Source organism: Enterococcus larvae (assembly GCF_017830045.1).
Lineage (GTDB): Bacteria > Bacillota > Bacilli > Lactobacillales > Enterococcaceae > Enterococcus_L > Enterococcus_L larvae.
This window is the reverse complement of the sequence record NZ_JAEDXU010000001.1, coordinates 634,387-749,729: the sequence shown is the minus strand read 5'-3', so window position 1 is coordinate 749,729 and position 115,343 is coordinate 634,387. Positions and strand designations below refer to the sequence as shown.

The window sequence follows — 115,343 nt, the reverse complement described above, 5'->3', positions numbered from 1 at the left end:
AAAATATAAATCAGGTTACGCTTTTGCTCTGGAAAAGTCAGTTCAGCTTCTTTTGTATCGATGTACTCTCGTTCAAATAGAGAAGACTTTTCAAAATAAAGCTTGATTTGAGCAAAACCAACATTATTGACACTTAATAAGACGGACGCTGTAAATGTAGTAAAAACAGCAAACGGTAAAAGAAATCTTGTGATTGCTTTTGACTTTTGTTTTGCTTCTCTTTTTCCACTCCCGAACTTCAAGGAATAACTTGAGAAGAATTGAACTAAACGAACAAATAAATAAGTAATGACAGCTGATATGATCAAAGGCTTATCAATGAATGTAAAGACTTGATCTGTATTGGTTCCTGAGAGGTTCTGCATACTATAAAGTAATTGGTCGATGTTGACCGGTCCGAAGGTATCTATCAGCCAGGCACTACTTGTGTAGAGCAGCAGTGACACAAAAATAATGGCAGCATAAAAGCCGATTAGGAATTTTGCAGCTTTTGAAATACTTCTGTTTTCTTTCTTTTTAACAGTTACCGGCATTTTTATTTTATCGGATTGAACATAAGCAATCACTAACAAAAATGCAACAGCAAGAAACAAATTCAGCAGAAGGTAAAAGGAGCGGCTCAGTGAAGAAATAAAGGCCGTGGTCTTACCAAAAACAACTGAATAAAAAAACAATGAAGTACTCCAGATAATGAAAGTATTATCCAATGTCTTTAAAATCCAACTGGATGTTTTCTTTTCCTCAAACAATAATTTTCTAAATAGTAAAATAGTAGTAAATACCAGTAAAAATGCAAGTACTACAGTTAATATTATATGCAACGCTAAACTCCTCCAATCCTTAAAATGGTACCATAAAAACGTTAAAAAATCCTTTATTCTTTTTTACAAAACTGTTACAAATTAATTCCGACAATTTCATCATAAAGTTCACTTATTTCTTGTTTTTATGCTAAACTTACACATGATATAGATTATTTATGAAATAGGAGTCGATGATTGAACATGATCACATTAAAATCAGCTAGAGAAATTGAAATGATGGATGAATCTGGAGAATTACTGGCAGATGTCCATCGTCACTTAAGAACATTTATCAAGCCTGGAATTTCCAGTTGGGATATTGAAGTATTTGTAAAAGATTTTATTGAAAAAAATGGTGGTATCGCTGCACAGATTGGTTATGAAGGCTATAAGTATGCAACTTGTTGTAGTATCAATGACGAAATTTGCCATGGCTTTCCTAGGAAGAAGCCTTTGAAGAGCGGTGATTTGATTAAGGTAGATATGTGTATTGATTTGAAGGGAGCAATGTCGGATTCTTGCTGGTCTTATGTTGTCGGCGAATCAACTCCGGAATTGGATCACCTGATGGAAGTAACGAAAAAAGCTCTTTACATAGGGATCGAACAGGCGCAGGTGGGCAACCGAATCGGCGATATCGGTCATGCAATCCAAACTTATGTTGAGGGAGAAAATCTATCTGTTGTTCGGGATTTTGTTGGCCATGGCATTGGCCCGACTATTCATGAAAGTCCATCTGTTCCTCACTATGGAGAAGCTGGTAAAGGACTGCGTTTGAAAGAAGGTATGGTGATTACGATCGAACCGATGGTAAATACTGGGACATGGCGAATGAAGATGGACCCTAACGGCTGGACTGCCTACACACAGGATGGCGGGTTAAGCTGTCAGTTTGAACACACCTTGGCAATTACTAAAGACGGTCCGAAAATCCTGACTTCTCAAGGAGAAGAGTTGACGTATTAAGACTATCCGAAAAAAATTAGATACAGAAGCAGAGCACAACGCTGAAAGGTTCTGACCTTGTTTTGCTTTGTACCAAAATATATAAGTAGTAAGAATAACAGTGAATAGGACAATCCATTGAAGACAAAGGATTGTTCTAGCTATTCATTGGATTTAAAAAGAAGAGGCTGGGCTAAAAGCAGGATACTCCAAGGAGTAGGAAGGTGTAGCTTGGGGTTCGCCGCTTATTCGTGTTTAGAGGGTGGGATAGATATCGTGTAGATTATTATTCCACGCTCAATTTTTCGACAGTTTTTTTGAAGCGAAGAGAGAGTGGGGAGATAGAGATGTTGGATAAATTGAAAAATAATCAAAAGCTTACTCGATTTATTCAAACAACACAGGACCGAATGGTCGATTCTGAAATAGGAAACACTTCAGTAGTTGTAGCATATTATTTATTGTTGTCTTTGTTTCCGCTATTGATTGCTGTCGGCAATCTTTTACCGTACCTGCAAATCAATCCGAATAATGTACTACCCTATGTTGCAGAAATCATTCCTGAAACTATATTTAAGGATCTTGAGCCTGCAATCAAATCAATGCTGACACAACGCTCCGGCGGGCTGCTGTCTGTTTCAGCGTTAGCGACGCTTTGGAGTGCCAGCCAAAGTATCAATGCTCTTCAGACAGCGATGAATAAAGCTTTTGGTGTGGATCAGCGACCGAATTTTATTATAGTACGCTTGATTTCTTTGTTTGTAATCATTCTTTTCTTGATTGCTCTTGTTGGCGTAGTTCTAATTTTGGGGCTTGGTCAGAATATCTTGGATCTGGTAGAGACAAAGATTCACATTCCAACCGATTTCGTGACGACCTTTGAAACCTTGAAGTGGCCGGTAACGGCGTTAGGTCTTTTTCTGGCATTAAGCTTGATTTATTTTGTTGTTCCCAATGTGAAACTGAAAAGCCGCTCTGTTTTTCCAGGAGCGATATTTGCAACTGTAGGCTGGCTGCTGTTGTCTCAAGTTTTTGGTATTTATATTAGTTATTTCAGTTCCAGAGTTTCCGGCTATCAGATTATTGGGAGTTTCATTGTCTTGATGCTGTGGCTGAATTTTGCTTCGACGATCATCGTTCTTGGTGGAATCATCAATGCTGTTTTGGAGGATTATTTATCACACGGGCAAATAGAAGACCGTCAAGGAATGTTCCGTCAAGCTATTCAACGAATGAAAAACAGAGTAAAAAAATAACTATTTTAGTCTGTAGGGAACCGACAGATCGAGGCGAATTCTCGGGTCGGTTTCCTGCTTCTTCTCTGGATAGAGCTTGTAAATCAGGACTGATTCTGTATAATATACGATGAACCTTAAGAAAGTAGGGCTTTTTTATGTCTATGTTTATTTATGAGGTCATGCTGCGGCTTTTGCTGACATTCATGATTTCTTTGATCATTACTCCAATCGTCAAGCTGCTGGCTTTTCGAATCGGTGCCTATGATGCGCCAGGAGAACGAAGAATAAATAAGAAGATCATGCCGACTGCAGGTGGGTTGGCTATATATTTTTCATTTAGTTTTTCCTGTCTCTTCCTATTTCAATCAGTCATTCCATTCGAATATATCGGACCTATTTTGCTGGCAAGCGGTATTGTTGTGGCTACTGGATTGATCGATGATATTTGGGAGCTTTCTCCATCGAAAAAGACCTTGGGCATTATTTTAGCATCGTTAGTCATATACTTTGTCGCAGATATTCGAATCGATTTTGTTACGCTGCCTTTCTTCAACCAGATTGATTTGCGTTGGTTTAGTTTGCCGTTAACGATTTTTTGGATTGTTGCCATAACCAATGCCATCAACCTGATCGATGGCTTAGATGGACTAGCTTCAGGTGTTTCAATCATTAGTTTGACAACGATTGGGATCGTCGGATACTTCTTTTTACATGCGAAAACAATTTACGTTCCAATCGTAATTTTCATTTTAGTTGCAAGTATCATCGGTTTCTTTCCTTATAATTTTTATCCTGCCAAGATTTTTCTTGGAGATACAGGAGCTTTGTTTTTAGGGTTTATGATTGCGGTCATGTCCTTACAAGGTTTGAAAAATGCAACCTTCATTTCAGTGATAACACCATTGATTATTTTGGGCGTACCAATCACTGATACCGTCTATGCGATCATTCGACGATTAATGAACAAGCGACCAATTTCTTCAGCCGATAAAATGCATTTGCATCATCGTTTGCTTTCACTCGGATTTAGTCACAAGGGTGCAGTGATGACGATTTATGGTTTAGCTCTTGTATTTTCATTTGTTGCATTGTTATTCAGCTATGCTAGTCAACTGGCGTCTATCCTATTGATAGTTTTCAGCTTGATTGGACTTGAGCTGTTTATAGAATTGATTGGACTGGTTGGTGAAAATCATCAGCCGTTGATGTACATCCTGCGAGTATTTGGAAATAAGGAATTTCGGCAACAGGAATTGGATAAGCATGCTGGAAAGCATTCAAAGAAAAAGAAGCGCTGATTTTTGGAAAATCAGTGTCTATGATATACTTTGTATGGCAGAAGCGAGGTCGAGACAGAAGTGTTCAGCTCCCGGAGAGCCACTTCTGTCTCGATGTTTATTTTGATTTAGTTATACAGTGATCAAGAAAACTATTGGAGCAATGATTGATTTGTTCAATGAGGGAATAGCATGAGCCTTTCGAGCATCATAGTGTTGGGTATAAACAATAGTATGGCGCGTGCCTTACAGAAAGCAACAGGTGCAGATATCAAAAGGCAAAGTCAGGATTGATTTCAGATTGTATTGAGTTACCGGTGGATTTTTAGTATATTCTTAACAATTGAACGTATGCTGCATAGAATCAGTTAAAATTTTCTCGACATGAGAAACGATCCCTTCCATATGGTTGGAAAAGCCATTGGCTGAGAAGTATCTGGTGATCAAGATGACTATTTGTAAAAATATTTGATCCATCTCTATGAGTTAGTGACCGTTGTCCGAGCATAAATAAAGGAATAATAATTATAAATTCATTTTCTTAACAGGATTTATATATGAGGAGCTTATTGAACGAATGAATGAGAAGACAGCAATTTCCATCGTGACATATAACAGCAGACATATATTCAGAGTGCTGGACAATCTTAAAGAAGAGTTGGGCGATTCTTCAGAATATGAGATTCATATTTTTGATAATCATTCCGATGATGACTACATAGCTAAGCTGAAAACATATGAACCATTTATTATTTTACATCAGTGTAACGAAAATAAAGGGTTCGGATTCGGGCACAATGAGATCTTCCGTCAACTAACGACAAAATACGGCATTGTTTTTAATCCAGACGTTCTTGTGACTAAAGAACATTTAGACAATATGTTGGAGAGAATCAAAGCCGATGATGAGCTGGCGGTTGTCTGTCCTAAGGTCTTGAATACAGATGGAACAACGCAGTATTTAGTAAGACAGAAGCTGGATGTCTTTGATTATATGCTGCGCTTTGTCCCATTTGGATTTGTTAAGAAGCTGTTCAATAAACGATTGAGTTACTATGAGTGCAGAGATTTATCTGATGATCAAACTAGCTTTATTAAGATGGGTTCAGGCTGTTTCATGCTGATAGATGTGGAAAAATATAACAATATCGGCGGTTTTGATGAACGCTTTTTCATGTATTTTGAGGATAATGATCTGTGTTTACGATTTGGTCAAGCCGGCTTCAAGATTCTTTATACACCATTTGAACCTGTCACGCATATTTACGAAAAGGCTGCACATAAAAGCTTTTCTTCATTTAAAATATTTATGCAGTCGATGTACAAATTTTTCAATAAATGGGGCTGGAGGTTTTTCTGATGGACCATACTCTGGTGATTGTCCTTGTTCTTTATAAAAAGAAACTGACGGAATGCCCAAGCTATAATGCTTTATATTATGCAGTGATGAAAAGAAAAAACATTCATCTACTAGTGTATGACAATAGTCCGGAAGAACAAGGAGATGTTCTATTCAAGAATAAGCAGGTGTGCTATATCCATGATCCGCAAAATCCGGGATTGGCTAAGGCCTACAATAAGGGAGTGACGCTGTTTAATCAGCTGTCGGCTCAGCTTATGCTGCTGTTGGATCAAGACACCGAAATTGATTTTCCTTATCTGGATAAGATAACTTCATTGTCGGACACAGAAGCTGTGGGAGCGTTTGTACCAAATGTTTATTCAGGTAGTCAAAAGATTTCTCCCGTTTTCAGCGATAAGTATGTGGGGGGAGAGCTTTCGTTTCCTGCAATTGGAAGAACAGAGAAACGATTGATGGCAATCAATTCCGGTACTGTTTTGACAAAAAAAGGTTTGTCAGCTGTGGGTCAGTTTAACGAAGATTTTTCGTTGGACTTCTTGGATCATTGGCTGTTCTGGAAGCTGTATCAGGAGCATCAAAAAATTGAAGTAGTGGATTTGATTTTAGCGCATGATCTTTCGGTATTGGACTATAGTCAGGTCAGTTTGGAACGCTACGAATCCATTATTTCTGCAGAACGATTATTTTATCAAAAATATGATAGAGACAAGCTGCAACATCATATCAGTCATTTGCCGAAGCGGATCGTCAAGCAGTTTCTTACTGTGAGGAACAGAAAGATATGGCGACGAACGTGGCATGAATATCGTATGCTAGTGAGGGAAAAATAATGATTTCAGTATGTATAGCTGCATATAACGGAGAGAAATACCTTCCACAGCAGTTGAACAGTATTCTGCTTCAGCTGAGGGAAGATGATGAGGTGATCATTTCTGACGATGGTTCAACGGATGAGACTCAGACTATTGTAAAAGCATATGCTCAAAAGGATTCACGGATTCGCTTGATCGAAGGTCCTCGTTCCGGAGTGATTGCAAACTTTGAACGGGCAATTGAAGAGAGTAGAGGAGCGTTCATTTTTCTTGCTGATCAGGACGATGTTTGGCTTCCTGAGAAGATTTCTGAGACCCTCGCCTATTTTGAACAGCATCCAGATGTACAGGTTATTGTCAGTGACTTGATCATTGTAGATGAAGAGCTGCAGCCAATCTATCCATCTTACTTTGAGTATCGAAAAGTAAAAGCCGGTTTTTGGTCAAATGTTTTAAAAAACAATTACATCGGTGCCGGCATGTGCTTTCGAAAAGAGATGAAGGATCAAATACTGCCTATTCCATCTAACGTACCTATGCATGATATGTGGATCGGATTACTTGGAGATTCTGCCAAGGGCAGTGCATTTCTGGAGAAGCCGCTGACCTACTATCGCAGACATGGTGAAAATGTTAGTGAGATTGCCACGAGCTCCAGTTCTTTGCAAAAGATGAAATGGCGGACTACGCTGTTGTACCTACTATTTAAAAGAATTGTATTAAAAAAATAGACTTATTTTACAATTTCGTGATAAATCATGAAAATGCATGACAAGTCTAGAGGTTAATGAGATAATGTACGATGGTATACTGTAGAAGAAAGACTAAATATTAAATTATGAAGGAGTTTTTCCATGAAAGGAATTATCTTAGCAGGAGGAAGCGGAACAAGATTATATCCGCTGACAAAAGCGACATCTAAACAATTGATGCCAGTTTATGACAAACCAATGATCTACTATCCAATGTCAACATTGATGCTGGCAGGAATCAAGGAGATCTTGATCATTTCCACACCTGAGGATACACCAAGATTTGAGAATTTACTAGGTGATGGTTCAGATTTGGGCATTCATATCGAATATGCTGTTCAGGAGAGCCCAGACGGATTGGCGCAAGCATTCATTATCGGCGAATCATTTATTGGTGATGACAGTGTATGTCTGGTACTTGGAGATAATATCTATTATGGCGGCGGCTTGTCTAAAATGCTGCAAAGAGCTGCTTCTAAAGAAAGTGGAGCAACAGTTTTCGGCTATCATGTGAATGATCCGGAGCGTTTTGGTGTTGTTGAATTTGATGACGATATGACTGCTCTTTCTATTGAAGAAAAACCTGAACAACCAAAATCAAACTATGCAGTCACTGGTCTGTATTTCTATGACAATGACGTAGTGGATATTGCTAAAAACATCAAGCCTTCCGATCGTGGAGAGCTGGAAATCACAGATGTCAATAAGGTGTATCTTGAAAGAAACAAGTTATCTGTAGAAGTAATGGGCAGAGGATTTGCCTGGTTGGATACTGGAACACATGAATCTTTATTAGAAGCATCTACGTTTATTGAAACAATTGAAAAACGTCAAAACCTGAAGGTTGCCTGCCTAGAAGAAATTGCGTACCGTATGGGCTATATTTCCAAAGAACAGCTGGTTGAGCTTGCTCAGCCGTTGAAGAAAAATGGTTATGGTCAATACTTATTAAGACTGGCAGAGGCTTAACAGGAGGTATATAGATGAAAGTGATCGAAACGAAATTAACAGATGTAAAGATTATTGAAATGGACGTTTTTGGCGACCATCGTGGTTTCTTTACTGAAAGCTATTCAAAAGAAAAATTTGCTGCACAAGGGTTGGACTTTGATTTCGTGCAGGATAATCATTCCCTTTCAAGTGAAGCGGGTGTTTTAAGAGGTCTGCATTTCCAAAAAGGAGAAGCAGCTCAGACGAAGTTGATTCGTGTAGTAACTGGTGCAGTACTTGATGTGATCGTAGACATCAGAAAAGGCAGTCCAACATATGGCGAATGGGAAGGCTATATTTTGTCTGAACATAATCATCGTCAATTGTTAGTACCAAAGGGCTATGCCCATGGATTTGTAACCTTGACTCCTGATGTGAACTTCCTTTATAAGTGCGATAACTATTATAGCGCTGAAGCAGATGGCGGTATTGCATTTGATGACCCTGAGTTGGGCATTGACTGGCCGATCGACATCAAAAAAGCCATCACGTCTGAAAAGGATCAGAAGCATCCAACGCTGAAAGAATTTGAAGCTGAGAATTCATTTGTTTATGGTGAAATTTAAAAAGCAGAAACCTGTTTTCTAAATTTACAGCCAAAAGAAGAACAGACCGATTTTGTCTTCTTAGAGACAAATAGATTGGACACTTGTCCTCTAAAAGAATCAATTAAGGAAAAGGGAGAATCTTTCATGATGAAAAACATTATTGTTACCGGAGGAGCAGGATTTATCGGCTCTAACTTTGTTCATTATGTAGTGAACAATCATCCGGAAGTCCATGTAACAGTCTTAGATAAATTGACTTATGCCGGAAACAAAGAAAATCTTGCTGGCTTGCCCGCTGACAGAGTAGAGCTTGTAGTGGGGGATATTGCCGATGCTGAATTGGTAGATCGCTTGGTAAAAGATACAGATGCTGTGGTTCATTACGCTGCAGAGTCTCATAATGATAATTCTTTGAATGATCCATTTCCATTCGTGCAAACGAATATCATTGGAACATATACATTGATTGAAGCATGCCGTAAGCATAAGGTACGCTATCATCACGTTTCAACTGATGAGGTATACGGAGATCTGCCATTGCGTGAAGATTTACCTGAGCATGGGGACGGACCGGGAGAGAAGTTTACTGCGGAAACTCCTTATAATCCATCAAGCCCGTATTCATCAACAAAAGCTGGCTCAGATCTTTTGGTAAAAGCATGGGTTCGTTCTTTTGATTTACAAGCAACGATTTCCAACTGCTCGAACAATTACGGACCTTATCAGCATATAGAAAAGTTCATTCCTCGTCAGATCACAAATGTTCTGAGTGGAATCAGACCTAAGCTATATGGTGCTGGAAAAAATGTACGTGACTGGATCCATACCAATGACCATTCATCTGCTGTCTGGGCTGTTTTGACAAAGGGAAGAATCGGCGAAACTTATTTGATTGGTGCTGATGGAGAAGAAGACAACAAAACCGTGATTGAACTGATTTTGGAATTGATGGGTCAGCCAAAAGATGCATATGATCACGTGAATGATCGTACGGGTCATGATTTGCGCTATGCAATCGATTCTGCGAAATTGCGTGAGGAATTAGGCTGGACGCCGGAGTTCACTGATTTCCGTACAGGCTTGGCTGATACAATCAAGTGGTATACAGAAAACGAAAACTGGTGGAAAGCAGAAAAAGATGCAGTAGAAGCGAACTATGCGAAGAACGGGCAGTAATAGAGAAGTGCCTGAGCATTGCCGCTAACAACTGCTGACAATCGGTTCGCCAGTTGACAATAGCGAATCTGGTAGACGTATCTACCTGTTGATTTATAACTTTACTAGCAGTTTTATGTGCAAATAGACAGCGAGACAGAAGTTGCATTATCGAAAATAAGTTGATTTGATTCTTATGTCGATAAGAGAGAAAATCAAGTGGATGAAGAAATGGTTTGCCCGATGATCATATGTGTAAGAAGCGATTCTTTTCGATCAACTGACAGTCATTTTTTCTTACTTGCTTCTTGGCACAGCGACCTTCTGTCTCGACCTCTTTTTGAAGAGCTCTAAGTGATTTCATTGGATTTCTGATAAAAAAGAAGTGCTTCGTTTTGAAAACGTAGGACTGATAATTCAAACAATCAAGAATGAAGGAGAGAATACCATGATTCTAATTACAGGTGGAAATGGACAACTAGGAACAGAACTGCGTCATTTACTGGACGAACAGGGCTTGTCATACGTTTCAACAGATGCTGCTGAAATGGATATCACAAATGCAGAGGAAACAAAAGCATTTATTGCTGATCTTAAACCGGAAGTGATTTATCATTGTGCAGCATATACTGCTGTGGATAAGGCAGAAGATGAAGGCAAAGAGTTAGATGAGAAGATCAATGTTGACGGGACACGAAATGTTGCAGCCGCGGCAGAAGAGATTGGTGCTGTTTTGATTTACATAAGTACTGACTATGTTTTCGATGGAACGAAAAAAGATGGCGTATACCAAACAGATGATCAAACAAATCCGCAAAATGAATACGGTCGAACAAAACTGCTTGGAGAAAAAATCGTTCAGGAAACAATGAGTAAGTACTATATTATTCGTACATCATGGGTATTTGGTAAATATGGGCACAATTTTGTTTTCACCATGCAAAAATTGGCTGAAACAAGAGATCAGCTGACTATCGTAAATGATCAGTTTGGACGTCCTACTTGGACCCGAACATTGGCAGAATTCATGGCATTTGTTATCAAAGAAAAAGCTGATTACGGTATTTATCATTTATCAAATGAAAATAGCTGCAGCTGGTATGAATTTGCAAAAGAAATATTGAAGGATACATCAGTTGAAGTCCTACCTGTTGACTCAAGTCAATTTCCGCAGAAGGCAAAACGACCTCAATATTCTGTTATGGATTTAAGCAAAGCAGAAGCCCTTGGTTTCACTATACCAACATGGCAGGATGCATTACAGCAGATGCTGGCTGGTTTGAACTAACCAAAAGATTGATCATGTATCTGACACAGGGTCTTCTTTTAGAGGGTAAATAAATCATCGAATTTGAAGGAGAAGGATATGAAAGTTGCAGTTTTGATACCTTGTTATAATGAAGAGTTGACGATTAAAACGGTTATTGAAGATTTTCGTAAAGAGTTGCCGGAAGCAGATATTTATGTTTACGACAATAACTCAACAGATAATACGAATCAAATAGCCAGAGAAGCTGGGGCAATCGTAAAAAAAGAACCACGTCAAGGGAAAGGGCATGTCGTAAGACAAATGTTTTTTGATATTGATGCAGACTACTATTTGATGGTAGATGGGGATGACACGTATCCGGCAGAAGCTTGCCATAGCCTTCTTGAAGCACTTGTGAATGGAGAAGCAGATATGGTCATCGGAGATAGATTATCTAACGGAACTTATACAAATGAGAATAAACGACCGATGCATAACTTTGGGAACAACCTTGTTAGAAATTCTATCAATATGTTGTATGGCAGTAATATTCAAGATATCATGACAGGCTATAGAGGCTTCAATAAGTACTTTGTTCAAAGCTATCCTGTATTGAGTAACGGATTTCAAATTGAAACGGAATTGAGTATCCATGCATTAGATAAACGATTCAAATTAAAGGAAATCCCAATCGTTTACAGAGATCGTCCAGAGGGCAGCGAATCAAAACTAAACACAGTGTCAGACGGTTTTAAAGTAATCATGACGATTGTGAATATGTTCAAAAATTATAAACCATTGTTTTTCTTTTCAGTGGGAGCATTCATTTTTATGATACTGAGCCTATTGATGGGGGTTCCAGTTATCAACGAATTTATCCGTACGGGCTTCATCAGTAAAGTTCCTTCCGCTGTATTAGCAGTTGGTCTGATGTTAGTTGGCCTATTGTTGTTTATTACCGGATTGATTCTTGATACTGTTGTGAATAATTCTCGGAAAGATTACGAGTTGGCTCTTCATGATATTTACTGGCGTAATAATATGCTGGAAAAGTATAAAAAATAATTTTTACAACATAAATTCAAATCCACAGAAAACAAGAGCAGAAACAGAAAAGAACTTTGAACAAAGGTGTTCTGTTTCTGCTTTTGTCGATCTGGGGCTGAATTACTGGAAAGGAAATAGTTTAGGTATGTTGAATAAAATAATAGGATTTGGCATTGTAGGTATCATTGCCACAGCGATTGACTTCGCTAGTCTTTTCGTATTGAAATCATTATTGGGAGTCAATGTTTACATAGCAGCAACAGTGGCATTTCTTCTGGCACTGGTTTTTAACTATGCAGCAAGCATGAAGTATGTTTTTGTGGCAAAGGAAGGCTTATCTGTGCAAAGACAGGTTGCCATTTTTTTAATTACAGCTGTCATAGGCTTATTGATCAATCAAGCAGTCATGTATGCGGGAATAGAATGGCTGGGTATGTACTACATGTTGGCTAAGTTCCTGGCAACAGGAATAACCATGGTCTTCAATTTTGTAGCGCGTCATATGTTATTGGAAAAATGAGGGAGGAACTGATGAAAAAGAATAGTTTAAAATGGATCGTGTCTGGGCTGGTTTCAGTTCTATTAGGTCTTTTCTTCGCCTACGGCTCTCAAATTGGTTTTGGAAATATCATCGATTCCTTTACGAAACCGGAGTTGGACATTCAAAATGCAGAACCTCTGTATGTAGACTTTGATTCTAAAGACGGCAAGCTGACTTCGCAGACAGATGATGCCTATATGGTTTATCATAGTGTTAATAGTTATGTAACAAAGCTGGCGCTTTCCGTGGAAGCCGAAGAGCAGCCAGTGGATATCAAGATTTATTATAGTGACGGCGGCGATTTTTCAGAAGAGAAATCTATGCAGAGGACATTTAGCGGGAAAACACTTACCTTCGCTATTGACAGCTATGTCACTGACTTGCGAATTGATCTAGGTGCTGCTAAAGGCCAGACCTTTGAAGTGAAGGAGGTCAATCTTGAAACACCGAACATCCTGTTTTCAAGAGGTACTTTGACACTGGCATTTTTACTCGCTATAGGTTTCTTATTTATATTTGCCCACTTTATTTTGGGGCCTAAGAAATTGTATGGCTTGGTGGATCGTCATCGTTATTGGGTTGCAGCTGGGCTTATTGCATTGGCTGTTCTATTTGAACTAAGCGGTTCATCGCTCGGTTCTTGGGGAAATTATATTTCAATGGACAATGACGGCCTTTTAGCCGGGGTGTTTCGTCCAATTCGTTCAGATGAGTGGGCTGTAAATACACCATTTACCATGTCGCAATTTTATGACGGTTATTCTTCCGTGAATAGTATTATTCGGGGGACCTTGACAGATGTATCGATTGTCTATGGACAGCCGGCGTTTAGTCTTACTCTGATTTTCAGATTGTTTAGTTTAGGTTATGTCCTTCTTGGAACATCCTATGGATTAGCGTTTTTCTGGTATGGACGTTTGATCGTGCTATTCTTAGTTACCTACGAATTTGTGAAGTGGCTGACAAATGGGAATAAGCCTTATGCGGTATTGGGGAGTATCTTGATTACCTTTGCACCAATCGTTCAGTGGTGGTTTGCTATTAACGGGCTAGTAGAGATGCTGATCGCAATGCAGCTGTCTCTGTTATTCTTAGACAAGTATATCAAAACGGATAATAGCAAAAAACGAGCATGGTATTTTGTTGTGATTTTGCTTTGTGCAGGGAATTTCATTTTGACCTTCTATCCTTCATGGATGGTGCCAATGGCTTATATCATTCTGGCTTTTGCCGTTTGGATCATCATAGAGAACTGGTCCATTTTGAAATTTAAGAAGATCGATGTATTGAATATCGTTTGGATGACTGTTATTTTTGCTGCAGCTATAGGATACATTTTCTATTCATCCAAAGATACGATCGATGCAGTGATGAACACTGTATATCCAGGTTCCCGTCTAGTTACAGGCGGCGGTTTTGAGCTGGAGAATTTGTGGGGCGGCTTTGCCAATCTATTCTTCCCGTTCAGAGAATATACAGATATTCATAACGCTTCTGAACAGGCATTCTTTTTCGATCTCTTCCCATTGGGGATTTTACTGAGTCTGTTTTACATGTTCAAGTCTAGAAAAAAGGACACCCTAATGATCATTCTTATAGGACTAAGTGTTTTCTTCTTGATTTGGATGTGTCTAGGTTATCCTGAAATCATTGCAAAGCTGACAATGCTGAATCGCTCACAGCCAAGACGTTCGTATTTGGCATTCGGGCTGATCAATATATTTTTACTTCTGCGTGTATTGGCGTTGAGTAAAATTAAGATCAAACCGATTTGGGGAATTGCTGCAGCTGGGATTTATGCGGCAGTTGCCGTGTTCATCAATAAAAAACTATATCAAGTTTTTCTTGATAGTCCAGTGCTACTTGTCATTATTTTTGTTGTTGCATTCGTGTCAGGATTCCTTGTGATCAGCATGAACAACAAATCTAAAATCGTGGCTGTTGTGATTGGATCAGTTGTCTTGATCAGCGGGATATCCGTGAATCCTCTTCAGCAGTCAACAGATGCTGTGGAGACTATGGAAATTGGTAAGGAACTGAAGAACATTCAGAAAGAGGATGAAGGAAAGTGGATCGTTGAGGGCATGGGCTTGCCAATGAACAATTTCTTGTTGATGTTTGGATTACCGACAATCAATTCTACAAATGTTTATCCAAATCTGGATTTATGGGAAAAAATTGATACGGAGAAGAAATACGAAGAAGCGTATAATCGTTATGCACACATCGTGATCAATGCTGTTTCAAATGACAACCCTGAAAAAGGTGTGTTTGAAGTATTGTGGCCGGATCTGTTTTCAGTCAATCTCACATTGGATGATTTGAAGCTGATGGATGTTAAGTATATATTTACAGTAAATGATGTGGCTAGTATTCCTGAGTTTGAAAAGGAAGTAGAATTCCTGTATATTTCTGATGATGGGTTCAGGGTGTACAAGATTATTGGTGATTGATTTCTTGGAAAGCAACGGTTCTCCAAGTAATTTCTAAATAAAACAGTTGTGTTTGCTTGATATTCTGTTTTAAGGCAAAATAAATAGGTAGTTATTAATATGAAACTGTAAGGTTAGTAATAGAGAGAAACATTGGGGAATTTATTCTAGGAGGAGTAATACTAATTATGAACAAAAAAAATATTTGTTCCTTTGTTGTTTGCACAAGCTTAGTAATATCTAGTGCAGCACCGATAATGGTGGTATCAGCAGAGGGGAATGAAGAAGTTCAGAATGGGGAAAGTCAGTATAACGATACGTTGATAAATGAGCAGGTAACTGGAATTTCAAGTTCAGAGTCACTGGTGGATACGGATAGTTCCTCTGTAGGTACTGAAGCAGCAGAAGAGGAAACTACACAATCGGAAACAACTGAAGAAACCACAGAAACAACAGAAGAAGAGGTAAGTGATCCGGATGCTTATACAGAGCCGGCGCCTTCCAGTCGTTCAGATTTGTCAGTGGCTTCACGAAGTCTGGCAAGATCGGCTATTGATACAGTAACTGCTGGGGAAGCGAATCGTCCAAAGGTGAGCTTTATCGATGTATCTTCTCATAATGGCACCATAACGACTAGCCAGTATCAAATGATGAAGACCTATGGTGTCAAAGGGGTAGTGGTTAAGCTTACAGAAGGAACTACTTACTTTAACACTTTTGCACAATCTCAAATTGCAAATGCAAAGGCTGCAGGTCTTAAGGTATCTGTCTATCATTACAGTCACTATACGACAGCTGCAGGAGCACAAGCAGAGGCTAACTACTTTGTAAGTAAAGCAGCATCGCTCTCTCTTTCCAAAGACACTGTGATGGTCAATGATATTGAAGAAGGCACCATGAACATTTCTTCGTTGAATTCAAATACAATGTCATTTAAGCAACGCTTGAATAGCTTGGGCTACAATAATGTTGCATATTATATGTCCAGAAGCTGGCTGGATGTTGCAGGTGGAAACTTTCAGACAGCAACATTTGGTAAAGGAAATATCTGGGTAGCACAATATCCGTATACACCAACAGCTTCTCAAAATTGGAACAGCGACTACAGTTCTTGGCAGTGGTCATCGAATTTCTTTTTCCCTGGTATCTCTCATGCGTTTGACATGAATACAGACTATACTGGATTGTTTACTGAAGAGTCGACAGACAAATGGGACCCAAGTATTCCTGTTACCGGTACGACATCTATAGCAGATACAACAGGAACAGAAACAACTTTTAGAGCGACTGCGACAGTCAGCGCAGGCGGCTATGTTCCTTATAAAGTCTATTTTCCAACATGGTCAATCAACGGCGGACAAGATGATATTGTTTGGTATGAAGGGAAATTGAACAGTGATGGTACATGGACTGCCGATATCGATATTTCCAAGCATAAAACTGTAGGCAACTATACATCGCATGTGTATGTACAGATGCTTGCCAGCAGTTCGAATATATTTATAGGAAGCAATGACTTTGTAATATCTCCCGTTACTATGGATGCTCAAATCGTGAACTATGATAAATCAAAGGGAACCTTTGATGTAATTACTACCGGTACTAGTGTCTCTGGGATCAAGCAAGTCCGCTTGCCGGTTTGGAGTAAGGAAAATCAGTCAGACCTTTACTGGTATGATGCAGTAAGACAATCTGACGGAAGCTATAAAGCGACTGTGAATATCAAGAATCACAGTTATAATACTGGAACGTATACAATCCATTCTTATTTATATGGGAATAACGGGCTGAGCGCAGCGAAAGCACTGAGTCAAAAGGTAGAAGCTTCAGAGGTAACCTCCTCAACTACTATCACAGATACAAAGAAAACGGAAACTACCTACACTCTTACTGCAGATGTTGCTACAGGGGTCTATGGAACCTTGAAGGAAGTCAGTTTTGCTGTGTGGAGTAGTCAAGGCGGACAGGATGATATCAGATGGTATGTTGCTTCAAAACAAAGTAACGGAAAATACACAGCAACAGTGAATATCAACAATCATAAGACAGCTGGAGAATATGTTGTTCACACATATATCAAGCTGCCGAATGGTACATCAAAGTTTATGTCGAATGACAGATTTACTGTAACCGCACCGACGGCTTCAGTAACAAGCACAGACTTTAATAAGACAAAAGGTACCTTTGATGTAACTGTGAATGTATCTGCTCCCGCAGGAGTAAAAGAGGTCAATGTTCCTGTTTGGAGCAAGAGTAATCAATCTGATATCAAATGGTATAAAGGGACTAAACAGAGTAACGGCACATATAAAGTAACAGTAGATGTGAAAAATCATCAATATAATTCTGGAAATTACAAAGTCCATGTCTATGCTCAAACAAATAACAGCTTGTCTAGATTTGCATCTATTTCTAATGGTGTAACGGTTTCTTTACCGGCAATCACGGGATCGATAAAAGTAACACCTAACAGTACAGAAACTACCTATAATGCAGTCTTGACAGTAAATATGGGCGTATATGGTACAGCAAAACAAATCTTGCTGCCTGTTTGGTCTGACAAAAATGGTCAGGATGATATTAAATGGTATGTTGGAAAAAGAAATAGTGATGGTACTTATAGTGCACCAATCACTATCTCCAATCACAAAGATGCTGGAAAATACAATCTTCATGTCTATGCTCAGTTATCGAATGGGACAAACAAGTATGTTACCGCAACAACATTCAATGTGACAGCTCCTACCGCAACAGTTTCAACTGGTGCCTTCAATAAATCAGCCGGCACTTTCACTGTAACCGTTAAAGGCAGCAGCAAATCAGGTTTCAGTAAAATCCTTGTTCCTGTATGGAGTAAGAGCAATCAATCTGATATGAAGTGGTACGAAGCAGTGAGACAATCGGACGGTACGTATAAAGTAACCGTGAATATCAAAAACCACGGAAACAATAAAGGTAAGTATAATGTTCATACTTATTTATATGCTGCGAATGGTGTGACAGGCTTTGCGGCTGCAGCACCAGTAACTGTCTCTTAGTTAGAAAAAATAAAGGGCGACTTCTGTGGATGAATACAGAAATCGCTCTTTACTTTTTATGGTCTGATTTGACTTAGCAGTATAAGTATATATGATGAGGATTCAAGTGGTAAAGTAAAAAAATCAAGGGGAACAAACTGAATGATCCCACTCTTCCAGCCTCGACAAATCAGGATATTTTGATTCAGCTTGATGGAGAAAAAAATATGAAATCTGCTTAAGTAGAATGTTAAAAATTTGTTTATGAGTTTTGGAGAAAATTGCCTACTCTTGAAATAAGTGATATAATTCATTGATGTTTTAGTGACAGAACAAGGGTAATTAAAAGAACATAGAAGTAGGAGATTGAATGATTTTATGTTGAAAAAGTTGATGAGTTTACCAACCGAATTATACCAGAATAGAAAGCTGGCTTTCACACTGGCTAAAAATGATTTTAAAATGAAATATGCAGGTTCCTACCTAGGAATTTTCTGGGCGTTTGTCCAACCAATCATCACGATTTTGGTCTATTGGTTTGTGTTTGGAAGCATCTTTAAAAATGGAGCAGACCGTGGCGCACCCTACGTTTTATGGCTGGTTACAGGACTGGTTCCCTGGTTCTTCTTACAGGACAGCCTGGTTTCTGGGACAAACACATTTCTTGAATACAATTATCTAGTAAAAAAAGTGGTTTTTAAAATCAGTATTTTACCAATGGTCAAGATTTTGTCCGCATTTTTTATCCATGTTTTTTTCTTGGCGTTTGTACTATTACTTTATTTGTTTTATGGTATGACACCAGATTTATACTATCTTCAAGTGATTTATTACAGCTTTTGTATTTTTTGTTTTGTACTGGCGGTATCCTATATCACCAGCTCAGTAGTAGTCTTTTTCAGAGATTTGACACAGATCATCAGTATTGTTTTGCAGGTGTGGATATGGATGACCCCTATTATGTGGGCATTTCCGGATCTAGGCTTGGCCGACAACAGTTTGATAACAACGCTGCTTAAGCTGAATCCAATGTACTATATTGTCAATGGGTATCGTACAACCCTAATAGACAAAATCGGTTTTTGGGAGTTTCCTAGCCTAACACTTTATTTTTGGGCAGTAACTATTCTTTTGTTCATTCTTGGAACATTCCTGTTCAAAAAATTAAAAGTCCATTTTGCGGATGTATTGTAGAAGGAGAACTTACAATGTCAGAAAGTATCATTACTGTAGAAAATTTGAGTAAGGTGTATCATTTATATGATAAGCCTTTTGATCGTTTAAAAGAAGCGTTGGGAATGAAGGTCAACTCCAGCGAATATTATGCATTAGACAACGTCAGCTTTGATGTGAAGAAGGGTGAAACGATTGGGATCATTGGGACAAACGGTTCTGGAAAATCGACATGTTTAAAAATCATCACAGGCGTATTGAACCCTACAAGCGGTAATGTAAATGTAAGCGGAAGGATATCAGCACTTCTGGAGTTGGGTGCTGGTTTCAATCCTGAGTATTCCGGCTTAGAGAATGTGTATCTAAATGGAACAATGATTGGTTTCTCAAGAGAAGAAATTGATGCGAAACTGGAAGCAATCTTAGATTTTGCTGATATCGGCGAGTATGTTCATCAACCGGTAAAAACGTATTCCAGTGGGATGTTTGTCCGACTGGCTTTTGCGATTGCCATCAATATTGAACCTGAAATACTGATTGTTGATGAAGCTTTGTCTGTTGGAGATGTGTTTTTCCAAGCTAAGTGTTTCAAGAAGTTCGAAGAATTCAAAGAAAATGGGAAAACCATTTTATTGGTTAGTCACGATCTTGGAAGCATTTCAAAATACTGTGACCGAGTTGTTCTTTTGAACAACGGGAAAAAACTTGATGAAGGCAGCCCGAAAAAGATGGTTGACTTGTTCAAAAAAGTTCTTGTAAAGCAGGAAGGTATTCAAGCCTATGATTCGCCAAAGGGTGCGAATGATTTGGAAGATATCGAAACGGTAGAAATCGATAACTGGCAAAAACCGTTTACGTTAAATCCTAATGTATTGGAGTACGGAAATAAAATGGCGGAAATCATTGATTTCACGATCATTGATTCTAAAGGAATACCAACTAATACGATTGAGAAATTTAGTGATTTTACGATCAAAATGAAAATTAAATTCAATCAGGATCTTGAAGATGGTATCTATGCCTTTACAATCAAGGACCTGAGAGGAACTGAAATATCAGGAACAAACAGCATGTTTGAAAAAGTAGAAGTGATGGATCGGAAAAAAGGGGACATCTTAGAGGTTTCATTTACTCAAAAAATGCGGATACAGGGCGGGAACTATTTATTGTCGCTTGGTTGTACCGGTTATCCGCAAGGAGAATTTGATGTGTACCATAGATTATATGACGTCTGTAATATAATGGTTATTTCGTCAAAAGACACAGTCGGGTACTTCGATATGAACTCCACAGTTCAAGTTGAAGCTATTCAATGATAAGTGAAAGGGGACTTGGTGTGGATACATATATTGGAAAAGTAAAGTTGGATGAAACGCATTATCCTGGGGAAGATTTTTATAGCGATGGTGCGATTGAAGACAAGCTTTTAGAAATCGTCACAAATTACCCGGAGGATCAATACAACGAAGTCATTGCTGAAAGCAAAGACTGGGCTATCTTGTATCATCTATCCCACATTCGAACCAATATTGTGGAATGGCTGCCGATTGAAAAAACAGAAAGTGTTTTGGAAATCGGAGCTGGCTGCGGTGCAATAACGGGGATATTAAGTGAAAAGGCACAGAAAGTAGATTGTATTGATTTATCTAAAAAACGAAGCCTGATCAATGCAACCCGCAACAAAGAAAAAGAGAATATCGTTATTAAGCTTGGAAACTTTCAGGATGTTGAAGAATCATTAACTGAAAAATATGATTGGATCACATTGATTGGTGTTTTTGAATATGGAAAGGGCTACATAAATTCTGATGATCCTTATGTAGATTTTTTGAAGATTGTCAAAAAACATTTAAAGCCAAATGGGAAAATCGTGATTGCTATTGAGAATCGACTAGGATTGAAATATTTTGCCGGTTGTACCGAAGATCATTCGGGTATTTTATATGATGGAATCGAAGGCTATCATAATGAAGGGATTGCAGCAACGTTTTCAAAGCCGGAGCTGCAGAAAATATTTGATAAGAGCGGTTTTTCGAATGTTGATTTTTACTATCCATATCCGGATTATAAATTGCCTTTGTACATTTACTCAGATGACTTTTTACCTCAATTAGGTGATCTGCATATCAATCAAAACTATGATCGTTTAAGAGTGAATGCATTTGATGAAACAAAGGCTTATGACAGTCTGATCAAAAGCGGTTTGTTCCCTCTCTTTTCAAACTCTTTCTTGACAGTATTGAAAGGAGAGCAATGATATGCAAAAGATAGTGTTCAGTAAGTTCTCAAATGAAAGAGCACGGCGTTTCGCCATTCGAACAGATATTGTATCTGATGAATCGAAGCAGTTGTCTGTATTTAAGCGCAACCTCTACCCGGAAGGGCAGCAGCATATAAAAAATATTTACAGATGGTATGAAGAATTGAGTAAGGTTTACGAGGGAACGCAGATTGAGCTAAATCGTTGTGAGTATCTGGGAGATAAAGTATCCTTAGAATACTTGCGTCAGCTTACTTTGGAGCATGAATTGAATGAGCTGTTGAGGAAGCGCAGATTTGATCAATTCAACAATTTACTTTTTTCTTATATAGATGAAGTGAAAAAGGGCGATATGATCCATCCTTTTGTTAAGACAGAGGCGTTTGTTGAAACCTTTGGAGATGTGACCGTCGATGATTCACTTTCAGCTAAAGTGACGAATATCGATATGGTATTAAATAATGTTATCTTAGGAGAAAAATGGACGATCATTGATTATGAGTGGACATTTGATTTTCCTGTACCGGCAAACTTTGCAGTTTATCGAATCTTGCACTATTTTATTGCCAGTACACCTTACCAAGCCTTGTTAAACAGTGACGAGTTGTTTGAGCAGGTTGGGATCTCAGCTGAGGAGCAAGAGATTTATGCTGCAATGGAAAAGCATTTTCAGATGAACTTTCTACTGACAGATGTGAAAGAAAAGCAGCCGCTAGTGCCGATACGAGAATTGCATGAGGATATTTCTCCCGGTGGAATCGACTTGAAACGAATTTACAGTGAGGCACAGATGCATAAAAGTGCAGTTGTTCAAGTATTTTTTAGTGACCAGTATGATTTTTCAGAAGAAAATTCTTCTACTATCCATTGCAATATTGATGAGAAGGTAACGATTGAACTTGAACTGCAACCAGATACAGATTTCCTTCGTCTAGATCCTCATGAGCTTTCCTGCAGTTTATCTGAGTTGGAAGTTGTAGATGACAAGGGTGAGGCTGTTCCTGTTTTTACAACTAATGGAATTACTATCAAAGAAAACAGAGTCATATTTTTGGCCGATGATCCGCAGCTTATTTTTAGTGGATTGAAAGAGAAGACGAAGCTGACAATCAGTTATCAGCTTCAGTTGATTGATGCGCGTGAAAAAAATGTCTTTGAGAGTATATTAGAAGAAGCAATCACGTTGACAGATACGATTTCTCATATGAAACAGGAATATCAACAAATAGAAGCAGAAAATGACCAGTACCAGCAAGTGATACAAGAGAAGGAGAACCAGATATCTCATCAGGCTCAAGTCATCACGAACATGGAAAACACAAAAATCTGGAAAGCCTATGAGCAATATAAGAAAACATTCAGAAAGTCCTGATAGGGAAACTGTGTGAAATAAGGAGAAAGAAAACAGTGGATAATAGTTTTTGGATAAGAAGTGATCGTTTTCATTTAAAGGATAAGACAAAATATATTATAGACGCTTGGTTGAAAATCGATCAGATGATCAGCATTAAGTTAGACGATCAGCTTTTGGATTACAGTATTGAAGAATCAGACGAAATCCAAGATGATACGATTGGCCGCTTTGTAAAAATCATTGTTTTTCTTCCAGATGCATTGGAGTCTTATCAAAGCTTAAAAGTTTTTAGTTCCGGTAAAGAAGAAGAAGTGCTCTTTGAAGCTAAGGTGCTCGCTCTACTTAAAAAGAAACAGCCCATTCAGACCTGCTATGATAAAATCGATGTTGATTTTGCAGCGAAGACTTGTAAAGTTGAAGGCTGGGCAGTTTCAAGTGAACCAGTAGAAATCAATCTCCTTGATGACAAAAATAATCCTGTTCACTATGAAATCCAACGAGTAAAGCGTAGAGATGTACAAGCTCTGTACCCTGAGTATGATTTGGATCAGGAAATAGGGTTTATTGTTACCTTTTACTATGGAAATAGTAAGAAAGGAACCTTGTCTATTCGCACTAGCAGCTTTGTGATCAATAAAGAACTTCATTTGAGCAGAGCCTACTATAGAAGAGAGAGACTTCAAGCCTTATTGAAAAAAGCAAGAGTTGTGATAAAGACTGAAGGATTTGGTAATTTCATTCGAGCAGTCTTTAGAAAGCTAAAGGGGAAAGTTGCTCCGACACGAGCGTTGCCGGTCAGCTATCAGGAATGGATCAAGCATCATCTTCCTGACGAGCAGGAGCTTAAGCGACAAAGAGGGTACACGTTTGAAAATCGTCCGTTGATCAGCATTGTTATTCCGTTGTATAAAACACCGGAGCACTATTTGACGCAGCTGATCGATTCAGTCAAAGCGCAGTCTTATGGGAATTGGGAGCTATGCTTATCTGATGGTAGTGGAGAACATTCACCTATTAAAAGCATGCTGGAGCAGTTTGAAGCAGAGGATGAAAGAATCAAGGTCGTGCATAATGAGAAACAGCTGCATATTTCTGAAAATACAAACGAAGCAATAAAAATTGCTTCCGGTGATTACATTGCATTTGCCGATCACGATGATTTACTAACACCCAATGCGTTATTTGAAAATATTTTATTGATCAATAAGCATCCGGATGCAGAAGTGATTTATTCTGATGAGGATAAGGTTGATGAAGAAGGACAATATGTTCAACCGCATTTTAAATCAGATTTCAATATTGATATGCTTTGTTCAGTAAACTATATTTGCCACTTTACTGTTGTGAAACGAAGCATCATTGATCAGGTAGGAATGCTTCGCTCTGAATATGATGGGGCACAGGATCATGACTTTATTCTTAGATGTGTGGAGGCGACAAGCCATATTTACCACATTCCGGAAATCTTGTATCATTGGCGTATTTCAGAGGATTCTACATCTGAAAATCCGGAAAGCAAACGTTATGCGATCGATGCTGGGAAAAAGGCTGTAAAAGCTCACTATGACCGTATCGGCATCGCAGCAACTGTTGAGGATGGTGAGTATTTCGGATTATACCGAACACGTCTACAGCGTAAAAGCGATCCATTGGTTTCCATCATTATTCCAAATAAGGATCATATTGATGATTTGAAGTTGTGTATTGATTCAATCGAAGAAAAAAGCACGTATAAAAACCTAGAATATATCATTATCGAAAACAACAGTACAGAGGACGCGACGTTTGATTATTATGATCAGTTGAAAGCAACGAATCCTCGTGTGAAGATCGTTACGTATGAAGGAAACTTCAACTATTCAGCAATAAATAATCATGGCGCATCATTTGCAAGTGGGGATTATTACTTATTCATGAATAATGATGTGGAAATCATCAATCCGGAAACGATTGAAGAATTGTTGAACTATGCAATGCGTGAAGATGTAGGCGTTGTAGGCTCAAGACTATATTATCCGGATGGAACCATTCAGCATGCTGGAGTAGTTGTAGGACTGGGCGGTGTTGCCGCTCACTCGTTTGCCAATCACGTTCCGGGAGATACTGGATATTTCCACAGAATTATCGTCACGCAAGACTGCAGTGCCGTTACAGCAGCATGTATGATGGTCAATCGCACGGTTTTTGAAGCAGTACAAGGCTTTTCTGAGACGCTTGCAGTGGCATTCAATGATATTGATTTCTGCTTGAAGGTACGAGCGTTAGGCAAGTTGATTGTCTATAATCCGTATGCAGAGCTGTATCATTATGAGTCTAAATCCAGAGGAATTGAGGATACACCGGAAAAAATCCAACGTTTTCAAAATGAGATTGCGGTGTTCCAAAGTCGCTGGTCTGATATCCTAGAACAAGGTGATCCGTACTATAATGTAAATCTTTCATTAGATACACAAGACTTTTCACTTAAGTCTGTCTAAGGGGAGTAAAGAGGAAACATAATCTTTGGGCAATTGTTCTGACCGTTAACTCTTTAATGATGAAAATCAACTTACTCAATAAAATAGAGAGCTGTCATGAAATCCTAACAGGATTTTATGACAGCTTTTTTGTGCAATCGTTAAATCAAATATCATGTGGAGCATCCGGAGTATTGGTTGAGATATGCCGCAAAGAAAAGTTTCGGCGTTGATTTTCTGAGTGATTTTAGACAGGTAAAATTGGTGCTCGATTGCTTATTTAAAATAGACAAAGTATAATGAATTTCGGAAGAATAAAAAAGAGACATACTATCAAAAGCGAGAAGTGATATATTTCAGCTTTTTTAATAATCTATTCCATACCTTAATTGGACTTTAGAGCGAAAAAAATGTAATCTAGGAATAGAGAAAATTCGCAGAAAAGGAACGAGTCAATGACAAACGAGCAGAAAATCATTGTAATGATCGATAATATTTATAAAAATAAAAAGAAAAAAGAAATCACAGTCAGAGGATGGGCTGTGGATTTAACAACCAAAAAAAATCCTAAAATAGAGGTTGTGCCGTCGGATTCAGTTATTGAGCATAAAATTGGATTGACACCAAGACCTGATGTGATCGAAGCGTATGATTTACCACCATATGTTTCTATTGGATTCAACATCAATTTAACTGTAGCCAGCTTCAAAGGCGAAGCGACACTGAGCTTCTCTAATGAAGAGGAAACAGTTACTCAAATCGTTGATTTGGGAAAAAATTATTCCGATGTTACCCAAACAGCCAATAAGGAAAAGTGGAAGCAGTACTTTAGGAAATTCAAGAAGGGTTTGGGGTACCTAAAGCGTAATGGGATTTTGAATACGTATCGCAGAGTACGTATTGACCAGAGAAAAACAAATGATAAATACTTGGACTGGATCGAAAAGAACGAACAACCGTTAGACATGCCGGTGGAGATCGAAAAAGATATTCTGATTTCTATTGTAATGCCAGTCTATAACGTTGATGTCAAGTGGCTGGATAAATGTATTCAGTCAGTTAAGGATCAAACGTATACGAATTGGGAGCTGTGTATTGCAGATGATGCATCAACACATCAAGATTTACTGAATGCTTTAGCTGCGTATGAGAAAGAAGATCCTCGAATCAAGGTAGTTTTCCGTAAAGAGAATGGTCATATTTGTCGAGCGACTAATTCAGCACTAGAGCTGGCGACTGGCGAATTTGTAGCCCTTCTCGATAACGATGATGAGCTGGCACCAAATGCTATTTATGAGGTCGTTCGTTTATTGAATGAACGCCCTGAGCTGAACCTTATATACACCGATGAAGATAAAATCGATGAGGTCGGTGTTCGGTCTGACCCTGCATTCAAGCCTCAGTGGTCACCTGATTTTCTGATGAGTACAAATTATATTTCTCATTTAGGTGTGTATCGTCGCTCGATCATCAATGATATTGGAGGACTTCGTGTTGGCTTTGAAGGTGCACAGGATTATGATTTAGTTCTGCGTTTTACAGAAATGATTTCTTCAAAAACGATTGCACATATTCCTAAGGTCTTGTATCACTGGCGTATGCTGGATACGTCGACAGCTGCCAACCAAGACTCTAAAAACTATGCGTTCCAAGCTGGACAAAAAGCATTACAAGAGGCCTTGGCAAGAAGAAGCATCGAAGGAACTGTAGAAGCTGGTCCGGCAAACGGTTTATACCGAGTAAAATATACCATTGCTGAAAAAGAATTGGTTTCAATCATTATTCCAACCCGAAATGGCTATAAAGATTTGAAACGCTGTATCGACTCAATCATTGAATTGACGACATATCCAAACTATGAGGTGATTGTAGCAGATAACGGTAGTGACGATCCTCAAATGGAAGAGCTTTACAATCAGTACAAGACGGAGCTTGGAGATCGTTTTATCAAACATTTGATCGATATTCCATTTAATTTTTCAAGAATCAACAACATCGCTGCGAAAGAGGCGAAAGGAAAATATTTGTTGTTCTTGAACAATGATACGAAAGTCATTACTCCTGATTGGCTGACGAATATGGTGTCTTTGGCACAGCTTGATTATGTCGGCACTGTTGGAGCAAAGCTTTATTATGAAAACAACACGATTCAGCATGCAGGTGTCATTGTGGGACTTGGCGGAGTTGCAGGACATGGCCATCATACTTATCCTAAAGGTGACTTCGGTTACTTCGGTCGTCTCGTTGTAAATACGGACTATCTGGCAGTCACAGCAGCGTGTGTCATGATCAAAAAAGCAGATTTCCAACAATTGAATGGCTTTGATGAAGAGTTTGTTGTTGCTTATAATGATGTGGATCTATGCCTAAGAGCGTATGAAGAGCTAGGAAAGTATAACGTCTATTCAGCAGATACCGAACTGTATCATTATGAATCCCAATCAAGAGGCTATGAAGACACACCGGAAAAACAAGAACGTTTTTTGAAAGAAGCGGAACGCTTCCGAGGAAAATGGTTGGAGTACGTAGAAGATGACCCGTTCTATAACCCGAATCTAACAAGAAGCGGTGGAGACTTTAGTGTACGACTATAGAATCTGCAACGTAGATTCTATAGTCGTATGCGACGAGGATCGCAGCGAAGCGAGAACCGTAGAAAAGTGCATAGCTTTGAACACTTTGCATCGAGGATCGTAGAAGTCCAAGTTCAAACTTCGAGAACCGCAGAAGCAGTAATAAGATTCAGATATTCAAGATGGACTGCACAAGTATGCGACGAGGATCGCAGCGAAGCGAGAACCGTAGACAAGCGCATAGCTTTGAGCGCTTTGCATCGAGGATCGTAGAAGCTCAAGTTCAAACTTCGAGAACCGTAGAAGCAGTAATAAGATTCAGATATTCAAGATGGACTGCACAAGTATGCGACGAGGATCGGAGCGAAGCGAGAACCGTAGAAAGGCGCATAGCTTTGAGCGCTTTGCATCGAGGATCGTAGAAGTCCAAGCTCAAACTTCGAGAACCGTAGAAGCAGTAATAAGATTCAGATATTCAAGGTGGACTGCACAAGTATGCGACGAGGATTACAGAAGCAGCAACAGATTATAGGTAGATAGTTAAGAAGAGCCTAAATATCCGTAACATAGGTTGGAGATTCGTTTTTCAATCCTAGCTATTTTGCTGTTTATCCTTTTGTACCAAGTAATCAAGTTTTAAGCAGTTTATCTTAAAATAAATAGAATCAAAATATAAAAATCGAAAGGCAGGGCGGGAACTCAGGGGTAGTTGATGGGTATCTCGGTCTGCTTTTTTAGAAAATATAAAAGGATAAAAAGAGATGGAAAAAGTTTTAGTGATCGTAGGTCCTACAGCTGTAGGGAAGACAGCATTAAGTATCCATCTGGCTAAGAAGCTGGGTGGAGAAATTATCAGCGGTGATTCCATGCAGGTTTATCGCCGGTTGGATATCGGCACGGCGAAAGCAGATGCTGAAGAGCGAGCGGGGATTCCCCACTACCTGATTGATTGCCGTGATATTTCAGAAACATACTCTGCTGCTGATTTTCAGCAGGAGGGACGAAAGAGAATCAGAGAGATTACAGAGCGAGGAAAGCTGCCGATCATAGTTGGTGGTACAGGTCTCTATATTCAATCGCTGCTGTACGATTTTCAGCTAGGTAGTCAAAAAGAAGAGACACCAGAAATCAGAGAAAAGTATGAAGCATTTGCGGAGGCAAAAGGAAATGAAGCGTTATGGCAGCTGCTTCTAGAAAAAGATCCGACGGCTGCTGCAGCAATCCATTTCAACAATAGAAAAAAAGTTGTCAGAGCATTGGAGGTTTTCGAAGTGACGGGCTATAGTATTCTAACTCCGAAAGAACAGCCGGCACTGCTCTATGACTACTTTATGATCGGTCTGGAAACAGAACGAAGCTTCCTCTATGATCGCATCAATCAGCGGGTTGATTTGATGTTGAAGCAGGGACTTTTGACAGAAGCAAAGCTGATGAACGATAATAAAGAAGCGCAAGCGGCACAAGGGATTGGATATAAAGAGTTTTTTCCTTATTTTGATGGGAATATCAGTCTGGATGAGGCAGTTGAACAGGTAAAGCAGAATTCTAGACGCTATGCGAAAAGACAGCTGACCTGGTTTAGAAATCGTATGGATGTAGAATGGTTTGATTTGCTCCAGCAGCCTGATGAGCTGAATCAGCTTGAACAGCAAGTTGTCCAATGGCTGGAGAAATAGAAAGGGACAAAGACATGGCAAATGAAAAAGAAAAAGTAATTCTGGTTGGGGTTGAAACTGACGAGAATACCCGACAGTTCGATGATTCCATGAAGGAACTGAAGAATCTAACAGAAACGGCGCAAGGAGAGGTCGTTTTTCGATTAACGCAAAAGCGTCCTAAGGTTGATCGCCAAACACTTATTGGTAAAGGAAAACTGCAGGAGTTGATCGATTTTGCAGATGCTTATGAAGCCGATGTAGTTATCTTCAACCATGAAATGACGCCGAGACAAAACCAACTGGTTGGTGAAGCACTTGGTATCCGAGTGATTGACAGGGTCCAGCTGATTCTGGATATATTTGCCTTACGTGCTCGCTCGAGAGAGGGGAAACTGCAAGTTGAGCTGGCGCAGTTGAACTATCTGCTGCCTCGCTTGGTAGGACAAGGAAAACATTTGTCGCGCTTAGGTGGAGGAATTGGAACTAGAGGACCCGGCGAAACAAAGCTGGAATCGGATCGTAGACATATCCGCAACAAAATCACTAGCATCAAAAGGGAATTGAAGGAAGTAGCAGCACATAGAGAACGCAGTCGCCAAAAGCGTCAAAGTGCGGACATCTTTCAAATTGGCTTAGTTGGTTACACCAATGCCGGAAAATCAACGATCATTAATCTATTGACTGCTGCAAAGACTTATTCTGAGGATCAGCTATTTGCTACACTAGATCCATTGACGAAAAAATGGCAGATGCCAAATGGAATGGTTGTAACAATCACAGATACTGTTGGCTTTATTCAGGATTTACCGACACAGCTGATCGAAGCCTTTCAGTCAACCTTGGAGGAAAGTCGGGAAATGGATTTGCTGCTGCATGTAGTGGATGCCAGTGCTTCCAATCGACTACAACATGAACAGACAGTAACAGCTTTGATGGAAGAGTTGGATTTTGGTACCATTCCGACATTGACTGTCTATAACAAAAAGGATCTAATTGATAAGGATGAATTTACGCCGACTCTATTTCCCAATGTATTGGTTTCAGCAAGAGAAAGTCAGGATAAGGAAATATTAACTGGTAGAATCAGGGAGAAAATGATGGAGCTGCTTGTTCCCTATGAGCTTGAATTGAATGTGGATCAGGGGCAGGAGCTCAGTGAGCTGAAAAGACAGACCATCGTTCTTTCGGAAGAATTTAATGAAGAGAAGAATAGTTATCAAGTACGCGGCTTTGCGAAGAAGGAATCAAGATGGGCAAGAAGTACAGAGGAATAAGCTGAATAGAAGATTTTTATTCGACGCTGATCATTAGGTTGAAATAGCTTGAAAGTGCTCGGTGAAGCGGTTCTTGCTAAGCATAAGAAGATATTGAGAAAACAATTCATTAGCATAACAGTAAAATGGTGTCAGGTTCATCAAGGAACTAGCGTTTCTTGTGGGTCGGATGCTTTTTTACATTTGGTCTAATTGAAGAGGCGACATTGCGGTGTCATAAAATCTCTAAATCCGAACGAATCAATAATTAATGTTAGAAAACCTGACATTAATTATTGACAAGAGAAAAAAGTGCTGTTATTCTTATATGCAACTAAGAGAGGGGGGTGGATATGAGAGAAAAAGAGTTAAGAAGATCAATGTCGGTTTTTCCGATTGGTACAGTTATGAAGCTGACTGATTTATCAGCACGTCAAATTCGGTATTACGAGGAACAGGATTTGATTCATCCGGAAAGAAGCGAAGGAAACCGCAGAATGTATTCGCTGAATGACATTGACATCCTATTGGAAATCAAAGACTATCTTTCAGATGGATTGAATATGGCGGGAATCAAGCGTGTCTATACGATGAAGCTGGAGGAACAGAAAACCAGCGATAAATCCGGTAAACCTTTGACAGATGAAGACGTTCGGAAAATTTTATACGACGAAATTCTTTCTCAAGGAGGACTTACTCAACAGAATCCATTCCAATCGCAGGGACCGAAACTGTAATTTCGGATAAAAAATGAAGGACGTGAAGGGAACTTATGACAAAAAAAGAAAATACTGTAGAAGATATCAAACGCATTGCTGAAGAAGAGAATGTTCGATTTTTGAGACTGATGTTTACAGATATCATGGGAACGATCAAAAATGTTGAAGTCCCCGTGAGCCAGCTGGAAAAGGTACTCAGCAACAAAATGATGTTTGACGGTTCTTCTATCGAGGGATTTGTTCGGATTGAAGAAAGCGATATGTATCTGTATCCTGATCTATCAACATGGATGATTTTCCCTTGGGAAAGCGAGCACGGGAAAGTAGCTCGTCTTATCTGTGATATCTATAATCCTAATGGCGAGCCTTTTGCAGGTGACCCTCGTGGAAATCTGAAACGTGCGCTTGCAGACATGAAGGAATTGGGCTTCTCTTCTTTCAATTTGGGACCTGAGCCGGAATTCTTTTTGTTTAAGTTAGACGAAGATGGAGAAATCACGACAGATTTGAATGATAAGGGCGGGTACTTTGATTTCGCACCAACGGATTTAGGAGAAAATTGTCGCCGTGATATCGTACTGGAGCTTGAGGGGTTAGGCTTCGAAGTAGAGGCATCTCACCATGAAGTAGCACCAGGACAACACGAGATCGATTTCAAATATGCAGATGTTGTAGAAGCTTGTGACAACATCCAAACTTTCAAATTAGTTGTAAAAACAATTGCAAGAAAACATGGACTTCACGCAACATTCATGCCGAAACCGTTATTCGGGATTAACGGATCTGGTATGCACTGTAACATGTCTCTATTTACAGAAGACGGCAATGCCTTCTTTGATGAAAAGGGTCCAATGCAATTGAGCCAAACAGCTTATTATTTCTTGGGAGGTCTGCTGAAGCACGCTCGTGCATATACAGCAGTTTGTAACCCAACAGTTAACTCATACAAACGTCTTGTTCCAGGCTACGAAGCACCTGTTTATGTGGCATGGAGTGGTAGAAATCGTTCGCCGCTGGTGCGCGTGCCGGAATCAAGGGGAATGTCAACTCGTTTAGAATTACGTTCGGTTGATCCTTCAGCAAACCCATACTTAACAATGGCAGTCTTACTGCAAGCAGGTCTTGATGGAATCAGAAATGAAATCACACCACCCAAAGCAGTAGATAGAAATATTTATATCATGAACGAAGAAGAGCGAAGAGAAGCACAGATTGAGGATCTGCCTTCTACAATCCACAATGCAATCAAAGAATTACGCAAGGATGAAGTGATGAAAGATGCACTTGGGGAACATATCTACGCTAACTTTGTAGAAGCAAAACGCATGGAATGGGCTGCGTTCCGCCAAACTGTATCAGAATGGGAAAGAGAGCAGTATTTAGAGCTTTACTAACATAAAAAAGCTTAAACAAATGAGCATATGTGTTTCTTCCACAGAGTATTTAGCAAAGATATATGGAAGTAGATGGAAAGGAAATGTATTTCCTTTCTAGAATCTAAATGTTTTTCTCCTACAAACAATAGATTTTAAGGATACGGTACATGATCATGTACCGTATCCTTTTTTCTTTTTTCAAAGCAGCATATAGAATTAAGTAAATAATATTTGTGGAGTAGCTATTAAATGGATCAATCTAAGGGGTTCGATTATATTTTTATGAGTAATTTCACTTTTTTTTAATTTTTTTGGTAATTAGTGATATATTCTCTGAAAAATATGCTATAGTTAGAGATGTAGTATAATTGTCGGTTAAATTGATAGGTCATTTCATTCGTATGAGTGTTTTAATTCCTTTTCTTTTTTCTGCAAAGGTATTGCAAAATCAATCGTGCATAAAGCACTAGGAGGAACAACACATGAATACAGGTACAGTGAAATGGTTTAATGCAGATAAAGGCTTTGGTTTTATCACACAGGATAACGGAACAGACTTGTTTGCTCACTTTTCAGCAATTCAAGGCGACGGTTTCAAAAGCCTAGACGAAGGTCAATCAGTAACCTTTGATATCGAAGAAGGTCAACGTGGACCACAAGCAGTAAACATCGTCAAAAACTAATTAAAACGTACAGAAACGGTCCAAATCAGTGGATCGTTTTTTTTATAAAGAAAAAATTTTTCCGACAGCAGTTAGCCCCAGATTTTGTATCATAAATCTATTATGCAGAGAGAAGAGGTCATTTTATGGGATTTAATGGATGGAAGAGGATTGAGCCTTCAGAAAAGAGCAAGCAGTTTGTTGAAGGGCAAGAAGTATCATTTATGTACAGAAAAGAAATGAGAAATGGTAAAGTAGAAGTCCTGATGGCAAATTCAGCAGTAATAGCGATAGAGGATATTCCTCATCAGAAAGCTCAAAATGAAAAGACCGTCATCAATTATGAAGAATTGTCGCCTGCGGATCAAGCATGATAACAGAGACTGACTTGCTGAATAGTCATACAGCTGCCAAAAGCTGATTGGAGAACAAATGCAGGAGAATCGCTTCTGTTTCGGAATAATCTATTTAATATGTAAGATCTGACAACGTCAGGTCTTTTTTCACGAAGTGTTCTAAGTACAGAGTAGCGTATCAGATGATCGCTTCTTTTTTTTGCTTAAAAGTTGGAGGACTTTATAGAGGCTTTACGCAGCTTGTTCTTATAAAAAAAGAGAAAAAAGCCAGTTTTTCTTAAATTTTGAATTTTTTTCACAGTTTTTTCAAGAAAAACTGAAAATAGTTAATGGTTGCATCATTGATTCAAATGCTTGATATACCAGACAAAATAAGTGGTTTTGTTATTAATGAAAGAAAATGAAGAATGGAAATATGTTGAAAGTTTGTGAAAAAATCAATAAAATGTTTCATTGTCAGCTGCTATCCGTTATAATAGACTAGGAATGAATGTTTAAATAACTTTACTTTTGTATAGATAGAAGGATGATTATCAGTATGCGAAAAATGAAAACAATGGATGGAAATACTGCAGCAGCATACATCTCTTATGCGTTTACAGAGCTGGCAGCAATCTATCCGATCACACCAAGTTCTACAATGGCGGAATTAGTTGATCAATGGTCAGCAGAAGGAAAACTGAACTTATTTGGTCAGCCTGTCAAGATTGTTGAAATGCAGTCAGAGGCCGGAGCAGCTGGTGTTGTTCACGGATCTTTAAAAACAGGTGCGATGACGACGACTTATACAGCATCTCAAGGACTGCTGCTTATGATACCTAATATGTATAAAATCGCCGGTGAGCTTTTACCGACAGTGTTTCATGTAGCGAGTCGAGCAGTAACTACCGGAGCACTAAACATTTTCGGCGATCATGGCGATGTAATGGCCGCACGTCAGACAGGCTTTGCAATGCTTTGTGAAAGCAGTGTTCAGGAAGTGATGGACTTATCACCGGTGGCTCATTTAGCTTCTCTGGAGGCAAAGGTACCCTTCATGAACTTCTTTGATGGATTCAGAACAAGTCATGAAATCCAAAAAATAGAAGTGATAGAATACGATGAACTGCTTCCTATGATGAATCAGGAAGCGTTGGCTGATTTTAGAGAGCGGAGCATGAATCCAAATCACCCGTCGGTCAGCGGAACGAATCAAAACCCTGATATCCATTTCCAACAAAGGGAAACAGTCAATCAGTATTATGATAAATTACCTGCAATCGTGCAGTCTTATATGAAGAAAATCAATGAATTGCGAGGAACGAGTTATGACCTTGTGACCTATTACGGTGCAGAAGATGCAGAAGAGGTCATTGTTTCTATGGGCTCTGTAGCTCAGACAATCGAGCAAACAGTCGATCATTTGACTGAAATGGGAAGAAAGGTCGGTTTTTTGAATATTCATTTATACCGTCCATTCCCTATTGAGACATTCTTGGAAAAAATGCCTGCAACGGTTAAATCGGTGGCTGTCCTTGACCGAACAAAGGAACCGGGAGCGGGCGGAGATCCTCTGCTTTTGGACGTTCAGAGTGCATTATATGAATCTGAGCTTCGTCCTGCAATCGTTGGAGGTCGTTATGGGCTGGGTTCAAAGGATGTGCTGCCGAATCAAATCATTGCAGTGTACAATGAACTGAAAAAGGAAAAAACAACTCGCAAGTCTCGCTTTACATTGGGGATCATTGACGATGTTACTGAAACATCATTGGATTGTGGAGAAGCGATTGATTTAACCGATGAGCAAACCTATCAGGCGAAATTCTGGGGCTTTGGTTCAGACGGTACAGTCGGTGCCAATAAATCTGCAATCAAAATCATTGGAAATCATACCAATAAATACGCCCAAGGATATTTCCATTATGACTCTAAAAAATCTGGGGGTTTGACCGTCTCACATCTACGATTTGGTGAAATGCCCATTCGTTCTACCTACCTGATTGAACATGCGGATTTCATTGCTTGCCATACAGCAGCTTATTTGAATACGTATGATTTGTTGAAAGGGTTGAAAAAGGGCGGGACTTTCCTGCTGAACACCATTTGGAATGATGAACAGCTGGAACGTTTCCTACCTGCGAAAATGAAGAAATATCTTGCGGAAAATGAGATCCGCTTCTATACGATCAATGCAGTGAAGCTGGCAACTGAGGTCGGTTTAGGCGGAAGGATCAATACAGCGATGGAAACAGCGTTCTTCAAGCTTGCAGACATCATGCCGTTTGAAGAAGTCCTGCCGATCTTGAAGGATGAGGCGCTGAAGAGTTACGGTCATAAATCTATGGCGATTGTTGAGAAAAACAACGAAGCAATCGATCGTACAGTGGAGCTGCTGCACGAAGTCATTGTTCCAGAAGACTGGAAGGACTGTGAAATCAAGATTGCAGAACCAAATATGGATGTTTCCAAGTACATTCGTGAAATCGTTGAACCAATCAATCGTCAGGAAGGAAATGAGCTTTCTGTTGGTGCGTTGGTAAATAACGGTATGACAGATGGTCGGATGCCTTTAGGAACAACTGCGGTGGAAAAACGCGGAATTGCTCTAGAGGTTCCTGAGTGGATCAGTGATCGCTGTACGATGTGTAATGAATGTTCCTTTGTTTGTCCCCATGCGGCAATTCGTCCATTCCTTGCAGATGATGAAGAGATGGAAACTGCACCAGAGGGCTACATTGTACGTGAGATGCGTGGTGCAGATGGCTTGAAATATCGGATTCAGGTGTCTGTAGAAGATTGTACTGGCTGTGGATTATGTGTGGATGCATGTCCGGCTAAAGGAAAAGCTTTGGTCATGAAGCCATATAACGAGCAAAAAGAACAGGCGATGAACTGGGCGTTCTCCATGACGCTGAAGCAAAAAGAAAATCCGGCGAAGCCTAATACCGTTCTTGGTTCCCAGTTCAACAAACCATTACTTGAATTTTCAGGTGCTTGCTCAGGCTGTGGAGAAACACCTTATGTAAAACTACTGACACAAATGTTTGGAGATCGAATGATGATCGCCAATGCGACAGGGTGTTCTTCTATCTGGGGAGCGGCTGCACCTGTTGCTCCTTATACAACAAATGATGAAGGGCAAGGACCGGCATGGTCTAACTCATTATTGGAGGATAATGCAGAGTTTGGTTATGGAATGTTTCTGGCTGCTCAAACAAGAAGAGAGTACTTGGCAGTTGCGATGACAGAAGCAATGCCTGAGGCTTCTAATGAGCTGAAGCTTTTGATGGAAGATTGGCTGGAGCACATGAATGATAGTGAAGGTACTCAACAGCGTGCGGCGAAATTGACTGCGGCTTTGGAGGCTGAAATGTCAGGCAATCTATTGTTGGAAACTGTTTATGAAGGTCGAGACTTGTTTGTGAAGCAAAGTCAGTGGATGATTGGCGGAGACGGCTGGGCTTATGATATCGGCTACGGCGGTATCGATCATGTTCTGGCTAGTGGTGCAGATGTCAACATGCTTGTTTTGGATAACGAAGTTTATTCAAATACTGGTGGTCAGACCTCTAAAGCAACGCCGGCATCAGCAATTGCTAAGTTCTCAGCTAGTGGAAAGTATGTTTCCAAAAAAGACCTGGGTATGATGGCGATGACTTACGGAAATGTGTATGTCGCCCAAATCGCTTCAGGAGCAAATCAAATGCAAACAATCAAAGCCTTTGAAGAAGCAGAAAAATTCCCTGGCCCATCAATCATTATTGCCTATACACCATGTATTGCTCATGGACTGAAAGGCGGTATGAGTCAGACCCTTCAAGAAGCGAAGGAAGCAGTCCAATCAGGTTATTGGTCACTTTACCGTTACAATCCAGAGTTGAGAGAAAAGGGGAAAAACCCGATGACTCTAGACTATAAAAAGCCGGACTTCAACGAAATGAAGGCATTTATGAGAAAACAAGTTCGTTTTTCTGCCTTGGAATCAACACAGGCAGAACACGCCGGTAAGCTTTTTGAAAAGACTGTGAATGATGCAAAAAATCGTTTCTTCAGTTATGCGCGAGTGGCAGGACAAGAAGAAAAAATTCGTGCGAAGCTGGAAAAAGCAACAGCAGAGCCAGTAGAGCAAAAGACAGAAAAGCCAGTACGTGAGAAGAAGGAACGTATAAAAGATCCGGAAGCAGAAGCGCGTAGAGCGGCACGCAGAGCAGAACGAGCGGCACGTAGAGATAAAGATTAACGAATAGATTAAGCTCTTGAAAGCAGTTTTGTAGGCAGAGAAACTCTTTTCTGTCTGTTCTGCGCTTTCAAGAGTTTTTTTTAAATTAGAAAAAAGTATGTTCTATTCTATAAAAGTTCCTTGCGATTTTCAGTATTCTGTAATACAGAAAAAATTTATGCTATACTAAAAAGGAAATATTCAGAGAGAAGTGATAACTTATATGACAGCTTTTCAGATCAGTCAATTTTTTGATGTAAGCTATTGGCAGAAATTTATTTCCAATGACTTGTTGTCCAGTAATTTTATTATAAATATTATTGATATTTTAGTAGTATGGTACCTTGTGTACAAATTAATCATGCTTGTAAAGGGAACGAAGGCAGTTCAACTATTAAAAGGTGTTGCAGTCTTTATTATTATTCGAATATTAAGTGAACTCATTGGTCTGCATACTTTGTCATGGTTGATGAATCAGGTAATCATGTACGGTGTGATTGCAGCTGTGGTTATTTTCCAGCCAGAGGTTCGGCGCGGCTTGGAACATTTAGGGCGAAGCTCGTTTTTCAAAGCCTCAAAAACAGAGCAGCAGGAAGATGAGAAAATGATTTTGGCATTCGATAAGGCCATTCAGTATATGTCTAAACGGAAGATCGGTGCGCTGATCACCGTTGCCAGAAACACTGGTTTGGAAGAGTATATTGAGACAGGGATCGATCTGGATGCAGATATCACTGGTGAACTGCTGATAAACATTTTTATTCCCAATACCCCTCTTCATGATGGTGCGGTAATAATTGATGATGGGAAAATTGCAGTCGCTTCAGCGTATTTGCCTCTATCAGAAAGCAATCTGATTCCTAAAGAGTTCGGGACTAGACACAGAGCAGCTGTTGGGATCAGTGAAGTCAGTGATGCAGTGACGATCATTGTTTCCGAAGAAACAGGTGACGTGAGTCTGACCTTGAATAACGAATTGATTCCACGACTGACACAAGAAGAGTATTTGAAGATACTCAGAGAAGAACTTGTTCCCGATGAAGAAAAGAAAAGTCGAAAAAACCTCCTACAGCATTTTATAGATGGTGTGACTAAAGGAGGGAAAAAGAAATGAAAAAGGCTTATCAAAGCAATTGGTTTTCCGGATTGCTGGCCCTATTGTTTGCTTTGCTGCTCTTTTTTAATGCAAATTCAGAAGGAAATTCAGGAAATACAGCGAGCACCAGTCAGGTTTATGATGAAATGGTCTACAATGTACCAGTTCAGCTAAAATATGATGAGGATCAATATTTTGTTTCCGGCTATGAAGATACTGTAGCGGTTCATTTAAGTAGTGCAAACAGGATACAGCTGAATTTGGAGACAAATGAGGATACTAGGAATTTTCAGGTTGTGGCAGATCTGACAAATGTATCACTTGGGACTACAGAGGTGCCCTTGCGAGTGACCGGTTTGAGCTCTGCAGTTTCAGCCGAGTTGGAAACGAAGACGATCACCGTAACGATTGAAAAGAAAGTAACAAAAAGCTTTGAGGTAGAAGCGAAGATTCCTGACAGCTTTGATGCAGAGGGTTACAAAGTGGATACTGTTTCTATCAGTCCAAAAACAGTGGAAATCACTACCGGAGAAGAAACAATGGCAGAAATTGCTCAGGTTGTGGCGCCGCTGTCAAATGTGACCCAGTCAGCAGATACGATCAACCAGACCGTAAATGTACAGGCATTGGATAGTAAAGGACAAGTCCTCAGTATTGAAAATCCAGCACCACAAGTGAAGGTAACTGTGAAGCTGTCCTTGCCGAAGAAAGAGGTTTCTTTGCGGTTCACTGCGACAGGGACACCACCGGCGGATGTGGGTAGCTTTACTTTTGATGCATCCACAAGTGTTGTGGAAATCAGCGGGTCGAACTCTGTGTTAGAAACCATCGATACGTTGGAAGTACCGATCGATGTCAGTGGAGTCAGAACCACCACCAAGCAAACAGTTATGATTCCAGCCACTGGTGATTATACGATAGATCCTGATGAAGTGGAGGTCACAATCAATCCAATTTATTCAAGATCTGGAAGCGGCAGCTCAAATACTTGGACTATTGACGACAGCTCAACGAGTGTTGGGGGGAACGGCAGTAGCTCGAGTTCATCTGAAACAAGTTCTGAGGATGAAAGTACAACAGACACCACAGAAAATAGTGAGGCGTCTACAGATCAGAGTGCGGATTCACCAAACTAAACTAATTAGTGAATAAGGAGAATAAATGATGGGTAAATATTTTGGAACAGACGGTGTCAGAGGGATTGCGAATAAGGAACTGACACCTGAAATGGCATTTAAGTTAGGTCGCTGCGGAGGCTATGTGTTGAGCCAACATGCTGCAGATGATTCCCGAAAACCAAGAGTTCTTGTCGGCAGAGATACGCGAGTGTCTGGGCAAATGCTTGAACAAGCTCTGATTGCAGGTCTGCTGTCTGTTGGAATTGAAGTGTTCCAATTAGGCGTGATCGCAACCCCGGGCGTTGCTTACCTGACACGTCTGCAGAAGGCATCGGCAGGTGTCATGATTTCTGCTTCTCATAATCCGGCAGAAGATAATGGCATCAAATTTTTCGGTTCTGATGGCTTCAAGTTAGTTGATAGTCAAGAATTGGAAATTGAAGAGTTACTAGATGCAAAAGAGGATGCGCTGCCTCGTCCATCTGCAGAGGGCTTGGGAACAGTTGAAGAGTTTCCAGAAGGCTTGTTAAAATATTCTCAATTCCTTGTACAGACGATTCCAGATGACCTATCTGATTTAACGGTTTGCATTGATGCAGCTAATGGTGCAACTGCAACCTCTGTCAATCGTTTGTTCGCTGATCTGGAAACGGACTTTTTCACTATGGGGACTAGTCCAAATGGATTGAACATAAATGATGGTGTCGGCTCTACTCATCCGGAAAAATTGGCAGAGTTTGTTCTTGAAAAAGGTGCAGATGTCGGCTTGGCTTTTGATGGTGATGGCGATCGCTTGATTGCAGTCGATGAGTTAGGGAACATTGTTGATGGAGATAAAATCATGTTTATCTGTGCAAAATATTTATCAGAAAAGAAACGTCTGAAAAAAAATACGATCGTAACGACTGTTATGAGCAATCTGGGCTTCCGTAAAGCTGTGGAAGCAAAGGGTATGTCTGACGTGATCACTCAGGTTGGCGACCGTTATGTTGTGGAAGAGATGAGGAAAAATGACTATAACTTCGGTGGAGAACAATCAGGTCATATGATCTTTTTAGACTATAATACGACTGGGGATGGGATGCTTTCAGGCGTTCAATTGCTGAACGTGATGAAACAGACTGGTAAAAAGCTGTCAGAGCTTGCCTCAGAGATTACAGTATATCCTCAGAAGCTTGTGAATATCCGTGTAACAGATAAGAACAATGCAATGGACGTTCCGGCCATCAAATCAATTGTTGAGCTGATGGAACAGGAAATGAATGGTGACGGTCGGATTCTAGTTAGACCTTCAGGGACTGAGCCGCTATTGCGTGTAATGGCTGAAGCACCGACAAAGGAAAAAGTAGACTATTACGTAGATACGATCGCAGAAGTTGTTCAGGCTGAGATTGGTATGAATTGATGCTTTGCTAAAGGAATATTGAGGGATAGAAGCAAGCTGCTTCTATCTCTTTTTTATTTTTTTTACGACCACGAATGATTTTCGTATTTCCAGTTTGATTGTACGTTAATCTTATGATACGATTGGAGCTGAATTTATACAATTATTTTATTAGTGATCTAAAGATCAACGAAGGAGCTGACAGAATGGGGAAATATTTGGTATTACAGACAGACTTTGGTTTGGGTGACGGTGCAGTCAGTGCAATGTACGGTGTTGCACATATGGTCAGCGATGAAATCGTGGTGGAGGATCTGACACATGAGATTCCGCCTTACGATATTTGGGTAGCTTCATATCGCTTGTATCAGACAGTCAAGTATTGGCCAAAGGGAACAGTTTTTGTTTCTGTTGTCGATCCTGGGGTAGGAAGTACAAGAAGAAGTATCGCGGCAAAAACAGCTTCCGGTCATTATATCATCACACCTGATAATGGCTCATTGACTCACATTCATCATTATCAGGGCATCGAAGAGATTCGAGCAATCGATGAAGTGAAGAGCAGGCTCCCGCATTCGGAGGAAAGCCATACCTTCCACGGTCGGGATATCTATGCTTATAACGGCGCACGCTTGGCACATGGGGAGATTGATTTCACTGAGCTCGGCAGTGTCGTAACAACAGACACTTTAGCGTTGCTGCCGTTGATTGAAGCGAAAGGAGACAAAGGGATTCTGGAAGGGAGTATCGATGTTTTAGATGTTCGTTTCGGTTCTCTTTGGACAAATATTCCATTGGCTTATATGAAAGAAGAGCAGATCGTTCATGGGGATAATCTGCAAGTAACAATATTCCATCAAGGGAAAAAAGTGTATCAGAATATCATGCAGTTTGCGAAGTCATTTGCAGATGTGAATGTCGGGGAGCCGTTGGTGTATGTCAACTCACTGGTAAATATTGGAGTTGCGGTCAATCAGGATTCATTTTCTGATTTATACCATATTGGGACCGGCACAGAATGGACGATTCAATTGAGAAAAGCACCAAAAATTATTTTTGAATAGAAGCAGGAGTGAAAAAAGATGAAGAAAGATTTTTCAGTTAAAACAATTGTTGCCATAGGGATCGGTTCCGCTGTATTTGTTATTTTAGGACGTTTTGCCGTTATTCCTACAGGTTTTCCTAATACAAACCTAGAGACAGCTTATCCGTTTCTTGCGTTGATGTCCGCATTATTCGGACCAGTTGCAGGCGGTTTGATTGGCTTGATCGGACATACCTTGAAGGACTTTACTACGTACGGCAGTGCTTGGTGGAGCTGGATCATTTGCTCTGGACTTATTGGTGTAGTTTATGGTTTTGCCGGAAGAAAAATGGATTTAGAGCATGGCGAGTTCACAAAAAAAGAGATGATTACGTTCAATATTTACCAAGTGATTGGAAATGCTGTTGTTTGGGGCTTGATTGCTCCTACATTGGATGTGCTGATTTATAGTGAGCCTGCAAATAAAGTTTATACTCAGGGTGTGATTGCTGTTGTATCGAATGCAGTAGCAGTAGGTGTTATTGGAACATTACTGATGAAAGCTTATGCAGCAACACGAACGAAAAAAGGAAGTCTGTCAAAAGACTGATTGTGTGGTAAAATGTTTTAAGAAAGAAGTCGGGACAGTAGCAGTCTTTCCCTGTGAGAACGATCACAGGAGCAGCTTCTGTCCCGTTATTTATATTTTTGAGTTGATTTTATACATAGTATCATTTCAGCAACAGGGAAATGGTCATTATTCTTAAAACTATCAGATGTTTAGAAATAAAGGAGAGAAAACAATGAAGCAACCGCTCATTCAATTTGAAAACTTTACTTTCCAATACCATAGCCAAGCAGAACCAACGCTGCATGATATTGATTTGACGATTTTTAAAGGAGAAAAGGTCCTCATTGTAGGACCTAGCGGCAGTGGGAAATCAACGTTTGCTCAATGCATCAACGGCCTGATTCCTTATACTTATGAAGGTGAGCTGCAAGGGCGTGTAACAATCAATGGGAAAGACCTGACACAAACAAGTCTATTTGATTTATCGTTTGATGTGGGGACTGTTCTTCAGGATACGGATGGTCAGTTCGTTGGCTTGACTGTTGGCGAGGATATTGCGTTTGCCTTGGAAAATGATGAAGTATCATTGGATAAAATGAAGGCTGAGGTTGATCGTTGGGCGAAGACAGTAGAGCTAGATCGATTTCTTTCCCATCGCCCACAGGATTTGTCAGGTGGACAAAAACAACGTGTTTCAATGGCTGGGGTGTTGATTGATGAAGCACCCATCTTATTATTCGACGAGCCTTTAGCGAATCTCGATCCGGCAACTGGAAAGGAAACAGTTGATTTGATCGATCGTCTGCATAAACAGACAGAAACTACTATTGTCATCATCGAACATCGATTGGAGGACGTTCTATATCGTGACGTCGATCGCATCATCGTCTTTAACGACGGACGAATCGTTGCAGATATGCTTCCTGATGAGCTGTTGAAGACCAATATTCTGATTGAACAGGGGATTCGTGAGCCGTTATATGTGACAGCGATGAAGTATGCAGAGGTCGATTTAACGACGATAACCAATCTTTCCGATATTGAAAAAGTAGCTGGAAATAGATTGAAGGAAAAGCTTTCTGAGTGGATGAAGGATATTCCCGAAGCAAGGGCACAGAGATATGATCAACCACAGTTGGTTCTTGAAGGAATCGATTATCGTTATGGTAAAAATGATCGTAAAGTACTTGATGAAATCAGTGTGTCATTGAATAAAGGGGAAATGATCAGTATTGTCGGGAAAAACGGTGCTGGAAAGTCAACACTCTGTAAGGCAATTTGCGGATTTATCACTCCTTCTAGCGGTTCGATCCATTGGGAAACTCAACCATTTGATCAGTTTTCGATCAAAGAACGAGCAGACAAAATCGGCTTTGTGATGCAAAATCCGAATCAAATGATTTCGAAAAAAATGATTTGGGAAGAGGTAGCTCTCGGACTTGTTTTAAGAGGTGTCTCCGAAGATGAGATCGATCGCCGAGTAGAAAAGGTGTTAAAGGTCTGCGGACTCTATTCATTTAGAAAGTGGCCGATTTCTGCGTTGAGCTTTGGACAAAAGAAGCGTGTGACGATTGCTTCCATACTGGTTCTAGAACCAGAGATGATCATTCTGGATGAACCGACTGCTGGGCAGGATTTCAAGCATTACACAGAGATGATGACCTTCCTGAAAGCGTTGAATCAATCCGGTATGACAGTTGTTATGATCACTCATGACATGCACTTGATGCTGGAATATACAGAACGAGCGCTTGTTGTATTTGATGGAAAAATCATTGCAGATACTAAGCCAGTCAACGTTCTGACCAATGAAGAACTGATTCACAAAGCTTCCTTGAAAGAAACCAGTCTATTTACGTTTGCGAAGCATTTAGCTTTGCCGGACCCGTTCTTATTTACTGAGAATTTCATGACCTATGATCAGGAGGTGCGATTAACATGAGTGAACATCAAATGCTGGGCTATACGCCGGATAACACATTTATCCACAGACTGAATGGAACGACGAAATTACTGTTCCTGATCTTGCTCTCGATAGCTTGTATGACAACCTATGACACACGCTTTCTGCTGGGAATGAGTATTGCTTCTGTTGTTCTTTTTAAAGTGTCCAATATCAAATGGCATCAGATATCTTTTGTCATAAAATTTATTTTTGTTTTTTCAGTGCTGAATATTCTAGCTGTCTATCTATTTTCACCAGAATATGGGGTAGAATTGTACGGCTCCAGAACAGTGATTTGGGAGGGAATAGGCCGCTTTACTCTGACCTCTGAGCAATTATTTTATGAATTCAATTTAATCTTAAAGTATTTTTGTACGATTCCGTTAGCTCTGATTTTCTTGTTAACAACGAATCCAAGTGAGTTTGCGTCCAGTCTGAATCGCTTAGGGGTTAGTTATAAGATCAGCTATGCAGTAGCTCTGGCAATCCGTTATATCCCTGATATTCAGGAGGATTACTTCGATATCTCATTAGCCCAGCAAGCTAGGGGCTATGAGCTGTCAAAGAAAGGCAAATTCAGTCAACGGATCAAGGGGATGGCGCAAATTGTTTTCCCCTTGATTCTTTCAAGTTTGGATCGGATCGAGACGATCAGTACAGCGATGGAGCTGCGTCGATTTGGCGAGAAGAAAAGGCGTACGTGGTATGCTCAACAGCCTTTTCATAGAGCCGATTTTGTGGTTATGGGCATAGGTATTCTCTTAACTATATTCAGTTTTTCATTGTTTAAAGTGAATGGCGGTCGTTTTTATAATCCGTTTCAATAGAGAGTTATGGGAAACAGGTGGAGCCGAAAAGGTTTCATCTGTTTTTTTGTATTATCATGCTTTTTCAAGTATACCAATTTTTGTTAATGCTATTTTTTTGTTGACAATGAAGAATTGTTATTATAATATTTAATATGTTTCTATGAGTCTTTTATCAGAGGAGGTATCTATACCAATTTTAAAAAATGGAGAGCGCCAGATCTGGATTTCAGATTCAGATGACGAGGGAGAAGTCTATCGAATAATCGGCGGGTGGCTTCAGGGACTGCACTCTACAGGTCAGCACAAAAAATAGCTGCAAAGCTATCACAAAAAACTGGTCATGCAGATAGAGACACGTAATGATGAAATTTTGCTACAGACAAATTGATGCGAGAAAGTAGGAAGAAACATTATGTGTGGAATTGTAGGAATTATTGGAAAAGAGAACGCGGCAGATATTTTGCTGCAGGGATTGGAAAAGTTAGAATATAGAGGGTATGATTCAGCGGGGATCTACGTAACAGATGGTCAGGGAGAAAATCATTTGATCAAGTCGCAGGGAAGAATCGCTGATTTGCAGAAAAAAATTACAGGAGAGCTGACTGGAACGATTGGAATTGGACATACACGTTGGGCAACACACGGCAGACCTAGTGAAAGAAATGCGCATCCCCACACTTCAGAGAATGGACGCTTTACCTTGGTTCATAATGGTGTGATTGAAAACTTTGAAGAAATAAAACAGGAATTTCTTCAAAACAATTCACTTGGAGGGGAGACAGATACAGAAATTGTTGTACACCTGATTGCTCATTTTTCAAAGACTGCTGAAAATACGAAGACGGCTTTCAAACAGGCTTTGAAAGTGATCAAAGGCTCCTATGCTTTTGCCTTGATCGATAATCAGGAGCCAGAGATCATCTATGTTGCAAAAAATAAGAGCCCGTTGTTGATTGGGCTGGGTGAAGGTTTCAATGTAATCTGCAGCGATGCAATGGCGATGCTGCAGGAAACAAACCACTTTGTTGAGATTGCTGATGGCGAACTGGTAATCGTCGAGAAGGAGAATATTCAGATTGAAGATCAAAAAGGAAACTTGATTTTTAGAGAATCCTATGAAGCACAACTAGATCTGAATGATATTGAAAAGGGCACCTATCCTTATTATATGTCGAAGGAAATTGATGAACAGCCAAGCGTGATGCGAAGAATCCTTGAACAGTATACAGATGAACAGGACCAGATACATGTCGAGGCTTCAGTAGTTGCTGAAGCAGCTGAATGTGACCGTATCTATATCATCGCTTGCGGGACGAGTTATCATGCCGGCTGGGCTGGGAAACGTCTTTTGGAGGATTTAGCAGGAACTCCTGTAGAAGTTCACCTTTCCAGCGAGTTCAGTTATAACATGCCGCTGCTGTCTGAAAAACCATTATTTCTTTTCTTGAGTCAAAGTGGTGAAACGGCGGATAGCCGACAAGTACTGGTCAAAGTCAATGCGTTGGGGTATCCATCCTTGACACTAACCAATGTACCGGGATCTACCTTATCAAGAGAAGCAAAGCATACACTATTGCTTCATGCAGGTCCTGAGATTGCTGTTGCATCAACGAAAGCCTATACTGCCCAAATTGCTGTTTTGGCAGTATTAGCTGCTGCTGTGGGTGCTAAGAAGCAGAATCCTGCAGCTAGTGTGTTTGATCTTACTGCTGAGCTGAGCTTGACCGCTGCTGCAATGGAAACAATTGTTGATGAAAAGATGATGATCAGTCAACTGGTGGAATCCTTTTTATCGGACACTCGAAATGCTTTTTATATCGGAAGAGGAATGGACTACTTTGTTTCAATGGAAGCGGCACTTAAGCTGAAGGAGATATCCTATATTCAAGCGGAGGGGTTTGCCGCTGGTGAGCTGAAGCATGGAACAATTGCGTTGATAGAAGAGGGAACGCCGGTCATTGGTATCATTACAGAAGAGGCTACTGCTGCGCATACGAGGGGAAATCTGAAGGAAGTAGAGAGCCGTGGTGCTAAGACCTTGCGGATCGTGAGTGAATCTCTAGCTGGAAAACAGGATCAGCTAATCATTCCTACTGTCCACCCATTACTGACTCCACTAGTCAGTGTCGTTCCTACACAGTTGATTGCTTATTTTGCAACGCTGCATAGGGGATATGACGTAGATAAGCCGAGAAATTTGGCAAAAAGTGTGACGGTAGAATAACAGGAACTAACGTCACAAAGGCAGAAAAATGAGAATGGGCTAGAGAATCATAGACTTTGGGACCGGTCATTATAGACTGATTCTGAAGTCTTTTTCTGAAAAAGCATGATTTTGATTCGAAAAATATTTAGTGGGAAAAGTCGACTGATATTGCCGGACATGCTAAAAAATAAATTCTATAGCTGTCTATCTATTAACTAAAGGATATGATAAAATCAGAAGCATCAACTTGAAGAATGATGGAGGGACATCCGATGGAACATCAAGTAAGAGCAATGACGTTTAGCGAATTGAAGAAAATCGTTTCAGATTTGGAAGATAACAGTCTGGTGACTGAAGGAACAAAGATTTTTATTGATACTGGCTGGGATAGTGTACAGGAACTAGAGCCGGAATCGATCCATGTAGAGAAGGTCAAAGAGTTCAAAGTAGAGGATGAGCTGACCAAAGAATTGTATGCAGGTTTTTCTTTACTGGAAAAGGCAGAAAAAATGAATGCTGAGGGTGAAGAAGAGACAGCAATTATTTTGAGAAACCTTTATTAGAAAGTGTTGGAAAAGGAGCAGGTTCACGCAATATTCCCGTTTTTGAGGTGTACACTGTTTTCTTTTTTTGTTATCATTTATTTAGTATGTAAATCCATAAAATAAATTGTGAATAATTACTATTTCTTTATCCAAATAATTGCTTTTATTGTTGTGTCAATGATTCCTTCGTTTTCGTGCAAAAAGCAATTTGAAAGGATTTATATAGATAAATCGTAGGAATTTTTAGAAGGGTGGTATTTGCTGTGAATAATAAAGTACAATTTCCTAAAAATTATGATCGGTTTATTGAGCTTGGCAAGGAAGCGGCAGTTCAAAAGAATATGACAGAGGCGGTCTCCTACTACGAAGAGGCGTATGCGATTCGACAGGAGTTCCCATTGAATTATTTGTTGGTGAGTGCCTATATCACGATCGGGGAGAATCAAGAAGCATTGAGACTCGCTGAAGAAATGAGAGCCCAGTACCTTTCTTGCACAGAGTATATGGAAACCTATATTCAACTGTTGATCCTTAACCACCGCTTTTTATCTGCTCACGGTATTATCAATGAGCGCATTCTGATGGAAAATAGCGGCGAGATGAGAAGTCTGGTTGGTCTGAAAAAGAAAGTACGCCAATCTGAATTATTGTACCAGCAGTTCGAAGTGAAAAAGATCGAAGAATTGAAGCAGGAGCTTAGCGGCTTGAACCGTTTGGATTATTATCAACAATTGTCAGTTATTAGAAAATCTGTTCAGTTGCCTCAAGATGTATTTTTTGAGGTAGCTAGAGAAATTCTGGTAGATACTAAAATTCATAACCTTGTCCGTTCGTGGGTACTTGAAGAGATGTCTCGACTCCATTATAAGAAAGAAGTTGATTTTTTGTGGAGAGATGCGAAGAAATACACAGTGATTCCTGCATCCCTATCGAATCCGCTTGAAACAGCTTCATATCAAAGAATCGTTTTATATCTTGAAAAAGAGCTCATGCATGATAATTACATATTGTATCTTGATTTGTTAGAGGAAATTCGTATGCATTTCGCATTGCTTTATCCTTTTTCCGATCGCTTGATCGATGATCAAAAATTGTGGGCTATTTGCTACATGGTCTCTTATAATGACACAGCAGCGACAAAGTACAAAAATGAGTTGGCAACAGAATCCGCAGCAAAGGTTCAAAAATTGCAGCAGGCAATTCGTAATGAGCTGGCCAGTTTAACGATATAATAAAATCAGAGACACCTTCCTTCTTCAGTTTGCTAGATGAAGAAGGAAGGTGTCTCTTTTTTGTTTCTAATTACATAGCAGACTGCTTATTTATCAGGAGTTTCATGGATAAATAGGCGGTCTGCTGTATTCATAAAATTCATAGTCAGCAAATCTAACGTAATTGCCGACTACTTAAGTTAGGATATGAATCATCATGCTAGGAGCTTTAAGCATTCCTAGAGCTTCGCGTTTGCTTTTCTGTTGGTTTTTGATCACTGATAGTCAGCCCCAGAAACAGATAGACAAGAGGAAACCAAGAGGCTGATGTAAGTGTTTGCTCCATTGTTGCATGAATGCAGATACAGAGAAAGGCCAGTAAAAATGAAATGTCTTTTTTGGAACGGGAAATCTTTGATCTCCAAAATACTAAAACATAGCCTATTATGGAACCGAAAAGCAATGCGTAACCAAGCAATCCATAAGTAGCTAAAACATACAAGAAAGAATTGTGGATTCCAAGATTTTTTCCTAATATGGAAGAATAAAAGGGCTCTTTTCCAATCAGAATATTTTTAGGAGTACTAAGCCAATCCTTAAAGAATTCTCCCCATAATTGTTCACGTCCTGAAAAAATTCTAAGAGTATTTGTGGTAGCAATATAGTGCATAATAAACGGAACTATAATGAACAATAATGAAAGAGCGATACTGAATATATTTATTTTTATAGATTGAATCAGCTTTTTTGGGATGAGGGTATCTATGATACAAAAGAGAGTTAACACGATTAGAGCTGTCTCGGATGTTACTATCCAAATACCAATAAAATTTGCAACATAGACAAGTGCTATCAGAACGTATTTCACGAAGCCGATTTTAAATGATTTTAATAATATAACTGCAGTGATAGTAGAAAATAACAGGGCCGTTCCTAAGGTATTTGTGTTGATCCAATAGGACTGCCCGAGACTTTGAACGATACATATCCTGTAGAGAATGGAAACCATTGAAACGATAGAGATTCCTAAAAGCATCAGATAATCAAAATTATCAAATAACGTTTTTTTGAAGCATAGAATCAGCAACAAGAGTGTTGGTAGAATCAAAGGAATCCAAGGTATCGGACTCGCAGTTGTAAAAAAATAGAATAGAAATGAGAAAAAAGAAAGAAGAATTATCCCAAGGTCGGATTTGGTTAATTGTTTATACCTGATTGCTAAGAGGAAAATTGCTGCTGCCAGACAAATATATATTGCATTCTCAAAAACAAATTTTGTGTAGGGACCAGTTATCCCAGCAGCCCAAAGCCAGTAAGAACCAGCTACTAATATCAATAAAATGAAATTACTCACTCTGTTTGTAACATTACCCATAACCCACAAACAACTCCTTATTTAATATAAAATGCCTAGTGTAGACATGGATAGTAAAGCATTTTTAATAGTTAATAAAACAATAGTTTCGATCGATCCATAGCTCGTCAATCTATAATATCGTATCTGATAATGCGAAATCAAACAAATCAAGTATACAATAAATAATTACTGTTGGAAATAGTTACTAGTTTATCGACACACAGATAATAGGATTTATACTGAATGTAAAAAATGAATAATTGGTAATAAAATCTTCTTTAATTTTCTTGATATTTTGATTGAAAAGAGAAGAAGCTGATTGGAAACGACCTTATTCTCTACTATAATATGATAAAATTTGTGATACAATAATCAAGTAAGAGTATTTGAAATTTTTAAATGAAAAATTAAGTAAAAAAAAGAAAATCTTTGAGATTCAAGATTTTCTGATCTATATAATATAAAACGCGCCCTGAGGGCTTGTTACCATAACGCTGTATCCTTTGAGAGAGTGAGGGTACAGCGTTTTTATTTTCGAATCCACCCAAACCACACCTAAGCCTATTTTGCATTTTCAAAAAACGAATCAACAATTTTATTATTCTTATCTTTGATGTCGTTATTTAATGAGCTGTAATATTTAAGAGTTGTCGAGCTATCAGAATGCCCTAGTTGCTTTTGGGTATATATCATATCGTTGCCGGCTAACACTAACAAATCTGTTTTAGCATGGCGGAATGCGTGAGAGGTAATCCGACCAACTCCAGCTTGCTTACATTTTTTAGCTAAGTATTTATTTAGTGCCGCGTTAGTGATCGGATGGCCCCATTCATTTGTAAACAGAAAAATATTATCAGGAGAATGCAAAGAGACAACTTTCCTCCTGTTCTCTAATTTAGCAATGTGAGCCTCTATAATGGATTCTAACGGTTTAGGCAAGTGTATGGTTCTAACAGAGCCGGCAGTCTTTGTGCGCGTGTTCTGCTTGGTCCTTTTGTAGTCAAATGCTTTTGTAATAGAAACAGTGTGATTAACAAAATCAAAATCTCCTTTTAGAAGTCCGGCAGCTTCGCTGAAACGTGTTCCAAGATACATCATAACTAAGCAGATGTATTTAGACGCAGAATCGCTAGAGGACACTGTGACATCCCTAAGTTTTTTCCATTCTTCGAGATTCAACGTCATTTTCTTTTCCCCTTCAGTATTGCGACCAGTAATAATGATTTTATTTGCCGGGTTTCTGAGCAGATAGTTGCTGTCAATCGCTTCTTGAAAGACCGCTTTAGCAATTTTATGCTTATCTAAGACAGTTTTCTTAGCTCTGTTTTGATCAATACCCATATAGTTTATCCACTGTTGGTACTTAATCCGATCGATCTGTTGCAATAAAATTGTTTCTCCGAAAAACTCAAGCAATGTTTTACGGGTTGAATTTATCTTGTTTAGATGATCTTGCCCAACGTGACCAACTTTGAAAGTATTCACCCATAAATCGAAAAAAGAAAAGAAATTTATTCTTTCTGGCGAAATACCTATAAGCGCATCGGCTTTCGCCTTAGTTTCTTTGTCATAACATTCTTGTGCTGTAAATCCACGTACATATTTATCAACCCATTTTCCATTAATAGGGTTTTTTACTTTGAATCTATGGGAATATTCCCCGTTCTTTAATTTTTTAGGTTTTGCCATGTAAATCTACCTTTCGTGGTCGGTCAACCTTAAAGAAGATATACGGCATTCGTCTTTGCATCACTCCCTTCAATTTGGTAAAATAGATAAAGTGAATAGACCTGTTTCTCAGGCCTTATTTTCAGCAACACATCCTCGGCTTTGATCGGTAGGGGATGTGTTTTTATTTCTGAGCGATTTGTTGCAGCAGCTTGTATATTTCAGTATTTTGTTTCATCAATTGATCATTTTGTTGTATCAATATCCAATTTTGTTCAGATAACGAAGATAGGTAATTAATTTTGGCTCGCTCCTCTACCTTGGAGAAGTCTAAAGCCATACCCGCTTTTAACAAACCTAATCCAGCTTGATCAGTCATAGTTCTCCGAACAGCATTGTAACTAAACAAGCTGAGATTGTCCAAGCCTCTTTGTTTCAAAAATTTGTCAATCTTAGCTTGTTGTTTGGCACTTTGTTTCTCTTTAGCTTGTTCTTGAGAATCTTTCATATTATCAAATAGCCCCATTTAAACACCCCGTTTCATGATATAATATTTTTGTCATAACTCATGAAAATGAGGACATTAGGCTAATCAGCATTCGCGGTGCTGGTTAGCTTTCTTTTTAGCATTCATTAAGTGCATTTTAGTTCTAATCATCCAATATAAGTTTCACTGGGCGATCGCCTGGTGCTATAGCCCCTATGTTTCCTCTTTCTCTAACTACTTGTTCATATTCGAGATCAACTTCTTTTGCATTTTCAGTATCACCTATATCTTCCAATAAACGAATATATCTACTAATTCTGTCAGAATAATCTTTTTTTCCAGTTTTCAAATAGTAGACTAGATTTTCTAAATATCGAATGTGCATTCTATGTTCGTAATTAGAAGAATTAAACTTTTGCTTCTTAGCAATAGCAATAAATTTCAACGCAGAATCATAATCGTACTCATAGATTCTGTATGTAATGAAGTTTCTAATGATGCTATATGCGAAAATGATTGTTTTGTATGGTCTTTCTTCTTCGTGTTTTATTGGAAAAGCCTTTCTCGTTATCAATTCCGCTTTATCCCTCGATAATAATGAACTGATATTCATGAGGATATTATAATCATAGTGAGTAAGTAACGATCTATTAAGTATGTAATCGCAAAGAAAAGCGAGTTCCTCATCGCTTACCTCATCTACTTCATCATAAATATTAGAGAACAATCTTTTTATAGCAATATAATTAGACATTTCGCGTAAAGAAAGTTTATCCGATTTTTTATTAAAATAATGTTTTGAAAGAAGACTTTGCTTCTTCTCTTTGTTATTCGGATGAGTTATGCAGTATCTATAGAGCTTGATAAACTCCTCTTGTTCTATATCCAAATCAGACATCCTAATAAACTCTTCTGATGTAATAGAAAGACGATCTTTAGCCGTCTTAAATTCATCAATATTTATCGGCCTTAATCCGTTCTCGATACGAGAGAACTTGGATGCACTCTGTTCTTTAGTTAATTCCTTCTGTTTCTGTTTATTATTTAATCTATAAAGTCGTAACAAATCGCTTGTTTTCAATGTTTATACCTCCAAATTTGCATTATAGCAAATAAAAATGACAAAACACAGGTTTTTTAATCATGTGCAATGAAAGATGAGTTAAATTTTGCAATAATGAAAAAATGAGTAAATGATATATTATTTATGAATCTTATCTGATAAATTAGAGATATATTCTAATGAAAGGAGGCTGGGCATATGTTAGCTCTATCTGTATTTGTGGGAATTGTGACTCTAGGATTTGTCGGAGGCGTTTAAAATTCCATAAAAAAACCGGAGCCAACACCTCGGTCGATAATCGAAAATGTTGATGCACAAAGCTAGTGCTGCTCCTGTTTCTTGAACTAAGAAAAGTATAACACAAGAGCAAGCGTTTCAATTCTATTATTTTCATACCCAGATTAATAACCAGATCCATTTATGATAAATTAACTTTCTAATTATGTTATGAATGGCGGAACCACTTATGGATGAAAAACAAAAGATAATCACCTTAATCACTAAAATTAACGATAAAAAGGTTCTAAGAAAAATATATAAATTCATCTATTTTTGCTTCATAGAGACTGATTAATCAGTCTCTATTTTTTTGCCTGAAACTTCCAAGTACTTATCTACTATACCTTCCAATGCATCCCATTCAGATTGATCCATCCTAGCAAAAGTTTTGAATAAGTTTTGATGGAACTTATTTTCTCCAAATGCAACTTTAGCGAGAAATTTCGTTACCTCATCATCTTCTTCTTGTTCGAGAAACATTTCACCTTCTCCGTTATCAAGCCATAAAGGGTCGATTCTAAATTCGCGGCTAACATCCTTGATTGTTCTGTCCGTTAGGTTTCGTTGCTTTCGTTCAATTAAAGAAATTGTTGATCGCTCTAACGATAATCTTTGGCCGAATTCAGCTTGGCTTAGACCGAGCGCTTCTCTAACCAATTTGAACCTATCTCTAATTTCCATTGCGGTTATCGCTCCTTTCAAATATGAATATACCATTCGTTCGAGACAAAGTAAACAAATAAGGGATAAAAACTATTGACAAAAGAGACAAAGTAACGTATATTTGCGTTGTAGACGAGACAAAGTAACGGGAGGTGGACGTAATGACTACAAAAAATCCCAAACAAAGAGATCGGATTTCAAAAAAAATCAGGTCTATGGACGATGGGGGAAAACAATTCATAGCCGGCTACATCGCTGGTCGACTAAACCTAAAAGACGAAAAAAGCCGATCAGAAATCATCAAAGATGCAATTAACAAAAAATCAGCATGAGGAGGAAAAAGATGAAGAAGAAACATCCATATCAAAGAGGACACAAAAAATCCAGCAACTCTACATCTGCAAATGTAAAAATCACTGGATCGTTATTAATGAGTGGCGAGGAAATCAGCTCAGAGCTTTCCAAAGCCAGCTGGAATACGGACGGAACTTTCAACGCTAGACAGAGAATGTACCATCGGGCAATTCCTTAAGTTCAACATTAGTCCACAAATCTAATGTTCTCATATTAGACATTGAATAAACATCATTCTCATGAATGTTAAACACGATATTCTCTTTTTCAGTCGTGAAAAAGGATGCTTTGATTGGTCCTAAATTAGCTGTGAACGGTGGAGAATAATAAAATTTTAGTTCTGTAGCTATATCTCGAAAATCCACAAAATTAACCTCGCCTTCCTAAAATTTCAGCAAACCACTTGCTGATATGACAATTATACATTAAGTGAGAAATGCAAGAAATAAAAAATACAGGAGGCTGTTATGAGAAAACCAACGTCAGAAGAAAACGAAGAACTTAAACGTTTCAGAGAGCTAGAACATAAATTGGATGAGCTGGCAGAAGAAATGGACAAAAAAATAACTGAATTCACAGAACTGCTCATAGAGGAACCTCTAACTTACGAAAAAGCAATAGTGCTGTTAAGGTCATTTAGATGGAGATGCCTAAAAGGTTCGTCAAAGGATTTCGCGGTTGATCAAGTAGAGGCATTCATACGGTCAAGAGCGATGCAACGTGAAATGACGCGAGAGAAAAAAGAATTGGATGAAAACGAAAATACATTCGGTGGCAGAAAAATAACCATCTCCATGAAAAACGGAACTTGGGAATGGTCCAGAAGAGGTTTTGGATTCAAAAAACGAACACTTTAAATAGAAACAAAAAATTAACTCAAAAATAAAAAAGGTCGGTCAACCTTAAAGGAATGGTACTGATGAGTTTAGCAAAAGAAATAGAAAAAATTGTAGATCAACGTTTAAACGAGCGGTTATCAGAGATAACGATGAATCAAGTTGATGACCGCCCAGCGTTAACCGTAAAAGAAGTCGCTGGAAAAATTAATAAATCTGCTAAGTGGGTAAGAGATACATTCACCACTCCATATTTGGTAAAGAAGGGAATAGTAAAAAAGATAGGCGGAGAATGGAGCTTTCTTAATCCGGAATTTTTAAATTTTTATCATGATGAGTGGTTTAAAAAGCAATGAGGAGTCGAAATAAATGAACTACACAACAAACCAAGAAAAACAGATTCTCGGATTAATCAAATGGAGGCGCAAGGAGATTCAAGCAGAACGGGATTTATTGAAGAAATCGAAAGGATTAACAGACTTCCAATCAAAACAAATCTCAGAAGAGCTGGAAGAGCTGCGCCTCCTAGAAATGAAAAATAGGGAGATGGCACTATGAATTCTAACGATCTACTGAAGGAGCTACTAGCAGAACAAAAACAGACAAACCAATGGCTTCAATATATCGCCGGCTATTCAAAAAAAGCCCCAGATATTCTAAATATCGAAAATGAAACACCTGACCATCAAACGGGAGAAAGAGCTAGAATGATTCTGTTTACTTCCCTCAATGTTTGTCGAGGAGAAACCGTACAGCGGACAAGAGAATTTATACTTGATTTCTTTGAAAGAAGACAGCTTGACACCGCAACTCAAAACGCTGTAAAAGAACTATTCGAAATAGAAGTAGCATACTCCACATTCAATCCACCGTCCCTAAATGCCCTAACCGGAAAAGAGGAACCTGAATGAAAGTAATGTTTTCCGTCGTTACCATCATTTTTTTCGCATTAGTTATCGCATATCTGAGGATAGCTCAATTTGCTGATGCAGGACTGCATCTAGCTATCTGGCTTGTACTATCAATTATATATAGAAGGGAACTGGAAGAATGAAGAAAAAAATCATTCGTGCTTTGCCGGATATTGCCTTGATGGTGCTGCTAGGCTTCTCATTCAGAACGTCTATATGGCTCGGGTTTTTAACGGTCATCGTTTGGGCGGCTATTGGATTCACCAACAAGCCAACCAAAATCTATGTGAATGAAAAAGAAAGAAAAATAATCAATTGAAAGGAGCAGTGATCCATATGCAAACAGGTTACTACCCAGAGCAAATAAAGGAATATACAACAGAAGAACAATTCCAGAAACACGCAGAGGCTTTAGATGCAATCGAAAACTACTATAGCAATCACGGCGGCTTGAAGATTGAATATGAAGCAAAAAGAAAAATCACTACTGAGCGCAAACTACTAGAAAAGCATCATCGTGAACTCAAGAAGAAGGAACGAGAGGAAACAAAAAATGGATAAAGAAAATATCTTAGTCGAAACAATCGATGGGACCGTCACAACCATTTCAGTGAATACTTTCTATAAAGAAGTATGCCACGGCCACGTGGAGCCTCTTCTAAAAATAATGAACGGAAATCTATACGAGCATGAGGGCTGCAAATATTGCGCTAATGCATTAGATTTTCAACTAGATAACGATGCTAAAGCATGGCTTTTTGAGAAATAACTATGAGTAGCCGTTATAGCGAAGCGCAGAAACAAGCAGCAACAGCCTATTTCTCTTCCAAATCTGGAATCATCCTTGAAGAAGGGGAGAAGCCTTCTGGAAACTATGTCTATCAAGTGCAAATCAACGGATCAAATAAACGATTCAAAATTGACAATGATCACCTATATTGGTGGGAGCATAAATCAGGGCACTGGAACTGGAAGCCGATTCCAGAAGCAAAGCTGCCAAGATTAGATAGAAGAATTAAACAACTAGATGCATTTAGGGAAAGTTTGCTATCAGAAATGGAAAAAGCAACATGAGCAGCCACTCATATTGCTTCAAATAAATCATACCACAATGATTATATCAGAAAGTGAGGAAAAAAACAGTGAAGTATATGAGTCTGAATTTATCAGAAATAAACGAAGGTGCTATCCAAGAGAAATTCGATTATGAGATGGACCAAGTCTTTGCGAACATCTTGGATAAGAACACTGAAGCCACCAAGAAAAGGCAGGTTACATTAACAATTGATGTCATGCCAGACAAAAAGCGTGAACAGGTAACGATCACTTGCGTTAGCAAAAGCAAACTCGTGCCACGTGAAGAAACAGAAACAAAGGTTCTATTTGGCCGTAACGAGAATACAGGTCGTATTGAAGCCGCTGAATTGAAATCAGGAGCCAGAGGCCAAATGTTTATGGACCCTGATGATCTAAAGGTAAAAACGGATGTAGGACAACCAGTAGATGAACTTGAAAAACCAGAACAAGAATCAGAGCCAGAAAAAAAGGAAGTAATTGACTTCCAGAAAAGACAAAGTAATTAGGAGGAAAAAGCAATGACAGAAAATATCAAAGAAGCAATCAAATATGGTGTGGAGTTACGGGAGAAGCAGGAGGTCATCTTCAAAGAAGGGGATCAAATCTTTTTTGACAGAGACAAAGCGAACCTTAAAGAATTATTTCCCACGCGCTATGCATCCACCTTAGAAGTAACCTCACTTACTGGATTAGTTCAATATTTGAATTCTAAGTTTGATCAAGAGATGGTGGATGAGCCGGACGAACTATTGATCCATGTTGAAAGCCCAACGAAAGTTATGGTTTACAGCCGGCTAGACGGAAATCGACAGCGTGAAAGCCTAATTGCCTCTATTGCGGATCAGAATAATTTTCCGTATGGCCGCTTCTTGGATCAAGAGCGCTTCAAGATCAATATGATGTCTCTATTTGACCGCACAGACGATGCTGAAGCAATCATGGAGTTTGCGAGCGCTATTCGTTTAGAAGATAGTTCAGATTTGAGAGATAACGGAGTAGCGCAGGTAGCAACTGTCCGAACAGGGGCATCAACGGTGGATGATGCAAAGGTACCAAGTCCAGCTGTCTTGAAACCTTATCGAACGTTTCTTGAAGTGGCTCAGCCAGAAAGCCAATTCATTTTCCGAATAAATAGTGATGGAGAGTGTGCTTTGTTTGAAGCAGATGGTGGTCTATGGAAGTACCACGCAAAGACAAATATTAAAGAATATCTGGAAAATGCACTGGAAGAGCTGATTAACAGCGAGAAAGTGACGATCATCGCATAAAAGGGCAAAAGAAAAAACCTTGTCGGACAACAAGGTTCAATGATCTTCATCAAGAGTGATAAAGACAATTATTTGTAAGTTAATTATACCACTCTTGATGAAGTTTTTCAATTAGAAACGTTGATAAACCGACGTTTCATGAGCCTTGTAATAGGTATTAACGTTAGGCGCATGGAAAAATAATCAAGAGTGGAGATAAATAAAATGGCGTTTATTAGAGAGCGGACAATAACCATAGGAAATTATATCGAGACAGATATCATTCCACGAACAGCAGCAGGAGAAATAGCAGTAAGAAGCAGCAGAGGGAGAAAAAGGGAAGTTTCCCGACCAGCTCAACAAAATCTCAATAAAAAGAATAGTCGTCGATATCTCACTTGGCTTCTTCAAGGGAATTTTGAAAATGGGGATTACTACCTAACCAAAACGTATAAGCCTAAATTTAAACCTAAGACAGTAGAAGAAGCGCAAAGAGAAATAAAAAATTGGTTAGGTAGGTTGAGACGTAAAGCCAAAAAAGCAGGCGTGGACCTCAAATATATTATCGTGACAGAATTTACAGAAGATGAGGAAACCGGAGGAATAAGCAATATCCATCATCATGTGATCATAAAAAAAGGATTGAGTCCAGAGGAAATTATTGATACATGGGCTAAAGGTGTTGGAAAGAAAAGAGAGCCAATCGGCATTGTTCATTTCTCCCTCATTCAATCTGGCAGTGATGGCTTGTTGGCAATCGCTCATTATCTATCCAAACAAAAAAGATGGAAAAAAGGCTGTAAAAGTTGGTCATCAAGCAAAAATCTCAACAGGCCTTTCCTTTCCGTTGACGATAACGACAAAGATTACTCCAAACGGAAGGTAGAAGCATTAGCCCTTAGCAATGACGGAGGAGAAGAATTTTTTCGACGAAAATATAAAGATTACCGGATCACACACATCGAATGCAAATATTACGAACTCACAGGCTGGCATATTTATTTAAGAGCGTGGCGTGATTCAGAAGATGATGAAGGAGGTAAAGGATGAACACAAAGAAGAAAGATCCGCAAAAAAGCCATAAAAGCCGGATGAACAACAGCCAAGGAGCTACTTTCGAGAAAATGATATTGGCAGGATGCGCTACTTATAAAAAGAAAGGTCGAGCACTAATCGAAAAAACGCCGGAACCCTGCAAAATAATCAAAAAAGAACCAAACGGACGTGCTATTGTGCAATTTCAAAAGAACAACAAAGCCCAATGTGATTTCAAAGGTGTTCTAAATGATAACCGAGCAATTGTTTTCGAGGCGAAAGCAACCACTGAAAAAAGGATGATTCAGGATCGTCTATCATCTGCACAATTTGAACAGCTAACAGAATATGGAAAAACGGGAGCTGTCACTGGTGTATGTGTATTGATCAACAAAACAGCCGCATTCATCCCTTTCGTCATCTGGTCAAATATGAAAACTATCTATGAACGAAAATACATTACTGAAGAAGAAGCAGAGGTTTTTCAAGTAGAGACACCAGCTGCCATTCACTTTCTAAATTATGTGAATGCAAATGAAGTGGGCGAATTCATTGAGCAAAAATTGCATGAAATCGCAAAAGATAGAGGTTTTCTATGAATGAGGAAAATGTAAAAATACTTCTTGAAAATTATTTTGAAAAGAATAATTTGGAGTTTTTGTCTATGCGAAGGGTTAAGAATAACGGGAAAATAGTTTCAGTCATTGAGTTCAGCTGCGATAAGGGAATTTACTACATGGAACTATCAGAAGATTTAAGCCTACTTTGCCAAAACGCAACAAGAACAGGATGGATTCAAATAAAAAATTATTAAGGGAGGCAATCTGATGAAAAAAATTAAGTTTCGAGCGAACTTACTCCGCAAGATGAATGGGAAGCAGCTGCAACGGAGGTTAAGGGATGAACATATTAGACTTCATGGGTAAGCATCCCATACTGACAGTGTTTATTGTATTCATGATCTATTACGCTATATTGAATATTTGTCAGACAATTATCTTAAGTAAACAGAAATAAACTAAACAGAAAAGGAGACGGGAGATTTGCTGGCCAGCATAAAGACGTCTTTCCTCCTTTTGTGAATATATGAAACTGAAAGAAATGATTATTGATAGTTTTGCGGGTGGCGGTGGTGCCAGCCAAGGAATTGAAGAAGCGATTGGGCGATCCATTGATGTTGCCATCAATCATGACCCAGATGCAATCGCAATGCATGAGGCGAATCATCCTAACACAAAGCATTATTGTGAAAGCGTCTATGATGTCGATCCAAATGAAGCAACGAAAGGAAACCCTGTAGCTTTATGTTGGTTTTCTCCTGACTGCAAACATTTTTCAAAAGCAAAAGGAGCAACGCCGGTTAGCAAGGAAATTAGAGGGCTGGCGTGGGTAGCTGTAGATTGGGCTGCTAAAACTAAAAGTCGAGTGATCCTTCTTGAAAATGTAGAGGAATTCGAAACATGGGGACCGCTTGAAGTTGTTAGAGATAAAAAAACAGGTAGAGTTGTGACCACAGATACCTATCAAGTCTGGTCAGAATCTGCTGGGAAAATGATCACGAAGAATCGTATAGCGGATCAAGGAGAAATGACACCTGTCAACAAGCAGATGTTCAGACCGAAAGAAGAAAAGAAAGGCTTCATATTTAGGCGTTTTGTGAAGGCTCTTGAAAATTTAGGGTACAAAGTAGAGTTTAAACAGCTTAAGGCTTGTGATTATGGAGCACCTACGACAAGAAAACGATTGTTTATGATTGCAAGGTGTGACGGGAAGCCTATTGTATGGCCTGAACCTACTCATGCTCATAAAGATAGTCCTGAGGTCAAAAATAAGGAATTGCTACCTTATAGATCCGCAGCTGAATGTATTGACTGGAGCATTCCCGGTAAATCGATTTTCAATCGTAAAAAACCGTTGGCAGAGGCGACAATGCGAAGAATTGCACGAGGGATATTCAAATTTGTGTTGAGCAATACAGATCCATTCATCGTGACAGTAAATCATAGTGGACCGGATTTCCGAGGACAGGAGATAACTGAACCTCTTACCACTGTTACTGGTAAAAATGGGTATGGTTTAGTAAGTCCAACAATCATGGTTAATACCACAGGCCATTCCGGTAGTTCGATAGATGAACCGTTGAGAACTGTAACCACCGGAGGGCAACAAGCTCTAATTAGTCCATCATTAATTCAAATGGGGTATGGAGATCCAGAAGGAAAACGAGTGCTCAATCTTGACGGTCCGCTTGGAACTATTACAGCCGGTGGAAATAAATTTGCGGTGGCATCAGCTTGGATCAAAGAAGATTATGGAGCGAGTATCGGGACCGATATTAATAATCCTTTGGGAACAATCACATCACAGAGCAACCATCATTCTCTTATGACAGCATTTCTATCTAAGGCTTATGGTGGAAACTATACAGGAGCCGGAATTGATGTCACTGATCCAACAGCCACAATTACTAGTGTAGATCATCACACTTTAATCAGCGCCTTTATTTCGAAAACATATGGAGGTCAAAGCCGATCCGTTGCCAGCAGCATGAATGAACCATTACACACAATAACTGCAAGGAATGTTCATTCTCTTTGCCAACTAAAACTAAGTAAGAATATTGAGAACAGCTTGCAAGTAGAAAACTTCTTGAGCAAATATGCAGATGATATTTCGTTTGGCTATAGCAAATCAGCATTCATTGTGAAATATTACGGCACTGACGATGGTCAGCCAGTGGATGAGCCGCTGCACACAATTACTACACGTGATCGTTTTGGGTTGGTTTGCATTGAAGGTGTTGAGTATCAAATCGTTGATATAACACTAAGGATGCTTGAACCTCATGAGTTAGCTTTAGCTCAGGGAGTTCCGGCAAACTATATTATTAATATGGATAAAGATGGAAAGAAAATCAGCAAAGCGAAGCAGGTTGCACGCATTGGTAACATGGTTGTACCTAATTGTGCTAAGGCTCTTGTAGAATCGAATCTGCCGGAATTGTGCAGTCATCAACCGTTTTCTGAACAAGGTGAGCTGTTGAGTGCTGATTTCGGGTGGAGTGGATGAAACGAATACTAAACTATCCAGGTAGCAAGTGGTCAATGTCTGATTTGATTATAAGCCAGTTCCCTAAGCATAAATCATATTTGGAACCATATATGGGGAGCTTGGCTGTATTTTTAAACAAAGAAAAAGATGTACTTGAGACAATCAACGATATTGATGGACGGCTCGTAAATCTCTTTCGAGTAATGAGAGATGAATCGGAAAAGCTTCAGTATAAGGTATACCACACTCTCTACTCAAGAGAAGAATATGAGCAATCACATAGTATCAGCGAAGATCCGGTGGAGGATGCTCGAAGAATGCTAGTTCGTTTGTGGTTTGGAGTCGGTGGAAAAACTGTTTCGATTCCGGGGTTCAGAAAAAATATATCATGGAACGGACCATATACGGCTTACGAATGGACAGATATGTATAACAGAATCGGATATGCCGTAGCAAGGCTCAAAGGCGCTCAAATCGAAAATAAAGATGGAGTCATTTTGATTAATGAACATAATGATCCAGATACGTTATTATATTGCGATCCTCCATACTTGGAATCAAAGCTTGTATCAGATCACTATAAGCATGGATTCAGTACTCAGCAGCATGAGGAACTACTAGACGCATTACTCAAGTTCAAAGGTCCTGCGATTGTATCAGGATATGAGAGCGACTTATACAACGAGGCTTTACAAGACTGGTGGCAGATTAAAAAAAGCGTGAAAGTCGGAATAACTACTGCTAAGAAATCTGATAGAACTGAAGTTTTGTGGATGAATTACGAGCCAAGCGGTCAAATGACTTTACTATAATACTGCGTATATTACATTGAGGAGGTCGGTAGAATGAACGAAGAACAGAAAATGGTGCTGGGATTTCTGATGGAAAGTGACAACATCATTATGTCAATCATGAATAATAGATCATTGCTTGAGGATTTACCAGATGCCGAAATGAGAGAAGTGTTGTATGCATATCTAAATGCTACAGAGAACAGGAAACCTAGCATCATGGACGTAATCAACGCAGAACTAAACGGAAACTATCAAGCTGCTATTGAATTAGGGAATCAACAGATTGAAGAATTTGAACGGAGAAAACGCAATGAACTATAGCACACTTGTTGTAGCGCTGCTTATAGGTATTATTGCCATGTTTGTGTATGTAGCATACAAAGAAATGAAATGAGAAGGGGCGATTTGATTGATGACTTTAGTGCCAGAGATAGACAAAAAGCAAACAAGAAAAAATGCTCGGTCGGTTTTGAATCAATACCGGAAGTGGCAGCGGATCGCTGGGCGTCCATCCGTTGATATCAAATCGCCGATTATCACATCAATGCCGAAGTCTGACAGTATCAACAACCGTGTTGAAGATGCTTTGATTGAGAGAGTAAGCGCAGAGGCTGAAAGAGACGCTATTGTCTCAGCTCTAGCGAGCTTATCAGTTATCAATAGGCAAATACTCTATTATTCCTTTTGCGATGCTGAGAAGCGGTCTGTGTGCTGGATAGGTATGGCGTTGAATTACTCAGATAAGAATATCGAGAAAATGAAAGCTATTGCCTTGATTGAATTCGCTGAGGCATACAAGAAAGGAAATTTGCTTGCTGAAAAATAGGGTTTTTGTAGGGTTTTTAGTAAGGAATCGCTGTTATTATGGTAGTATCAAAAAGTTTAAACATCACGAGAGATCACGTGAACAGGAAATGCTCTGTTGATGTTTAGCTTACGTCGCTCACAGACTGAAAACAAAAAAATATTAAGGATGTGAAACAACTCCTCGTTTCAATTCTATAGGTTGGTGAGAAAAAAGGCTATTGTATTCGCAATAGCCTTTTAATATTTAATACTGATTGGAGTGAGGAAAGTGGTAAATGAAATTGAAAATTTGATTAAACAACGAAGTAATGATTTAAAAGAATTGGAATCCTTACTAAAGAAAACATCAATAGAGTGCGGACCCTTATTGTATGGATTTCTTGGAGCACTCAAACTTGAAATTGAGGACTTAAGGAGAATAAGAACGGTGTCTCAATTGGCTTCTTCGTCACTTGATTCCGATTGATGTCCTAATTGTTTTAAACTACTAAGGAGTTTTGTTTGATCTAGTAATCTTTGTGATTCAAGAGACGGGAATGTTTCAGCAACTTCATTAGAAGCTGTAACAGCGGCCTCAAAACCAACTCCCATGTTCAATACCTTATCAAGATTTTCTGTAACTTTAGCCATTTGACTTAATATCTCTTCTTGTTGGGGTAAATCGTTTGAGGAAAGGTAGTCATCAGCAAGCTTTCTACAAAACGCGTGATATATTTCCGTGTTGACCTCTATATATTTCTGCTTTGCTTCTTCCGTCACACTCAATGAATCTAAAAAGTTATCAATAGAGTTTACTTGTCTATTAGCCACACGATTTCGTTGAATCGTAGCAACTAATCTTCCAAATAAACCAACAGCTTTCGAAGAAATAAAGGACGCGATAAGCCACTTAGAACCAACATCAAAATTTTCAACTATAGGTTCATTTTGAAAGTCGTCTAAAATTGCCAGCAATTTAAATGTTTCTTTTAAATTTTGTATTATATCAGTAAATTCATAAAAGGACATTTCATGTTCTGGCAAACTGATTACAAGAGATTTATCATCCTCATTGGTGGAATGTAAATTTTGAGTTATTAAAGTGTGCATGGCATCTGATTTCGTAAGTATTCTATTTGCACATTCTATAAAGGATTCATAACTTTTATATCCATAACTGTTTGTGTCAGAAGCCGATGAAGGCAAGAATAATTTTTCATCTATGAGTTCCTTTTCTTCTTCAAATAAGCCTGTTTCTAAAAGGTTTATTAAGCCTTTTCTAAAGTTAGTATAATTAGTAACTCTTACATACCTATCATTTGCTATTTTGAATTCTTCAAACCCCATTTGTCGAATAATAGGTACGTTGTCATCAATAATCTTTTGTATTTCGCGTAATCTCAATTTTATGCCCTACCTTTAATATTTTAGTCTTATCTTATCATTGAAAATAAAGTATTACAATATGTATTATGGTCTGCTAATCTAAAAGAAAAACTGCTGTGCGGCTAACCTGTCGAATGACAGAGAGACAGTTGGCAGAGTGGAATGCGCCTGGCGGAGGATGTTGGAATGTGACCGACTAGGCAGATTGCTATTACATAGTTTGATTAGATCGCTTAGACGGTCTTTTTATTATGAAAAAAGATAGATCATAAAACAATAAAGTTATATTTGAAACGCTTTCATTAGATGGTATAATTAAACCAAAAAAAGGATTTGAAGCGTATGGAAATTAAATGTAATTGTGGGCATAGTTTTATCGGGGTTAGTCTTTTTGAGGTACAGAAATCAGGACATGCTATTTCTCCAGATATAAACGTTGTGGCAAGTAAACGTGTAGAGGACAAATGGGTATACCGATGTCCAAAATGCAAGAAGGAAAATGAGAAATAAACCTGAGACCTCCTAACGGGGTCTTTTTTAGTACATAGAATTAGGAGCGTTTGATGACGCTCTTTCTATTTTTGAGAAGGAGGAGACATCATGAATAAAAAAGAAAAAGCTTTACCTAAAGATAAAGAAGTAATCATGGACCAGTTACAGGATCTAATCCTCTCGGCGTTTGGCGAACAGATGCTGACAAACGAAGAGGTGGCAGCTTTACTAACCAGCATTATGAGAAATGTTATGCTGCAACCGGCAAATGAAATCAGCTTGAAGAAAGCAGGAATGAATCGTTCCATGATGAACACTGAGCTTGTTTGCTTAACACAACAGCTGTGGGCATTAGAATACCTGAAAGGAATAAATAAATCATGATGATAACTGGAGAAGATACCGGAAGGATTGAGGCAATATTATTAAAGCCGCCAGAGAATAGATTATCTATGGAGAGACGATCACTGGCAGACTTCAGTAAACGAATGTATGCCATGTATGTTGGTATACGAGATGTGCTGACAGATAATCATTGCCGCGGGCTTGGGATAATGGAAGTACGAAAGCGAATGAATATGAACAAGTTGCAGGAATACTTCCCGTATACCGAAGCCGAGATTGACTATTGTCTCTCTTTCGTAGACCAGCATATAAAGATTGTCAGGTAATCGACTATGGATTTGATGACTAAACAGTTGTTAATGAAGTTAGAACAGTGGATTGAACAAGATAAAATTGTGAGGTTTTACCAATCGAAAGAATGGCGCAAGATCAGAGCTGTCACATTGAGGATGTATGGGAGCCGGTGCCAACAATGCGGGAAGAAAGCAACGATGGTTCATCACAAAGAAGCAGTAAGGAAAAGACCAGAGTTGGCATTGCGGTTATCTAACTTGGAGCCGGAGTGTAAGGTCTGTCATAACAAGGAACATCCGGAGAAATTGGCAAAGTTTCATAAAAAAATATTTGAGAACGAAGAGCGCTGGTAAAGCCCCCGGTCGAAACCAAATGCATTTTCTATTTGGGGAAACGCGAAACGGGAAGGGGAGATGCCAAAAGTTTTTTTCGAGTCTTTCACATGAGGGGGGATAAACATGCCAAAAGAGAGCCGAAACGTTAGAAAACAAAGGATTCAAAAAGATTTACTTGATCAGTTGGAACGCTCCGGAAAGAGTCAGAGCTATTGGCGTGACTTGGTTTTTGACTATCTTTCCTTCTGGGAGACAAAAGAAAAGCTCAAAATCGAAATTGAGCGAAAAGGCGCTATGGTTACCATAACGAATGGTTCTCAAAGATTCCGGAAGCGAAATGATGCCATTGTAGAAATGCCGAAAATATCTAAGCGGATGACAGATATTCTTGAAATTTTAGACATCAAACCTTTGCCGGATGAAGATGATGACGATGACTACTGATTTTCCTAAAAATGTCTATCGATATCATCCGGCTATTTCAGAGTGGATGTACCTGGTTGATTCAGGAAAGTTTCCTGTTTGTAAAGAACAGAAACAGTTGATGGATTTTGTCAGGGAAAAGTTAGATGATTCTGGCACTGTGATCAATAATGAAATCATCGAGAAAGTAATCAAGCGTTCTGAAAAATACTTTTTCCCGTTATGTCCGTTTCAAAAATTTTTCTTATCCTTTGTAGTGGCTGTGTATGATCAAGACGGTCATCTGTTGTTCGATGAATTTCTTTTTCTAGCTGGAAGAGGAACAGGGAAAAATGGACTTCTGAGCTGCCTTATTTTCACGCTTCCAGAAGTGAATAATGTCCCTAATTACAATATAGACATTGTTGCCACGACTGAAAGCCAAGCGATGACCAGTTTTGATGAAGTATACGATATTATCGATTCAAACAAGAAATTACAAAAGCATTTTAAACATGGAAAAAAGGTAATTATCCATAAAAAGACCCGTTCTAAAATCAAATATCATACGAGCAATGCACGCTCAAAAGATGGCCTCCGTTCGGGGGTCATTGTTTTTGATGAAATCCATGAGTTTGAAACAGATGAATTGATCAATGTATTCACATCTGGCTTAGGTAAAAAGGCATTCCCCAGGACATTCTATCTAACAACAGACGGTTATGTTCGTGGTGGGTTTTTAGATGAACTGAAGAACTTGGTAAAGCAAATCTTTTCGAAAGAGACAGTCGGACAAAGGTTGTTTCCATTTATCTTCAAATTGGATAGCCCTGAAGAGGTTCATAATCCAGAGATGTGGGTAAAAGCTATTCCTCGTTTGTTTTATGATGAAACATTGCTTCGACAAGTAAAGAAAGAATACGATCGGGCGCTGACCTCTGCCAGTAAAATGATTGAATTCTTGACTAAGCGCATGAACATACCGACACAAGATGCATTTGCTGCAGTCGCTGAATGGGAGGATATTTTAAAGACAGACCAAAAAATTCCGGATCTTACGAGTGCGCAATGCGTAGGGGCTGTCGATTATGCAGATATTCGGGACTTTGTTTCTTGTGGTCTTCTTTTTAGAAAAGGAGATAAACGCTATTTTATTCAACATACGTTCATTTGTTACAAATCATTAAAACTAACAAAGTTTAAATTCGATATTGAACGAGCAGTGAATGAAGGCTGGGCGACCATTGTTCAAGATGATATGGTCTTACCTTCCTATCCTGCGCAATGGTTTATCGAGCAACAAAAAAAATACAACATCTTAGAAGTAGCTGCCGATTCGTGGCGATTTAGTATTTTAAAAGATGAATTCGCAAAAAGCGGGATACCTGTGAAAGAAGTCCGGAATGGACCAATCACGCATACGAAGCTGGCACCGTTGATAGATAGTTTATTTTCCCTTCATAACATTGTTTTTGGTAAGGATTTCATGATGCGGTGGTACACAAACAATGTTTATGTCAAATTTGACAATAAAGGGAATAAATCCTATGAAAAAATAGAACCGAAAACAAGAAAAACAGATGGATTCATGGCGTTCGTTCATGCTCTATCAATCGAGCCGGAATATAAGCAGCCAGTCAGAATAAATAGAAAGCTTCGAAGTGTTATTGGAGAGTGAGAAGGGAGGTAAACCATGAATATTAAAGAATGGCCGGTGGTAAAACGCTTTTTCTCTGAACCGACAAAAGAAGGTGAAGGAGTTGCGGTAAATAACCACTCCTTGTCGATTGTGCAAGATTGGGGGAAAGATGCGAGTTACAAGAATTATGCGCTGAATGTTTGTATCGGTCGTATTGTTAATGCGTTAGCTCTTTGCGATTTTCAAACCTACGAGAAAAAGAAAATGGTCAGAAAGGAAAACTGGTGGCTATTCAATTATGAGCCAAATAGGAACCAGAACAAAGTTGATTTTCTCTATGATATCGTCTATCGAATGATTTATAACTACGAAGATGGTGCCCTTATTGTCCAATCCGATGATGGTCAATTGATTGTTGCCGAAGATTTTACAATTGATCGCCGCTCTTATCAATCAACGATTTATAAAAATATTCTTCTTCCTGGAGGCTACACAATTGATCGGTCCTATAAAGAAGAGGATGTTTTTCATTTTAAGTTAAATAATGGAGAAGTGAAAAAGATCATTGATAGTATTTATGAGGATTACGGGAAATTGATTGCTGGTACCATCAGGAATTATAACCGAGGGAATGCTTTCAAATTGAAGCTTCTTATTGATGCTGCTTTTGAGCAATTCAAGACGAAAGCGATTGAGCATGAGGATGGGACTGTTACTACAGAATATGATGAAATCCTTGATGAGATGTTCACTGATCGTTATAAGGCAATTTTTAGTGATAAGGATTCATTAACACCTTTCGAAACAGGACTCAGTGTCGAAAAAATCGAGACTACTCACGGAAATACAAAGAGCGGTGCGGTTACGACACGTGACATTACAAGCACATTCGAAGATGTGTTGCACCAAGCAGCGGATGCTCTGTCCATCCCTCGAGGAATCATTAAAGGGGATGTAGCAGATAACGAAGGGCTAAATAGGAAATTTATTGATGACGCGATTCGTCCAATCGCTATGATCTTTCAGGTGGAAATCAATCGGAAATATTATGGGAAGAAACGTGTGCTTGGAGGAACCAAGCTGAAAGTACAGACGAATGTCATTTACACACATGATCCTGTAGCGTTTGCGAATGCTGCGGAGGCTTATTTGAGAATCGGTGTCTATTCTCCAAATGACATCTTGTTGAAATTAGGTGAAGAGCCAATCGATGAGCCATGGGCAAATGAATATTATGTTACTAAAAATTACCAGCAAGCGAAGGAGGCTGAAAAAGAAGTGAAGGCTGCAGTGAAGAAATTAATGGGAGCAATGAAATTTGAAGGGAGGTGGGACGATGAAAAATAGAACAAAGGCTGTAAAACTTGGATCAATCGATTTTAGGTTAGAAGCAGTACAGAATACAGCAGACCAACAAGCTACTGATATTTATCTTTATGGAGATGTAGGGGATGGCTGGTGGGGAGAAACGATTCGCGCGGATCGAGTGAAAGAGCTTTTACAAGAAACAGCCAACAATACAATCAATATCCATATACAGAGCTATGGTGGAGACGTCTTTGAAGGAATCACGATCTATAACCTTCTTAGAAACTCTAAGAAAACAATCAACGTATATGTTGATGGAATTGCAGCAAGCTCCGCGTCAATCATTGCTTTAGCCGGTGATAAGCTGATCATGCCGAAAAACACGCAATTCATGATCCATAATCCATGGACCTATACTTGGGGAAATGCAAATGAGATGGAAAAAGTCGTTGCTCAGCTGCGCACTTGTGAAAATTCCATTATTGCAACATACATGGAGAAATTTGTAGGAACTGAAGAAGAATTAAGGCAACTGCTTGATGCTGAAACGTTTATGACAGCAGAAGAAGCAGTTGCCTTTGGTTTTGCCGATGAGCTTTTGGAAGAACCAGAAGGGAAAGCAGAACCTGCTTTAAGTGTTTCAGCGCGCTTGATGAATAAATACGGCAACGAGCCAAAGCCGCAAAATAGACAAGAATCACCAAAGGACGAACGGCCTAATCCGTTACAAAATTTTATTAATATATTCAAGGAGGAAAATTAATATGCCAATGATCAATTTAGATGCAATCAACCAAACATTAGCTGAACAACGTGCAGATTTCTTTGCTGCAATGAAGGAAGGAACACCAGAAGAGCAAGAGAAGGCCTTCGACTCCTTCTTAGGTGGTATTCAGGATACATTCGTTACTCAAGCTGAACAACTGATGAATGAAGTAGGGGATAAATACAAAGATGAAGAAGCACTAGTCGCTCGCGGCTTAATGAAGCCTCTTACTGCCAAAGAACGAAAATATTTTAACGCCGCTGTAGAGAAACAAACACTGGATAACTTGGATGAAGCTTTTCCAGAAACGAGTGTAGAGGATATTTTCTCTCGTTTAACAACGGAACATCCATTGATTTCTTTAGTTGACGCGAAGACAACAGGTGCTTTATTCAAATATATGTACACTGATCCGACCACTCAAACTGCGTTTTGGGGAAATGTTCCGGATAATATCAAGCAGCTATTGCTGAAAACTATCAAAATAGTGAACTTTGAGCATAGTAAATTGTCCGGATTTGTTCCAGTCGTCAAAGGGTTCTTCAAGTTAGGTCCGGCGTGGTTGGCAAATTATGTCTTTACTGTGATGTATGAAATCATGGCTGCCAGTATTGAACTAGCAATCGTGAAAGGTACAGGGAAACAGCAACCGATTGGAATGACGAAAAAATTATCTGGTGCAGTCGATGGTGTTTATCCAGACAAAGACCGTATTCCGTTGGCTGATTTGGAACCTGTGTCTTTAGCTGGTGTAAGAGCAAATCTGGCAGAAGACAAAATGGACAATGGGCAAGTTGCTGCTTTAGTGCATCCTGTAACTTATTGGACAAAGCTATTTCCGCATCTAGCGTTTAAAACGGATGAAGGGAAATGGGTACTAACCAATCTTCCGACAGGGGAGCAGATTGTTAAAACCTACGCTTGTGATGAAGAAGAGCTGATTGTTGGTGTTCCGAAAAATTATTTGTTGGCAATTTCAGGACAAACAGAATTGAAGAAGTATGAAGAAACGCTAGCAATCGAAGATATGGATCTATTCATCGCCAAATTCTTTGGTACAGGGTTGGCAAAGCATCAAAATGCATTTTATGTATATGATCTTTCTTCTATGCCTGGTGCAACTGCTCCGACTAAAGATGAAGAAGCAGATGTTAAAAGACCTGATCCAACGGGTTTATTAAATGAAACAGACACTGATACGACTGAAGAACCGTAAGGAGGAATTTCGATGGAATATAAAGTGATTAGGAAATTTAAAGACAAAGAACGCATTTATGAAGTGGGGGATGCTTACGAAGGGAGTAAGTCCCCTCAACGCATTTCTGTACTAACTAAACCAGAAAAAAACAAATATGGTCAAATCTATTTGGAAAAATCTGAGCAGCCAGAAGAACCCAATGTAGAGACAGAAAATCTGGAGGAATGATTCATGGCATTTCCCGAAGAATATAAAGGATTGTTCGAATTGATCAAGAAGAAGCTGCGTGTGACCTTTAGCCAGTTCGATGAAGAGATTCAAGAGTCTATACTTGAAGGAATGGCAGAAATCAGCGAGAGAGTCGGGAAGATTGATTTTACTGATGAAACAAAAACCAGTTCGATCAAGGCGAGAAAGCTGTTGAAGCTATATTGCCAGTATGATTGGAACAACAGTTTGAATTTCTTCTGGGAGGATCACCACAAAGATGTGTTGTCCCTTCAAATCTGTGCCGCAAAAGAAAGGCGTGAAGCCAATGAATCGAAATGATCGGCTAGCTGAGTTCAACGATGGACTTCTTAATTATGGCCATACGAAGACGAAACTAGGAAATGGAAATAAGCGAATAGGAAAAGAGTTCCGAGAGAAAGGGACTCTTTTTTTTGAAGAGTTGCATACCAGAGAGCAAGACTATCAAAAATTTTCTACTATGGGCAAAGCTTTATCCATGAAGGTTCGTACACAATACCCGCCGTTCTTTAAAAAAATATCTAAAGCAGACATGATAGTTTTTATTGACGAAGATTGTTATGAAGTGATGGACGTGAATTCAGATAAAGAAAAGATTTTTCTTTATTGGTATTTAAGTAAGGCGGGTGATGGACATGCAGTCAGCAAAGCAACGCCTCAAAAAAGCGAATGAGTTTTTGATAAAGGCAATGACCGAATTGACTCATCTGGAAGTTTTTCAGGATGCAGTCAGTGATGATCAACTGAACGAAGTGATAGAAGCAACATCCGGATACAATTATTTTCGATTTGAAACAGGTGGATTTTCAAAATCCGATAACGGGAAAGAGCTTAGCCAACTGGTTTTGCTCTCTTTTTATTCTGAAAATCGAGATGATTTGGATGAAATGCAGCTGGATATCATTGAAGCCCTAAACGGGAAAGTCTATTCTTTCGTCTCGTCCAAGAAGGCAGCAATACAAAAGCAGAAGCAAGATGCATATATTGATGAAATCCAGTTTATTTTCAGAAGGAATGTTCTTTATGGCTGTTGATAATTGGAGAAGTACCAGTTGGATAGTCGATTTGGTTGATATGGACCGTCTGACTGAAGCAATGAAGAAAATTCCCGATCACTCAGAGCGAGTGATCAATCAGACATTGCAGACCAAAGTCGAAAAGACAGCTGATACTGAAATAATTACAAAGATGCCGTTGTCCGAAATGAAAAAGCGCTTGAAGGGACATGCTCACGCCAAGGAAAGTAGATCGTTGAATACGAAGCATGAGAATTTAGGGTTTACTATTCGTCCAACGAAGAAATTTAATTATTTGAAGTATCCAGATTTGGCTATTGGGACTTCGTGGAACAATGAGCCACAGGAATTCATGCGAAAAGGAATGGAGCAAAAAGTACCTGCAATCACAGAAGTGTTGCAGCAAGCACTAGATGAAGAAATAAGTAAATTATTAGGAGGAAAATAAATTGACTACAGTTATTGAGACGTTTTATCCAGTTGATATCGCAAATGTTTCAGTCAAATTCTCAAGCAGTGAATTGGCAGAAAGCTTCGGATGCACAGGGGTTTTAACCGGAGAAACAGAGATGCGGACGGTTTCTGCAAAATGCGGAGCGCTTACCTTGGAGGAAAAAAGCTTACCTATAAAAATGACAGGGACAATCACATCATTTGTGAAAATGGGTATTTACAGAAAACTGTTTGGCATTAAAAACGAGGGGTTGAAGCCCGGTGTTTACGCCTACAGATTGGATAGCAAAGGAGAAGAATTTACTTTGACCGCTGATATCCTAGATGATTTCAATGAGGTAACAAAAATCATTGCTTTTCCGAAAGCAAATACGTCAACAGGTCTAACCTTCACGATTGATAAATCAAATGATGAAGTCGCTATGATGGAAATCAGTTTTACTGCGTTGCCAGATAAAGCGAAAGCTTTTTATTACGAAGGGCTTATTGAAGAAATGGACGATCCGGAAACTGTTGAGAAATGGCGGAAGGATTTCAGCTATGACCTTGTCGCAGATATTGAAGCACCGTTGGAGGGATCAGAATGAAAACAATCAAATTGAATAATGATCAATCGGTTACAGTGAATCCGAAGATTAATGCTTTAGTTATGAAAAAACTACGTGATAATGAAGGGTTCAAAACAAAGCTGATTATTGGAGCAATGATCAAACAAGAAGAAATCGATGAGTTCGTTTTGATTGATGCTGTATTTTTAGCCTACCGTCAGGCGAACCCAAACGGGATGAAGTACGAAAATTTTTTAGAAAAATATGATTTAGATATCGAAGAAGCAGCACCAATTCTGATGGCGGTTATCAGTAAAAAGGGGCGACAAAAATTCGCCGAAGGATTCGAGAAGAGGACCAATAAAAAAAAGCAAACGGGTTAATGCCGGAGATACAAATAGAAGACATAGAGGACTTATACAGCCTCTATGTCTTTGTTTTTGGTATTAGTGAAACTGACTTCTGGGAGTTACCACTAGCGTCGGTACATTCAATCGCCATGAATAAGGCAGCTTTCGAACAATGGAAAGTATCAGAAGAGGAGAGGAGGTCAAAACAGCGTGGCTAACAATAACAACGAAACGAAAATCACATTTAAGGTCTATAACAAAGAATTTCGTCAGACAATCGGGGAAATGGAAAAAGATGCGAAAAAGCTTCGTCAGGAATTGAAGTTAGAATCTGAGCAATTGAAACTTTCCGGAACCGAGACAGAGAAGCTTACCTCTAAGCTTTCGAATTTAGAGAAGCAATATGAATTGGCTCAAGCCAAGACTGAAGCCAGTAGAAAAGCGCTTGAGGATACGAAACGATTGTTTGGTGATAACTCTGAGGCGGTTTCAAAAATGGAAACACAGCTTAGAAATGCAGAGATTGCCGAACAAAAGTTGGCAAATCAAATTGCAACGACCTCCTCAAAGTTAGAAGAGGCGAAGAGAGCCGAGTCAGATCGTGTTCAGCAACTAGATTCTCTAAAATCGAACCAAGAAGCCTTGGTCTCCTCTTCTGAAAAGCTAACAAAAGAATATGAGCTACAGAAGGCCGCATTAGGAAATAACGCCACAGAAGCTCAAAAGGCTAAATTGGAACAGCAGCATCTTGCGGACCAGATGAGAAATAGCGCAGAGCAAGTAGCGAATCTGGAACAACAACTAGAACTTGCAAAACAGGAGTTTGGAGAAAATTCAGATGAAGTCAATCGGCTTGAATCAGAATTGCTTGATGCACAGTTGGCTAGTCAGCAATTTTCGAATGAATACGCTACAGCTACAGACAGTTTAGGCAATTTCAGCAATAAGGCAAAAGAAGTTAGCGATGGCCTGATGAGTTTCGGGAAATCATACACAGCGAAAGTCAGCGCTCCAATTGTTGGTGCAGCGGCATTATCTGTCAAAGCAGCATCAGACTTCGAGTCGGCGTTTGCTGGAGTAAAAAAGACAGTCGATGAAGTAGTAGATAGCAACGGGAAAGCGGTCATTTCCTATGACGATTTGTCAGATGGTATTCGTGATATGGCGAAAAATCTTCCAGCGACAGCCGCAGAAATTAGCGAGGTTGCAGAAAGTGCCGGACAGCTGGGGATAAAAACAGAGAATGTATTATCATTCTCAAAAACAATGATTAATCTAGGCGAATCAACGAATATGAGCGCTGACGAAGCCGCCACAGCACTCGCTCGTTTAGCCAATATTACTGGTATGTCTCAAGATGACTTTGATAAGTTAGGCGCAACAATCGTTGACTTAGGAAATAATTTTGCAACCACTGAGGCGGATATTACCTCAATGGGACTTCGTTTAGCCGGTGCAGGTAAACAAGTAGGAATGAGTGAAGCTGAAATCATGAGTTTTGCGGCTGCTTTGTCCAGCGTTGGTATTGAAGCCGAAGCGGGAGGGTCTGCTTTTTCAAAAGTGATGATCAATATGCAGCTTGCGACTGAGACAGGTGTTGGTGCGTTTGATGAATTGAAAAATAGCGCCTCAAATGCCGGGATGTCATGGGAAACAGTATCTAAAGCCATTCGCGTTGGCGGAAAAGAGTTAACAGCTGTTTCAGGAAAGATGGGGTTAACCTCGTCAGAATTGAAAACGATGGTAAAGGAAGCTGATAAGACAACTAACTCCCTTGATGATTTTGCGGATGTTGCAGGAATGACCGGTGAAGAGTTCGCAAGAGCATTCAAAGAAGATGCTTCAGGAGCAATCAGTCTATTTATTCAAGGCTTAGCCTCAGCTGAAGATAGAGGCATAAGTACCATAAAAATGTTAGATGATATGGGAATTACCGAAGTTAGGCTGAGGGATTCTTTGTTACGTGCGGCTGGAGCTAGTGATGTATTTAACGAAGCGTTAGCGACTGGAACTGAGGCATGGGATGAAAACACCGCTTTAACAGATGAAGCCTCAAAGAGATATGAAACATTTGAATCTAAAGTGGCTATGGTAAAAAATCAAATAACGGATTTGGCGATAGAATTCGGTGGACCATTGATGGACGCTTTAGTAGATATGTTAGATGCGCTAAAACCGGTATTCGAAGTATTGGGAAATCTAGCAAAGGCATTCAGTGAAGCAGATCCAGAGATGCAAAAAATGATTATGACTATTGGAGCAATCATTGTCGCTGTCGGTCCTATAGCGATGGTTCTGGCAAAAGTGATTGAGACGATAGCATGGATAGCGGGTTTGTTCGCACAAGGTGGAGCAATTTCAGTGATGGCGACTTGGATTACTACTACTCTGGTCCCGGCTTTAGGAAGTATAGCAGCCGTTGTCTTTACTTGGCCAGTGTTGATTGCCGCCGCTATAGCAGCAGTAGCATTCATTGTTTACAAATATTGGGATGAGATCGTTGCGTTTACTAGCAAAGCATTTGAAATAGTCAGCAAATTTTTTTCAGACGGCTGGGACACAGTAAAGAAAGTTACATCTGAAAAATGGGGCGAGCTTACCAAATGGGTATCAGACAGCTGGAACGGAATGACGAAAGCTGTTTCGGAAATGTGGGATTCTTTCTTGAAAGGTATATCTGATGCATTGTCTGCGACAGGTAAGTTTTTTTCTGATGTTTGGGAAAGTATCAAGCAGACGGCCAGCAACGTTTGGACAAGCATTGTAGAAACTGTCCGTCCAATTATTGATCAGTTCGTACGAATAATTATGGTCCCAATTTCATTTATCCAAACGGTACTTGAAGGTACATGGTTACTCATTAAAGCAGGAGCTATTATTGCTTGGGAAGCAATAAAAATCGCTGCTCAGTGGACGTGGGAGCAGATAAAGAACTACATTATCACTCCTATTTCCGATGTTTATAACTTTGTACTTGGAAAGATGAGCGAGCTTGGCATCTGGCTTTCTAGTAAATGGGAAGAGATTAAAGTATTCGCAGGGGAAGCGTGGCAAGGAATTGTTACTAATGTGATCACACCTATCCAGAATATGTACAATTCTGCCGTTGAATGGTTTTCTGCAATTTTGGAAATCGTTGTTCAATGGCTTTCTGGCGTATGGCAAAGTGTAGTCGAATGGTTTACCAAGATAAAAGATGCGACAGGCGAAATATGGGATGGAATCAAGCAATGGATTGTCTCTAAATTCAACGAGGCGAAAGATGGTGTAACATCCGCAGCTGCTTCTATTTGGGATAATTTATCGACAACGTTTTCGAATGTTGTTACCACGATTCAAGAGAAGTTCAATCAAGCGAAGGATTTCATCGTAACTCCGATTAACGATGCTAGGGATACGCTGAAGCAAACCATTGCAGATATTGTCGGCTTCTTCAAAGATATTAAGCTACCGCATTTCGGGCTTAAGACAAGCACCAAAACGATTTTAGGCAAGGAGATTACCTACCCATCAGGGATTGATGTGAAATGGAACGCTGATGGCGCGTTGTTCAAACGACCAGTAGTTGCAGGTATGTATGGAGGACAAGCCCAAGGCTTTGGCGAGGCAGGACCCGAGGCGGCGATTCCATTGCGAAAAAATGTTCTTGCTCAAATAGGAGAAGCAATCATGGCATCGATTGGCAACGAAGCTATTATGACACCTGTTCTTGACGGCTTAGTGAATGCGGCGCAAAACCAAATGAACAATCAAAGCCAGAAGACAAATGAAACTTCTATAAATCAGCAACTAATCAATACGCTTAATCAATTCATGGAAGTTATTGCTTCACAACCTCAAGGACAAGTTCAAATGACCGTGAACAACGGCTCTGTTCATACCAATAGTATGTCAGAGTATGATCAATACAACCGAGATATGGAAAGGGCGTACAAAGCAGCAAGTGCAGGTTTGAGGGGGAATTTGAAATGAAGACATACGAACATTGGCAATTGGAGCATTGGGCGGATTGTCATATCCCTTGGATTGTTTTTAATGGTATTCATTCTTTCAACGACATGAGCTGCTCGCTAGAAGAGGAACTAAGCGAGCGGCAAGCGATGAAAATTGTTGAAAGCCTTAAAGTACCTGGCAGAAACGGTCGCCTACACCGTACTTTTGGTGATTATGATGCTTTCGAGTTCCCTGTAGAACTTCAATTACTAAAATTTGAGCAATTGGCTGAAGTTAAAAAGTGGCTGAGAGGAGCAGGACAACTGGTTGTGCACACTGATCCGGATAAATACAGAGAAGTAACAATTATCGAAAGTAGTAATGTTCGGCCGTATGTGAACGAGATGAATACATACTGGAAATTCACTGTCACGTTTGAGTGTGCCCCATTTAAGAGAACATTGCGGAATCAGCAAATAATCTTAGCGAAAGACAGCCACACCTATATTGATCCAGGGGATGAGAAAGCAGCGCCTTTTTTCAGCATCAACTCTTCGGGGGGCGATATTCGGTTAGTGGTAAATAATCAAACATTCACATTAAAGAATACAAAAAAGGGGATGGTGGAAGTGGATTGCGAAAAGAAGTTAGTCACTCAGGATCATTCATTTGTTAAAAATGAAGGCGATTTTCCTATAATTCAGCCTGGCGAAAATAAAATTCAGGTTTCTGGCAATTTAGAACAAAGCATATTCGATCCAAGGAGTGTTTGGCTATGAGTTTAGAATTAGAGCATATACGGCTGTACGAATCCAACGAGACGGATTTCTCTCATAACGGACAGATTATTCCTGATTTTGAAGATGAGCCGGTAATTAATCGCATCATAAACAGTCGTTTTGTATTTACTGGTGTTTATAATCGATTTGGTCAATTTGCTGATCAGATTAAAACAGGGAACATCATTAAGGCGTATACACCGGATGGCACGTATCAACCGTTTAGAATCACTCAGATAACAAACAGAACACTGAAGTCAATTTCATTTGTCGCAAATCATATCTGTTTTGATGCGAACCGCAATTTTATTGAATCTTTTTTTGTAGAAAATAAAACGGTAAAACAAATCATGGATGAAATCCAAAATTCATTAGCCTTTTCTCAAAGATTCAAGTATCAATCGGATATTTTAACGAAACATCAATTTACCATTACTGGCAATTACCCAGTGGATGCCATGATTGGAAGCAATAATCAAGCGCAAAATCTAGCGGGTGTTGTAGATGGTGAATTGGATATGGATATGTTTACTATGACGATGAAAGAACGCCTAGGGGAAGACAAGGGCTTCACTGTAGACTTTGGAGTAAATCTGGATTCTATCGAAGAAGAAATACAGGATGACTTACGTCCTAACTGCCTTTTTCTGACAGGCGGTACACCAGAAGGCGACTATGATCAAGAGAAAGACCCAATCACTGTATCTTACGTAGAGCCTAATGGATTTGTGGTTACAGATGAAAATAGAGTGATTGGGAGTTACACAAATTCGGAATGTCAAACAAAGGATGAGTTGCGGAAATGGGCGCAAGAAGAGTTATTCAGTAAGCAACAAATTCATTTACCGAAAGCTTCGCATACCGTGAAGATGATTGATTTAGCCTCAACAGATGAATACGCGGAATATAAAGAACTCTTTCAACTGCAAATTGGAGACACTGTATCTGTCAAACCTTTGAGTGGAGCTGAAATTTTAAAGGAACGAGTGGTCGAGTATAACTGGTATCCAAGAAAGAAAATGTATAAAGATATTGTGCTGGGAACTGAAACAAGCAAATATACTCACACGGTAGAAGATATTGTTCAAAATACAAATACGAAAATTGTTGAGACAAGAGAGATACTCCATGGCGACTTATTGAATGCCTCCGCAGTGATTACTGGTAACGATGGAGGCCACGTGACGTTTCAACCTAAAAATCGCCCATCGGATATAGGAATAATGGATACTGATGATATAGAAACAGCCAAAAGAGTATTGAGAATGAATAAATCTGGGATTGGTTTTTCTAAAAACGGTTGGAATGGCCCATATGAAACTGCATGGACCATCGATGGTGTATTTAATGCAAATTTTATCAAGGCTGGTACATTGGAAGGGATAGAATTTCGAACAGTTGATGATAATTTTATGATTAGGATTAGAGATGGCATCATTCAATTTTATGATGTGAAAACGAACAAACAACTAGGGAATGTTTCAGCAATGCGTAATGGCTCAGGTGATGTGATTGGGTTCGGCTTGAATCAAACCCCGGGTTATTCACTATCATTAGGTAGTACCGTTCCCGGCACAGGTGACTCACTAACTGTACTCGAAATTCCTAAAGAAAGCACTGGGGCGAACGACGAAACATTATTACGTACTTGGAGAACTTGGGAGCATCACGGAGATCTTGTAGTAAACGGCACACTGTCTTGTACTCGACTAATTGTGAATGGTAATGAAATTACCGGAGGCGGTTCAGGAAGTGGAGTCACACCACCTGAATTAACAACAGATCAAGAAAAAAACGCATGGCAGATATGGCAGTTCTTTAAAGCAAAGGGGTGGTCTGAGCAAGCGATTGCCGGGATGCTCGGAAATATGGAGTCTGAATCTGGAATCATACCAGACATTGATGAGCACTCCGGAGGCGGCGGCTATGGCCTTGTACAGTGGACGCCAAAATCTAAACTCGTTGATTGGTGTACCGAAAGAGGGTTAGACTATCGGACGCTAGATGCTCAATGTCAAAGAATCCAATGGGAAGTCGAAAACAATGTACAGTGGTTTGCGAATCCTCAGCGTCCTGATTTACCATATATCTCGTTTAGCCAGTTTACAAAACTACCAGATGTGAAGTCGGCAGCTGATTACTTTATCGCATTCTATGAGCATCCAGCTGATCCATGGCAGCCAAACAGGCAGACACAAGCACAGCGCTGGTATGATCTGCTTAAGAATTTAAGTAGTGGCACTGAAGGATGGCAAAACCCAGTTCGATCAGCTTATACGATCACCCAAGAGTGGGATCAAATCGGTTGGGGAACTGGTGAAATTCATGGAGGTATTGATATTGCTTCCGCTGGTGGTGCAAAGGTTCCTGTCTATGCTGCGCATGCTGGGACAGTGATCACACGCACATTTGACAGTACCGGAGGGAATTACATTGTTATTGATCATGGTAATGGCTACTGGTCCTATTATGGACATTTGGATAGCTTCAATGTATCAGTAGGTCAAACAGTGACAAATGCAACCCAAATAGGTGTGATGGGAACAACCGGGCTTTCAACAGGTGTTCACTTACATTTCGAAGTCTGGAAAGGCTCTCAATGGAACCGAATCAATCCGCGCGACGTAATCAATTTTTAGGGAGGAGGAATCCAATTGACTACATATCCAATAACATTAAGCACGACAGAACCAAATAACTATGTAGGAACTATAAAAGTTCGACAATATGACAGTGAGACACAAATATTTGATTTATCATCAATCACTGAAAATGGTGTGCCCATAGGTTTCGAAGGGTTGACGCCATTTTTTTGTGTGAAAGCAAGCCCGTTGACTGGTTTAGGGATATCAGAACAGATAGTGACAGATGTTGTGGATGCTAAATCAGGACGCTTAAGATATACACTGACAGATTATGATATGCAGCGGCCACAAGAAAATTATGCTTATTTCAGCTTCAGGAAACTAAAAGATGATCTTACTTGGGAACAACAATTTTCTACAAAAGATTTCAAGTATGTAGTAATTCCAAGTATTCACGGAGAAATCCATGACAGTAATTATATCTGGACATTCGAAGAAATGCTTCGTCAGTTACGAGAATGGATTGATAAGGCTGAAAATGATTTCAATGAATGGAACGAAGAAAAGAAAAACGAGATACTATTGATTATCCAGAAATTCAAAACATGGATTCTTGAAAATCAAGCGGATTATGATAAATGGCTGGAAGATAATAAAGATACCTGGGCGAAATGGGTTGAAGATTGCCGAGAAATTCTTGAGAGCGTAGATCCTGGGGGAGTAATCCTCACAGAGCTTATCGATGCTCGCGGAGAGTTCAACCGCTTAAAAGACCGCTTGGAAGATCAAGACAAACAAATCAATAGTAAACGCCGTGCAGATGAACCGAAAGCAGGATTTACTTTAAACAATGAGTTTCGCTATCAACGACCAACCAATGATTATTGTGTACCCCAAGGGTTCTGTTCAACGAAAGACAGCTTTCTGATTATCTATAATGATCATTACATAGATGGACGCACCGAAACAGAGAATTGCCTCCTCCAGGAAGTTTCTTCTACAACTGGGGAAATCCTCCGAGAAAATGAAGTGAGGGTAGGGCATGGAAACGGCTTAGCTTATCGAGTAGATACAAATGAAATTCTATGCGTTGCCGGTTTTATGCTGGGGAATGAAAATAGAGAAGTGATCGTGATTGATTACGAAACACTAACGATTAAAGGGACCTTTCCAACTAGCTTTAACTTTACAGCGATCAGTTACGATGATGTAAGCCACCGCATTTGGGCAAAAAGTGATAAAACAGTTTGTGAATTGAGTTTGGATGATTATTCTGTATTGAAACAGTTTACTATTACAACGAACAGTATTGGACAAGATATCTGTGCCTATAATAATTATCTGTATCTACCGCTTTCCAATCCTGAGAGCATCATGATCATAGATGACGAAGGAAAACTGATTCAAAACTATGCGATTCCTCGATATAGCGGGGACAATACCTATATCAATGAATTGGAGGGCGCTGCTCATGTGAAAGACAATCAGTTTGCGTTGATCTCATTCAACTTCTCAAGTTTGTCGAAGAAGAGTTCAGAGGTCAATATTTTTATGTTTGATCCTCTCTCTCAAGAACAAATAGAGAGAAGGAACTTTGCGAACTATCCGAATGCACGTGTTGACTATTATGTCGATTCTTCCTACACAGGATTTGATAGCAACGGCACACAAACAAGGCCCTTTAAAACATTGAATCAATGTTTTGGCGCATGTGCGAACGCCTCATTCATGTATACCATCAATGTGGTAAAGGGCAACTATCCTTTTGCGGAATTATCAATGGTTCAAACGTCAATAGAAATAAACGGAAACGGAGCAACAATCGCCGGGATAGCCTTCAACCGTATTTCAAGGTTGAGTTTATCTAATTTGGTTGTAACGAATGAAGAAAGTACTTTCGCTTTAACAATCGATAATATCTCAACTGTAAAACTAATTAATGTAGAAACCAAGATGATCAATGGAACAAAGTGCGCCCGGTTCTTTGATAGCTCAGTAGCCATGGACAGCTGTACGATTACTGGTGAAGGAATTGTGAGTAACAACACACATATCTATGAAGTGAACACAACAGCGAACACAGAAACGGCGTTCAGCGTGTCAAACAGAAGTACATTGAATTTTACTAAGAATGAATTGCAGAGCAAAATCGATGTTGGGAATGGTTCAGCAAAACTGGCTGTTTATCCACCAACGATTGTGTTTAGCCGGTCATCTTCGGATAATCGGTTATTTGGGTATGCGAAGATCAACCGGAAAATCTTTAATGAGTTCCTGCTGACTTTCAATGTGGGTACAACGCTGATGTCTCAAGAGACGATAAATGCGCGTGATACAGATTCAATGGTCCGTTTTTCAGAGGTGGCGAATACAGCCGGCGACTTAATCATGTACGAATTGAGGCTTGTTCAGACATATGACAGCAAAGAACTGTTAAAAGATATCCAGATAACCGAGAGCAGAAAAACGACGTTTAAACAAGACGGTACAAGAACATTCACGAATTGGACAAGCGGAGCTTATCCGGACGATTTGCCGTTCATTAGTTCGGTTCGGGTATTTAGTTAAATAAATTAGGAGAGTGACACATGGAAAAATATTTTAATTCAATAAGTATGGTTTTTGGGCTGATTGGTGGTATTGCGGTCGGCTTTTTAGGTGGGATGGATACGATCTTGCATGTCATCATGTTTTTAGTCGTATTAGATTATCTAACTGGCATCGCGAAAGGAATCAAGCGAAAGGATTTATCAAGTGCGATTGGCTTCATCGGGTTGATGAAGAAGGTAATGATCTTTGTTGTCATTGCCTTGGCTGTTGAGTTAGAAAAACTAACAGGCAACAGCATTCCTTTGCGCGAGGTAGTTATTATGTTTTATATCGCAAATGAGGGAATCTCGTTGCTGGAAAATATTTCAGAATTCCTACCACTGCCAGAAAAACTGACGCAGTTCTTTTTGCAAATTAGGGACAGTACAGAAAAGGAGGATGAGTAATGGCTGATATTGAATCAAGTATCAAAATAATGAATGATCTAAAAGCAATTCCTGCTTACTATGACATGGGTGATCGATATGGGAATGATGCGGATCGTGATGGTCGAATTGAATATGATTGCAGCTCAGCAGTGAGCAAGGCGCTAGGTTTGAGTCTAACCAATACTACAGAAAGTCTGAAAACAGCTTTGCCGAGCATAGGATACAATCTGATTCACGATGCCGTTGATGGGACATTCGATGCAAAACGAGGGGATGTTGTCATCTGGGGTCCGCGTGATGGTAGCGGCTCGTGGGGTGCTTTCGGGCACGTGATGATCATGACTGATGCAAATTCAATGATCCATTGCAATTCAGGTAATGATGGTGTGACGATAGATAATTATAATCTATGGTGGGTATATAACGACAAGCCTCGTGAATCGGTTTATCGTTTATCAGGAAGTCCAGATAATACAGTTAATGAATCGAAGCCAGCTCAACCGTCTGGAAAGAACAAAGTTTATCAAGTAGATGATCTGCAATACGTCAACGGCATTTGGCAAGTACGGTGCAATGATCTTGTGCCGGTAGAGTTTGATTGGACAGATAACGGCATCGCTTGTGCGGATATCACTTTGACAGACAAGAACGGTAATACACTAGCCAATCAAACAACCCAGAAAGGAAGCCACTTTATTATAGAAGAAAGTAGTATTTCAAGCATTGGAAAAGGTGCTTATGGTAGCGGGAGTTACTACTGGATTCCAGTACAATTTAAAACTGGCGGTCGTGTATGGCTCAGCACTTGGGATGTGCAGCATTTGATCAGAGGATAAATCTTTGACAGTGGATTTCCACGATAGTATACTTTAGTTACCCTATGAAACCTCATAGAAATAAACTCATTGCCGTTCCTTCGGGAGCGGCTTTTTTAATATATTTTTCACAACCTCTAAAGTGGTAACTGACATGGAAGCCAAATAATTGGTTTTGTGTTTATGTGTTGACAAATTTTTAAAAAAATGGCAAACTATTAACATAGTATGTATGATGTTAATAGAGGAGAGATTATATGGAATTATTGTCAAATCACTTAAAAAGTAATTGTGACCCTAAACTATCTGGTGTATTATCGCTAAGTATTAGGGAGGCGTATCGCTTTTTAGATGAACTGGTTGCCAAAGAAAAAGTATTTCAAAGACCAGAAATGAAAAAAGTATGGGGACATGTTAGGCACGGGTTGGTTGATGTCGGAATTAAGCAAGTTTTACATAGTTCTAATATCCGACATGAGATTGCTGATAAAGCAAGCAGTCGGTATAAGAATGGTCACACGTATCTAATGGTAGAAACAAAAGGTGCTATTTTAACTCCATCCAAAGTTTTAACTAAAGATTCAGTACCGAAAAAAGCTATTTTCCGAAACAGAGGAAGCTTGTTGAATAAACAGTATACTTTATTCGATAAACCAGAGGATATTAATGTCAAATACGATGAAAGTACCCCGCCTTTTTTGTTGTTGACATATGGCGGTAGAGACCATAAACTAGATTTTGTTAGACTTGGTCTACCAGATATTAATGTTGTGGGCTGGATTGATCAAGTGGATATAACTAATGCACCTGTGCTGCTAACAAATCCTAAAGATATTAAAGACGACTTACATTTAACTTTCACGTCTGAAGCAGAAGAATTGATTAGAAGAGGTGAAGAATATGCAAACGAGGATGGAGTTTAATCCTAAACAGCTAACATCAGCTCGAATAGCAAGAGGGATGACTATGAAAGATCTAGGTGAAAAGTCTGGATTATCTAGGCAAATGATCTCAAACTATGAAACAGGTAAAACAAAACCAAAGGCTGAGAGCTTGCTGCGCTTAATTACAGTTCTAAATTTTCCTAGAAACTTTTTTTCAGCAGACATATCCGAAGTTCATTCGGGGGCAATTTATTTCAGAAGTCAAAGTGCCGCTACGAAAAAGGTTAGAGACATGCAAAAAGAACGTTTGAAATACCTATACGAAATTTTCAAAATATTATCTAAATACGTAAACTTCCCGGATATTAATTTACCTGAACTTGTTGAAAAAGATATCCATAATATTACTGAAGAAGATATTGCACTTAAAGCTAGTGAACTAAGAGATGTGTGGGGAATCGATTCGGTTTCCCCAGTTGACAATTTAGTGAAGTTAGCAGAGAAAAATGGCGTTGTAATATCAGAAGCGAATATGTCTGATAAGCACTTAGATGCAGTATCGAGATGGATAGTTGATAGACCGTTTATAATGCTCACGGACAATGGCGAATCTGCTGTCAGGAGAAGGTTTAATGTTGCTCATGAGCTGGGACATATTATATTGCATAATAGTGTTGAAAGTATTCATGATTATTCCTCTCAAGAATTGAAAAGTACAATCGAGAGGCAGGCAAATATGTTTGCTTCCCATTTTTTGCTACCTTCGCAAGCATTTTCAGATTCTTTATTGTCAACCAATTTAGAGTATTATGTAGACTTAAAAAAATATTGGAAAGTTTCTATTCAAGCAATGGTTTTCAAAACACACTCTCTTGGTTTAATTAATGACGATCAGAGGCTGTATCTAAATAAAAAGATTTCGTGGAAAAAATGGAAAACAAAAGAACCATATGATGATGAATTGAGAGTAGAAAAGCCTGATTTATTGGAGAGAGTTTATTCGATGATTGTTGAAAATAATGTTTTGCAACGTAACGAACTAAATCTTTCTTTTAAAATGCCTAGAGATGAACTAGAAAAAATCATTGGGGCTTCAATAAATGATTTTGATGACGAAGAAAAGCAGCGACCTGTGCTCAAATTAATTAAATGATAATCAGTTCATGTTATAGGAGTCATCTTGAAAGGGGCTTTTAAGTACCTTTTATTGACAGCCAACAGATGATTTGTTAGGATGAAGTCAACCAACAACAACCTTTTTATTTTTCATTTTACTCTTATTGAGTAATACTCCTTTTTTAACCACTTCTTCGGAGGTGGTTTTTTTATGTTTTTGAAGGAAATTGCATTTTAATCTAAGTAAGGATTCGAAATAAAGAAAAGCCTATCTCTGACAAGAAATAGGCAAGGTGTTATTTTATATTTTCATTAAAGTTGACCGACAAATAAATTTTTTATCAAAATCCACCCAAATCCACCCAAAAATAGAGTTTTATAAGGGAAGTAAAAGTATGTTATAATCCTCTATGAAACCAATAATAATAAGGTTTGGTCAATAGAAGTATAATAAAATACGTTTGAAATAACGCGCCCTGAGGGAATCGAACCCCCGTCTCAAGAACCGGAATCTTACGTGATATCCACTACACTAAGGGCGCAAGCACGAATACTAGTTTATCGGATATTACGAAAAAAAACAAGTGGGAGATTGAAATTTATGAAATTTGAGCAGCACTTGTCTCAACAGCAAAAGCAGGTACAAAGACTTGCGATGACTCAGCAGCTTCAGCAGTCGATACAAGTCCTGCAGTACAATACAGAAGAGCTTCAGGTATTCATCGAAAACAAGGCGTTGGAAAATCCTTTGATTGAGCTGCAGAATAACGTAAGCGATTTTACTTATCCAGGAAGTTCATCAGGACAATATAATAGTGAAAAAGATTCCAATTTGATGAACCAGATTCCTGACAATCACCTATCCCTATTTGAGTATATGATCGATCAGATTCATTTGAATTATCGAGGCACTTTTTTACGTAAGCTCGTTCTTTTTTTAGCGGAATTCATTGATTTAAATGGTTACTTAACGATATCTCTTGAGAAGGCAGCTGAACAAACCGGAGCAGATGCAATTCAGATTTTGGATGCATTGGTTCTTTTACAGCAACTAGATCCTGCCGGTGTCGGTGCGAGAGACTTGAGAGAATGCCTGTTGCTTCAAGTTGAGAGAGACGACCGCTCTCCCGCATTGGCATATATTATTATTGAAGAAGAGTTTGAAGCTTTTGCTAATCGGAAGTGGTCACTGATAAGTAAGAAATTTGACATTGAGCTGTCAGAGGTACAAGAGGTTTTTGATTATGTACAGACACTTACCCCTTCACCGGGAAATGTATTTGGCTCGACGGCTGGTCTATATATTCGACCAGACTTAAAAGTGAAAATCAGTGAAGGACGACCAATCGTTGTTTCCAATAAGGAAGGATTGCCGACCATTCGCTTTCAACAAGCATATTTCAGCAAAATGGAAAAGATTGCTGATCCTGAAGTTCAAGAATATATTTCTGAAAAGAAAAAGGAATTTGAATGGTTGCAGAAAACAATGGTTCAGCGTGGAGATACGATTTTGAGGGTTGGGACAGAGATTGTTGAGCGTCAACAGGATTTCTTCATGAAGCCTGAACGTCCGTTGAAACCAATGACACTGAAAGAGATTGCTGAGAAGCTGGATATTCATGAATCTACAGTTAGTCGAACCGTTAACGGAAAGTATCTGGAAACGGATTTTGGTTCATTCGAATTGCGTTCGTTCTTCTCACAAGGCTTAGCTAGCTCAGATAACGATGGAGAAGATACTTCTGTCAGTGATGTGAAGAAACAAATCAAGCTGTTGATTGAACAAGAAGATAAAGCGAAGCCAATCTCAGATCAAAAGCTGGTTGAAAAGCTAAAAGAGAGCAATATTGAAATTGCTCGACGAACGGTAGCAAAATATCGGGAAGCATTGAACATTCCATCATCATCTAAACGAAAGAGATACGACTAAAAAAATGGAGCCTCAAACGTATCTATGTTTGAGGCTCCATTTTTTTGTTAATTATCATGAACCTACAATTGTAATCATCCATGCTATATCATAGATAGGGCATTCTAAGAGAGCTTGCTCTTCTAATAAGAGACTTAAGTGATTTAGAAGTGTGGATTTTTTGTGTAAAGACAAATAAAAAAGCTCTGAATCTCTTGTTATACAAAGGATTCAAAGCTGTAACATGAAGCCACCTGCCGGGCTCGAACCGGCGACCCCCACCTTACCATGGTGGTGCTCTACCAACTGAGCTAAGGCGGCATATATCTCACACAAGATACAGAATAACGTATAGACCATAGGTTGTCAACTTTTTTTCAAGAAAAAAATATCGGAAATGATTATAACCAAATGTAATGAAAAATATGCTTATCCAATATTCGATAGCAAGTTGAAAGAATGAAAATCAGGTGATGATTTCCAAGTTTATTTGGAAACCATCGCCTGTCTTTTTGCTCGTTTGAATGTTTGCAGCTGATTTTGTTCAATAATCTTTCGTAGTTCAACGATATTTCGCTGCGAAAGGATATCCTCAACGACAACAACGCGCTCACCAGTTAGGTATTGAATCTGGTGATTGCTGACATAAAGGTCGCTTTTTTCAATCGAGTCTATTTTTTGTGTATTTAAAAGCGAGAGTGTCTGGGTTGTAACAACAACGTTAGTTGAAAAGGTCATGCGAATGATAGAGCCCATAACCTCTGCATGTTCCTTGCCCAAATCGCTTAAAACAGTGATGGAAACACGACCTCTTTTTTTGTACAATTGTGTCGGCAGGTCCTGCCAATAAAGCATGAGGCAATGGAGAATTTCATTCAAGTACATTGTTTTCCAGGGAAAACTACTTTCCTTTTCCAATCTGGCCAATGCTTTGGAAGTAAAGGCAGATAGGAGGATGAAATTTTGCTTGATCGATTTCCCGGAATAAAGAAAGCGCGAATAGATGATATGCTTCTTATAAGGATATATTTGATGAAGGCAATAGATATTTCTAATGATTTTGGAGATTTTTGTCCGACTGCGTTCATCAATTGAAATCTGCAAGCTATCTACAACTTCATCAATCAGAAAATCAACAGAATTCTGTACCTGATCTTCTTCAGTTGTTTTCCAGCAAGACAGCCACCAAAAAACTGTGTAGCTAAAATCTTCATACCAATCTGAACCTAGCGAAATATCCAGGTCACTGATAAACGGCAATAGTTCATTTTTATATTCGTCTGCAGTAACAGCGCCGATTCTGGTTTTGAACACAGCTTTGCTTATCATATCCTCTGGGGCATACCCTTGCTCAAGCCTTGTAAGTGTTACAGCGACTAAAAAAACTAGGTGAATGAGACGGATATCACTGAGATAAAGTTGAAAATCTTCATTCAATTTTTCCACAAGCTTCAAAATTTTTTCTTTTTCATAGTTGAAGGGCCAACGATGAAGTCCATATACCTCAACAAAATAATAAGAGAAAAAATAACGAATTTCCCGTTCATTGTTCCCTGATAATACAAAGGGATTTCTTTCAAGAAGCAGGTTTCTTTCCTTTAATGGGATGTTTATTTTTCTGTAGAGGCGATAGAGGGTGGAGTTACTCATAAAGCATCTTTTTTCTAATTCGTCTGAGCTTTCTCCGGGGTTGAAAAAAACCGCTTCCAATAAAGTGAAGGCATCTGAGCTTTTAAGGATATCTGCATAAATATCATGAACAGAGTGATTAGAGGAAATTGACATTTTCAAACCATTCTTTTTTGAAATATCGATAGTCAAATGATTTTTCCAGCTGGATTCTAAGTAATCACAGTCTTTGAATACTGTTTTTACAGAGCAATGAAGCTTAGCTGCCAAGCGTTCTGCTGTGATCCAATCTTCTGCACCATAGAGCCAATTCAATAACAGGATTCTTCGAGCTATTTTAGTAGAAAGCAGTCGTTCCATAGTCGTTTTCATCTCCTTATTTCAAAAAGTTCTTATCAAAAGAAAAAATAGAAATATCTCGCTTATATCAAGGATTATATCATTATTTTTGTTGGATTTTAACATTTTTTCTAAAATTTATACTAGAGGTTTTTCAAAAAAAGTTATATGATAACAGTGTAATCAACAAGCAGATTTTAATTATCGATAGATACAAAACAAACCGTTTGCAAATGGCTTCTACAACCAATTAGTCGACCGAGTTTTTGTATCTTACGTGAGCAAAGCGAAGAAGCTCATTATTCTAAAAGAGAGTCTCCTCCATCATCAATTGATCGAAGCAGAATTATCGTATATATCGCGACCTTTTAAGAGTAGGTATCGTTGTATATAAATAAGACCTGAAAAGGGTTAATGTTTATAAGAGTATGTAGATTTTCCCCAAAAATTTACGTAAATTGACAGGCTTGAAGTGGCATTCATCAGGAATGTTCTTCAAGCCTGATTTATTTATTACCTTTTTTCGGAAGCAGCAGCTTTTTGTTTAGCACTCGTATAAGCAAAAAGCTGGTTTTGCTCAATGATTTTTCTCAAATCAACAATATTTTTTAACGAGAGAATATCTTCAACGACCACAACTTTTTCTTGAGACATATATTCTACATGATGGTTACTGACATAGAGATCTCGTTGACTGACTGGCTTACCCTTTGGCGGATCGAATAAAGAAGCATTTTGGGTAGTCACACTAACATTATTCAAAAACGTCATCTTCAGAATAGTTCCCATGACCTCTGCGTGCTCTTTTCCGAGATCACTTAATACTGCAATAGATACTTTTCCTCGATTATTAAATAACTGCGTCGGCAAATCTTCCCAATAAAGCATAAAATCATGGAGTACTTCATTTAGGTAGAAGGTTTTCCATGGAAGTCCTTCTTTCTCTTCGAATTCAGTCAAGGCTTTAGAGATTCGAGTTGAAAAAAGGATAAAGTTTTGTTTGATTGATTTTCCTGAATAGAAGAAACGAGAATAAATAATATGCTTTTTATAAGGATAGATTTTGTGATAACAATAGAGATTTTGGATTATCTGGACAAGTTTCTTTTTGCTAGCATCATCAATTGACGTTTTCAGCTCGTTATTTACCTCGTGAATCAGCTGCTCAGTAACCTCATTCGTTCGCTGTTCAGCCGAGTCATCTTTTCCAAAAATCCACCAGAAAACTGTGTAACAGAAATCTTCCTGCCAATCTGCTTGGGGATCAAAGTCTATATCTTCCACAAGAGCTGTCAGGTCTTTAGAGTAGCGGTCTATCTGGCATTGAGTCAACTTCGTTTCAAAACAGTCTTCTTGTTTCATTTCGTTTTCTGTCGAAAATCCCTGACTGATCCTAGTCAATGTCACGGCGATGGAAAAGGCTAATTGAATAATGCGGAAGTCACTAAGATACAGTTGGAAATCCAAATTGATTTTTTTCGCTAACTGAACCAGTGCTGCTTTATCGAAACGAAAAGGCCATTTATGAACACCATAAACCTCGATGAAATAAGAAATAAAGAAGTAGCGAATTTGTCTCTCACCTTCTCCTGAAAAGACAAACGGATTGCTGTCTATTCGTAAATGACGTTCCTTTAAACCGTTATTCAGCTTTCTGGATAAACGATACAGAGAGGAGCTGCTTAAGAATACTCTGCTTGCCATCTCTTCAGAACTTTCATTTGGATGGAAGAAGATTGCTTCCATCAAGGTAAAGGAATCCGAGCTTTTGATAATATCGACATAGATGTCGTGAATGGAGTGGAAGGTGGAGATCGTTAATTTGATTCCACTTTTTTTAGATACTTCTATCATTAGTTGATCTGACCAGCGCTCTTCAATATATCGACAATCCGCCAAGACGGTTTTGGTCGAACAATGGAGTCTCGCTGAAATTTTTTCTGTTGTCAACCAGTCATCCGCACCGTAAAGAAGGTTTAGTAGTAAAATTCTCCTGGTCATTTCAGTTGTGATAAGTTGTTCCATAATTCTGTTCTCCCTTAGTTTCAAATTGTTCTCATGTTTGAGAAGATTTTGAAATAATCCTGTTACAACAAGGATTATACCATGTTTTTTCATGAAAATTAAATGATATAGGTTTCTTATCGTTAGTTGTTTCAGACGATTAGCTATATGATAAACGTGTAGAAGGCAAACGGATTTTAAAATATCGATAAATGTAAATCTCATCAAGAAACAGGAGGGATTTATCATGAAAGCCAATGGATTGAAATTCGTCATAGCGCTAGCTTTATTAACTGTCGCAGGAGGAACAACTTATGCGGAAATCCGTCATCAGTCTGCCGATGATCAGATCACAGAAACGACCACGGAGACAAGTGATGAAGATACTACTGCACCAATTATTTCCGCTGACAATGTCACGGTAACTGTTGGTCAAAAGGTAAATGTTTTAGATGGTGTTACAGCAAAAGATGATCAGGATGGAGATATTTCAGCTAGAATAGTTGCAGATAAAAGTTTAGATACATCTGCTGCCGGTAAACAGATTGTTCACTACTCTGCAACAGACAACAGTGGTAATATCGGCTGGATCGATCGTACATATACTATTGTAAAGCCGAAAGCTGAGAAAAAAGCGGAAGCTGTTGCTGATAGTGCAGAAAAAGAGGCTGCGGTACAGGAAGCTTCTGCTATAGAAGAAACACCAGTAACTGACGAAGCTGCAGTAGTTGAAGCTGCACCAACAGCGGAAGCAGCTAGCGAAACAACAACTGTCACAAATACGATCGATGGGGCAGCAGCTGCTCCACAGGAACCAAGCGCACCTGCACACCAAGCGATGACAATGTATATCAATGGGGCGGCGATTCCTTATCAAAATGGAGGTTCTGCCGGTCAAAGCATCATTGATGGAAATCCGAATGGTACTGTTTCAACATGGGGCGGTGCAGCGGTACAGTCAGGCAGCGATGGTCTGAATACACATTTCATCGGTCATAATCCTGGAATCTTCAGTGCTATTTTCGGACTTGGCGGAGGCAGCCAAATTATTGTTACTGACGGCGCGGGAAATGCAACAACCTATACGGTCAGTAGTGTGACGACGGTTGATGATTATGCCACAGAAATCAGCACCGGCAACAATATCTGGGATATGGTCACAGGTACTGGCGGCGGCGAGCGAATTACGTTGCAGACATGTATTGACGATACGACTAACCTGATCGTCTTTGCATATAAATAATAGAGAACCAGAGTCAAGAGTTTGTAGATTTTCCCCAAAATTTACTTAACCAATCAGGCAGGAAGTACAATCAAAAATGATTGTGTTCCCTGCCTGATTAGTTTTTTATAGTAATAGGCAAAGGTAAAATTTTATAGTGCAGCAAAGAAAACCTGTTGGATAATTTATTCACAGACTTATTTTTTGTGTTTTGTATTCTTTCTATAGAGGATTTTGACTTTACAACAGATTCTAGTTCTATTTTGACAATACTTGTGAAAGTTTCATGATTTTTCAGTCGATCAATGGTAAAATGAATGAGGTAGAATGAGAAAAATGGAGGAAATCATGGGCAGCAAATATAAAGATGATACATTGCGAATTTTTAGTTTGAATGCCAACAAGCCTCTAGCGGAAAAAATCGCTAAGGTAGTTGGGACAGAATTAGGAGAAAGCACGGTTCGTCAGTTCAGCGACGGCGAGATTCAAATCAACATCGAAGAAAGTATCCGAGGAGATCATGTTTATTTGATTCAGGCAACGAATGCACCTGTAAATGACCATTTAATGGAACTTCTGATTATGATCGATGCATTGAAGCGAGCGAGTGCAAAAACAATCAATGTGATACTTCCTTACTATGGCTATGCCCGTCAGGACCGCACAGCGAAGCCAAGAGAACCGATCACTGCAAAGCTAGTGGCAAATATGCTGGTAGAAGCAGGAGCAACACGTCTTTTGACCTTGGATCTGCATACTGTACAGGTACAGGGCTTCTTCGATATTCCTGTTGATAATCTATTTACTATGCCGCTGTTTGCACAGCATTACCAAGATCAGAAGCTTACCGGAGAAAACATTGTCGTCGTTTCTCCAAAAAATAGCGGGGTCCAAAGAGCACGCAGCCTTTCAGAATATCTGGATGCTTCGTTGGCAATCGTGGATCAAGAAGAGGTGGACGGTGTTCGCTCTGGCTATGTGATTGGGGAAGTGAAGGGAAAGACTTGTATTCTGGTAGATGACATCATCAATACTGGTGAAACTTTGACTGTTGCCGCTGAGATCTTGGCAGAGAATGGAGCTGCTGAGGTTTATGCATGTGGTTCACATGGGTTGCTGTCTTCCGGAGGGAAAGAACGAATCGATGCATCACCAATCAAACAGCTATGTATCACAGATTCTGTGGTTGTTACTGAGGATCGCAGACCAGACTGCTTAGCTATTGTGTCTTGTGCACCGCTTATGGGGGAAGCTCTGAAGCGAATCCATGAAAATACACCGATGAGTCCACTATTTCATTTAAAGAAAAAGTGATTGTCTATTTAAAAGAAACTTGAAAGAAAAACGGCTGGACGAATTATCTTCTAGCCGTTTTATCTATTCTTAGTTTGATGTGTTCAATCTATAGAATAGAAATATTTTGTATGGATTTTAAAGGGAAAATCGGGAGAAACAAAAAATATATTTCAGCAATTATAGATTCGGGAAGATTGGAAGGAGAACGTATGAAAGAACAGAAAAAAGGGATTATTTTAGGGCTGGCAGCGTATATCTTATGGGGGATCATTCCCTTATATTGGAAACTGCTGCCGACAGTCAATTCAATGGATATCCTGTGTTATCGCATTGTATGGTCGTTCTTATTTATGGGGATTTATATTTTGATCACTAAGCGCGGATTAGCATTTATGCAGGAAGTAAAATCCGTATTGAGGGATAGAAAAAAAGTGATCGGAATCGTTGCTGCAGCAATTTTGATCTCGATCAATTGGTTTACGTTTATCTATTCAGTCAGTCAAGGACGAGTAACAGAAGCTAGCTTAGGTTATTATATGAATCCACTGGTAAATGTTTTACTGGGAACAGTTATTTTAAAGGAAAGATTGAACAGAGCTGGTATTGTCGCTTGTTTATTGGCGTTGACCGGTGTATTACTTCTGACGATTCAAACGGGTGTGGTACCATATGCTTCTTTGATCATGGCATTTTCGTTTAGCTTTTATGGTCTGATGAAGAAAAAAATCGAGATCAGCTCGTATACTGGGCTGACGCTAGAGACATTTGTCATCTTACCAATTGCCTTGGTGTATCTGTTTTTCTTCTCAGAAAAAGGGTTTATGGCATATGAAATAAATATTAATCTTTTGTTGATGGGGGCTGGAATCGTTACAGCAATCCCGTTGCTGCTTTTTGCAGAGGCTGCCAAACGAATTTCTTATATCATTGTCGGCTTCATTCAGTATATCAATCCGACAATCATGCTGCTTTTTGCTGTTTTTCTATTTAAAGAACCATACACAAGTGCTCAGTTTACAGCCTTTGGTTTTATTTGGTTGGGAATCGCAGTCTTTACTTACAGCAGTTATCTGACGTTTAAGAAGGAACAGAAGATTTTAGGGGAATAAAGATACTTTGAGGAATCTTGCGGTGTGTGCTAGAATGACTCAATGACAGTATCAAGAAAGGACGAAACCGATGAAATACATTTATTTAGATCATGCAGCAACAACACCTATGCATCCGGATGTGATCGAAGAAATGACAGTAGTGATGAACAGCATTTTCGGCAACCCATCTAGTATCCATGGAGTGGGACGAGAGGCACATCATAAATTGGAAACGGTTCGTCAGGTCATTGCAGATAGCTTGCAGGTCAAGCCTCATGAAATCATTTTTACAAGCGGCGGGACTGAAGGCGATAATACTGCAATTATTGAAACGACTGAAATGATGAAGGATCAAGGGAAGCATATCATTACAACAGCAGTAGAGCATCCTGCAGTGTTACAGCCACTACATTATTTGGAAAACAAGGGCTATGAAGTAACCTACCTGCCAGTCGATGAATCAGGAAGAGTAAGGCTGGAGGATCTTTCTGTTGCTCTAAGAGAAGATACGATTTTGGTTTCTATCATTTATGGAAATAGTGAAACAGGACAATTGATGCCAATCAAAGAAATTGGAGAATTGTTGAAGGAGCATCCGGCGGTGTTCCATACAGATGCTGTTCAAGCTTTTGGTTCTGAAAGAATCGCCCCAGAAGAAATGGGGATCGACCTCCTTAGTGCATCAGCGCATAAAATCAATGGACCAAAAGGCGTGGGCTTTTTATACAAGAGAGATGGTCTGAAATTTCAGCCCTTATTACGTGGCGGTGAACAAGAAGAAAAAAGGCGAGCAGGAACGGAAAATATTCCCGGTATTGCTGGGATGGGGAAAGCTGTTGAGTTGTTGACTGATGAGGAAAAGGAAAATCATAAAATCAGAAATAAGGGATTTGAGGATATTATTCTGAATAAGCTGAGCGAAGCAGGAATCGACTATCAGGTCAACGGTGATCGTGAAAATAAGCTATCTCATATTTTGAATATTTGGTTCAAAGGTGTTTCCAGTGATCTGCTTTTGATGCATCTTGACTTAAATGGAGCAGCAGTGTCGATTGGTTCAGCTTGTACAGCGGGAACAGTCGATCCGTCCCATGTATTGGAAGCTATCTACGGAAAAGGTCATCCGGCGGTCAAGGAATCACTTCGAATCAGCTTTGGCTATGGCAACACAATAGAAGAAATCGAACGATTTGCAGATTTATTGATCAAAACAGCGCAGCGCTTAAAAAACTAAGGCAATGTCCATAGAAATTGACTGGAATCGATACTCCTTTCTTGTCGAATCATTCTGCATGAATTGTTGGATTTATACAAAATACAGACCAATGAACTTGAATGAATAGTTGTTTCTTCAACAATATATAGATATAATAATAGATGAAATGAATTAAAGAGGTGAGAAAATGGCATTTGAAGAAAAAGCAGCAGTAGAGGGATCAGATGTTTTTTATAAGATGAACCCAGCTGCAAAACGTTATACATTAAGAGATAATGGGTTTACAGAAACGAATTCCGGCAATTTTCAATTGATCCGTTCATTGGATGCGACACCACAAAGCAAAGAAGGCTTCAAATTGAAAATCACGATTGCCAAGGATTTAAAAACATTGAAGATGTCGGTGACGACTGCCAACGGGTTGAAATCAATGAATATCTTCAAAAATGAGAAGCATGCAATGAGTCAGGAGAAATTCTATTTTCTGATGGACGGCATGATCAGTAGAGGCGTACTGGAAAAAGTATAAGAGCTGACACTTAAGAGGTTGAGAGTTTTCTCAGCCTCTTTTTATTGCTGTAAAACCAAAATTTTAAGCAACTAAAAAATTAATTTCATAACATTGATAAAAATGAAGAGTATATATGAAGTGAATAAGCCAGCCTTAATTGAATAACAAAAATGGGCAAAATATTCCTCTACAAGTCAAAAAATCTATATGAAAGCGCTTGACATAATTTTAGTTTAACGTTAAACTTGGTCTTGTAAGATTAAGTTTAACGTTAAACCTTATAAATTCTAGGAGGGCTTACAATGAAAAAGAAGTTCATCACAGCATTGTTTTCAGTATTACTAGTTGGCGGGTTGGCTGCCTGTTCCTCATCCAGTAAAGATGAAGGGGCAAGCTCTGGTACAAAGGATACAACAGAAGATAAAGGCATGGATGTCCTTGGTCAGACTGTTCAGTTTGATCCCAACAAGCTTGTAAACAAAGGGGAACCAATCAAAATTGACTATTGGACATGGAATGAAGGCGATCCGGCGATTGAAATGGCAAAGGAATATGAGAAAATCTATCCTAATGTTGAAATCAAGATTGTCAATCAACCGTGGGAAGATTATTGGACAAAACTGCCATTGTCACTAAAGGGCAAGGATGGACCAGCAATTTTTAATATTCATAATTCGCAGCATGACATTTTGATTCCATACTTGGCTCCTTATGACATTCCAGTGGATGACTTAAAAGCAGATTTCACATCTGTTGATCCTCATGTGATCGACGGCAAGGTTTATTATACAGACAGCTTGATCAATACAGGAAATATTTATTACAACAAGGCAATGTGGAAAGAAGCTGGACTGACTGATGCAGACATCCCTAAAACCTGGGATCAGTTCCGAGAAGTAGCGAAAAAGCTGACAAAAACAGAAGATGGTCAAATCACACAGGCTGGCTTCAACTATAACTTTGAAAATTACAGTGCAATTTATGAAGGCCTGAACTATCAAAAAGGAACACTGTTGTTCAATGAAGATGGCACGAAGGTCAACTATGATAATGAGACAACGATTGAAAATATGCAGTTCCTGATTGATCTGTATGAAAAAGATAAGGTTGGATCAAAAGACTTTGGTAAAGAAGCAAAACAGAGCTTTGGTAATGGTCAATCAGCCATGGTTTATATGTGGGGCTGGTATTTGAACGAACTGAATACCAACTATCCTGATATTGATTTCGGTGTTTTTGCTACGCCGACACCAACAGAAGAAACACCATTTGCTTATGACCGTTATAACGGGGAAAGTACGCCGGGAATCAATAAGAACCAAACAGATGAGCAGCAGGCTGTTGCTCAGGATTTCTTGAAATATTGTTTAGCAAATGATGAGTACTCTAAAAAAGGTGCACTCTCACTTGCATCATTCCCTACGAAAAAATCGTTGGCAGATGATTCTGAAATTTTAGAAAATCCGGTTTTGAGTGCCATTGCACCTCGTGTTGATCGCTTGATTTGGCCGGGAGCATTTCCAGCAACTGTAGAAAAAACTGCAGATCAAACCTTGGACGATGTGCTTTATAACGGAAAAGATATGAAGCAAGCAATCAAAGATGGACAAGAAAAGATGGAGTCTGAAATGAAGGATACCGATTTCACTTCACTTGAATCCAGCTATGAATTCTTTGACGAAGCAAAATAGATAGGTTTTGAAAGAGGTTGAGATAAAAGCGTTAAGCTCTGGGAAATAAGCCGGATGATCCGAAAACTGTTTCTCATATTTTTGAGAGTATTCGGCTTATTTCCGAGTGAGCTGCTTTTGCGTCTACGGTTCTCGCTTCGCTCTGATCCTCGAAGCACAAAGAGATTGGAACACTGTTTATTCAGCTTTAGAGTAAATAAAAGAGTGGGAACTGACTATCGTACCACTCTCTTTCAAAAGAATGAAGGGGGAGTAATCATGGAACAAAAAACAATAAAACCTGCATTCATAAATCTAAGGAATGTGACGATCACATTATTGGTCATCTATTTTGCTATTTTTCTAGTTTATCCAATCTATAAAGCTTTTGCGGGAAGTTTACACGACTGGAATCCACTGATTGATAAATACGATTATGTTGGTTTTGAGAATTTTAAAAATGTCTTAACGAACAAGCTGTTTTGGAGCTCAATGAGCAATACATTCATTTTTTCATTCTTTGCTGTATTGTTTCGGGTTGTGCTTGGATTAGGTTTAGCGACGTTGCTGTATTCAAAATTGGCACGCTTCAAAACCTTCTTCAGAGGAATGTTTTACATGCCGACGATCACGCCGCTGGTAGCTGTATCCTTTGTCTGGATGTGGATGTTCAATCCGCAGTTCGGTCTGATCAACAAAATCTTCGATTTAGATATCAACTGGTTGATGAACTCGAAATGGGCGATGCCTGCAATTATTATCATGACGATTTGGAAGGACTTCGGGTATGCGACAGTGATCTTTCTAGGAGGTTTGATGGGTCTGCCGGAGGATGTATTTGAAGCAGCGGATATTGACGGTGCGAATAAATGGCAGAAATTCAGCCGTATCACTTGGCCTCTGCTGCGACCAACAACATTGTTTGTTGTGATCACGTCACTGATTACATATTTACAAGCGTATATTCAAATATTGATCATGACGAAAGGCGGACCGGGAACAAGCACCTATGTTATTTCATATCTGATTTTTGACGAAGCATTTGAAAAATATAATTTTGGGACCGCTTCTGCTATGGCAATCATTCTATTTGTGATTATTGGTGCTTTAACGATCATCATGTTTAAAATCACCGGGGAAGGGAAGTTGGATAAATGAAAACGAAAAAGATCTTTTTCAATCTATTCTTGTTGTTTTTAGCATTGGTAACAGTTGTGCCGTTTGTCTGGATGCTTCTATCTTCCTTTGCAACCAATCAGGAGATCGTCAGAGTGGATGGCGGGCTGTTTCCAACACCCAGCACATTTCAAAACTATGTAGATGTTCAAGAGAAGTTCAATTTTATGCGGATGTTCTTCAATAGTTTGTTCATCTCAGTAGCAATCACAGCCATTACGATTTATTCAAGCGCATTGGTGGGATTTGTTTTTGCAAAGTTCCGTTTTAAAGGAAGAAATTTGTTGTTTGGTGTCGTACTAAGTACGATGATGCTGCCATGGGCGGTAACGATCATTCCAAAATATGAGATGATGATGGATTTCGGTTGGCTGGATTCTTATAAAGCATTGATCATTCCGGCTATGGTGAGTGGATTTGGGATTTTCATGTTCCGCCAGTCCATTTCACAAATTTCTGATGAAATGCTTGAGGCTGCGCGGGTCGATGGGGCATCAGATTTCTTTATTTTCCATAAGATCATTTTGCCAATGTCCCGTAATACGATTGCCAGTCTAGCAATTTTTCAGTTCTTATGGAGCTGGGAAGACTTCCTGTGGCCCTTCTTAGTGATCAACGATGAGAAGAAGCAATTGATTTCTGTTGGACTACGTATGTTCAACGGACAATATGGTACGGATTATGGTGGTTTGTTTGCAGCAACATCAATATCCATTATCCCGGTAATCATTGTTTATATCATTTTCCAGAAGCAGTTTATTGCCGGTGTGGCAACGGGTTCGGGAAAATAAGAAAAGAAAGTTTGCATACTATTTTGACTTACAGATATAATAGTTGTAAATAAACAAGAAGACGGTGAAGAATATGCGGGTAACAATCAAACAGATTGCCAAAGAAGCTGGGGTGAGTATCACCACTGTTTCTAATGTCATCAATAAAAAGGCTCATCGAGTTTCTAAAGATAAAATTGAACTGATCGAAGAGATCATCAAGAAATATAATTATACACCGAATATGAATGCACGAGCGTTGGTACAGTCCTCCTCTAAGCTGATAGGATTGCTGTACTACTCGGATAAAGTGGATGTTGATTTCTCAGATCCCTTCGTTACAGAGGTGCTGGAGGGGATTGAACGTAAGGCGAAAGAGGCCGGAATGTTCACTCTGATCCATAATGTGACTTCTGTTGAAGATGTGGAAGCGGTTCAAAGGAATTGGAAATTTGAAGGGTTCATTGCTGTTGGTGTTTCTCCGCAGTTTTATAGTGAGATAAACAAGATCATCCAGTCGCCGATCGTATTTGTTGATACGCATTTAGCAAAAAAACAGGAGTATCTGGCTGAAAACAGCCATGATCGAGTATTCATCAATTCGGATGATTTCGAAGCTGGAATGATTGCAACGAATTTTCTGATTGAGAACGGTCATGAAAAATTTGCCTTTCTGACCTATCCATTTGATGAAGACACAACGGGAGTCATTGAGCAGCGATATCAAGGCTTTAAGAAGGCTTTGAAGGATCATCAGCTTAGCTTTGAACGGAAATATCTATTTCGTCGAAGTGAGTTTGACAAAATGGCTAAACAGCTGCAGAAGTTTACAGCTGTTGTCGTAACAGCCGATTTTTTGGCTGCATCCTTTATCCATTTTTTGAAAGAACAGGGCATGTATGATAAAGAAAAGATATCTATCATCGGCTTTGATGATATTCGTTATGCAGAGATCAATGATCCGCCGCTGACAACAATTCGTTTGGATCATGTAAAAAAAGGTGAGATGGCATTAATAAAGCTGATCGCAATCATAGATCAGTCTGATGAAGAGGTTCAGCCGCTGTATTTACTTTCAGGTGAGCTGATTGTTCGTCAATCTGTAACAAAAATCAATTAGACAATAGAAAAAAATGAGATAGGACAGGGATGTTTTTGTGGACATCCTCGGTCTCTTATTCAAAAAAAGTACCTTAAATGAAAAATGGTGGTGTGTAATTTATGGCAAAAGCTGCAGATGATTATTTTAAATTAGATCCTTGGAAAATCATTGAAGAAGGTTTTGATCCAGAGTATGAACGTGTAACTGAATCGATTTTTTCTTTAGGAAATGAATATATGGGGATTCGCGGTTATTTTGAAGAGGGAACCTCTGGTGACAGTCTTCTGGGAAGCTATTTTAATGGTATTTATGAGTTCAGTCGAAAAGAAGCACTTTCACACTACAAAGGAATTGTAACAAAACCACATTTTATGTTGAATGCAGTGAATTGGCTGGATACAGAGATTCGTTTGGAAGATGAAACGCTGGATATGAATAGGGTTCATTTGGATGATTTTTATCGTGAACTGGATTTGAAAACTGGTGTTTTAACGCGCTCGTTTATCTGGAAGACAAAGACAGGGAAGCAGCTAAAGGTGAGGTTTGAGCGATTTCTTCATATGGAGAAGTCATCAAATGGGTATCAGCAGCTTAGTTTCGAACCACTAAACTTCTCAGGCGATATTCATGTAAGTATGGGGATTGATTTCAATACAAAGCATGGGGAAGAACCAATTTCTTTTTGGAAAGAGCAGGAGAAGGGGACGCTGAATGATCAGGGGGATTTAGCAATCATCGGACAAACACTTACGACAAAACAGCAAATTTTCTCTGGTTTCCATCTAGAAATCAATCAAGCATATGAAAAGAAGAAAATAGAGGCTGAAAAGAAAATCAGCTATAGCTTGACTATACCATTGACTAAGAATGAAGAAACAATTGTTAAAAAGTTAGTTGTGAATGTGATCAAAAAACAAGAAGTATCAAAGGATGTTATGTGGCAGGAAGGTAGTACAGCACTAGCTGACTCAGTGAAGCTAGGTTATGAACAAGCTAAAAAAGATCAGAAGGATTATTGGACATACATTTGGGATCACTTTGATATCCAAATTGATGGCGATGAGAAAAATCAACAAGGAATTCGTTTTTGCATCTTCCAACTGCAGCAGACGTATCATGGACAGAATCCTTCCAATAATATTGGGGCTAAAGGATTGACGGGAGAAGCCTATAGCGGGCATGCGTTCTGGGATACAGAGACCTGCTGCCTCCCCTACTATCTATTCAACAATCCAAAAGCAGCAAAAAATCTGTTGGAATTTCGCTATTCTACGTTGGATGCAGCAAGAAAAAGAGCACGTGATTTGGACTGTACAGGGGCTTGTTACCCAATAGCCACCTTGAATGGTGAAGAAGCCTGTGATCTTTGGCAGCACGCCAGTACACAGTTTCAACCAAGTACAGGCGTTGCTTATGGTATCTGGCATTATGTTCATTTGACAGAGGATCAAGATTTTCTTTATGATCATGGCGTTGAAATGCTGGTGGAAATTTCTCGATTTTTAGAATCTCGAGGTGATTGGAGTCAGTTGACGAAAAAATTTGGCTTTTATGGTGTGATGGGACCAGATGAATTTCAGGTCATGGTCAATCATAATGCTTATACAAATTATATGGCGCAACAGACCTTTGACTTTACGATTCAAGTGCTTGAGGAAATGAGTGTGGAAGCACCTGGACAGCTGAAGCAGTTGTTGACTAAAACCAATCTCACTGAAGAAGAATGGCGTCAGTGGCAGCACTCCGCAGAAGAAACGCTTTTCTTCGAAAGTGAGGATGGTGTGATCGAACAACATGAAGGATATTTTGATTTGCCGCATATTGATATCGACCAGATTCCAATTTCTGATTTTCCATTATACAGTCACTGGTCGTATGATCGGATTTATCGAAATGATATGATCAAACAGCCGGATGTACTGATGTTTCAGTTTTTGTATAATCAGCGGTTTTCAGAAGAATCTAAGCGAGTCAATTATGATTATTATGAACCGAGAACGATTCATGAGTCTTCTTTGTCACCGTCTATTCATTCCGTATTGGCGGCTGAGTTAGGAAAATTTGATGAAGCCTTTGACTTCTTCAGCTTTGCTACTCGAATGGATTTGGATAACTACAATCGAAACACGAACGAAGGACTGCACACGACCTCAATTGCCGCTGCCTGGATGAATATTGTCTATGGTTTTGGCGGATTACGCAGTGACGGCAGTCAGCTGATTCTTAGCCCGGTAGTGCCAAAACAATGGGACGGTTATTCATTCCGCATCGAGTACCGAAATCGTATTGTAGAAGTGAAGGTAACAAGGTCAACGGCTAAGATAAGCATAGTGAAGGGAGAAAGCATTCTTTTATCTGTGTATGGAGAAGAACGATTGATTGATGCAGAAGGAACGGAGCTGGCTATCCCTAAAGAAAAGCTGCAGCAAGTGTAACAAGTTGATTCAGCAAGTGTTTATCTAGCGGAATAAATGAGCTTTTGCCAACAGTGAGAGATGGAGAGTTGAACAACAGCGATCCATCTCTTTTGGCTAAAGAAATCTCTATGAATAATGTTTGATGGATCAAAAGCGAGAGCAAGTTGTGAAAAGCTGCTGGATTGATTTTAGCAGATGAAAAGGCAGAGGAGGAAAATCATGAGTTGGATTATTTCAGAAGCTGGCAGACAGCTTGAAAAGACGATTGATTTTGGAAATAAGTTTCTCATAGGAAATGGTTATTTTGGTTATCGCGGCACAATGGAAGAATATGGAAAAGAAGAGCTTCCGGCATGTAACTTATCTGGTATCTATGATCAGCAGGGGACTGCCTGGCGTGAACCAATCAACGCACCAAATGGGCTATATACACAATTGTTTGTTGAGGATGAACCACATGATCTTCGTACGGGTGAAATCGTGGCACATTCTCAACAGTTGGACATGTTGCGGGCAATTCATCAGCGTAAAACAGTTTTCTCAGGGCGTGCTGGAAAAGTGACTATAGAAAGTGATCGTTTTGCGAGCAGTACAGATAATCATCTGCTGCATATGATTTATTCCTTTTCTTTAGAAAAAACAGCAAGAGTTCGACTAGTTACTGGAATCGATGGCGATGTCTGGGATATCAACGGTCCTCATTTATTTGATTACAGCTATTATTCAGAAAGTCGGACGATTGCAGTGACTGCGGTAAGTGGGGAATTAGGCCATAAGATTGCGGTGGCAGATACGATTTCCTTATCATTCGAAGGGGAGGTACGTATTTTTGAAACGGAAAAAGGACTATTTCGTCAAATCGAGTTTATCGCTCAGGCAGGTAAGAGCTATCATTTTACCAAAGCTGTTGCTGTATACACTTCTCAGGATGTAGAGATTCCTTTAGAGCAGGCAATCAAGGCCAGTTTTTCTGCAAATAAGACAGGGTATAAGCTGGCAAAAAGTAAGCATGTGGAAGAATGGAAAGAGCGTTGGACAATGTCGGACGTTTTGATTGAAGGAGACGAAAAAGCACAGCTGGCGCTTCGCTATAGTATCTATCAGCTGTTGATTCTTGCCCCTCAGCATGGACAGACTACTTCTATTCCGGCAAGAGGATTGTCCGGTCAGACATATAAAGGTGCCGTATTCTGGGATACAGAGATGTTTATGCTGCCGTTCTTTCTTCATACTGACCCTGAAACAGCAAAAAATCTAATCAAATATCGCATCCAAACTTTGGATGGTGCACGAGCAAAGGCAGCAGAGTATGGCTTTCGTGGTGCCTTTTATGCATGGGAAAGTCAGGAGAATGGGCAGGATGCCTGCTCGGATTATAATGTTACGGATGTATTTACCAATCGACCGATGCGGACTTATTTCAGAGATAAACAGATTCATATCAGCAGCGCTGTTGCTTACGGCATTTGGCAAACTTATGTAATGACAGATGATCGCTCATTACTCTTGAATGGCGGGGCAGAAGTGATCCTGGAATGTGCTCGTTTCTATAGCTCCTACGCGTATTATCAGGCAGAGAAAAAACGATTTGAGCTGGTGGATGTGATTGGTCCGGATGAATACCATGAACGTGTGTACAATAATGCCTACACCAATAAAATGGCTGCGTATACGATCGACATCGCTGTGAAGGCGTTAGAGGCATTAAGAGACGTTCCGGATTATCGTGAGGCATTGATTCGAAAGCTTGATTATCAGGAGGATATGGAGCAATTAGCAGCAATGAATGCTGAATTATATGTTCCCGAGCCAAATGATGAAACAGGCTTGATTGAGCAGTTTGATGGGTATTTTAAACTGGAGGATGCAACGGTAGAGGCAGTACGTTCGCGCTTGATCGATCCCAAGGAATATTGGGGCGGTGCATATGGTGTTGCTGCGGATACTCAAGTATTGAAGCAGGCAGATGTTGTGCTGTTATTGACCCTATTTAAAGAAGAATATACAGAAGAAGTCAAAAGAAAAAATTGGCAGTATTATGAACCTAGAACAGAACACGGTTCTTCGCTGAGTCCCTGTATTTATGCATTGCTTGCTTGTGATATTGGCGATCCGGAATGGGCCTACCCCTATTTCATGAAAACAGCATCTGTCGATCTAACAGGAGAGTCTAAGCAATTTGCCGGAACAATTTATATTGGCGGTACACATCCGGCAGCGAACGGTGGAGCATGGATGGCTGCGGTTTTGGGCTTTGCTGGTCTTGAAATTCGGGAAGGAAAAATTACTGTTACACCTCAATTACCTGAAAAATGGCAAAAAATGAGCTTCAAGATTCAAGTGAAGGAAGATGTTTATCAAGTAGAAGTGACCAAGGAAGGTGGAAATATATGGAAGCAATGAAAGGAGCCATCTTTGATTTAGATGGTGTACTGGTGGATACAGCGAAATATCATTATCTGGCATGGAAAAAACTGGCGAACCAGCTAGGTTTTGATTTTAGCGAAGCAGATAATGAGCAGCTGAAGGGTGTAAGTCGGGCACGTTCGTTAGAAATCCTCTTGGAAATTGGCGGGATTCAAAAGGATGAGCTGGAGCAAAGTCGACTACGGGAGATGAAAAACAACTGGTACTTGGAATTCATCAAAGATATGACCGTAGATGAGCTGCTGAAAGGAGCAAAGGAGTATCTTCTTCAATTGAAGCAGGAGGAAGTGAAAATCTCTTTAGGCTCTGCCAGTAAAAATGCAGTATCCATTTTGAAAAGCTTGGATATCTATGATTTATTTGATGAAATCATTGATGGAACGAAGGTGGAAAATGCGAAGCCCGATCCGGAGGTTTTTCTAAAAGCAGCTGAGGGGCTTGGTTTAAAGCCGAAAGAGTGTGTCGTGTATGAGGATGCTCAAGCAGGAGTTTTGGCAGGAAAAGCGGCAGGAATGTATGTGATCGGTATCGGGGAAAAAGAGAATCTCCCTGAGGCAGATAAAGTAGTAGATGGTTTGTATGAATTAGTAAAATAGTCCAAGGAAACGGCAAAGCTTTTTACAGCTTTGTCGTTTCTTTATTCCTAAAATAGCGTTTAATTGATACGAAAAAGGGGGAATAAAATGTGTATGAAGCAATAGCTAAGAAGTCTGTTAAGCTTACGGCTAACATCTTTACATCTTGAAAAATCCTAGTATAATGGGTATCACTGGAAACAGCGACCTTCAAATCGTGGATATTTCAGAATCTATATGAAATGATGGTGATACAATGAAAGACAACAGTGAAACACGTGTTGTTGTCGGAATGAGTGGCGGTGTCGATTCATCAGTAACAGCTCTTCTTTTGAAAGAACAGGGCTATGATGTTGTCGGTATCTTCATGAAAAACTGGGATGATACAGATGAAAATGGTGTCTGTACAGCGACAGAGGATTATAAGGATGTAGCAAAGGTTGCTGATCAAATCGGTATCCCCTATTATTCTGTCAACTTTGAAAAGGAATATTGGGATCGAGTGTTTGAATACTTTTTGGCGGAATATCGCCGAGGCAGGACACCAAATCCGGATGTCATGTGCAACAAGGAAATCAAATTTAAAGCATTTTTGGATTATGCCATGCAATTGGGTGCAGACTTTGTAGCAACCGGTCATTATGCTCAAGTGAGTAGAGATGAAGATGGCACAGTCCATATGCTTAGAGGCGTAGATGATAATAAAGACCAAACGTATTTCTTGAGTCAATTATCTCAAGAACAGCTTGCAAAAACGATGTTCCCGCTTGGCGGTATGGAGAAATCTGAAGTAAGAGCGATTGCCGAACGTGCCGGACTGGCGACAGCGAAGAAAAAGGATTCTACAGGTGTTTGCTTTATCGGAGAAAAGAATTTTAAATCCTTTTTAAGCAACTACCTGCCTGCACAAAAAGGGAATATGGTTACCGAAGACGGCGAAATCAAAGGACAGCATGACGGATTGATGTATTATACGATTGGTCAACGTCAAGGTCTGGGTATCGGCGGTGGTGGTAAAACACAAGATCCTTGGTTTGTGATTGGTAAGGATCTGGCAACGAATACGTTGTATGTGGGACAAGGATTTCACCATCCAACTCTTTACGCGACACACTTGGACGCCAGTGAAATTCATTTTACGACAAATGAAGAAAGACCAAAAGAATTCCGTTGTACGGCAAAATTCCGTTATCGTCAACAAGATGTACCTGTAACTGTCCGTTTATTGGATGATAATCGAGCAGAAGTGATTTTCGATGAACCAGTTCGAGCAATCACACCAGGACAAGCAGTTGTTTTTTATGATGGTATGGAGTGTCTTGGCGGCGGTCTGATCGATCAAGCATATAAAGAGGAAGCAGTTCTTCAATATATCTAATACAAATGGGTGTCAAGCAAGTTTCTAAAAGGCTTGATACCCAATGAATAATTCGAACTAAACGAGCTCTTTTGCTTCGTTTAGTTTTCCTATTCATTGTTATTTAATAAATAACTGATGTTTTTTAACAGTTCAATTACTTGCAACTTCTGATGGAACTGACTACAATAGCACTTGTATGAAATTAAAGAGGTGAAAAATGTGTACCAAGTAATAACAATGTATGGTGATAATGAACCATGGTGGTTTTTCGAAGACTGGCAGGAAGACATCGTGGAAAAGCGCGAATTTGATTGTTTGGACGAAGCAGCTACATACTACCTGCAGCAATGGCAGGAAATTTCTTCAGAATATACATATACGAATGCAAAGCCCAACTATCTTTCTGCTTTCTGGAACGAAGGCGATGAACGTTGGTGCGATGAATGTGATGAAGACCTTCAGCAATACAAAGGGTTGGCTTTGTTGCAAAACGATAAGCCTGTAACCTTTGAAAGTGTGAAGGATCTTTATGAAACGGCTGATCAGTGCGGGAAACCGAAGTGCTGTAAAAGCAGCCTTGTAAACTAATTTATGAGCAGAACGTAAAGACACTAAAAAATTCGTTCTGAGTTTAAGAATGAAACATAGTATTGCTATTTGAAAGACTGCCTATTTGAGTTTGGAACATCGGAGTAGCTGAGACATTAGTATGTCTCAGCTATTTCTGTACTTTTGATTGGGACTGATTATGGATTGGCAACGCTGATTTTTCTCATATTATTTTTTTCTTGTACTACAGTTTAAGCACAATCATCGTGTAGAGGATAACTGTACAAAATTTATATAGATAAATTTTGTGCAGGATTTGTTATAATAAAAGGTAGACATAAATTCTGATGAACGATTGAACAGGATTTATAGAGAAAAAACAAAGGAGATCATTATGTCAAAAAAACAGTTGATCATCGCTGAAAAACCCAGTGTAGCTAAAGATTTGAGCCGGGTTTTACAAGCTAACAATAAAAATAAAAGCTATTATGAAGGATCGAATGTTATCGTTACATGGGCCCTAGGTCATTTGCTGGGACTGAAGATGCCGGAAGATATCAATAAAGAATGGCAGAGCTGGCAGATGGACACATTACCGATGCTGCCAAAGCAATTGGGAATCAAGCCGTTGCCGAAAACAGGTCACCAGCTAAAGGCTATTAAACAACTGGCCAGTCGTAAGGATGTAGGAGAAGTGGTTATTGCTACGGATGCAGGACGTGAAGGCGAGTTGGTTGCCCGTTGGATATTAGAATATATCCGCTTCGATAAACCAGTTAAGCGATTATGGATATCCTCTCAAACAGACAAAGCAATCAAAGATGGCTTTAAGCAATTAAAACCTGCAAAGGAATACGATAATCTCTATTATTCTGCTTTAGCGAGAGCAAAGGCTGATTGGTTGGTGGGGTTGAATGTTACACGGGCACTGACAGTGAAATATCAGGACAGCTTATCCGCTGGTCGCGTTCAGACACCGACATTGGCCCTTGTCAGGGATCAGGAGAAGAAGATTGAAGCCTTTCGTCCGCAAAGCTATTTTACTGTGGATCTACTTCATGAAAAAGAAAAGGGGCGTCTGGTTCAAAAGAATCAGTTTGCCTTCAAGGAGCGTAGTGAGGTAGAAGGATTCGTGAAGGAGTTAAGCAAGCAAAAAGGAAAAGTAACAGATATTCAGGACAAAATAAAAACAGAGCATGCTCCTTTACCTTATGATTTAACAGAGGTTCAGCGAGAAGCAAACCAACGCTATCAATTTTCAGCGAAAAAGACGCTATCTCTCGTTCAAAGTCTTTATGAGTTTCATAAAATCGTGACGTATCCAAGAACAGACAGTAAGTATCTGACAACAGATATGAGGGCAACGATGAAGGAACGCCTGCAAGCAATCAGCACGAGCTTTCCAGAAGCAAAAGCCTATTTGAAAACAGGTGGGAAGGTTATTCAGGATAAAGTCTTCAATAACAGTAAAGTCAGTGATCACCATGCATTGATCCCGACAGAGCAGTCACCTCGCTTTGAAAAATTGAGCAATGATGAACAGCGTATCTATCTGATGATCGTTAATCGTTTCTTAGGCTTGTTTGCGGTACCTCATCGAGCGAATCAGCGAAAAATCACCGTTCAATTTGGTAAAGAGCAGTTCATTTTCCGTGAAAATAAGGTGGAAGAAGCTGGCTGGAGGCAGGAAAAAGAAGAGCTGACGACTAGCGCAGATTGGAAAGTTGGAATGGTTGTTCCAGCAAACTTTGTGATCAATAAGGAACTGACCTCGCCGCCTAAACCCTTGAATGAAGGTAGTTTACTTGGTGCAATGGAAAAACACAGCTTGGGAACGCCGGCAACCAGAGCAGAAATCATAGAGAAGCTGATCAAGTCCGAGCTGATGGAGCGGGCGCAGCAAGGACTGCTTGTATCACCAAAGGGCAAGCAGTTGCTTCAATTAGTGAATCCTTCACTTGTGACACCGGAGTTGACCGAGACATGGGAGAAAACGCTGGAAGATATTGCGAAGGGCAGAAAAAACAGCAACGTATTCTTGAAAGAAATCGAAGCTGATACAAAACGCTTAGTTAGTGAAATCAAGCAGAGCGAAAGCAAGTATCAGGACTTTTCAATCACTCAAAAGAAATGTCCGGAGTGCGGAGAAAATCTGCGTGAGAAGAACACTAGAGATGGAAAAATCTATGTTTGCTCTAGTCAGGAATGCAGTTACAGAAGAAGGAAAGATCCGAAAACCTCTAATCATCGTTGTCCTCAGTGTCATAAGAAAATGGTCGTGATTGAAGGAAAAAACGGTGCGTACTTCAAATGTAACAGCTGTTCGATCAGTGAAAAAATTCCTGATAAGAAACAGCGTAATAAGAAAATGACGAAGCATGAAGAGCGTCGCTTAATGAAGAAATATTCCCAAAAGGATGAACCGGAAGAAAGTCCATTGGCTGCAGCATTGAAAGCAGCAATGGAGGAGAATAATAATTAGTAT

General features: G+C 39.3%; 104 protein-coding genes and 2 tRNA genes (1 of these 106 running past the window's edge). 95 read left to right on the top strand and 11 right to left on the bottom strand.

What is annotated here, in order from left to right; translation table 11 throughout:
- Window positions 1-821, bottom strand: partial view of an LTA synthase family protein gene (locus I6N96_RS03580; protein ID WP_209556112.1) — the start only. It extends 1,222 nt beyond the left edge of the window; the window shows 821 of its 2,043 coding nt (coding positions 1-821); its start codon is at window positions 819-821; its stop codon lies beyond the left edge, outside the window.
- A gap of 183 nt (window positions 822-1,004) precedes the next feature.
- Here I6N96_RS03580 and map point away from each other — a divergent pair, with 183 nt between their 5' ends.
- From map to I6N96_RS03395, 37 genes are all read left to right on the top strand, one after another.
- Window positions 1,005-1,769, top strand: coding sequence for a type I methionyl aminopeptidase (map, locus tag I6N96_RS03575; RefSeq protein WP_209556111.1), 765 nt, complete (start codon window positions 1,005-1,007; stop codon window positions 1,767-1,769).
- Between the two features lie 320 nt (window positions 1,770-2,089).
- Complete coding sequence (locus tag I6N96_RS03570) at window positions 2,090-3,004, top strand: YihY/virulence factor BrkB family protein (RefSeq protein WP_209556226.1); 915 nt, start codon at window positions 2,090-2,092, stop codon at window positions 3,002-3,004.
- A 137-nt stretch (window positions 3,005-3,141) separates the two neighbouring features.
- A complete protein-coding gene (locus tag I6N96_RS03565) occupies window positions 3,142-4,284 on the top strand; it encodes a glycosyltransferase family 4 protein (protein WP_209556110.1) in 1,143 nt (380 codons plus the stop codon).
- A 556-nt stretch (window positions 4,285-4,840) separates the two neighbouring features.
- Window positions 4,841-5,623 carry a glycosyltransferase family 2 protein gene (locus I6N96_RS03560; protein ID WP_209556109.1) on the top strand — a complete coding sequence of 261 codons (783 nt, stop codon included), beginning with the start codon at window positions 4,841-4,843 and terminating at the stop codon, window positions 5,621-5,623.
- A complete protein-coding gene (locus I6N96_RS03555; protein ID WP_209556108.1) occupies window positions 5,623-6,456 on the top strand; it encodes a glycosyltransferase in 834 nt (277 codons plus the stop codon). Before I6N96_RS03560 ends, I6N96_RS03555 begins: the two co-directional genes overlap by 1 nt.
- Window positions 6,456-7,169: a glycosyltransferase family 2 protein gene (locus I6N96_RS03550; protein WP_209556107.1), complete on the top strand. Its 714-nt coding sequence runs from the start codon at window positions 6,456-6,458 to the stop codon at window positions 7,167-7,169. Before I6N96_RS03555 ends, I6N96_RS03550 begins: the two co-directional genes overlap by 1 nt.
- 123 nt (window positions 7,170-7,292) lie before the next feature.
- A complete protein-coding gene (gene rfbA, locus I6N96_RS03545) occupies window positions 7,293-8,159 on the top strand; it encodes a glucose-1-phosphate thymidylyltransferase RfbA (protein ID WP_209556106.1) in 867 nt (288 codons plus the stop codon).
- A gap of 14 nt (window positions 8,160-8,173) precedes the next feature.
- On the top strand, window positions 8,174-8,746 hold the full coding sequence (gene rfbC, locus I6N96_RS03540) for a dTDP-4-dehydrorhamnose 3,5-epimerase (RefSeq protein WP_209556105.1): 573 nt from the start codon (window positions 8,174-8,176) through the stop codon (window positions 8,744-8,746).
- Window positions 8,747-8,875: 129 nt separating this feature from the next.
- Window positions 8,876-9,904, top strand: a complete 1,029-nt coding sequence (gene rfbB / locus I6N96_RS03535) for a dTDP-glucose 4,6-dehydratase (RefSeq protein WP_209556225.1) — start codon at window positions 8,876-8,878, stop codon at window positions 9,902-9,904.
- A 427-nt stretch (window positions 9,905-10,331) separates the two neighbouring features.
- Window positions 10,332-11,171, top strand: coding sequence for a dTDP-4-dehydrorhamnose reductase (rfbD, locus tag I6N96_RS03530; RefSeq protein ID WP_209556104.1), 840 nt, complete (start codon window positions 10,332-10,334; stop codon window positions 11,169-11,171).
- A gap of 78 nt (window positions 11,172-11,249) precedes the next feature.
- Window positions 11,250-12,197 (top strand): glycosyltransferase family 2 protein, encoded by a 948-nt coding sequence (locus I6N96_RS03525; RefSeq protein WP_209556103.1) that lies wholly within the window; start codon window positions 11,250-11,252, stop codon window positions 12,195-12,197.
- A gap of 127 nt (window positions 12,198-12,324) precedes the next feature.
- Window positions 12,325-12,699, top strand: a complete 375-nt coding sequence (locus tag I6N96_RS03520; RefSeq protein WP_209556102.1) for a GtrA family protein — start codon at window positions 12,325-12,327, stop codon at window positions 12,697-12,699.
- A gap of 11 nt (window positions 12,700-12,710) precedes the next feature.
- On the top strand, window positions 12,711-15,173 hold the full coding sequence (locus I6N96_RS03515) for a DUF7657 domain-containing protein (protein WP_209556101.1): 2,463 nt from the start codon (window positions 12,711-12,713) through the stop codon (window positions 15,171-15,173).
- Between the two features lie 167 nt (window positions 15,174-15,340).
- Complete coding sequence (locus I6N96_RS03510; protein ID WP_209556100.1) at window positions 15,341-18,190, top strand: GBS Bsp-like repeat-containing protein; 2,850 nt, start codon at window positions 15,341-15,343, stop codon at window positions 18,188-18,190.
- Window positions 18,191-18,547: 357 nt separating this feature from the next.
- Window positions 18,548-19,363 carry an ABC transporter permease gene (locus I6N96_RS03505; protein WP_209556099.1) on the top strand — a complete coding sequence of 272 codons (816 nt, stop codon included), beginning with the start codon at window positions 18,548-18,550 and terminating at the stop codon, window positions 19,361-19,363.
- A gap of 14 nt (window positions 19,364-19,377) precedes the next feature.
- Window positions 19,378-20,658, top strand: coding sequence for an ABC transporter ATP-binding protein (locus I6N96_RS03500; RefSeq protein WP_209556098.1), 1,281 nt, complete (start codon window positions 19,378-19,380; stop codon window positions 20,656-20,658).
- 20 nt (window positions 20,659-20,678) lie between these two features.
- Window positions 20,679-21,599 (top strand): methyltransferase domain-containing protein, encoded by a 921-nt coding sequence (locus tag I6N96_RS03495; protein ID WP_209556097.1) that lies wholly within the window; start codon window positions 20,679-20,681, stop codon window positions 21,597-21,599.
- Window position 21,600: 1 nt separating this feature from the next.
- Window positions 21,601-22,974, top strand: a complete 1,374-nt coding sequence (locus I6N96_RS03490) for a hypothetical protein (RefSeq protein WP_209556096.1) — start codon at window positions 21,601-21,603, stop codon at window positions 22,972-22,974.
- 35 nt (window positions 22,975-23,009) lie between these two features.
- Window positions 23,010-25,433: a glycosyltransferase family 2 protein gene (locus tag I6N96_RS03485; protein ID WP_209556095.1), complete on the top strand. Its 2,424-nt coding sequence runs from the start codon at window positions 23,010-23,012 to the stop codon at window positions 25,431-25,433.
- A gap of 434 nt (window positions 25,434-25,867) precedes the next feature.
- Window positions 25,868-28,006 (top strand): glycosyltransferase family 2 protein, encoded by a 2,139-nt coding sequence (locus I6N96_RS03480; protein WP_209556094.1) that lies wholly within the window; start codon window positions 25,868-25,870, stop codon window positions 28,004-28,006.
- A 740-nt stretch (window positions 28,007-28,746) separates the two neighbouring features.
- Window positions 28,747-29,661, top strand: a complete 915-nt coding sequence (miaA, locus tag I6N96_RS03475; protein ID WP_209556093.1) for a tRNA (adenosine(37)-N6)-dimethylallyltransferase MiaA — start codon at window positions 28,747-28,749, stop codon at window positions 29,659-29,661.
- A 14-nt stretch (window positions 29,662-29,675) separates the two neighbouring features.
- Complete coding sequence (gene hflX, locus I6N96_RS03470; protein ID WP_209556092.1) at window positions 29,676-30,917, top strand: GTPase HflX; 1,242 nt, start codon at window positions 29,676-29,678, stop codon at window positions 30,915-30,917.
- 332 nt (window positions 30,918-31,249) lie between these two features.
- A complete protein-coding gene (locus tag I6N96_RS03465) occupies window positions 31,250-31,633 on the top strand; it encodes a MerR family transcriptional regulator (protein ID WP_209556091.1) in 384 nt (127 codons plus the stop codon).
- A 35-nt stretch (window positions 31,634-31,668) separates the two neighbouring features.
- Window positions 31,669-33,009: a type I glutamate--ammonia ligase gene (gene glnA / locus I6N96_RS03460; RefSeq protein ID WP_209556090.1), complete on the top strand. Its 1,341-nt coding sequence runs from the start codon at window positions 31,669-31,671 to the stop codon at window positions 33,007-33,009.
- A 464-nt stretch (window positions 33,010-33,473) separates the two neighbouring features.
- Window positions 33,474-33,674, top strand: a complete 201-nt coding sequence (locus I6N96_RS03455) for a cold-shock protein (protein WP_209556089.1) — start codon at window positions 33,474-33,476, stop codon at window positions 33,672-33,674.
- A 125-nt stretch (window positions 33,675-33,799) separates the two neighbouring features.
- A complete protein-coding gene (locus I6N96_RS03450) occupies window positions 33,800-34,027 on the top strand; it encodes a hypothetical protein (protein WP_209556088.1) in 228 nt (75 codons plus the stop codon).
- Between the two features lie 520 nt (window positions 34,028-34,547).
- The gene (nifJ, locus tag I6N96_RS03445) at window positions 34,548-38,228 is read left to right on the top strand and encodes a pyruvate:ferredoxin (flavodoxin) oxidoreductase (RefSeq protein WP_209556087.1); all 3,681 of its coding nucleotides are present in this window, start codon (window positions 34,548-34,550) and stop codon (window positions 38,226-38,228) included.
- 202 nt (window positions 38,229-38,430) lie between these two features.
- On the top strand, window positions 38,431-39,321 hold the full coding sequence (gene cdaA / locus I6N96_RS03440; protein WP_209556086.1) for a diadenylate cyclase CdaA: 891 nt from the start codon (window positions 38,431-38,433) through the stop codon (window positions 39,319-39,321).
- Window positions 39,318-40,439, top strand: coding sequence for a CdaR family protein (locus tag I6N96_RS03435; protein ID WP_209556085.1), 1,122 nt, complete (start codon window positions 39,318-39,320; stop codon window positions 40,437-40,439). The genes cdaA and I6N96_RS03435 overlap by 4 nt, the downstream gene beginning before the upstream one ends.
- A 28-nt stretch (window positions 40,440-40,467) precedes the next feature.
- Window positions 40,468-41,826 carry a phosphoglucosamine mutase gene (glmM, locus tag I6N96_RS03430; RefSeq protein ID WP_209556084.1) on the top strand — a complete coding sequence of 453 codons (1,359 nt, stop codon included), beginning with the start codon at window positions 40,468-40,470 and terminating at the stop codon, window positions 41,824-41,826.
- A 185-nt stretch (window positions 41,827-42,011) separates the two neighbouring features.
- Window positions 42,012-42,869, top strand: coding sequence for an SAM hydrolase/SAM-dependent halogenase family protein (locus I6N96_RS03425; protein ID WP_209556083.1), 858 nt, complete (start codon window positions 42,012-42,014; stop codon window positions 42,867-42,869).
- A gap of 18 nt (window positions 42,870-42,887) precedes the next feature.
- Window positions 42,888-43,439 carry an ECF-type riboflavin transporter substrate-binding protein gene (locus I6N96_RS03420; RefSeq protein WP_209556082.1) on the top strand — a complete coding sequence of 184 codons (552 nt, stop codon included), beginning with the start codon at window positions 42,888-42,890 and terminating at the stop codon, window positions 43,437-43,439.
- Window positions 43,440-43,632: 193 nt separating this feature from the next.
- A complete protein-coding gene (locus tag I6N96_RS03415; protein WP_209556081.1) occupies window positions 43,633-45,342 on the top strand; it encodes an ABC transporter ATP-binding protein in 1,710 nt (569 codons plus the stop codon).
- On the top strand, window positions 45,339-46,172 hold the full coding sequence (locus I6N96_RS03410) for an energy-coupling factor transporter transmembrane component T family protein (protein ID WP_209556080.1): 834 nt from the start codon (window positions 45,339-45,341) through the stop codon (window positions 46,170-46,172). Before I6N96_RS03415 ends, I6N96_RS03410 begins: the two co-directional genes overlap by 4 nt.
- Window positions 46,173-46,566: 394 nt before the next feature.
- On the top strand, window positions 46,567-48,378 hold the full coding sequence (glmS, locus tag I6N96_RS03405) for a glutamine--fructose-6-phosphate transaminase (isomerizing) (RefSeq protein WP_209556079.1): 1,812 nt from the start codon (window positions 46,567-46,569) through the stop codon (window positions 48,376-48,378).
- 254 nt (window positions 48,379-48,632) lie between these two features.
- The gene (locus tag I6N96_RS03400) at window positions 48,633-48,923 is read left to right on the top strand and encodes a hypothetical protein (RefSeq protein WP_209556078.1); all 291 of its coding nucleotides are present in this window, start codon (window positions 48,633-48,635) and stop codon (window positions 48,921-48,923) included.
- A 245-nt stretch (window positions 48,924-49,168) separates the two neighbouring features.
- On the top strand, window positions 49,169-50,137 hold the full coding sequence (locus I6N96_RS03395; protein WP_209556077.1) for a hypothetical protein: 969 nt from the start codon (window positions 49,169-49,171) through the stop codon (window positions 50,135-50,137).
- 208 nt (window positions 50,138-50,345) lie between these two features.
- On the opposite strand, the gene I6N96_RS03390 is transcribed toward I6N96_RS03395, so the two are convergent.
- The 5 genes from I6N96_RS03390 to I6N96_RS03370 form a co-directional block, all read right to left on the bottom strand.
- The gene (locus tag I6N96_RS03390; RefSeq protein ID WP_209556076.1) at window positions 50,346-51,491 is read right to left on the bottom strand and encodes an EpaQ family protein; all 1,146 of its coding nucleotides are present in this window, start codon (window positions 51,489-51,491) and stop codon (window positions 50,346-50,348) included.
- 543 nt (window positions 51,492-52,034) lie between these two features.
- On the bottom strand, window positions 52,035-53,162 hold the full coding sequence (locus tag I6N96_RS03385) for a tyrosine-type recombinase/integrase (RefSeq protein WP_209556075.1): 1,128 nt from the start codon (window positions 53,160-53,162) through the stop codon (window positions 52,035-52,037).
- 163 nt (window positions 53,163-53,325) lie between these two features.
- The gene (locus tag I6N96_RS03380; RefSeq protein WP_209556074.1) at window positions 53,326-53,667 is read right to left on the bottom strand and encodes a hypothetical protein; all 342 of its coding nucleotides are present in this window, start codon (window positions 53,665-53,667) and stop codon (window positions 53,326-53,328) included.
- Between the two features lie 124 nt (window positions 53,668-53,791).
- On the bottom strand, window positions 53,792-54,709 hold the full coding sequence (locus I6N96_RS03375) for an Rgg family transcriptional regulator (RefSeq protein WP_209556073.1): 918 nt from the start codon (window positions 54,707-54,709) through the stop codon (window positions 53,792-53,794).
- 552 nt (window positions 54,710-55,261) lie between these two features.
- A complete protein-coding gene (locus tag I6N96_RS03370) occupies window positions 55,262-55,651 on the bottom strand; it encodes a helix-turn-helix domain-containing protein (protein WP_209556072.1) in 390 nt (129 codons plus the stop codon).
- Window positions 55,652-55,794: 143 nt separating this feature from the next.
- Between I6N96_RS03370 and I6N96_RS03365 the strand changes: the two genes are divergently transcribed.
- The 19 genes from I6N96_RS03365 to I6N96_RS03275 all read left to right on the top strand — a co-directional run bounded on the left by I6N96_RS03365 (window position 55,795) and on the right by I6N96_RS03275 (window position 65,764).
- Window positions 55,795-55,965: a hypothetical protein gene (locus I6N96_RS03365; protein WP_209556071.1), complete on the top strand. Its 171-nt coding sequence runs from the start codon at window positions 55,795-55,797 to the stop codon at window positions 55,963-55,965.
- Window positions 55,966-55,976: 11 nt separating this feature from the next.
- Window positions 55,977-56,165 (top strand): hypothetical protein, encoded by a 189-nt coding sequence (locus I6N96_RS03360; protein ID WP_209556070.1) that lies wholly within the window; start codon window positions 55,977-55,979, stop codon window positions 56,163-56,165.
- Window positions 56,166-56,454: 289 nt separating this feature from the next.
- Window positions 56,455-56,844 carry a mediator of RNA polymerase II transcription subunit 21 gene (locus I6N96_RS03355; RefSeq protein WP_209556069.1) on the top strand — a complete coding sequence of 130 codons (390 nt, stop codon included), beginning with the start codon at window positions 56,455-56,457 and terminating at the stop codon, window positions 56,842-56,844.
- 62 nt (window positions 56,845-56,906) lie between these two features.
- A complete protein-coding gene (locus I6N96_RS03350; RefSeq protein ID WP_209556068.1) occupies window positions 56,907-57,179 on the top strand; it encodes a hypothetical protein in 273 nt (90 codons plus the stop codon).
- Window positions 57,180-57,192: 13 nt separating this feature from the next.
- A complete protein-coding gene (locus I6N96_RS03345) occupies window positions 57,193-57,381 on the top strand; it encodes a hypothetical protein (protein ID WP_209556067.1) in 189 nt (62 codons plus the stop codon).
- Complete coding sequence (locus tag I6N96_RS03340; RefSeq protein ID WP_209556066.1) at window positions 57,378-57,734, top strand: hypothetical protein; 357 nt, start codon at window positions 57,378-57,380, stop codon at window positions 57,732-57,734. The genes I6N96_RS03345 and I6N96_RS03340 overlap by 4 nt, the downstream gene beginning before the upstream one ends.
- A 139-nt stretch (window positions 57,735-57,873) precedes the next feature.
- Window positions 57,874-58,053: a hypothetical protein gene (locus I6N96_RS03335; RefSeq protein ID WP_209556065.1), complete on the top strand. Its 180-nt coding sequence runs from the start codon at window positions 57,874-57,876 to the stop codon at window positions 58,051-58,053.
- A gap of 17 nt (window positions 58,054-58,070) precedes the next feature.
- Window positions 58,071-58,295 (top strand): hypothetical protein, encoded by a 225-nt coding sequence (locus I6N96_RS03330; RefSeq protein ID WP_209556064.1) that lies wholly within the window; start codon window positions 58,071-58,073, stop codon window positions 58,293-58,295.
- The gene (locus tag I6N96_RS03325) at window positions 58,288-58,503 is read left to right on the top strand and encodes a hypothetical protein (RefSeq protein WP_209556063.1); all 216 of its coding nucleotides are present in this window, start codon (window positions 58,288-58,290) and stop codon (window positions 58,501-58,503) included. Before I6N96_RS03330 ends, I6N96_RS03325 begins: the two co-directional genes overlap by 8 nt.
- Window positions 58,504-58,505: 2 nt before the next feature.
- A complete protein-coding gene (locus I6N96_RS03320) occupies window positions 58,506-58,808 on the top strand; it encodes a hypothetical protein (protein ID WP_209556062.1) in 303 nt (100 codons plus the stop codon).
- Between the two features lie 77 nt (window positions 58,809-58,885).
- Window positions 58,886-59,317, top strand: coding sequence for a hypothetical protein (locus I6N96_RS03315; RefSeq protein WP_209556224.1), 432 nt, complete (start codon window positions 58,886-58,888; stop codon window positions 59,315-59,317).
- Between the two features lie 12 nt (window positions 59,318-59,329).
- Window positions 59,330-60,079: a hypothetical protein gene (locus tag I6N96_RS03310; RefSeq protein WP_209556061.1), complete on the top strand. Its 750-nt coding sequence runs from the start codon at window positions 59,330-59,332 to the stop codon at window positions 60,077-60,079.
- A gap of 204 nt (window positions 60,080-60,283) precedes the next feature.
- Window positions 60,284-61,108 carry a rolling circle replication-associated protein gene (locus tag I6N96_RS03305; protein WP_209556060.1) on the top strand — a complete coding sequence of 275 codons (825 nt, stop codon included), beginning with the start codon at window positions 60,284-60,286 and terminating at the stop codon, window positions 61,106-61,108.
- Entirely contained in the window at window positions 61,105-61,692 is a 588-nt protein-coding gene (locus I6N96_RS03300; protein WP_245186814.1) for a Holliday junction resolvase RecU, read from the top strand. The genes I6N96_RS03305 and I6N96_RS03300 overlap by 4 nt, the downstream gene beginning before the upstream one ends.
- Entirely contained in the window at window positions 61,689-61,907 is a 219-nt protein-coding gene (locus tag I6N96_RS03295) for a hypothetical protein (protein ID WP_209556059.1), read from the top strand. The genes I6N96_RS03300 and I6N96_RS03295 overlap by 4 nt, the downstream gene beginning before the upstream one ends.
- Window positions 61,908-62,194: 287 nt before the next feature.
- A complete protein-coding gene (locus tag I6N96_RS19705; RefSeq protein ID WP_245186813.1) occupies window positions 62,195-64,162 on the top strand; it encodes a DNA cytosine methyltransferase in 1,968 nt (655 codons plus the stop codon).
- Window positions 64,159-64,956, top strand: coding sequence for a DNA adenine methylase (locus I6N96_RS03285; protein ID WP_209556058.1), 798 nt, complete (start codon window positions 64,159-64,161; stop codon window positions 64,954-64,956). The genes I6N96_RS19705 and I6N96_RS03285 overlap by 4 nt, the downstream gene beginning before the upstream one ends.
- A 33-nt stretch (window positions 64,957-64,989) precedes the next feature.
- The gene (locus I6N96_RS03280; protein ID WP_209556057.1) at window positions 64,990-65,259 is read left to right on the top strand and encodes a hypothetical protein; all 270 of its coding nucleotides are present in this window, start codon (window positions 64,990-64,992) and stop codon (window positions 65,257-65,259) included.
- 91 nt (window positions 65,260-65,350) lie between these two features.
- Complete coding sequence (locus tag I6N96_RS03275) at window positions 65,351-65,764, top strand: ArpU family phage packaging/lysis transcriptional regulator (RefSeq protein ID WP_209556056.1); 414 nt, start codon at window positions 65,351-65,353, stop codon at window positions 65,762-65,764.
- Window positions 65,765-66,177: 413 nt separating this feature from the next.
- Here the strand turns inward: I6N96_RS03275 and I6N96_RS03270 are convergent, their stop codons facing one another.
- Entirely contained in the window at window positions 66,178-67,128 is a 951-nt protein-coding gene (locus I6N96_RS03270; RefSeq protein WP_209556055.1) for a hypothetical protein, read from the bottom strand.
- Window positions 67,129-67,710: 582 nt separating this feature from the next.
- Here I6N96_RS03270 and I6N96_RS03265 point away from each other — a divergent pair.
- The 23 genes from I6N96_RS03265 to I6N96_RS03155 all read left to right on the top strand — a co-directional run bounded on the left by I6N96_RS03265 (window position 67,711) and on the right by I6N96_RS03155 (window position 89,632).
- A complete protein-coding gene (locus I6N96_RS03265; RefSeq protein WP_209556054.1) occupies window positions 67,711-67,986 on the top strand; it encodes a hypothetical protein in 276 nt (91 codons plus the stop codon).
- Window positions 67,983-68,273, top strand: coding sequence for a hypothetical protein (locus I6N96_RS03260; RefSeq protein WP_209556053.1), 291 nt, complete (start codon window positions 67,983-67,985; stop codon window positions 68,271-68,273). Before I6N96_RS03265 ends, I6N96_RS03260 begins: the two co-directional genes overlap by 4 nt.
- 6 nt (window positions 68,274-68,279) lie before the next feature.
- Window positions 68,280-68,594, top strand: coding sequence for an HNH endonuclease (locus I6N96_RS03255; RefSeq protein ID WP_209556052.1), 315 nt, complete (start codon window positions 68,280-68,282; stop codon window positions 68,592-68,594).
- A 105-nt stretch (window positions 68,595-68,699) separates the two neighbouring features.
- On the top strand, window positions 68,700-69,020 hold the full coding sequence (locus I6N96_RS03250) for a hypothetical protein (RefSeq protein WP_209556051.1): 321 nt from the start codon (window positions 68,700-68,702) through the stop codon (window positions 69,018-69,020).
- Window positions 69,010-70,656: a terminase TerL endonuclease subunit gene (locus I6N96_RS03245; protein WP_209556050.1), complete on the top strand. Its 1,647-nt coding sequence runs from the start codon at window positions 69,010-69,012 to the stop codon at window positions 70,654-70,656. The genes I6N96_RS03250 and I6N96_RS03245 overlap by 11 nt, the downstream gene beginning before the upstream one ends.
- Before the next feature lie 15 nt (window positions 70,657-70,671).
- Window positions 70,672-71,964, top strand: a complete 1,293-nt coding sequence (locus I6N96_RS03240) for a phage portal protein (protein ID WP_209556049.1) — start codon at window positions 70,672-70,674, stop codon at window positions 71,962-71,964.
- Window positions 71,954-72,688: a head maturation protease, ClpP-related gene (locus tag I6N96_RS03235; protein WP_209556048.1), complete on the top strand. Its 735-nt coding sequence runs from the start codon at window positions 71,954-71,956 to the stop codon at window positions 72,686-72,688. Before I6N96_RS03240 ends, I6N96_RS03235 begins: the two co-directional genes overlap by 11 nt.
- 1 nt (window position 72,689) lies before the next feature.
- On the top strand, window positions 72,690-73,907 hold the full coding sequence (locus I6N96_RS03230) for a phage major capsid protein (protein WP_245186812.1): 1,218 nt from the start codon (window positions 72,690-72,692) through the stop codon (window positions 73,905-73,907).
- Window positions 73,908-73,919: 12 nt separating this feature from the next.
- Window positions 73,920-74,117, top strand: a complete 198-nt coding sequence (locus tag I6N96_RS03225) for a hypothetical protein (protein WP_209556047.1) — start codon at window positions 73,920-73,922, stop codon at window positions 74,115-74,117.
- A 3-nt stretch (window positions 74,118-74,120) separates the two neighbouring features.
- Complete coding sequence (locus I6N96_RS03220) at window positions 74,121-74,438, top strand: hypothetical protein (RefSeq protein ID WP_209556046.1); 318 nt, start codon at window positions 74,121-74,123, stop codon at window positions 74,436-74,438.
- Entirely contained in the window at window positions 74,425-74,811 is a 387-nt protein-coding gene (locus I6N96_RS03215) for a hypothetical protein (protein ID WP_209556045.1), read from the top strand. Before I6N96_RS03220 ends, I6N96_RS03215 begins: the two co-directional genes overlap by 14 nt.
- Window positions 74,774-75,172, top strand: coding sequence for a hypothetical protein (locus I6N96_RS03210; RefSeq protein ID WP_209556044.1), 399 nt, complete (start codon window positions 74,774-74,776; stop codon window positions 75,170-75,172). Before I6N96_RS03215 ends, I6N96_RS03210 begins: the two co-directional genes overlap by 38 nt.
- Complete coding sequence (locus tag I6N96_RS03205; RefSeq protein WP_209556043.1) at window positions 75,162-75,602, top strand: hypothetical protein; 441 nt, start codon at window positions 75,162-75,164, stop codon at window positions 75,600-75,602. Before I6N96_RS03210 ends, I6N96_RS03205 begins: the two co-directional genes overlap by 11 nt.
- 1 nt (window position 75,603) lies before the next feature.
- Entirely contained in the window at window positions 75,604-76,194 is a 591-nt protein-coding gene (locus I6N96_RS03200; protein ID WP_209556042.1) for a phage tail protein, read from the top strand.
- Complete coding sequence (locus I6N96_RS03195; RefSeq protein WP_209556041.1) at window positions 76,191-76,538, top strand: hypothetical protein; 348 nt, start codon at window positions 76,191-76,193, stop codon at window positions 76,536-76,538. The genes I6N96_RS03200 and I6N96_RS03195 overlap by 4 nt, the downstream gene beginning before the upstream one ends.
- Window positions 76,539-76,715: 177 nt before the next feature.
- A complete protein-coding gene (locus I6N96_RS03190) occupies window positions 76,716-80,477 on the top strand; it encodes a phage tail tape measure protein (RefSeq protein ID WP_347339056.1) in 3,762 nt (1,253 codons plus the stop codon).
- Window positions 80,474-81,217, top strand: coding sequence for a phage tail domain-containing protein (locus tag I6N96_RS03185; RefSeq protein WP_209556040.1), 744 nt, complete (start codon window positions 80,474-80,476; stop codon window positions 81,215-81,217). The genes I6N96_RS03190 and I6N96_RS03185 overlap by 4 nt, the downstream gene beginning before the upstream one ends.
- Window positions 81,214-83,856: a phage tail tip lysozyme gene (locus I6N96_RS03180; protein ID WP_209556039.1), complete on the top strand. Its 2,643-nt coding sequence runs from the start codon at window positions 81,214-81,216 to the stop codon at window positions 83,854-83,856. Before I6N96_RS03185 ends, I6N96_RS03180 begins: the two co-directional genes overlap by 4 nt.
- A 15-nt stretch (window positions 83,857-83,871) precedes the next feature.
- Window positions 83,872-86,370 (top strand): phage baseplate upper protein, encoded by a 2,499-nt coding sequence (locus tag I6N96_RS03175; protein ID WP_209556038.1) that lies wholly within the window; start codon window positions 83,872-83,874, stop codon window positions 86,368-86,370.
- Window positions 86,371-86,390: 20 nt separating this feature from the next.
- Window positions 86,391-86,798, top strand: a complete 408-nt coding sequence (locus I6N96_RS03170) for a phage holin family protein (RefSeq protein WP_209556037.1) — start codon at window positions 86,391-86,393, stop codon at window positions 86,796-86,798.
- On the top strand, window positions 86,798-87,616 hold the full coding sequence (locus I6N96_RS03165) for a lytic exoenzyme target recognition domain-containing protein (RefSeq protein ID WP_209556036.1): 819 nt from the start codon (window positions 86,798-86,800) through the stop codon (window positions 87,614-87,616). The genes I6N96_RS03170 and I6N96_RS03165 overlap by 1 nt, the downstream gene beginning before the upstream one ends.
- A gap of 236 nt (window positions 87,617-87,852) precedes the next feature.
- Entirely contained in the window at window positions 87,853-88,518 is a 666-nt protein-coding gene (locus I6N96_RS03160; RefSeq protein ID WP_209556035.1) for a hypothetical protein, read from the top strand.
- Window positions 88,496-89,632, top strand: coding sequence for a helix-turn-helix domain-containing protein (locus tag I6N96_RS03155; RefSeq protein ID WP_209556034.1), 1,137 nt, complete (start codon window positions 88,496-88,498; stop codon window positions 89,630-89,632). Before I6N96_RS03160 ends, I6N96_RS03155 begins: the two co-directional genes overlap by 23 nt.
- 433 nt (window positions 89,633-90,065) lie before the next feature.
- Here the strand turns inward: I6N96_RS03155 and I6N96_RS03150 are convergent.
- A tRNA-Arg gene (locus tag I6N96_RS03150) sits at window positions 90,066-90,137 on the bottom strand.
- A gap of 59 nt (window positions 90,138-90,196) precedes the next feature.
- Between I6N96_RS03150 and rpoN the strand changes: the two genes are divergently transcribed.
- A complete protein-coding gene (gene rpoN / locus I6N96_RS03145; RefSeq protein WP_209556033.1) occupies window positions 90,197-91,525 on the top strand; it encodes an RNA polymerase factor sigma-54 in 1,329 nt (442 codons plus the stop codon).
- 227 nt (window positions 91,526-91,752) lie between these two features.
- On the opposite strand, the gene I6N96_RS03140 is transcribed toward rpoN, so the two are convergent.
- The 3 genes from I6N96_RS03140 to I6N96_RS03130 form a co-directional block, all read right to left on the bottom strand.
- Window positions 91,753-91,825, bottom strand: a tRNA-Thr gene (locus tag I6N96_RS03140).
- A gap of 165 nt (window positions 91,826-91,990) precedes the next feature.
- The gene (locus tag I6N96_RS03135; protein WP_209556032.1) at window positions 91,991-93,493 is read right to left on the bottom strand and encodes an AcpB/EbpR/MafR family transcriptional regulator; all 1,503 of its coding nucleotides are present in this window, start codon (window positions 93,491-93,493) and stop codon (window positions 91,991-91,993) included.
- A gap of 492 nt (window positions 93,494-93,985) precedes the next feature.
- Window positions 93,986-95,497 (bottom strand): AcpB/EbpR/MafR family transcriptional regulator, encoded by a 1,512-nt coding sequence (locus I6N96_RS03130; protein ID WP_209556031.1) that lies wholly within the window; start codon window positions 95,495-95,497, stop codon window positions 93,986-93,988.
- A gap of 226 nt (window positions 95,498-95,723) precedes the next feature.
- On the opposite strand from I6N96_RS03130, the gene I6N96_RS03125 reads away from it, so the two are divergent.
- The 15 genes from I6N96_RS03125 to I6N96_RS03055 all read left to right on the top strand — a co-directional run bounded on the left by I6N96_RS03125 (window position 95,724) and on the right by I6N96_RS03055 (window position 115,340).
- A complete protein-coding gene (locus tag I6N96_RS03125) occupies window positions 95,724-96,719 on the top strand; it encodes a sortase domain-containing protein (RefSeq protein ID WP_209556030.1) in 996 nt (331 codons plus the stop codon).
- A 327-nt stretch (window positions 96,720-97,046) separates the two neighbouring features.
- Complete coding sequence (locus tag I6N96_RS03120; protein ID WP_209556220.1) at window positions 97,047-98,012, top strand: ribose-phosphate diphosphokinase; 966 nt, start codon at window positions 97,047-97,049, stop codon at window positions 98,010-98,012.
- A 191-nt stretch (window positions 98,013-98,203) separates the two neighbouring features.
- Window positions 98,204-99,103, top strand: coding sequence for an EamA family transporter RarD (rarD, locus tag I6N96_RS03115; protein ID WP_209556029.1), 900 nt, complete (start codon window positions 98,204-98,206; stop codon window positions 99,101-99,103).
- Between the two features lie 70 nt (window positions 99,104-99,173).
- Window positions 99,174-100,319 (top strand): cysteine desulfurase family protein, encoded by a 1,146-nt coding sequence (locus I6N96_RS03110; protein ID WP_209556028.1) that lies wholly within the window; start codon window positions 99,174-99,176, stop codon window positions 100,317-100,319.
- A gap of 169 nt (window positions 100,320-100,488) precedes the next feature.
- Window positions 100,489-100,830, top strand: a complete 342-nt coding sequence (locus I6N96_RS03105) for a DUF1831 domain-containing protein (protein WP_209556027.1) — start codon at window positions 100,489-100,491, stop codon at window positions 100,828-100,830.
- Window positions 100,831-101,114: 284 nt separating this feature from the next.
- The gene (locus I6N96_RS03100) at window positions 101,115-102,503 is read left to right on the top strand and encodes an extracellular solute-binding protein (RefSeq protein ID WP_209556026.1); all 1,389 of its coding nucleotides are present in this window, start codon (window positions 101,115-101,117) and stop codon (window positions 102,501-102,503) included.
- A gap of 258 nt (window positions 102,504-102,761) precedes the next feature.
- On the top strand, window positions 102,762-103,640 hold the full coding sequence (locus I6N96_RS03095) for a carbohydrate ABC transporter permease (protein ID WP_209556025.1): 879 nt from the start codon (window positions 102,762-102,764) through the stop codon (window positions 103,638-103,640).
- Entirely contained in the window at window positions 103,637-104,449 is an 813-nt protein-coding gene (locus tag I6N96_RS03090; RefSeq protein WP_209556024.1) for a carbohydrate ABC transporter permease, read from the top strand. The genes I6N96_RS03095 and I6N96_RS03090 overlap by 4 nt, the downstream gene beginning before the upstream one ends.
- A gap of 73 nt (window positions 104,450-104,522) precedes the next feature.
- Window positions 104,523-105,548 carry a LacI family DNA-binding transcriptional regulator gene (locus I6N96_RS03085; protein WP_209556219.1) on the top strand — a complete coding sequence of 342 codons (1,026 nt, stop codon included), beginning with the start codon at window positions 104,523-104,525 and terminating at the stop codon, window positions 105,546-105,548.
- A 101-nt stretch (window positions 105,549-105,649) separates the two neighbouring features.
- Complete coding sequence (locus tag I6N96_RS03080) at window positions 105,650-107,965, top strand: glycoside hydrolase family 65 protein (protein WP_209556023.1); 2,316 nt, start codon at window positions 105,650-105,652, stop codon at window positions 107,963-107,965.
- A gap of 201 nt (window positions 107,966-108,166) precedes the next feature.
- Window positions 108,167-110,350 carry a glycoside hydrolase family 65 protein gene (locus I6N96_RS03075; protein WP_209556022.1) on the top strand — a complete coding sequence of 728 codons (2,184 nt, stop codon included), beginning with the start codon at window positions 108,167-108,169 and terminating at the stop codon, window positions 110,348-110,350.
- Window positions 110,338-110,970, top strand: a complete 633-nt coding sequence (pgmB, locus tag I6N96_RS03070; RefSeq protein WP_209556021.1) for a beta-phosphoglucomutase — start codon at window positions 110,338-110,340, stop codon at window positions 110,968-110,970. The genes I6N96_RS03075 and pgmB overlap by 13 nt, the downstream gene beginning before the upstream one ends.
- A gap of 235 nt (window positions 110,971-111,205) precedes the next feature.
- Window positions 111,206-112,327 carry a tRNA 2-thiouridine(34) synthase MnmA gene (gene mnmA / locus I6N96_RS03065; protein WP_209556020.1) on the top strand — a complete coding sequence of 374 codons (1,122 nt, stop codon included), beginning with the start codon at window positions 111,206-111,208 and terminating at the stop codon, window positions 112,325-112,327.
- Window positions 112,328-112,528: 201 nt separating this feature from the next.
- Entirely contained in the window at window positions 112,529-112,897 is a 369-nt protein-coding gene (locus I6N96_RS03060) for a DUF1033 family protein (RefSeq protein ID WP_209556019.1), read from the top strand.
- Between the two features lie 355 nt (window positions 112,898-113,252).
- Window positions 113,253-115,340, top strand: coding sequence for a DNA topoisomerase III (locus tag I6N96_RS03055; RefSeq protein WP_209556018.1), 2,088 nt, complete (start codon window positions 113,253-113,255; stop codon window positions 115,338-115,340).
- The last annotated feature ends 3 nt before the right edge of the window (window positions 115,341-115,343 follow it).

What these genes read in the sequence shown, in the direction of transcription:
- I6N96_RS03520 (WP_209556102.1), top strand. Translation starts at nt 12,325, where the DNA reads ATGTTGAATAAAATAATAGGATTTGGCATTGTAGGTATCATTGCCACA.
- I6N96_RS03400 (WP_209556078.1), top strand. Translation starts at nt 48,633, where the DNA reads ATGGAACATCAAGTAAGAGCAATGACGTTTAGCGAATTGAAGAAAATC.
- rfbA (WP_209556106.1), top strand. Translation starts at nt 7,293, where the DNA reads ATGAAAGGAATTATCTTAGCAGGAGGAAGCGGAACAAGATTATATCCG.
- I6N96_RS03135 (WP_209556032.1), bottom strand. Translation starts at nt 93,493, where the DNA reads ATGGAACGACTGCTTTCTACTAAAATAGCTCGAAGAATCCTGTTATTG.
- I6N96_RS03515 (WP_209556101.1), top strand. Translation starts at nt 12,711, where the DNA reads ATGAAAAAGAATAGTTTAAAATGGATCGTGTCTGGGCTGGTTTCAGTT.
- I6N96_RS03490 (WP_209556096.1), top strand. Translation starts at nt 21,601, where the DNA reads ATGCAAAAGATAGTGTTCAGTAAGTTCTCAAATGAAAGAGCACGGCGT.
- I6N96_RS03435 (WP_209556085.1), top strand. Translation starts at nt 39,318, where the DNA reads ATGAAAAAGGCTTATCAAAGCAATTGGTTTTCCGGATTGCTGGCCCTA.
- rfbB (WP_209556225.1), top strand. Translation starts at nt 8,876, where the DNA reads ATGAAAAACATTATTGTTACCGGAGGAGCAGGATTTATCGGCTCTAAC.
- I6N96_RS03505 (WP_209556099.1), top strand. Translation starts at nt 18,548, where the DNA reads ATGTTGAAAAAGTTGATGAGTTTACCAACCGAATTATACCAGAATAGA.
- I6N96_RS03110 (WP_209556028.1), top strand. Translation starts at nt 99,174, where the DNA reads ATGAAATACATTTATTTAGATCATGCAGCAACAACACCTATGCATCCG.
- I6N96_RS03415 (WP_209556081.1), top strand. Translation starts at nt 43,633, where the DNA reads ATGAAGCAACCGCTCATTCAATTTGAAAACTTTACTTTCCAATACCAT.
- I6N96_RS03260 (WP_209556053.1), top strand. Translation starts at nt 67,983, where the DNA reads ATGATGATAACTGGAGAAGATACCGGAAGGATTGAGGCAATATTATTA.
- I6N96_RS03155 (WP_209556034.1), top strand. Translation starts at nt 88,496, where the DNA reads ATGCAAACGAGGATGGAGTTTAATCCTAAACAGCTAACATCAGCTCGA.
- glnA (WP_209556090.1), top strand. Translation starts at nt 31,669, where the DNA reads ATGACAAAAAAAGAAAATACTGTAGAAGATATCAAACGCATTGCTGAA.
- I6N96_RS03280 (WP_209556057.1), top strand. Translation starts at nt 64,990, where the DNA reads ATGAACGAAGAACAGAAAATGGTGCTGGGATTTCTGATGGAAAGTGAC.
- I6N96_RS03265 (WP_209556054.1), top strand. Translation starts at nt 67,711, where the DNA reads ATGAATAAAAAAGAAAAAGCTTTACCTAAAGATAAAGAAGTAATCATG.
- I6N96_RS03455 (WP_209556089.1), top strand. Translation starts at nt 33,474, where the DNA reads ATGAATACAGGTACAGTGAAATGGTTTAATGCAGATAAAGGCTTTGGT.
- I6N96_RS03480 (WP_209556094.1), top strand. Translation starts at nt 25,868, where the DNA reads ATGACAAACGAGCAGAAAATCATTGTAATGATCGATAATATTTATAAA.
- I6N96_RS03410 (WP_209556080.1), top strand. Translation starts at nt 45,339, where the DNA reads ATGAGTGAACATCAAATGCTGGGCTATACGCCGGATAACACATTTATC.
- rpoN (WP_209556033.1), top strand. Translation starts at nt 90,197, where the DNA reads ATGAAATTTGAGCAGCACTTGTCTCAACAGCAAAAGCAGGTACAAAGA.
- I6N96_RS03380 (WP_209556074.1), bottom strand. Translation starts at nt 53,667, where the DNA reads ATGGGGCTATTTGATAATATGAAAGATTCTCAAGAACAAGCTAAAGAG.
- I6N96_RS03465 (WP_209556091.1), top strand. Translation starts at nt 31,250, where the DNA reads ATGAGAGAAAAAGAGTTAAGAAGATCAATGTCGGTTTTTCCGATTGGT.
- I6N96_RS03385 (WP_209556075.1), bottom strand. Translation starts at nt 53,162, where the DNA reads ATGGCAAAACCTAAAAAATTAAAGAACGGGGAATATTCCCATAGATTC.
- I6N96_RS03525 (WP_209556103.1), top strand. Translation starts at nt 11,250, where the DNA reads ATGAAAGTTGCAGTTTTGATACCTTGTTATAATGAAGAGTTGACGATT.
- I6N96_RS03550 (WP_209556107.1), top strand. Translation starts at nt 6,456, where the DNA reads ATGATTTCAGTATGTATAGCTGCATATAACGGAGAGAAATACCTTCCA.
- I6N96_RS03500 (WP_209556098.1), top strand. Translation starts at nt 19,378, where the DNA reads ATGTCAGAAAGTATCATTACTGTAGAAAATTTGAGTAAGGTGTATCAT.
- I6N96_RS03120 (WP_209556220.1), top strand. Translation starts at nt 97,047, where the DNA reads ATGGGCAGCAAATATAAAGATGATACATTGCGAATTTTTAGTTTGAAT.
- I6N96_RS03360 (WP_209556070.1), top strand. Translation starts at nt 55,977, where the DNA reads ATGAAGAAGAAACATCCATATCAAAGAGGACACAAAAAATCCAGCAAC.
- I6N96_RS03390 (WP_209556076.1), bottom strand. Translation starts at nt 51,491, where the DNA reads ATGGGTAATGTTACAAACAGAGTGAGTAATTTCATTTTATTGATATTA.
- I6N96_RS03235 (WP_209556048.1), top strand. Translation starts at nt 71,954, where the DNA reads ATGAAAAATAGAACAAAGGCTGTAAAACTTGGATCAATCGATTTTAGG.
- I6N96_RS03245 (WP_209556050.1), top strand. Translation starts at nt 69,010, where the DNA reads ATGACTACTGATTTTCCTAAAAATGTCTATCGATATCATCCGGCTATT.
- I6N96_RS03255 (WP_209556052.1), top strand. Translation starts at nt 68,280, where the DNA reads ATGGATTTGATGACTAAACAGTTGTTAATGAAGTTAGAACAGTGGATT.
- I6N96_RS03095 (WP_209556025.1), top strand. Translation starts at nt 102,762, where the DNA reads ATGGAACAAAAAACAATAAAACCTGCATTCATAAATCTAAGGAATGTG.
- I6N96_RS03195 (WP_209556041.1), top strand. Translation starts at nt 76,191, where the DNA reads ATGAAAACAATCAAATTGAATAATGATCAATCGGTTACAGTGAATCCG.
- mnmA (WP_209556020.1), top strand. Translation starts at nt 111,206, where the DNA reads ATGAAAGACAACAGTGAAACACGTGTTGTTGTCGGAATGAGTGGCGGT.
- nifJ (WP_209556087.1), top strand. Translation starts at nt 34,548, where the DNA reads ATGCGAAAAATGAAAACAATGGATGGAAATACTGCAGCAGCATACATC.
- I6N96_RS03160 (WP_209556035.1), top strand. Translation starts at nt 87,853, where the DNA reads ATGGAATTATTGTCAAATCACTTAAAAAGTAATTGTGACCCTAAACTA.
- I6N96_RS03310 (WP_209556061.1), top strand. Translation starts at nt 59,330, where the DNA reads ATGACAGAAAATATCAAAGAAGCAATCAAATATGGTGTGGAGTTACGG.
- I6N96_RS03300 (WP_245186814.1), top strand. Translation starts at nt 61,105, where the DNA reads ATGAACACAAAGAAGAAAGATCCGCAAAAAAGCCATAAAAGCCGGATG.
- I6N96_RS03090 (WP_209556024.1), top strand. Translation starts at nt 103,637, where the DNA reads ATGAAAACGAAAAAGATCTTTTTCAATCTATTCTTGTTGTTTTTAGCA.
- I6N96_RS03325 (WP_209556063.1), top strand. Translation starts at nt 58,288, where the DNA reads ATGGATAAAGAAAATATCTTAGTCGAAACAATCGATGGGACCGTCACA.
- I6N96_RS03100 (WP_209556026.1), top strand. Translation starts at nt 101,115, where the DNA reads ATGAAAAAGAAGTTCATCACAGCATTGTTTTCAGTATTACTAGTTGGC.
- I6N96_RS03205 (WP_209556043.1), top strand. Translation starts at nt 75,162, where the DNA reads ATGGCTGTTGATAATTGGAGAAGTACCAGTTGGATAGTCGATTTGGTT.
- I6N96_RS03230 (WP_245186812.1), top strand. Translation starts at nt 72,690, where the DNA reads ATGCCAATGATCAATTTAGATGCAATCAACCAAACATTAGCTGAACAA.
- I6N96_RS03125 (WP_209556030.1), top strand. Translation starts at nt 95,724, where the DNA reads ATGAAAGCCAATGGATTGAAATTCGTCATAGCGCTAGCTTTATTAACT.
- I6N96_RS03425 (WP_209556083.1), top strand. Translation starts at nt 42,012, where the DNA reads ATGGGGAAATATTTGGTATTACAGACAGACTTTGGTTTGGGTGACGGT.
- I6N96_RS03555 (WP_209556108.1), top strand. Translation starts at nt 5,623, where the DNA reads ATGGACCATACTCTGGTGATTGTCCTTGTTCTTTATAAAAAGAAACTG.
- I6N96_RS03080 (WP_209556023.1), top strand. Translation starts at nt 105,650, where the DNA reads ATGGCAAAAGCTGCAGATGATTATTTTAAATTAGATCCTTGGAAAATC.
- I6N96_RS03220 (WP_209556046.1), top strand. Translation starts at nt 74,121, where the DNA reads ATGGCATTTCCCGAAGAATATAAAGGATTGTTCGAATTGATCAAGAAG.
- I6N96_RS03130 (WP_209556031.1), bottom strand. Translation starts at nt 95,497, where the DNA reads ATGGAACAACTTATCACAACTGAAATGACCAGGAGAATTTTACTACTA.
- I6N96_RS03225 (WP_209556047.1), top strand. Translation starts at nt 73,920, where the DNA reads ATGGAATATAAAGTGATTAGGAAATTTAAAGACAAAGAACGCATTTAT.
- I6N96_RS03420 (WP_209556082.1), top strand. Translation starts at nt 42,888, where the DNA reads ATGAAGAAAGATTTTTCAGTTAAAACAATTGTTGCCATAGGGATCGGT.
- I6N96_RS03250 (WP_209556051.1), top strand. Translation starts at nt 68,700, where the DNA reads ATGCCAAAAGAGAGCCGAAACGTTAGAAAACAAAGGATTCAAAAAGAT.
- I6N96_RS03355 (WP_209556069.1), top strand. Translation starts at nt 56,455, where the DNA reads ATGAGAAAACCAACGTCAGAAGAAAACGAAGAACTTAAACGTTTCAGA.
- hflX (WP_209556092.1), top strand. Translation starts at nt 29,676, where the DNA reads ATGGCAAATGAAAAAGAAAAAGTAATTCTGGTTGGGGTTGAAACTGAC.
- I6N96_RS03560 (WP_209556109.1), top strand. Translation starts at nt 4,841, where the DNA reads ATGAATGAGAAGACAGCAATTTCCATCGTGACATATAACAGCAGACAT.
- I6N96_RS03340 (WP_209556066.1), top strand. Translation starts at nt 57,378, where the DNA reads ATGAATTCTAACGATCTACTGAAGGAGCTACTAGCAGAACAAAAACAG.
- I6N96_RS03345 (WP_209556067.1), top strand. Translation starts at nt 57,193, where the DNA reads ATGAACTACACAACAAACCAAGAAAAACAGATTCTCGGATTAATCAAA.
- map (WP_209556111.1), top strand. Translation starts at nt 1,005, where the DNA reads ATGATCACATTAAAATCAGCTAGAGAAATTGAAATGATGGATGAATCT.
- glmM (WP_209556084.1), top strand. Translation starts at nt 40,468, where the DNA reads ATGGGTAAATATTTTGGAACAGACGGTGTCAGAGGGATTGCGAATAAG.
- I6N96_RS03350 (WP_209556068.1), top strand. Translation starts at nt 56,907, where the DNA reads ATGAGTTTAGCAAAAGAAATAGAAAAAATTGTAGATCAACGTTTAAAC.
- miaA (WP_209556093.1), top strand. Translation starts at nt 28,747, where the DNA reads ATGGAAAAAGTTTTAGTGATCGTAGGTCCTACAGCTGTAGGGAAGACA.
- I6N96_RS03305 (WP_209556060.1), top strand. Translation starts at nt 60,284, where the DNA reads ATGGCGTTTATTAGAGAGCGGACAATAACCATAGGAAATTATATCGAG.
- I6N96_RS03055 (WP_209556018.1), top strand. Translation starts at nt 113,253, where the DNA reads ATGTCAAAAAAACAGTTGATCATCGCTGAAAAACCCAGTGTAGCTAAA.
- I6N96_RS03320 (WP_209556062.1), top strand. Translation starts at nt 58,506, where the DNA reads ATGAGTAGCCGTTATAGCGAAGCGCAGAAACAAGCAGCAACAGCCTAT.
- I6N96_RS03275 (WP_209556056.1), top strand. Translation starts at nt 65,351, where the DNA reads ATGACTTTAGTGCCAGAGATAGACAAAAAGCAAACAAGAAAAAATGCT.
- I6N96_RS03295 (WP_209556059.1), top strand. Translation starts at nt 61,689, where the DNA reads ATGAATGAGGAAAATGTAAAAATACTTCTTGAAAATTATTTTGAAAAG.
- rarD (WP_209556029.1), top strand. Translation starts at nt 98,204, where the DNA reads ATGAAAGAACAGAAAAAAGGGATTATTTTAGGGCTGGCAGCGTATATC.
- rfbC (WP_209556105.1), top strand. Translation starts at nt 8,174, where the DNA reads ATGAAAGTGATCGAAACGAAATTAACAGATGTAAAGATTATTGAAATG.
- I6N96_RS03075 (WP_209556022.1), top strand. Translation starts at nt 108,167, where the DNA reads ATGAGTTGGATTATTTCAGAAGCTGGCAGACAGCTTGAAAAGACGATT.
- I6N96_RS03240 (WP_209556049.1), top strand. Translation starts at nt 70,672, where the DNA reads ATGAATATTAAAGAATGGCCGGTGGTAAAACGCTTTTTCTCTGAACCG.
- I6N96_RS03335 (WP_209556065.1), top strand. Translation starts at nt 57,874, where the DNA reads ATGAAGAAAAAAATCATTCGTGCTTTGCCGGATATTGCCTTGATGGTG.
- I6N96_RS03510 (WP_209556100.1), top strand. Translation starts at nt 15,341, where the DNA reads ATGAACAAAAAAAATATTTGTTCCTTTGTTGTTTGCACAAGCTTAGTA.
- I6N96_RS03105 (WP_209556027.1), top strand. Translation starts at nt 100,489, where the DNA reads ATGGCATTTGAAGAAAAAGCAGCAGTAGAGGGATCAGATGTTTTTTAT.
- I6N96_RS03215 (WP_209556045.1), top strand. Translation starts at nt 74,425, where the DNA reads ATGAATCGAAATGATCGGCTAGCTGAGTTCAACGATGGACTTCTTAAT.
- pgmB (WP_209556021.1), top strand. Translation starts at nt 110,338, where the DNA reads ATGGAAGCAATGAAAGGAGCCATCTTTGATTTAGATGGTGTACTGGTG.
- I6N96_RS03170 (WP_209556037.1), top strand. Translation starts at nt 86,391, where the DNA reads ATGGAAAAATATTTTAATTCAATAAGTATGGTTTTTGGGCTGATTGGT.
- cdaA (WP_209556086.1), top strand. Translation starts at nt 38,431, where the DNA reads ATGACAGCTTTTCAGATCAGTCAATTTTTTGATGTAAGCTATTGGCAG.
- I6N96_RS03370 (WP_209556072.1), bottom strand. Translation starts at nt 55,651, where the DNA reads ATGGAAATTAGAGATAGGTTCAAATTGGTTAGAGAAGCGCTCGGTCTA.
- I6N96_RS03315 (WP_209556224.1), top strand. Translation starts at nt 58,886, where the DNA reads ATGAGTCTGAATTTATCAGAAATAAACGAAGGTGCTATCCAAGAGAAA.
- glmS (WP_209556079.1), top strand. Translation starts at nt 46,567, where the DNA reads ATGTGTGGAATTGTAGGAATTATTGGAAAAGAGAACGCGGCAGATATT.
- I6N96_RS03185 (WP_209556040.1), top strand. Translation starts at nt 80,474, where the DNA reads ATGAAGACATACGAACATTGGCAATTGGAGCATTGGGCGGATTGTCAT.
- I6N96_RS03285 (WP_209556058.1), top strand. Translation starts at nt 64,159, where the DNA reads ATGAAACGAATACTAAACTATCCAGGTAGCAAGTGGTCAATGTCTGAT.
- I6N96_RS03165 (WP_209556036.1), top strand. Translation starts at nt 86,798, where the DNA reads ATGGCTGATATTGAATCAAGTATCAAAATAATGAATGATCTAAAAGCA.
- I6N96_RS03085 (WP_209556219.1), top strand. Translation starts at nt 104,523, where the DNA reads ATGCGGGTAACAATCAAACAGATTGCCAAAGAAGCTGGGGTGAGTATC.
- I6N96_RS19705 (WP_245186813.1), top strand. Translation starts at nt 62,195, where the DNA reads ATGATTATTGATAGTTTTGCGGGTGGCGGTGGTGCCAGCCAAGGAATT.
- I6N96_RS03180 (WP_209556039.1), top strand. Translation starts at nt 81,214, where the DNA reads ATGAGTTTAGAATTAGAGCATATACGGCTGTACGAATCCAACGAGACG.
- I6N96_RS03365 (WP_209556071.1), top strand. Translation starts at nt 55,795, where the DNA reads ATGACTACAAAAAATCCCAAACAAAGAGATCGGATTTCAAAAAAAATC.
- rfbD (WP_209556104.1), top strand. Translation starts at nt 10,332, where the DNA reads ATGATTCTAATTACAGGTGGAAATGGACAACTAGGAACAGAACTGCGT.
- I6N96_RS03330 (WP_209556064.1), top strand. Translation starts at nt 58,071, where the DNA reads ATGCAAACAGGTTACTACCCAGAGCAAATAAAGGAATATACAACAGAA.
- I6N96_RS03210 (WP_209556044.1), top strand. Translation starts at nt 74,774, where the DNA reads ATGCAGTCAGCAAAGCAACGCCTCAAAAAAGCGAATGAGTTTTTGATA.
- I6N96_RS03450 (WP_209556088.1), top strand. Translation starts at nt 33,800, where the DNA reads ATGGGATTTAATGGATGGAAGAGGATTGAGCCTTCAGAAAAGAGCAAG.
- I6N96_RS03565 (WP_209556110.1), top strand. Translation starts at nt 3,142, where the DNA reads ATGTCTATGTTTATTTATGAGGTCATGCTGCGGCTTTTGCTGACATTC.